Annotated in this window: 76 protein-coding genes and 3 pseudogenes; 59 read left to right on the top strand and 20 right to left on the bottom strand. The window is 43.4% G+C overall.

Annotated elements, in window-relative coordinates:
• The first annotated feature begins 636 nt into the window (after positions 1 to 636).
• From nirB to cobA, 4 genes are all read left to right on the top strand, one after another.
• On the top strand, positions 637 to 3210 hold the full coding sequence (nirB, locus tag AB4583_RS18390; protein WP_017062560.1) for a nitrite reductase large subunit NirB: 2574 nt from the start codon (positions 637 to 639) through the stop codon (positions 3208 to 3210).
• Between the two features lie 15 nt (positions 3211 to 3225).
• Positions 3226 to 3549, top strand: coding sequence for a nitrite reductase small subunit NirD (nirD, locus tag AB4583_RS18385; RefSeq protein ID WP_017069123.1), 324 nt, complete (start codon positions 3226 to 3228; stop codon positions 3547 to 3549).
• A 123-nt stretch (positions 3550 to 3672) separates the two neighbouring features.
• Positions 3673 to 4488 (top strand): formate/nitrite transporter family protein, encoded by an 816-nt coding sequence (locus AB4583_RS18380; protein ID WP_017062558.1) that lies wholly within the window; start codon positions 3673 to 3675, stop codon positions 4486 to 4488.
• 277 nt (positions 4489 to 4765) lie between these two features.
• Positions 4766 to 5542, top strand: coding sequence for a uroporphyrinogen-III C-methyltransferase (gene cobA, locus AB4583_RS18375; RefSeq protein WP_017071487.1), 777 nt, complete (start codon positions 4766 to 4768; stop codon positions 5540 to 5542).
• Positions 5543 to 5593: 51 nt separating this feature from the next.
• Here the strand turns inward: cobA and AB4583_RS18370 are convergent, their stop codons facing one another.
• Entirely contained in the window at positions 5594 to 6091 is a 498-nt protein-coding gene (locus AB4583_RS18370; protein WP_050546503.1) for a DUF4174 domain-containing protein, read from the bottom strand.
• Positions 6092 to 6414: 323 nt separating this feature from the next.
• Between AB4583_RS18370 and AB4583_RS18365 the strand changes: the two genes are divergently transcribed.
• The 3 genes from AB4583_RS18365 to AB4583_RS18355 all read left to right on the top strand — a co-directional run bounded on the left by AB4583_RS18365 (position 6415) and on the right by AB4583_RS18355 (position 9016).
• Positions 6415 to 6888: an NYN domain-containing protein gene (locus AB4583_RS18365; RefSeq protein WP_010429860.1), complete on the top strand. Its 474-nt coding sequence runs from the start codon at positions 6415 to 6417 to the stop codon at positions 6886 to 6888.
• 80 nt (positions 6889 to 6968) lie between these two features.
• On the top strand, positions 6969 to 7634 hold the full coding sequence (locus AB4583_RS18360; RefSeq protein ID WP_017062555.1) for a response regulator transcription factor: 666 nt from the start codon (positions 6969 to 6971) through the stop codon (positions 7632 to 7634).
• Positions 7631 to 9016: a sensor histidine kinase gene (locus AB4583_RS18355; protein ID WP_017064547.1), complete on the top strand. Its 1386-nt coding sequence runs from the start codon at positions 7631 to 7633 to the stop codon at positions 9014 to 9016. Before AB4583_RS18360 ends, AB4583_RS18355 begins: the two co-directional genes overlap by 4 nt.
• A gap of 174 nt (positions 9017 to 9190) precedes the next feature.
• On the opposite strand, the gene AB4583_RS18350 is transcribed toward AB4583_RS18355, so the two are convergent.
• Complete coding sequence (locus tag AB4583_RS18350; RefSeq protein WP_017069121.1) at positions 9191 to 10495, bottom strand: dicarboxylate/amino acid:cation symporter; 1305 nt, start codon at positions 10493 to 10495, stop codon at positions 9191 to 9193.
• Between the two features lie 559 nt (positions 10496 to 11054).
• Here AB4583_RS18350 and AB4583_RS18345 point away from each other — a divergent pair.
• The 7 genes from AB4583_RS18345 to AB4583_RS18315 all read left to right on the top strand — a co-directional run bounded on the left by AB4583_RS18345 (position 11055) and on the right by AB4583_RS18315 (position 18264).
• On the top strand, positions 11055 to 13151 hold the full coding sequence (locus AB4583_RS18345; protein WP_017064548.1) for a TonB-dependent siderophore receptor: 2097 nt from the start codon (positions 11055 to 11057) through the stop codon (positions 13149 to 13151).
• Positions 13152 to 13344: 193 nt separating this feature from the next.
• A complete protein-coding gene (locus tag AB4583_RS18340) occupies positions 13345 to 14112 on the top strand; it encodes a DUF3450 domain-containing protein (RefSeq protein WP_372118670.1) in 768 nt (255 codons plus the stop codon).
• On the top strand, positions 14112 to 15488 hold the full coding sequence (locus AB4583_RS18335) for a MotA/TolQ/ExbB proton channel family protein (protein ID WP_372118668.1): 1377 nt from the start codon (positions 14112 to 14114) through the stop codon (positions 15486 to 15488). Before AB4583_RS18340 ends, AB4583_RS18335 begins: the two co-directional genes overlap by 1 nt.
• A complete protein-coding gene (locus AB4583_RS18330) occupies positions 15488 to 16048 on the top strand; it encodes a MotA/TolQ/ExbB proton channel family protein (protein WP_010429842.1) in 561 nt (186 codons plus the stop codon). The genes AB4583_RS18335 and AB4583_RS18330 overlap by 1 nt, the downstream gene beginning before the upstream one ends.
• Positions 16045 to 16449: a biopolymer transporter ExbD gene (locus AB4583_RS18325; protein WP_004739212.1), complete on the top strand. Its 405-nt coding sequence runs from the start codon at positions 16045 to 16047 to the stop codon at positions 16447 to 16449. Before AB4583_RS18330 ends, AB4583_RS18325 begins: the two co-directional genes overlap by 4 nt.
• A gap of 19 nt (positions 16450 to 16468) precedes the next feature.
• Positions 16469 to 17089, top strand: a complete 621-nt coding sequence (locus AB4583_RS18320) for an energy transducer TonB (RefSeq protein WP_008219721.1) — start codon at positions 16469 to 16471, stop codon at positions 17087 to 17089.
• Positions 17086 to 18264, top strand: a complete 1179-nt coding sequence (locus AB4583_RS18315; protein WP_032547615.1) for a lipopolysaccharide assembly protein LapB — start codon at positions 17086 to 17088, stop codon at positions 18262 to 18264. The genes AB4583_RS18320 and AB4583_RS18315 overlap by 4 nt, the downstream gene beginning before the upstream one ends.
• A gap of 129 nt (positions 18265 to 18393) precedes the next feature.
• On the opposite strand, the gene AB4583_RS18310 is transcribed toward AB4583_RS18315, so the two are convergent.
• Positions 18394 to 18714, bottom strand: coding sequence for a hypothetical protein (locus tag AB4583_RS18310; protein WP_372118664.1), 321 nt, complete (start codon positions 18712 to 18714; stop codon positions 18394 to 18396).
• Positions 18715 to 19165: 451 nt separating this feature from the next.
• Between AB4583_RS18310 and AB4583_RS18305 the strand changes: the two genes are divergently transcribed.
• The 9 genes from AB4583_RS18305 to AB4583_RS18265 all read left to right on the top strand — a co-directional run bounded on the left by AB4583_RS18305 (position 19166) and on the right by AB4583_RS18265 (position 25909).
• Complete coding sequence (locus tag AB4583_RS18305; protein WP_372118662.1) at positions 19166 to 19795, top strand: PepSY-associated TM helix domain-containing protein; 630 nt, start codon at positions 19166 to 19168, stop codon at positions 19793 to 19795.
• 71 nt (positions 19796 to 19866) lie between these two features.
• Positions 19867 to 20385: a DUF2271 domain-containing protein gene (locus tag AB4583_RS18300; protein WP_372052303.1), complete on the top strand. Its 519-nt coding sequence runs from the start codon at positions 19867 to 19869 to the stop codon at positions 20383 to 20385.
• 111 nt (positions 20386 to 20496) lie between these two features.
• Entirely contained in the window at positions 20497 to 21333 is an 837-nt protein-coding gene (locus tag AB4583_RS18295) for a DUF4198 domain-containing protein (RefSeq protein WP_136981836.1), read from the top strand.
• Positions 21334 to 21449: 116 nt separating this feature from the next.
• A complete protein-coding gene (locus tag AB4583_RS18290) occupies positions 21450 to 21785 on the top strand; it encodes a hypothetical protein (protein ID WP_017062543.1) in 336 nt (111 codons plus the stop codon).
• Positions 21782 to 22393, top strand: coding sequence for a DUF6162 family protein (locus tag AB4583_RS18285; RefSeq protein WP_372118658.1), 612 nt, complete (start codon positions 21782 to 21784; stop codon positions 22391 to 22393). The genes AB4583_RS18290 and AB4583_RS18285 overlap by 4 nt, the downstream gene beginning before the upstream one ends.
• A gap of 45 nt (positions 22394 to 22438) precedes the next feature.
• Entirely contained in the window at positions 22439 to 23374 is a 936-nt protein-coding gene (locus tag AB4583_RS18280; protein WP_372118655.1) for a metal ABC transporter solute-binding protein, Zn/Mn family, read from the top strand.
• A complete protein-coding gene (locus AB4583_RS18275; protein ID WP_372118652.1) occupies positions 23374 to 24108 on the top strand; it encodes a metal ABC transporter ATP-binding protein in 735 nt (244 codons plus the stop codon). The genes AB4583_RS18280 and AB4583_RS18275 overlap by 1 nt, the downstream gene beginning before the upstream one ends.
• A complete protein-coding gene (locus AB4583_RS18270; RefSeq protein WP_017069111.1) occupies positions 24108 to 24983 on the top strand; it encodes a metal ABC transporter permease in 876 nt (291 codons plus the stop codon). Before AB4583_RS18275 ends, AB4583_RS18270 begins: the two co-directional genes overlap by 1 nt.
• Before the next feature lie 2 nt (positions 24984 to 24985).
• A complete protein-coding gene (locus tag AB4583_RS18265; RefSeq protein WP_017062538.1) occupies positions 24986 to 25909 on the top strand; it encodes an ABC transporter substrate-binding protein in 924 nt (307 codons plus the stop codon).
• Positions 25910 to 26023: 114 nt separating this feature from the next.
• Here AB4583_RS18265 and AB4583_RS18260 read toward each other — a convergent pair whose 3' ends face one another.
• Complete coding sequence (locus AB4583_RS18260; RefSeq protein WP_017060973.1) at positions 26024 to 26233, bottom strand: DUF2986 domain-containing protein; 210 nt, start codon at positions 26231 to 26233, stop codon at positions 26024 to 26026.
• Positions 26234 to 26330: 97 nt separating this feature from the next.
• Here AB4583_RS18260 and AB4583_RS18255 point away from each other — a divergent pair, with 97 nt between their 5' ends.
• Positions 26331 to 26846, top strand: coding sequence for a GNAT family N-acetyltransferase (locus tag AB4583_RS18255; RefSeq protein WP_372118647.1), 516 nt, complete (start codon positions 26331 to 26333; stop codon positions 26844 to 26846).
• Positions 26847 to 26848: 2 nt separating this feature from the next.
• Positions 26849 to 27244, top strand: coding sequence for a nitrous oxide-stimulated promoter family protein (locus AB4583_RS18250; protein WP_372118645.1), 396 nt, complete (start codon positions 26849 to 26851; stop codon positions 27242 to 27244).
• A gap of 102 nt (positions 27245 to 27346) precedes the next feature.
• Here the strand turns inward: AB4583_RS18250 and AB4583_RS18245 are convergent, their stop codons facing one another.
• Positions 27347 to 28744 carry an MATE family efflux transporter gene (locus AB4583_RS18245; RefSeq protein ID WP_372118642.1) on the bottom strand — a complete coding sequence of 466 codons (1398 nt, stop codon included), beginning with the start codon at positions 28742 to 28744 and terminating at the stop codon, positions 27347 to 27349.
• A gap of 50 nt (positions 28745 to 28794) precedes the next feature.
• Here AB4583_RS18245 and AB4583_RS18240 point away from each other — a divergent pair, with 50 nt between their 5' ends.
• Positions 28795 to 29688: an AraC family transcriptional regulator gene (locus AB4583_RS18240; protein WP_017060977.1), complete on the top strand. Its 894-nt coding sequence runs from the start codon at positions 28795 to 28797 to the stop codon at positions 29686 to 29688.
• A gap of 134 nt (positions 29689 to 29822) precedes the next feature.
• Here AB4583_RS18240 and AB4583_RS18235 read toward each other — a convergent pair whose 3' ends face one another.
• Positions 29823 to 30974: an MFS transporter gene (locus tag AB4583_RS18235; RefSeq protein ID WP_029235229.1), complete on the bottom strand. Its 1152-nt coding sequence runs from the start codon at positions 30972 to 30974 to the stop codon at positions 29823 to 29825.
• Here AB4583_RS18235 and AB4583_RS18230 point away from each other — a divergent pair.
• Positions 30946 to 31185 (top strand): hypothetical protein, encoded by a 240-nt coding sequence (locus AB4583_RS18230; RefSeq protein WP_017060129.1) that lies wholly within the window; start codon positions 30946 to 30948, stop codon positions 31183 to 31185. The two genes, AB4583_RS18235 and AB4583_RS18230, sit on opposite strands and share 29 nt — an antisense overlap.
• 57 nt (positions 31186 to 31242) lie before the next feature.
• Here the strand turns inward: AB4583_RS18230 and AB4583_RS18225 are convergent, their stop codons facing one another.
• Positions 31243 to 32268 carry an AraC family transcriptional regulator gene (locus AB4583_RS18225; RefSeq protein WP_372118639.1) on the bottom strand — a complete coding sequence of 342 codons (1026 nt, stop codon included), beginning with the start codon at positions 32266 to 32268 and terminating at the stop codon, positions 31243 to 31245.
• 365 nt (positions 32269 to 32633) lie between these two features.
• Here AB4583_RS18225 and AB4583_RS18220 point away from each other — a divergent pair, with 365 nt between their 5' ends.
• On the top strand, positions 32634 to 34238 hold the full coding sequence (locus tag AB4583_RS18220; RefSeq protein ID WP_372118637.1) for a long-chain fatty acid--CoA ligase: 1605 nt from the start codon (positions 32634 to 32636) through the stop codon (positions 34236 to 34238).
• Positions 34231 to 35910 (top strand): GMC family oxidoreductase, encoded by a 1680-nt coding sequence (locus tag AB4583_RS18215; RefSeq protein WP_372118634.1) that lies wholly within the window; start codon positions 34231 to 34233, stop codon positions 35908 to 35910. Before AB4583_RS18220 ends, AB4583_RS18215 begins: the two co-directional genes overlap by 8 nt.
• 102 nt (positions 35911 to 36012) lie before the next feature.
• On the opposite strand, the gene trxC is transcribed toward AB4583_RS18215, so the two are convergent.
• Positions 36013 to 36447, bottom strand: coding sequence for a thioredoxin TrxC (gene trxC, locus AB4583_RS18210; protein ID WP_017060125.1), 435 nt, complete (start codon positions 36445 to 36447; stop codon positions 36013 to 36015).
• A gap of 122 nt (positions 36448 to 36569) precedes the next feature.
• On the opposite strand from trxC, the gene AB4583_RS18205 reads away from it, so the two are divergent.
• The 5 genes from AB4583_RS18205 to AB4583_RS18185 all read left to right on the top strand — a co-directional run bounded on the left by AB4583_RS18205 (position 36570) and on the right by AB4583_RS18185 (position 40579).
• Positions 36570 to 37667, top strand: coding sequence for a ketoacyl-ACP synthase III (locus AB4583_RS18205; protein ID WP_017060124.1), 1098 nt, complete (start codon positions 36570 to 36572; stop codon positions 37665 to 37667).
• A 22-nt stretch (positions 37668 to 37689) separates the two neighbouring features.
• Positions 37690 to 38154, top strand: a complete 465-nt coding sequence (locus tag AB4583_RS18200; RefSeq protein ID WP_029235379.1) for a GNAT family N-acetyltransferase — start codon at positions 37690 to 37692, stop codon at positions 38152 to 38154.
• Between the two features lie 97 nt (positions 38155 to 38251).
• Positions 38252 to 39484: a glycosyltransferase gene (locus tag AB4583_RS18195; protein ID WP_372118631.1), complete on the top strand. Its 1233-nt coding sequence runs from the start codon at positions 38252 to 38254 to the stop codon at positions 39482 to 39484.
• Positions 39485 to 39686: 202 nt separating this feature from the next.
• On the top strand, positions 39687 to 40148 hold the full coding sequence (locus tag AB4583_RS18190; RefSeq protein ID WP_010429747.1) for a YeeE/YedE family protein: 462 nt from the start codon (positions 39687 to 39689) through the stop codon (positions 40146 to 40148).
• Positions 40148 to 40579, top strand: coding sequence for a YeeE/YedE family protein (locus AB4583_RS18185; RefSeq protein ID WP_016787649.1), 432 nt, complete (start codon positions 40148 to 40150; stop codon positions 40577 to 40579). Before AB4583_RS18190 ends, AB4583_RS18185 begins: the two co-directional genes overlap by 1 nt.
• A 163-nt stretch (positions 40580 to 40742) precedes the next feature.
• Here AB4583_RS18185 and AB4583_RS18180 read toward each other — a convergent pair whose 3' ends face one another.
• On the bottom strand, positions 40743 to 41618 hold the full coding sequence (locus AB4583_RS18180; RefSeq protein ID WP_102428362.1) for an endonuclease/exonuclease/phosphatase family protein: 876 nt from the start codon (positions 41616 to 41618) through the stop codon (positions 40743 to 40745).
• Positions 41619 to 41921: 303 nt separating this feature from the next.
• On the opposite strand from AB4583_RS18180, the gene nrdD reads away from it, so the two are divergent.
• The gene (gene nrdD / locus AB4583_RS18175) at positions 41922 to 44042 is read left to right on the top strand and encodes an anaerobic ribonucleoside-triphosphate reductase (protein WP_372118628.1); all 2121 of its coding nucleotides are present in this window, start codon (positions 41922 to 41924) and stop codon (positions 44040 to 44042) included.
• 155 nt (positions 44043 to 44197) lie between these two features.
• Positions 44198 to 44668, top strand: coding sequence for an anaerobic ribonucleoside-triphosphate reductase-activating protein (nrdG, locus tag AB4583_RS18170; RefSeq protein ID WP_017069098.1), 471 nt, complete (start codon positions 44198 to 44200; stop codon positions 44666 to 44668).
• 129 nt (positions 44669 to 44797) lie between these two features.
• Here the strand turns inward: nrdG and AB4583_RS18165 are convergent.
• Positions 44798 to 44947 (bottom strand): annotated as a pseudogene (locus tag AB4583_RS18165) (MATE family efflux transporter); the annotation flags it as partial.
• Here AB4583_RS18165 and AB4583_RS18160 point away from each other — a divergent pair.
• The 4 genes and pseudogenes from AB4583_RS18160 to AB4583_RS18145 form a co-directional block, all read left to right on the top strand.
• Positions 44946 to 45659 (top strand): annotated as a pseudogene (locus tag AB4583_RS18160) (AraC family transcriptional regulator); the annotation flags it as partial. The pseudogenes AB4583_RS18165 and AB4583_RS18160 overlap by 2 nt on opposite strands.
• Positions 45660 to 45870: 211 nt before the next feature.
• Positions 45871 to 47055 (top strand): amino acid aminotransferase, encoded by a 1185-nt coding sequence (locus AB4583_RS18155; protein WP_372118625.1) that lies wholly within the window; start codon positions 45871 to 45873, stop codon positions 47053 to 47055.
• Between the two features lie 11 nt (positions 47056 to 47066).
• Positions 47067 to 47753: a RimK/LysX family protein gene (locus AB4583_RS18150; RefSeq protein ID WP_372118622.1), complete on the top strand. Its 687-nt coding sequence runs from the start codon at positions 47067 to 47069 to the stop codon at positions 47751 to 47753.
• 324 nt (positions 47754 to 48077) lie between these two features.
• On the top strand, positions 48078 to 49685 hold the full coding sequence (locus AB4583_RS18145) for an ABC-F family ATPase (protein ID WP_081325167.1): 1608 nt from the start codon (positions 48078 to 48080) through the stop codon (positions 49683 to 49685).
• A 137-nt stretch (positions 49686 to 49822) separates the two neighbouring features.
• On the opposite strand, the gene AB4583_RS18140 is transcribed toward AB4583_RS18145, so the two are convergent.
• Both AB4583_RS18140 and AB4583_RS18135 read right to left on the bottom strand, forming a co-directional pair.
• Positions 49823 to 50347, bottom strand: a complete 525-nt coding sequence (locus AB4583_RS18140) for a hypothetical protein (RefSeq protein WP_017060115.1) — start codon at positions 50345 to 50347, stop codon at positions 49823 to 49825.
• Positions 50348 to 50445: 98 nt separating this feature from the next.
• A complete protein-coding gene (locus tag AB4583_RS18135) occupies positions 50446 to 50838 on the bottom strand; it encodes a YgiW/YdeI family stress tolerance OB fold protein (RefSeq protein WP_017064574.1) in 393 nt (130 codons plus the stop codon).
• A 278-nt stretch (positions 50839 to 51116) separates the two neighbouring features.
• Between AB4583_RS18135 and AB4583_RS18130 the strand changes: the two genes are divergently transcribed.
• From AB4583_RS18130 to modC, 4 genes are read left to right on the top strand one after another with little or no spacing between them, the layout of a single operon-like run.
• A complete protein-coding gene (locus AB4583_RS18130) occupies positions 51117 to 52583 on the top strand; it encodes a cobyric acid synthase (protein ID WP_017069093.1) in 1467 nt (488 codons plus the stop codon).
• A 56-nt stretch (positions 52584 to 52639) separates the two neighbouring features.
• Positions 52640 to 53398 (top strand): molybdate ABC transporter substrate-binding protein, encoded by a 759-nt coding sequence (gene modA, locus AB4583_RS18125; protein WP_372118618.1) that lies wholly within the window; start codon positions 52640 to 52642, stop codon positions 53396 to 53398.
• Positions 53399 to 54097 carry a molybdate ABC transporter permease subunit gene (modB, locus tag AB4583_RS18120; protein ID WP_017060110.1) on the top strand — a complete coding sequence of 233 codons (699 nt, stop codon included), beginning with the start codon at positions 53399 to 53401 and terminating at the stop codon, positions 54095 to 54097.
• Entirely contained in the window at positions 54094 to 55200 is a 1107-nt protein-coding gene (modC, locus tag AB4583_RS18115; protein WP_017060109.1) for a molybdenum ABC transporter ATP-binding protein ModC, read from the top strand. The genes modB and modC overlap by 4 nt, the downstream gene beginning before the upstream one ends.
• Positions 55201 to 55511: 311 nt before the next feature.
• Here the strand turns inward: modC and AB4583_RS18110 are convergent, their stop codons facing one another.
• Positions 55512 to 55949 carry a DUF3069 domain-containing protein gene (locus AB4583_RS18110; protein ID WP_017060108.1) on the bottom strand — a complete coding sequence of 146 codons (438 nt, stop codon included), beginning with the start codon at positions 55947 to 55949 and terminating at the stop codon, positions 55512 to 55514.
• Between the two features lie 131 nt (positions 55950 to 56080).
• Here AB4583_RS18110 and AB4583_RS18105 point away from each other — a divergent pair, with 131 nt between their 5' ends.
• Both AB4583_RS18105 and AB4583_RS18100 read left to right on the top strand, forming a co-directional pair.
• Positions 56081 to 57052: a diguanylate cyclase gene (locus tag AB4583_RS18105; protein ID WP_372052278.1), complete on the top strand. Its 972-nt coding sequence runs from the start codon at positions 56081 to 56083 to the stop codon at positions 57050 to 57052.
• A 78-nt stretch (positions 57053 to 57130) separates the two neighbouring features.
• A complete protein-coding gene (locus tag AB4583_RS18100; RefSeq protein ID WP_029235232.1) occupies positions 57131 to 58141 on the top strand; it encodes a Solitary outer membrane autotransporter beta-barrel domain in 1011 nt (336 codons plus the stop codon).
• Between the two features lie 144 nt (positions 58142 to 58285).
• On the opposite strand, the gene AB4583_RS18095 is transcribed toward AB4583_RS18100, so the two are convergent.
• Positions 58286 to 59527, bottom strand: coding sequence for a GGDEF domain-containing protein (locus AB4583_RS18095; RefSeq protein WP_065584948.1), 1242 nt, complete (start codon positions 59525 to 59527; stop codon positions 58286 to 58288).
• Between the two features lie 476 nt (positions 59528 to 60003).
• Between AB4583_RS18095 and AB4583_RS18090 the strand changes: the two genes are divergently transcribed.
• The 9 genes from AB4583_RS18090 (at position 60004) to AB4583_RS18050 (ending at position 68632) form a co-directional block, all read left to right on the top strand.
• On the top strand, positions 60004 to 60372 hold the full coding sequence (locus AB4583_RS18090; RefSeq protein ID WP_017060104.1) for a late competence development ComFB family protein: 369 nt from the start codon (positions 60004 to 60006) through the stop codon (positions 60370 to 60372).
• A 40-nt stretch (positions 60373 to 60412) separates the two neighbouring features.
• Positions 60413 to 60694, top strand: a complete 282-nt coding sequence (locus AB4583_RS18085; protein ID WP_004731023.1) for an HlyU family transcriptional regulator — start codon at positions 60413 to 60415, stop codon at positions 60692 to 60694.
• Positions 60695 to 60994: 300 nt separating this feature from the next.
• Positions 60995 to 62542 carry a Re/Si-specific NAD(P)(+) transhydrogenase subunit alpha gene (pntA, locus tag AB4583_RS18080; protein ID WP_372112170.1) on the top strand — a complete coding sequence of 516 codons (1548 nt, stop codon included), beginning with the start codon at positions 60995 to 60997 and terminating at the stop codon, positions 62540 to 62542.
• A 10-nt stretch (positions 62543 to 62552) separates the two neighbouring features.
• The gene (gene pntB / locus AB4583_RS18075; RefSeq protein WP_372118613.1) at positions 62553 to 63950 is read left to right on the top strand and encodes a Re/Si-specific NAD(P)(+) transhydrogenase subunit beta; all 1398 of its coding nucleotides are present in this window, start codon (positions 62553 to 62555) and stop codon (positions 63948 to 63950) included.
• Between the two features lie 289 nt (positions 63951 to 64239).
• The gene (gene vxrA, locus AB4583_RS18070) at positions 64240 to 65712 is read left to right on the top strand and encodes a sensor histidine kinase VxrA (protein ID WP_017065947.1); all 1473 of its coding nucleotides are present in this window, start codon (positions 64240 to 64242) and stop codon (positions 65710 to 65712) included.
• Positions 65687 to 66346, top strand: coding sequence for a response regulator transcription factor VxrB (gene vxrB / locus AB4583_RS18065; RefSeq protein ID WP_017060099.1), 660 nt, complete (start codon positions 65687 to 65689; stop codon positions 66344 to 66346). The genes vxrA and vxrB overlap by 26 nt, the downstream gene beginning before the upstream one ends.
• Complete coding sequence (locus AB4583_RS18060) at positions 66346 to 67233, top strand: DUF2861 family protein (RefSeq protein ID WP_102320802.1); 888 nt, start codon at positions 66346 to 66348, stop codon at positions 67231 to 67233. The genes vxrB and AB4583_RS18060 overlap by 1 nt, the downstream gene beginning before the upstream one ends.
• A 50-nt stretch (positions 67234 to 67283) precedes the next feature.
• The gene (locus tag AB4583_RS18055; protein ID WP_017069084.1) at positions 67284 to 68438 is read left to right on the top strand and encodes a conjugal transfer protein TraF; all 1155 of its coding nucleotides are present in this window, start codon (positions 67284 to 67286) and stop codon (positions 68436 to 68438) included.
• A gap of 41 nt (positions 68439 to 68479) precedes the next feature.
• Positions 68480 to 68632 (top strand): YoaH family protein, encoded by a 153-nt coding sequence (locus tag AB4583_RS18050; RefSeq protein ID WP_004731009.1) that lies wholly within the window; start codon positions 68480 to 68482, stop codon positions 68630 to 68632.
• Between the two features lie 806 nt (positions 68633 to 69438).
• Here AB4583_RS18050 and AB4583_RS18045 read toward each other — a convergent pair.
• A pseudogene (locus tag AB4583_RS18045) lies at positions 69439 to 70747 on the bottom strand (GGDEF domain-containing protein).
• A gap of 1327 nt (positions 70748 to 72074) precedes the next feature.
• Between AB4583_RS18045 and AB4583_RS18040 the strand changes: the two are divergent.
• Positions 72075 to 73913 (top strand): NACHT domain-containing NTPase, encoded by a 1839-nt coding sequence (locus AB4583_RS18040; protein ID WP_372114594.1) that lies wholly within the window; start codon positions 72075 to 72077, stop codon positions 73911 to 73913.
• 1147 nt (positions 73914 to 75060) lie between these two features.
• Here AB4583_RS18040 and yciH read toward each other — a convergent pair.
• Entirely contained in the window at positions 75061 to 75372 is a 312-nt protein-coding gene (gene yciH / locus AB4583_RS18035) for a stress response translation initiation inhibitor YciH (RefSeq protein ID WP_008221404.1), read from the bottom strand.
• A 3-nt stretch (positions 75373 to 75375) separates the two neighbouring features.
• A complete protein-coding gene (locus AB4583_RS18030; RefSeq protein ID WP_372052244.1) occupies positions 75376 to 75744 on the bottom strand; it encodes a DUF3319 domain-containing protein in 369 nt (122 codons plus the stop codon).
• A gap of 100 nt (positions 75745 to 75844) precedes the next feature.
• On the opposite strand from AB4583_RS18030, the gene AB4583_RS18025 reads away from it, so the two are divergent.
• Positions 75845 to 76813 carry a tyrosine-type recombinase/integrase gene (locus AB4583_RS18025; protein ID WP_102320805.1) on the top strand — a complete coding sequence of 323 codons (969 nt, stop codon included), beginning with the start codon at positions 75845 to 75847 and terminating at the stop codon, positions 76811 to 76813.
• Between the two features lie 157 nt (positions 76814 to 76970).
• Here the strand turns inward: AB4583_RS18025 and AB4583_RS18020 are convergent, their stop codons facing one another.
• Positions 76971 to 77966, bottom strand: coding sequence for a D-alanine--D-alanine ligase (locus tag AB4583_RS18020; protein ID WP_372118607.1), 996 nt, complete (start codon positions 77964 to 77966; stop codon positions 76971 to 76973).
• Positions 77967 to 78145: 179 nt separating this feature from the next.
• The gene (locus tag AB4583_RS18015; RefSeq protein WP_017069919.1) at positions 78146 to 78709 is read right to left on the bottom strand and encodes an SPOR domain-containing protein; all 564 of its coding nucleotides are present in this window, start codon (positions 78707 to 78709) and stop codon (positions 78146 to 78148) included.
• A gap of 216 nt (positions 78710 to 78925) precedes the next feature.
• Here AB4583_RS18015 and AB4583_RS18010 point away from each other — a divergent pair, with 216 nt between their 5' ends.
• On the top strand, positions 78926 to 81607 hold the full coding sequence (locus AB4583_RS18010; protein ID WP_102320807.1) for a bifunctional acetate--CoA ligase family protein/GNAT family N-acetyltransferase: 2682 nt from the start codon (positions 78926 to 78928) through the stop codon (positions 81605 to 81607).
• Here the strand turns inward: AB4583_RS18010 and AB4583_RS18005 are convergent.
• Positions 81599 to 82486: a LysR family transcriptional regulator gene (locus AB4583_RS18005; RefSeq protein WP_065584957.1), complete on the bottom strand. Its 888-nt coding sequence runs from the start codon at positions 82484 to 82486 to the stop codon at positions 81599 to 81601. The two genes, AB4583_RS18010 and AB4583_RS18005, sit on opposite strands and share 9 nt — an antisense overlap.
• 224 nt (positions 82487 to 82710) lie before the next feature.
• On the opposite strand from AB4583_RS18005, the gene AB4583_RS18000 reads away from it, so the two are divergent.
• The gene (locus tag AB4583_RS18000) at positions 82711 to 84843 is read left to right on the top strand and encodes a TonB-dependent hemoglobin/transferrin/lactoferrin family receptor (protein ID WP_372118603.1); all 2133 of its coding nucleotides are present in this window, start codon (positions 82711 to 82713) and stop codon (positions 84841 to 84843) included.
• The last annotated feature ends 80 nt before the right edge of the window (positions 84844 to 84923 follow it).

Genomic DNA, 84923 nt, shown 5'->3' with positions numbered 1-84923 from the left:
GACTCCGGGAGGCGCCTCCACTATTCAAAGTTGAAAGGCCAGCAGAAATGCTGGCCTTTTTACTATCTGAAATTCTAAACCCTCATGCTATGTTCAAACTTCCACGTATGCTCTCTAATCAGTAGCACCACTAGGAACAAGCTATATCAGATCACTTTTGTGCCGGTCTTTTCCTTATGTAAACCTATCATTTGCTAAACAACCAACAGCATCTGTTAACCAATTGCGCCGTTTGTGAGTGGAATGAGTGGGGAATGGAAAAGGGCGACTGTCTTTTGCGTCATTAAATTCTTCATATTTATACATAGTTGCTCATGATCCTGTAACGCTTTCATGAGTTATTACACTTATTATGAACACAAATGAAAATGATTGTCATTTACTTGTGTTACTGCTAACCTATTGTAAAACTTTACAACATCTTATCTACTGCACGAAAGTGTATATAAAACCCCGCTAAACCTTATTAAACCTACGGTTATTCGTTTGCTTCGTATGATAAATCAGCAGATCTACCTCTTTTGTCCTACCCCTTTAGGGTAGTTCGATTTCGTAATTGATTTACATCATATTTTCATTTTCTTTCATAATTCATTATTCGCTCAGTTAAGAAATATATAACCTTCAGGAATTCTTATGAGCAAGATGAAGCTAGTCGTAATCGGTAACGGGATGGTCGGCCATCGCTATATCGAAGATTTAGTCGAGAAGACAGACGTTGCTAACATGGACATCACAGTCTTCTGTGAAGAGCCTCGCGTAGCCTATGATCGTGTACACCTTTCTTCTTACTTTTCACACCATACTGCGGACGAACTTTCTTTAGTTAAAGAAGGCTTCTACGAGAAACACGGCATCAACATGCTGATCGGTGAGCGTGCTATTAACGTTAACCGTGAAAAGAAAACAGTTTACTCAAGTACTGGTCGTGAAATTCAATACGACAAGCTAATCCTTGCTACAGGTTCATACCCATTCGTTCCGCCAATCAAAGGTAACGAAGGTAAAGACTGTTTCGTTTACCGCACAATCGAAGACTTGAAAGCTATCGAAGCAACCGCTAAGAATTCTAAATCTGGTGTGGTTGTTGGTGGTGGTTTGCTTGGTCTTGAAGCTGCAGGCGCACTAAAAGCTCTTGGTGTAACCACGCACGTTGTTGAGTTTGCTCCAAAGCTAATGGCTGAGCAGCTTGACCAAGCGGGTGGTAACCAACTTCGTCAAAAAATCGAACGTATGGGCGTTAACGTACATACAAGTAAGAACACGCTTGAGATTGCTCCTGAAGGCACTGAAGCTCGTAACGTAATGCGCTTTGCAGACGGTACAGAGCTAGAAACTGATTTCATCGTATTCTCTGCTGGTATTCGCCCACAAGACAAACTTGCTCGTCAAATGGGGCTGGGTATTGCACCACGTGGCGGTATCGAGATTAATGATCACTGTCAAACGACAGACAAAGACATCTACGCAATCGGTGAGTGTGCGTCTTGGAACCAAACGTTCTACGGCCTAGTGGCTCCTGGTTACAAAATGGCAACGGTAGCGGTTGACCACGTTGTTGGTAACGAAAGCACATTTGAAGGTGCTGACATGTCTGCGAAGCTTAAGCTTTTGGGCGTGAAAGTAGGCTCTATCGGCGATGCGAACGGTCGTACTCCTGGCTGTAAGAGCTACGTTTACCAAAACGAAGAACAAGAAGTTTACAAGCGTCTAATCGTTTCTGAAGACAACAAGAAGCTGCTTGGTGCAGTAATGGTTGGTGACACGTCTGACTACGGTGATCTTCTACAGCTTATGCTGAACGAAATCGACCTACCAGAACACCCAGATGCATTGATTCTTCCTGCTCATGCTGGTGCTGAAAAGCCAACACTTGGCGCGGATTCTCTTCCTGAGTCTGCTGTTATCTGTTCTTGTTTCGATGTGACTAAAGGCAAGATCGCTCAAGCGGTTGCTGAAGGTCACCACACAATCGGTGATATCAAAGCAGTAACAGGCGCAGGTACTGGTTGTGGTGGTTGTATTCCACTAGTGACTTCAGTACTAAACGCTGAACTTGCTAAAGCTGGTGTTGAAGTGAAGAACGACGTGTGTGAGCACTTTGCATACTCTCGCCAAGAGCTTTTCCACCTAATTCGCATCGAAGAAATCAAAACGTTCGATGAGCTATTAGAGAAATACGGTAAAGGCTACGGCTGTGAAGTATGTAAGCCTCTAGCAGGTTCTATCCTTGCTTCTTGCTGGGGTGAACACATCCTTAAGCCTGAATTAGTGAAGCTGCACGATACCAACGACAACTTCCTAGGTAACATGCAAAAAGACGGTACTTACTCTGTAATCCCTCGTATGGCGGGTGGTGAAGTAACACCTCAAGCACTAAGCGTACTTGCTGATGTTGCTGCAGAATACAACCTGTACACCAAGATCACTGGTGCACAACGTATCGGCCTGTTCGGTGCTCAGAAAGATGACTTACCAGCTATCTGGAAGAAGTTAATCGCTGCAGGTTACGAAACGGGTCAAGCTTACGCAAAAGCACTTCGTATGGCTAAGACATGTGTAGGTTCTACTTGGTGTCGCTACGGCGTTCAAGATTCAGTTGGCCTAGGCGTGATGATCGAGAACCGTTACAAAGGCATTCGTACTCCTCATAAGATGAAGTTTGGTGTGTCTGGATGTACTCGTGAGTGTGCTGAAGCTCAAGGTAAAGACTTAGGTATCATCGCAACTGACGCAGGCTGGAACATGTATGTATGTGGTAACGGTGGTATGAAGCCTCGCCACGCAGACTTACTGGCAAGCGACCTAGACCAAGAAACGCTGATCAAATACATCGATCGTTTCATGATGTTCTACATCCGCACGGCTGCTCCGCTACAACGTACTTCGGTATGGATGGACAACCTAGAAGGTGGTGTTGATTACCTACGTGAAGTGATTGTAGACAACAAGCTTGGTATCAATGACCAACTTGAAACTGACATTGCTGGCCTAGTTGATAACTTCGCTTGTGAATGGACAGATACAATCAACGACGAAGCTCAACTTAAGCGCTTTGCACACTTCATCAATGCTGATGACCGCGATGATAACGTTGTGTTTGTTGAAGATGGTCGTGAACAACACCGTCCTGCGACATTCACTGAGAAACACCCTGAAGCCATTACTTCAAAGCATCAGGGCGACATCATTCACGTAGAATCTGTTTAATTGGGAGACGACATCATGGCATTTACCAAAGTTTGTAAGATCGAAGACATTATCCCAGGTACAGGTGTTTGTGCGTTGGTTGGTGGTGAGCAAGTAGCTGTATTCCGCCCAACGAAAGCTGAAGAAGTATTCGCGATTAGCAACACAGACCCTTACTTCCAGTCTAACGTGTTATCACGTGGCTTGATTGTTGAGCACAAAGAAGAGCTTTGGGTAGCAAGCCCACTTAAGAAGCAACGCTTTAACCTAGCAACAGGTGTGTGCATGGAAGACGAGAACTTCAACGTGAAAGCGTACAAAGCTCGTGTTGCCAAAGGCGCTGTAGAAATCTCTGCTTAATCTTCGGATGAGTAAGATTTGATAGTTCAAGGGTTCTAGTTCTCGATATTGCCTTAACTCGGCAACTAGAGCCTTTTCCTATCCAATTTTAACTTTTAATTTAAACTTTTTAAGGACAACCTTATGTCTCCTGATTACAAACCAGCTGAATTCGTTCAAACGATGATTGATGTGGGTGAAGCGAAAACGAAAACAAGTACTCGCGATCTTCTGATTCGAAGCACTATGGCTGGTATCATCCTTTCTCTAGCGGTTGTTGTTGCTATTACAGCAATGGTTCAAACCGGTATTGGCCTTGTTGGCGCACTTGTGTTCCCAGTTGGCTTCGTCATTCTAAGTGTAATGGGTTATGACCTAGTAACTGGCGTATTCGGCCTTGCACCTTTAGCGAAATTCGACAACCGCCCAGGTATTACTTGGGGTCGTATCCTACGTTGTTGGGGTATTGTTGGTCTTGGTAACCTTATCGGTTCTTTGATTGTTGCTTTCCTTGTTGCAGTATCACTAACGGGTAACTTCTCTTTAGAACCAAACGCTGTTGCTCAAAAGTTCATTGCTGTTTCTACAGGTCGTAGCCTAGGTTTTGAAAACATGGGTATGGACGGATGGATCACGTGTTTCGTACGCGGTATCTTCTGTAACCTTATGGTATGTCTAGGTGTGATTGGCAACATGACTGCACGCACAGTATCTGGCCGTGTAGCAATGATGTGGTTCCCAATCTTCATCTTCTTCGCACTCGTATTTGAGCACACAGTAGTAAACATGTTCCTATTCCCACTGGGTATGATTCTTGGCGCTGACTTCGGTATTGCGACATGGTTGAACTTCAACCTTATCCCAACAATCCTAGGTAACATCGTTGGTGGTCTATTAATGACGTGTGTTCCTCTATACCTAACTCACGCTAAAACTGCGCCTTCTCTAGGTGCTAAGTAATCCTCAGTAGGGTGAAACGTAATTTAGTATGAGATTAAGAGCCCCAACAACATGTTTGGGGCTTTTTTAGTTCGAAAGCCCTTATATCATTGCGCAAATTACTCGCAATAGACTGTTTTGTTATAATTACTTCTATCTTCGTTAGTATTTAGACTGAATATTTATATCAACACCTGATAGTCTAAGGGTTAAGGATTTGGATAAGTCATCATGAATACAGTGACTTATCACATAGATTTAAGCTTGAGATAAAACAAGCAAACCTTCGGAGCGCAGCATGTCAGAAGTATCGTCATCGAATGTTAAAGAAGTAAACAAAGGATTTGTTTCATTGGTAGGTGCAGGTCCGGGCGACCCAGACTTACTTACGCTAAAAGCCGCACGAGTGATTCAACAAGCAGACGTGTTGGTTTATGACCGCTTGGTATCAAAAGATATTTTGGCGATGGCTAATCCAGAAGCAGAAATGCTGTATGTGGGCAAAAAGCTTGATCATCACTGTGTACCGCAAGATCAGATCAACCAACTATTAGTGACCAAAGCGCAAGAGAACAAGCACGTAGTACGCCTAAAAGGTGGTGACTCGTTTATCTTTGGCCGTGGTGGTGAAGAGTGTGAAACGCTAGCTGAGAATGACGTGAGATTTGAAGTGATTCCGGGCATCACAGCTGCTGCCGGAGCAACGGCTTATGCGGGCATTCCGTTGACGCACCGTGATCATGCACAAAGCGTGCAGTTTATTACAGGTCACTTGAAGAAAGATGGCGAAGATATTGACTGGCAATCTCTTGCTCAGCACAACCATACCATCGTGTTTTACATGGGCTTGAAAGAGAGTCCGAACATTCAGAAGAATCTACTCGATAATGGTATGCGAGCTGACATGCCAGTTGCGATCATCGAAAACGGTACACGCCAAGAACAAAAGGTGTTTAGAGGTGGGTTACGTGATTTAGCTGACCTTGCGAGCGTCGCAAAGAGCCCAGCGCTGATTGTTGTAGGCAGCGTGGCTCAGCTCCATGAAAAACTTGCTTGGTTTAACAAACAAGCTTGATCGTTTGACCTTCTAATTGGATCTCTAAGCCACTACTGAGTCCATCAAGAATCAAATACTGCAGCGGCTGCCTTGTCGCTGCATTTCTTGTTGGCGCATCGGCATTTCGTCAATGATATTGGTGATCTGTTTCCAATCTGTTTTGCCACTCCATCGGTGCTTCTCTTTCCCGTCTTTACCAATCAAAACAGCGGTATGTGATCCTTTCGGGATCTCGTAAATACTGGTGACTGCTTCTAAGTTAAACTCTTCTTCTAACCAAGTTGGGACTGTGTAACCACTCTCAGCAATAACCATAATGACGACATCTCGTTCGTCCAATTGACAGTTATTGAGCAACACTTCATTCAGAAACTCTTTAACGATTGAATCTTCCTTTGGAGCGAAATAAATCACACTGCGGTGTGGCAAAGGCTTTGAGTGAGAATAAGCAGGGTAGGCGAGTACTGAATTGATGGTTAAGCTCATGATTATTACCGTGCTGATGGTCAGTAGTTTAAGCAAACTAAACCAGCTACCAGAGTTTGATGGTTGATTTAAAGTTTGCATCGCTTTGGTTGTGTCGATGCTTACGATCGAATTGTGTGTTTGTCGGTGCAGCATTGCCAACCTCCCTTTAAAAACTCTAAGCCTGAGTACGATTTGAACGCTACGTAAAGAAGAAGGTGAAGATCAGAACCACCTAAGAAACGCTCAAAACAAATCCACTTACAATAAGCATAGTTAGGATTACGTAAAGACACTTAGCTTTACGCTAAAGATATTAGATTTACGTTAACGATAGCTGGCAGGTTCATTTTTATTGAGTAAAGCGACTCGCATTTTACAATTGAATAGAATAGGGTATACGGAAAATCTAAAGGTATGAATTTATGGAAAACATAGCAATTTTGGTCGACGTTCAGAACGTTTACTACACGACGCGCGACAAATACCGTTCTAACTTCGACTATAACCAGTTTTGGTATGTTGCCACGGAAGGGCGTAACGTTATTGCAGCTAATGCTTACGCAATCTCAAGCCAAGATCCAAAGCAGCGTCAATTTCATCATATCCTTCGTGGTGTGGGCTTTAATGTGAAGTTAAAGCCGTTTATTCAGCGTCGAGATGGCAGTGCAAAAGGCGATTGGGATGTGGGTATTGCGTTAGACGCGATAGAACTTGCTGAGACGGTTGATACGATTGTTTTGGTATCAGGAGACGGTGATTTCGAAATCCTTGTAGAGCGAATCAAAGAGCGCTTTGGCAAGCCTGTTGAAGTGTATGGTGTTCCCGGGTTAACTGCTCAAAATCTTATCGATTCTGCATCAAAATTTGTACCGATTGAAAAAGATTTTCTTCTATAGAGGAAATCGGGCACTTTATAATTGAAATCAATAATAACGATAATTAGAATGCAAACAGTTCTTATTTATCGGTATGTGTAATGTCTCGCGTTTTAGTTGTTGATGATGATATTCAGTTGTGTGAATTACTGGGTGAAGTGTTAGAAAATGAGGGGTATCACGTTGATACTGTTCATTGCGGTGAATCCGCGCTTGAGTTTATTCAATCTCACCCTGTCGATTTGGTTCTACTCGATGTAATGCTTCCGAACCTAAGCGGCATTCAAGTAGCAAGACGTATTTGTCAGCGTTTTGCTACTCCCATTCTTATGCTAACCGCGCTTAACGACGATGCCTCAATGCTCGATGGCTACCAAGCAGGCGCCGACCAGTACATCGCTAAACCTTTCAATGTTCCTGAACTCTTAACCCGTATTAAGGTGATCTTGCGCCGAGTGGGTTTTGAACGCCAAAGACAATCTTTAGCTTCCTCTAATCACGGCTTGTGTGAACAACTCTCTCGTTTGCCATTAACTGGCACTGAAAAAGACTTGCTTGATTATTTGGTCAAAAATGACGGTATTGTCGTCTCAAAATCTGATCTGCAAATCCATGTACTCAAGAAAGAATTGTGTCCCTTCGATCGTAATTTAGATATGCATATCAGCAATATACGTAGAAAGCTCGTTCAGGCAGGTTTGTCTAAACAACATATAAAAACCGTTCGTGGTAAAGGTTACAGTTACCTAGAGTCGGTCGGAGCATGAGTAAAAAACTGCTGCGTTGCCCTGATTTTATTGCTAAGCGTAAAGACGGACTCACTTTCCAACTGTTCAGTTACCTGACCGTCATTTTGGTGAGTATTTTGATTCTGCAAGGTGTCGCAGAAAGAGCCTTGATGAAAGCGCTGCTTAAAGTGCCAGAATCGGTAAAAGCGGAAATGCTCGACCTTGCTTACCAAGCGAATGTGTTGATCGAAGAAGGGGACATGGATGAACTCGCGGACTGGGGTAATGCTCAGCAGTATTATCTGTTCGTCATTGATAAAGACAATCGTCCGATCACACATCGTCACATGCACCCACATTTTGAATTTAAGCTCAAATACTTAAGAACGTTAGATCACCAACTTAGTGATCGTGTGAGTAAGCCGATCTTCGGCCTACCACTGGATAACGGTAAAACACTGGTTATCCAACTACCGCACCAGTTTCATCCCGCAAAATCTTTTGCGCCATATTCCTATATGCTTAAAGCATTGATTGCATTGGTCGTATTGTCTCTGTTCTCGATTATCATGGCCAAAAGCCTTCAGCAACCGTTGGATAGATTGAGAGAAGCGAGCCGCAGACTGGCTCAAGGTGACTTCACGGTCAGTGTGGTGTCGGAGTTGAACTCCACCACGCGTGAATTCAACGAGCTTGCACACGATTTTGATTATATGACCTTTGAGATTAAATCTCTGGCTGAAAAGCAACGTTGTTTGATTCGTGATGTCTCACACGAGTTAAGAACACCATTAGCAAGGCAAAACCTCGCACTACACCTGCTGCGCAGCAAGGTTGATGATAAAAGCATTGGTTTGCTAGAACGAATGGAAAATGAAACAGAAGAGATGAATAAGCTGGTGGGTGAGATACTTGAATTTAGCCGCTTAGAAACCTCTCGCTATGACTCCAAGTTAAGTTTAATGCACCTTGAGCACTATTGTTCAATGTTGATCGCGCAGATGCAAAACGATTTAAAACCGAATCAAACTTTGATTGGTTCCCTAGAGACGCCGATATCAATGGTGAACGTTGATGAGAGGCTACTGCTTCGAGTCATTGGTAACTTGGTCGGGAATGCCATTAAATACGCGGGTGAGAACGCTCATGTGGTCGTGACGACATACGAACAGGTAATGGATAGACGTTACAGTGTAATATCTGTAGAAGATGACGGTGACGGTATTCCTGATAACAAGATTGCAGGTATATTCGACCCGTTTACTCGTATTGAATCAGCAAGAGACAAACGGTCTGGTGGCTACGGTCTGGGCCTTGCGATTGTTAAAGAAGCGATGGGTGTGATGAATGGACATGTAACTGCTGAGAATAGAGAAGGTGGGGGGCTGAGAGTGAACTTGATGTTCCCAATCGGTGATTAGCTTTCCCTATTGATAATTACCTTAAATTGATAACTGTCCCAACTCAGTAGTACTGACTTAAGCGATACCCAATAAAAACGCCACTGCATCTGCAGTGGCGTTTTTCTTTATGCGCTTTGGTATGGGCTAGGCGTAGCCATTAATTACGCCTGAGCTTGAAGACAAGAAGCGAGACTATGCCTGTTGGCGAGCTAGCTTAACTTCTTCTTCTTTCTCACCTGCTGCTGGGTCGTTGAAGCGAGACTCGTCTAGATCGCCTTCAGACTTAGCAACGATGATAGATACGGCACTATCACCTGTGATGTTTACAGCGGTACGAATCATATCAAGAAGGCGGTCAACACCCATGATTAGAGCAATACCTTCAAGCGGCAGGCCAACTTGGTTCAATACCATCGCTAGCATAACAAGACCAACACCAGGGACACCTGCAGTACCAACAGACGCCAGTGTCGCCGTTAGGATAACCATTAGGTAATCACCCATTGAAAGGTCGATGTTGTACGCTTGCGCGATAAACGCCGTCGCAACACCTTGCATGATTGCAGTGCCGTCCATGTTCACAGTTGCACCTAGTGGTACTGTGAAAGAAGCGACTTTGTTGTCTACGCCCATACGGTTCTTAGCCGTTTCCATAGTTACTGGAATTGTTGCGTTCGAAGATGCTGTTGAGAATGCAAACATGATTGCATCTTCCATCTTACGTAGGAACGTAATCGGACTAAGACCTGTGAATCCTTTAAGCATCGCACTGTAAGTCACCAAGCCATGCAACAGCAGGGTACCAGCAAGCACTAAGAAGTATTCTGCTAGGTTCCAAATTGCACCTAAGCCAAGGCCAGAGAACAGTTTCGCCATCAAGAAGAATACGCCGTAAGGAGCAAGGTTCATTAGTAGCGCAACTAGCTTCATGATCACTTCGTTTAGATCAGAGAAAACTGCAGCGATACGTTCACCGGGTTTGCCCGCTGCACTGATTGCGATACCAAACAACACTGCAAATACGATAACTTGTAACGTTTTGCCCTCAGCCATCGCCTGAATAGGGTTGGTTGGGAACATGTCGATGATTACTTGGCCCAGAGAAGGGGCATCCGCTGATTTGAAAGAGCTCGCAGCAGTAAGATCCGCACCAGCTCCAGGTTGGAACAGGTTACCGATAGTTAATGCTAGAGTGATGGCAACGGCAGTAGTACCGATATAAAGTGCAAGCGTTTTGCCACCCATACGGCCAAGAGTTGATAAGTCTTTAAGAGAACTTGTACCGCACACTAGTGAAACGAAGACTAGAGGCACAACAAGCATTTTTAAACTGGCGACAAAGATTTGTCCGCCCACTTCAAAGAGTCCGTTAACGATGTAGTTGTTAACAAATCCGTTGTCTGCAAAAAGGGATTGAATGGCGAATCCCGTTAATATACCTACGACCATACCGAGGATTACTCGACCAGTCAGAGACATAGGTTTCTTGGTATTCATTTAGAACACTCCTTATTATTTATAACTTTGATACCTTTTCAAAGTGAGCAGGAGATTAGCAGTCGGATAATCAATTCGAAAAACAAAAAATGAGTTTGGAATTATAGATGTGATCAAAATCACTGATAATTGTGTAAATTAAACAAATAAAAACAAAATAATTCACTATTAATTTACATCTATCGAGGGTTTTATACATAAATTTGTCGTTTCAAAGGTAGTAAATAAGAAGAGATGATTTTCTTATCAATCTTCACGTCTTCAATTGACTGAACAAATACCGTTGTTTCAAAAAATTCGGTGAAGATAACCAGTCGATTTACGTCCATGAGCCTTAACTATTTGTATTGAATGGTTTTGTTGAACTCCTCAAATATGACTCACCGACAGGCCTTTACAAAACTTTACGAATGCAAAGAATGTAAATTTAATGCAAATGGTAATAGTTATCACTTATATTCACTCCCGAAATAATTCAGTGGTACCGGCAACGGTTCAGCGAACACATCGAATAAATAACAAAGTGTTCGTCTAAAAGAATAAAAGCGGAGTAAAGGACATGTTTTCAAAGAGCCCATTGGCTTTAGTGATCGGCGCAGTATTAGCTTCACCAGCAGTATTGGCAGAAACAGTAAAAACAGACGAGCATATGGTTGTTGAAGGTCGTGACTACGGTTATAAAGCCGACACGAACACAACAGCAATGCGCATGGAGGCGACTCAATTAGAGACTCCGGGACAAGTTTTAGTAATCGATGAGCAAATCATCGATGAACAGCGTGCAACAACGCTTGGTGACGTGCTTAAGAATGACGCGAGTGTAAGTGCTGGCGGTACAAGCCGTAACCGTGAACGTTTCTCTCTACGTGGTTTCTCGGTAGAAAGCTCTTCGGGCTTCCTTAAAAATGGCCAGCAACATTGGTCTCACTACCGTCAACCAATCGAACTGCTAGAGCGTGTTGAAGTACTAAAAGGACCTTCTGGTCTTCTTTACGGTATTTCTGCACCAGGTGGTTTGATCAACATGGTAAGCAAAAAGCCAACTTACGATACGCAAGTAAGTGTTAGCCAAGATATTGGTTCTAATGACCATTCTCGTACAACGGTAGACGTAAGTGGCGCTTTGAACGACGCTGAAACTCTACGTGGTCGCGCGATTCTATCTAAAGAAAGCTACGGCTCTTGGAGAACTTATGGTGACGGAACTGAACCACAAACAGAACGTTTTGTTGGTGGTGTATTCGTTGATTACGATGTAACTGAAGACGTGACAGTTTCTGTTCATTACGACAAAACTAACGACGAAGGTAGCGTAGATTCTGGCGCTTTATACACGCTAGACGGCAACCGAGTAGGTAGCGACAAGCACATCTGGGATGCGCAGTGGTCACAGATCGAGAATGATGTTGAGAACGTTGGTTTTGATATTGCTGCTAACCTGACTGATACATGGTCATTAAAAACAGGTTTCAACTACCAAGATTTCGAACGTATTGATATGGAAAGCTACCCAAGCTTTTCAAATATGAATCCTGATGGTACGGGCACCGTGACTCAAGGCGGTAACTACCGTCATGATAAATGGCGTTTCAGAACGGCTTACGTTGATCTAACAACAACCGCTGATCTTGCGGGCACAGAGCACCAACTATTATTCGGTGCTAACTGGTTAGGCTACAGCTATTACCGTGGTATGGATCGCTTCAGCAGCGCTGAATACGCACCAGATGCAACAGTACCAGCGCCGTCAGTGGGTCCAACATCGCTAGGTAAGATGAGTACTTACGATACTTGGGGCTTCTACATCCAAGATTTGATTACTATTAATGATGAATGGCAAGTTCTTGCGGGTGCTCGTTTCGACCGTAAAGTAAGTGATGGCGTAGCAGAAGAAAATGTAGCGCCTAAGCTTGGCCTGATTTACCACCCAGCATCAAACGGTAGTATCTACGCTTCTTACTCTGAAAGTTTCGAACCACAAGGTGTTGTGTCTAGCGGAAGCCGCAACTACACCAACGATGGCGAACTTCTTGACGCAGCAACGGGCGTGTCTTATGAAGTCGGTACTAAGTGGGAACTGATGGACGAACGTCTATTCGTTTCTGGTGCGGTATTCGATATTACCCAAGAAAACATTTCAATGGATGTAGAAGACACTTCATCAGGCGATTGGACGAAGACACAAGGTGGCGAACAAGTTCACCGTGGTGCTGAGCTAGCCGCACAAGGCTTTATTTCAGAGCGCTTCTCAATGTCTGGTTCTGCAATGTACTTAGATGCTGAAATCACGAACCATGAAACATATGAAGGTAACCGTCCAGTAGACGTACCTGAGTTTGCAGCAAGCGTTTGGTCTACCTATGCAGCAACAAACGAAGTTGATGTGAACCTGGGTCTTATCTACGAAGGTTCTCGTTACGGCGATAGCGCGAACACATTCAAGAAAGACGGCTACGCACGTGTAGATATGGGTGCTGCATACACGCTTAAGTACGACGATTCTCTTGATTTCGTAGCGCGTCTAACAGTCGAGAACGTATTTGATAAAGAATACCTAGCGGGTGGCGGTTCAACATCTTCAAACCACCAATTTGCTGAAGACGTAGTAATCGGCGAAGGCCGTAACTACATGGCGACTTTACAGGTAAAATACTAATTTGTTAGTAGGGTACTATTGTTAGCCTAAATACTAAGGGGAAAGTTTCGGCTTTCTCCTTTCGTGATTCTGCTATTTCGTAAAATATCCCTAGTAATGCGAGTGACTTTTAATGATAATGAGAGTGCTTATCAATAATAGTATTTATCAATAAAATGTATTTGACCTTCTTCTATAGTAAATGACTACAATTATGAATCTTTTAAAAACTAGCCTAGCGCTTGCCATCAGTTTGGTTGCAACGTCTTCTATGGCAAACAGCTTGGATCAAGCTCAATCAATTCAAAACAAGACCAATAACGCGTCGGCTTCGAGCCAAAAGGTTATTGATAAAAGCTCACAAGCGACTTTAATGCTGCAAGCTGAGATTGAGCGTCTGCAAGAAGAAGTTAAAAACCTAGAAATCTATCACGATCACCTTGCTGCATTAGTTGAGAGCCAAAACCAAGAAGCTCAAAGCATTGAAGAGCAGATCGAAGAAATCAAATATACACGCCAAGGTGTTGTGCCATTGATGTATCAAATGATCGATGGTCTTGAACAGTTGGTAGAGAAAGACGTGCCGATTAAGAAAGAACAGCGTCTAGAAAGAGTAGAAAAGCTACAAGCAATGATGACTCGTGCTGACGTAAGTGAAGCTGAGAAATACCGCCGTATCCTAGAGGCATACCAAATCGAGATGGACTACGGCATTAAGTTGGGTGTTTACCAAGGTCGTGTCGCATTGGCGAGTGATAAAACAATCGAGGCAGATGTTCTGCACTTAGGTCGTATCTCTTTAGTTGCTCGTAACCTAAATGGCAGCCAATACTGGGCTTGGAATCAAACAGAAGCTCAATGGCAAGAACTTGATTCTTCTATGAAGTCTGAGCTAGATAAAGCGTACGATATTGCTGGCCAACAAGCTGCCCCAAGCTTGATTACTTTACCTGTTTCTTTAATTGTTGCGGAGGTTAAGTAATGAACTTAAAATCATTAGCAGCATTGCTTTGCATTACATCACTTTCATTTTCTGCTTTCTCAGCTTCAGACTCAACGGCTCAGCTCGTTAACAAAGCAAAATCAGAAAACCGTACTCAAGCTTCTCACAACGTAGTGCGTGAAGCTGATTTCAAAAAGACAGAACAAGAACTGAAAGCGATCAAAGCTCAGCTTGAAGCGAAGCGTACGTCTATCCAAGGTGCGACAGATGTTCTGACTCAAACGTTCAGTGATAACGAAAACAAGCTTGCTCGCTTAGAAGAGAAGCTGCGTTTAGAAACCGGTAGCTTAGGCGAGCTGTTCGGTGTCGTTCGTCAAAACGCAAAAGAACTCGGCGCAGAGCTTAGCTCAACCGTGAATAGTGTTGATCGTGCTGAACACACTGCAACTGTTGATCAAATCATTGATGCTAAATCACTGCCTTCAATGCCACAGCTGACCGGTTTGTGGATGAGCATGGTTGAACAGATCCAAGCGAGCTCTGAGCTTAGCAAATCTCAAATTGCATTCATTAATGGTGAAGGCAATACAAACAAGGTTGACGCTTACCGACTAGGTTCGATTGGTCTTGTGACAGAGCAAGGCTATGTTAGCTGGAACACTCAGCGTGAAGATGCGATCGCTTACCTTAAGCAACCACAAAATGGTCCAACGTTAGCGTCACTTTCTTCGTTAGCGAATGGTGAAGTATCTAACGTGGTTGTCGATCCTTCTCGCGGGTTTATGCTAGAGCAATTAGCACTTACGCCAAGTTTAACTGACCGTCTACAAGCGGGTGGTGTGGTTGGTAAAGTGATTCTTGGCCTACTAGCTATTGGTCTAATCATCGCATTAGTTCGTGGTGTCTCTCTTGCTATCGCACGCCAGAAAATTCGCGCGCAACTTAAGAACCCTGAGCAAGCGGGTGATAACCCACTAGGTCGTGTTCTTGCGATGTACAACAAGGAACAAAACCAAACGGTTGAAGCGTTAGAGTTGCGACTTTTAGAAGCGGTAGTTGATGAGCAGACTCACCTAGAGAAAGGTCTATCGATGCTTAAGCTATTGGCGGCACTAGCACCAATGTTGGGCCTTTTAGGTACAGTAACCGGCATGATCGAAACATTCCAAGTGATCACTCAGTTTGGTAATGGCGACCCTAAAGTTATGGCGGGTGGTATCTCGATGGCGCTTGTAACTACGGTACTTGGTCTGGTTGCGGCAATGCCTCTTCTACTGGCACACAACATTCTTAGCACTCAAGCAGAAAACATTCGCAATATTCTTGAGAAGCAAGGTATTGGTCTTGTTGCTGAGCAGGCTGAAAAGACCGTTGAATCAAACGCTGTTGTTTCACCAGTTGGGACTGCTGCGTAATGGATATTTTGTCGGGTTCTCTATTACCAGCGAGTTGGTTAACGAGTGACTGGCTGCTGTCTTTATCAAGCTTTATGGAGCAGGGCGGTTTCGTCCTGTGGTGGCTAGCGGCTGTCGTCCTAGTGTATTGGGTGCTTGTGGTAGAACGTGTGCTTTATCTTGCGTTCTACTTTCCTAAGCAACGCCAAGCTTGGATAGCGAAATGGCATGAAAGAGAAGATCACTCTTCTTGGCATGCCAAAGCCATTCGTGAAGGTTGGTTAGGGCAAGCGAGTATCTTGCTTAACCAAAACTTGAATTTTATTAAGCTGTTAGTCGCTATTTGCCCGATGTTGGGCTTGCTAGGCACTGTAACCGGTATGATCTCTGTTTTTGATGTTATGGCGACACAAGGCAGCAGTGACCCTAAATTGATGGCTTCAGGTATCTCGTTAGCAACACTGCCAACCATGGCAGGCATGGTTGCAGCGTTAGCGGGCATGTTCGTTCACGCTCGCTTAGCGAAAGTATGTAACCGCTTAGAATTGAAATTAGAAAAATCTTTAAGGAGTCAACGATGAGACTCGGTCGACGTCATTCTAAAAACGAAGAGGCTCAAATAGACCTTACTTCGATGCTTGATATTGTCTTTATCATGCTTATTTTCTTTATTGTGACCAGTTCATTTGTTCGTGAGTCAGGGGTGGAAGTCAATCGCCCACAAGCTTCTAACGTAGTAAGCCAAAAGGATGCAGGCATCTTTGTTGCGATTACTTCTGCAAACGACATTTTCATCGACAAGCGTGTCGTAGATGTTGAACGTGTCCAAGCGACGTTAGAGCACTTGTTGCTAGAACAACCTGATGCTTCTTTGGTTATTCAAGCGGATGAACACGCTTACAACGGTACTGTTGTTAAAGTGATGGATGCCGCGAAAGGTGCAGGTGTTAAAAACATTGCGCTTGCTGCTGATAAGCGATGATCTTGGAGGATCTTCATAAATGATTCGCCTATTTCTTGCTTTACCGCTAGCGGGCGCGTTGGGATTAGCGCTGTTTTCTTTCATGGCTTGGATGGTCGATAATGGCCACCAACGTTCACCAGACGATAGCGAGACGTTAAGTTTCAACATGGTAATGGTGGAACAAGAACAAGAAGTTCAAAGAAGACAACGCGCAGTCCCTGAAAAACCAGAAATGCCAGAGCCGCCACCGGAAGCGCAAACGTCTCAGTCACAAGCTGAAGTTACGCCTCTGAATTCGATGTCTTCACTACCTTCTTTGGATTTGAATACATCGATTGATGGCCTAGCGATTAACGCACCGACATTTTCTGATTTTGGGTCAAACCAACAAGCAATGCCTTTGTATCGAGTAGAGCCTCGTTATCCAGCGAAAGCGCTTAAGCGTGGAGCTGAAGGCCATGTGATTATGTCTTTTACTATCGATGAAACGGGACGTCCAATTGACATTCAAGTCACTGACGCAAACCCACGTCGTATGTTTGAACGTGAAGCGATGAGAGCACTTAAAAAATGGAAATATCAACCGAAAGTCGTCGATGGAAAAGCGATAGCTCAGGTTGGTCAAACCGTGAAACTAGAGTTTAAGTTGGCAAAATGATGAAACATATATGGATATTAGTGGGCTTGTTGTTAATGCCCCTTACAACACAGGCACAAGAGCTAACCCAATATACTGCTATTCGTGTTCAAAAGGCGCATAAGCTTGCTCAAGATGAACAGGTTAAACAGGCCATTGACGTACTAGCAGGTTTAGAGCTTTCTAAGGGCTACGACAAAGCGTACGTGGCTCGTATGCTAGGTGTTTTTTACTGGCAAGATGGCAAAACCGATAAGGCGATTAAGCAGCTTACATACGCCGTCGATACCAATTTGCTGGTGGATGAACAAGCTTGGATAACGAAGCGTATGCTTGCGGATCTGTTATTAAACGATCAACAGTTCAAAAACGCGCTTCCACATTACTACGAGTTAGTAAAAACAGCGCCAGAGGCAGAAAAGAAAGACGTGCTTTGGATGCGAATTGCACAAGCGGAATACCAAATCGAAAACTGGTCAAAAGTACTGGTTGCTATTGGTAATCGCGACAAGTTCAATGCGAAATCAGAACTGTCGCCTCTTTCGCTAAAATTGGGTGCACAACTACAGTTAAAGCAATGGAAGCAATCTATTCCAACACTGGAAAGCCTGATTGAACTTCAGCCAGAAAAAGACAACTGGTGGCGTCAACTTGTGGGTATTCAGTTAAGACTAGAGCGTAACCGCGATGCATTGAACACACTAGCGTTGGCTGATCTTCAAGGGGTAGAGCTGAAAAACTCAGACCGCCGATTACTGGCTCAGCTTTATGCTAAACGTGGTATTCCAGAGCGTGCAGCACAAGAGATCGCTAAGTTAGATGATGCGAACAGCGATGTTCAACTCCTGGCTGAGCAAGCAACCTACTGGCAGTTAGCGAAAGAGTGGGACAGTGCTATTGAAGTATGGACGTTAGCGTCTAAAAAGGACACGCAATATCATTGGAATGTGGCTCAATTACTGGTTCAGCAAGGTTACTACGATCGTGCTCTAGTTGTTTTGGATAAAGTGAAAGACAAGAACAAGCAAGCTGATGTTGCTTTAGCGAAAGTACGTTCATGGTACAAGCTAAAGAATCTTGATAATGCTCTTGCTCAAGCGAAACGTGCGAACAACATTGAGCCTTCTTCTGAGGCAAAAGGTTGGATTAAATATCTGACTCAGCTAAGAACAGTGAGTGATAACGGCAACGTCTAACTGCGAATAGCACAACAGAAGACAAGAGAAAGTAATATAGAGAAAAGGGTGTCATTTGATGGTTCAAATGACACCCTTTTTAATTTTGGCGGTTAAAGCTTTTTGAACTTTATCGTTCCAATGCGGCAGTTAAGGCTCGCACATCGTGCCGCTGGACGTAGCACTTTGAATCACGCCGCTGGTATCAGCAACCCAATTAATGGTGCAGTCACGATAAGGATTTTTGAATGCGTGTACTGTATAACCATTGTCTAACGGCTTCTTCGTCTCAATCCAAGCATAGTTGCGAGACGCCCAAAAACTGATAGGGCGTGAGCGTTCGGTGAGATAACGTTCTTGTACATCGGTTATGTCTGAACCGATGTATTGTTGAATATGTTCTTCCGTGCTGGCTACTTGACTGGTACACGCCGTTGCTAGCGCAATAAAAGCCAAAACAATAATACGCATTTCAAAATCCCTTTAAGCCTTATTAGCTATCGTTAAATCGGTTATTAGTCTGTATTTAACAAACCGCATCAACCGAAGAGTCCACCGTTTGTGTATGATCTTCAAAATGTTCCAAAGATCAAATAGCCCTAAAGGTTAATAGTCACGAAGCTTAAATAGTCCCAACTTTCTATCTTTAAAGCCACAACTGCTACCTTAAGCCAACCTCAATCAAGCATGTTGATATTGAGATTTTTTGAGGTTTGACCGTACTATCGATGACCTCAAATACAAGCTATCCATTCCCTTTAGTACAAGTTAGCAAGAATATGCATACAGTTCGATTACTTCCCATGTAATGTTATGTAAATTTCCTTACGCTGCTCGGCAAACGTAAACAATGTAAATTGAATGCCAATACGAATGATTATCAACTAAATTGACGCCATAAAATTTATAGGTATTGGTTTGTATGTCGTTAAAAAGTAGGGCGGTTCAATCATGGGCTCGTCGACTTCATGTTTATATTTCAATGGCACTTCTGTTCGTTGTTCTTTTCTTTTCAGTGACAGGTATCACCCTGAATAGACCTGAGTTATTTGAGTCAAGCCAACCCAATATCCAACGTTCTACTTTAGAGCTTCCTACGAGTTTGTTCACAATCCAAGACGGGCGATTAAAAGCCGACGAAAGTGCCTTCGAAACATTCCTGTTTGAAGAGGCCAATTTATCGGGTGTTCCTTCTGGTTTAGACATCTACGCTGAAATTGAAGACGGTGAGTTGCTGATCGGTGAAGTGTCCATGGACTTCAAAGGACCAGGTTACAACGCATCTGTATTTGTTGACGTGACCTCTGAAATGGTCGAAGTCGAAACCACGAATTACGGCGTGATTGCACTGTTGAATGACCTACACAAAGGTCGTAATAGCGGTGAGGCGTGGAAATGGTTCATAGATATCACAGCACTCCTGATGGTCTTCTTTGTACTTACCGGCGTGTGCTTACTGTTACCTAAGAAAAAAACACTCAATACCTCCATTAAATGGACGGTGTTTGGGTCTGCAATCTCATTGGTTATCTATTTTGTCGCCGTGCCTTAACGCTTGGTTCGATTGATAAATCGGATTGAAGAACGAACTTAAGGTTAAACGGATTTAAAAGGTTGTTAAACATGAAAAAAATGAACTGGAGCAAGGCGCTTCTTGCTTTATCTATTTTGCCAAGCCTAGGTATGGCACAAGCGATTCCTGATACGGCAAAACTTGATGTGAGCTTCGAGCTTCCAAAGATTGATACCTCTATGTATGCGCGTCCTTATGTGGCGGTGTGGGTAGAGAACAGCGAACGAAAGTCAGTGAAAACCATTGAGCTTTGGGTCGGTAAAGATGAATGGCTGAAAGATCTGCGCAGCTGGTGGAGAAAAGTTGGCCGTTACGATCGCGAACTCGTTGACGCCGTGACATCCGCAACGCGCCCTGCTGGCAAGTACCGTTTCGTTTGGGATGGTAAGAGCGATGACGGTCAAGATCTAGAGCAAGGCGAATACACGGTTCATATCGAAGTTGTTCGTGAACACGGCGGCCGTAACTATCTTCGTCAAAAAGTATCACTCACAGATTCAAACGCTTCTTATGAGCTAAAGGCAACAGAAGAGACGGGTGAAATTACACTGAATTACGTCGCTAAATAGACAACGCAGCAGTGAACCCCAATTGGTTTAAGAATCAGAACAGAATCGACAGTAGTCATCGTAGGCTCAGATCGAGCGACACGGCTAAAAATTATAAATAATGGAATGAACATGATGAAACAGACAAAAATAAAGGCACTTGCTCTAGCGGGTGTTATGGCGTTCGGCCTAGCGGCTACGACAACAGCACAAGCTCACCCACGCTGGATTTTGCCATCGCACTTCACTGTATCTAAAGAAGGTGGTGATTGGCTAACGTTCGATGTGACGGCGTCTCACGGTACGTTTGTTTTTGATAAGCCTGCTGGCAGCGAAAATGCTCATGTCATCATGCCAGATGGCCGCAGCGAGCGTCCTAACTTCGTTATTCGTGGCAAGCGTCGTTCAATCTTCGACTTCTATTTTGAAGAAGAAGGTACACACAAAGTGGCGATCAACAACCAGCCGTCTTACTACACGCAATACAAAGCGGGTCGCCGTGACACGGTGAAGTGGATTAAAGCAAACAAAGCTGAGCGTGACTCAGTTCTGCCTGAAAAATCACGTGACGTGGTAACGCAGATCGGCTTCACTCGTGCAGAAAGCTACATCACGGTAGGTAAGCCAACGGATTCAGTGTTCAAAATTGAAGGCAAGCTTCTAGAAATGAAGCCTGTGACACACCCTTCAGATATCGTTGAAGGCGAACCTGTGACATTCCAGTTCTTCTACAACGGTGAAATCCAGAAAGACGTGAAAGCGGAGATTACTCGTGAAGGTACGCTTTACCGCAACCACCAAGAGCAGATTGATGTGGTGAGTGATGAGAACGGTGAAATCACGTTTACTCCAGACGTAGCAGGTCGTTACGTAATGAAAGCGAACTACAAAGGTGAGTTGATTGACAACCCACTGGCAGACAAAGCAAGCGCGAACGTTCACCTAACGTTCGAAGCGCTGCTTCAATAGTCTGTGATATCGGGGCTAGATCCCTGATTAAGAATCAAAAAAACTTAAGGGCTCATTTGAGCCCTTTATCGCTCAGTTTACTTCTGAGAATTTGCACTGTGGCTAGGGTACGAACCATGACAATAAAAACAAAACTTAACGCTTTAATGACTCCTTGCTTAGCATTGGGACTTGGTTTCGCTGCATTACCTGCGCAAGCACACTTTCCACTGATGAGCTGCTGGTTTGAAGGTAAGACTGTTGCTTGTGAAGCGGGTTATTCGGATGGCAGCAAAGCGATTGATTACGCAGTTGAGATGTACGATTACGAAGACAACTTGATTGCAAAAGAGATGACAGATAAACGCTCGATCGTTGAATTCCCACATCCTGACACTGAGTTCTACCTTGTGTTCGATTCAGGTCATGAGTTTCCAGTTGAAGTTGATGTTGTAGAGATCAGTGAAAAATGATGATTCAAAGCGTACGTGCTGATACGGGCGGCAGAGAGGGCAAATGGGTAGGGCTGATCATTGTGTTCATTCTGAGCTTTGCTACGGTCGCGATCCCATTTCATCAAGCAGAAACCCACGTAAAAGCGGTACTTGATCATCAAATTCTGGTGACCGATGTTGAACAAGAAAACTTGGCAATGTTGTCAGAGCTGCGTTTAGCGCATGAAGAGATTCGTGACCTACGTATGGACTCAGACGGCGAATGGCCAAGTGTTTCGTCACTTAAAGATGAATGGGTCGCGCCATTTGTTGAAGATCAGAGTTGGAAGCGCAAAGGTTCTCATACTTGGTTATTGGACGAGCGTGGTTACTACTTTTCTACGCCAAGCGAATACGCGACACCAAGTGAACAAGCTACATCAAGTGAATATGCTGCACAAAGCGAACATGGCTTTGCTGACTCCTTTATTTTAAACGCCAACAGCGTTTCTCCTGAAATCTGGATTTACCTGGGTGGCGTAGCAAGTCAACCGACTAATTTTGATGAGGACACACTTGAATCTGCTGGCTGGAAAATGGTCGTCAATGAATCAGAGGTTGAGCTGCATGATGCTTCTTCTCATTAAACAATCCGGCTTATAAAAATGCTCACTAATAATAAGAGAATTACTATGCGAATTATGACTCTATTGATGTCGTTATTGGCGGTGTTAATGACCCCCAATGCATTGGCAAAAGAATATAAGATCGATAGCGACAAGCTAACGATTGGTATAACCCTTCAGCCTTACTACAGCTATGTAAAAGCGGTGGTGGGTGACAAAGTGAACATCCTTCCATTGGTTGATGCTGGTTTTAACCCACATAATTACTTACCACAACCCAATGATTTGAAGCGATTGAGCCAAATGGATGCAATCGTGGTAAACGGTATTGGTCACGACGACTTCGCGCTTAAAGTGATTTCAGCCGCGCAACGTGATGATTTAGTGGTGATCGAAGCAAACAAAGAAGTGCCTCTACTTCCCGCATTAGGCCAGTCTGTTGGTCAAGGTGCCGTGAACCCGCATACTTTTGTTGGCCTATCGACCACGATTCAAAAGGTTTACACCATCGCAAGTGAAGTTTCTAAGCTCGACCCAGACAATGCTGCGTTCTATCGCAAGAACGCGCGCAAATACGCCAAGCAATTTCGTTTTATGAAGCGTGATGCGATGTTGTCATTAGGTGAGCTAGACACATCTGGCATGAAAGTAGCGACAACACACAATGCGTATGGCTACATCCTCCAAGAGTTTGGTGTGGATGTGGCGGCGGTGATTGAACCTGCACACGGTGTTGAGCCAAGTGCTAGTCAACTGCAAGAGACGATCGAAAAGATCCGCGCATCGGGTATTGATGTTCTGTTCTACGAGCTAAATATGCCAAACCGTTTTGTTGACACCATTGAAGCTGAAACAGGCGTTCAGCTTTACCGTTTTTCTCACATGACGCACGGCGAATATGAAGACGATAAAGTGGAAGTTGAGATGAAGAAAAACCTAGAAACGTTAATCGAAGCAATGAAATTTGCGGCGGCGAACCAAGTTAAAAGCGGGAACGCATAATGCTAGGTCCATCAATCTCAATTAATAAACTCGGCCTGCAATACGATAACAACGTGATTCTTGATGATATCTCACTAGAACTTAAAGCGGGTGAGTGTCATGTGATTATAGGACCAAACGGTGGAGGCAAAACTTCTTTGTTGCGATCTGTACTTGGACTTACGCCTTTCTCTGGTCAAATCAATATCCACTGGCCAGAAAAGCCCAGTATTGGTTACGTTCCCCAAAAAGCGACTTTCGAATCGAGCTTACCTTTGACGGTAATGGACTTCGTATTGCTTAATCAAACGCGAATCCCATTGTTTTGGCGCCGTAAATCTAAGCAATTGGATCTTGCTCTTGCCCAGTTAGACCGCGTTGGTATGGTTACTCGTAGCGACCGCCGCATGGGACAGTTATCGGGTGGTGAGCAGCAACGCGTGCTGTTTGCCCAAGCGCTATTAGATAACCCAAGTCTACTGGTGTTGGATGAACCAACCACGGGTATGGACGAGCAGGGCGTTCGTTATCTTGAATCGTTAATTCGTGAATGTGTTAGTGAAGGTCGTACGATCCTTGCGGTACACCACGATGTCACGGCAGTGCGTCGACTCGAAGCGAACGTACATGTTGTGAATCGATTCTTGGTTGATAGTGGCCCACACGAACAAGTCTTACACCCAAGTAAAATCGAGAGCCTGTTCCAGCACTACAGCAGTGGCTCTGCGATGACCAAATCGAAGGAGGTTGCGTAATGGATTGGTTACGACAACTAGCCATTAGTGGCGTGGAAGCGGGCTGGTTATCAGACAGTTTCATGTATGCCTTCATGGTCAATGCTTTGGTTGCAGCGTTACTACTTGGTCCTCTGTTAGGTGGTCTGGGTACTTTGGTGATTGCCAAGCGTCTGGCTTTCTTCTCAGAAGCCGTCGGCCACGCAGCGTTAACCGGTATCGCTATTGGTGTTTTGCTTGGCGAGCCACCAGAAAACCCAATTATTGGTTTGTTTAGCTTCTGTATGATCTTCGCTCTGCTTCTTCACTTTGTAAGAAACAGGACCAACGTTCCATACGATACCTTAGTGGGTGTTTTCCTTGCGCTAGCGTTGGCTGTGGGTGCGGCGTTACTGATGTATGTTGCTCGTAAGATCAATATCCACATGCTTGAAAACGTACTGTTTGGCTCGATTCTTACGGTAACAGACCAAGACTTAGCGATTCTCGCAGGTAGTTGCGCGATCATCATCTTGCTCTTGATACCGACATTCAACCGTATTCTTCTAACCTGTATCAGCCCTGATATTGCCAAGGTTCGTGGTTATAACACCAGTTTCTACGACTACTTGTTTGTCATGATGATCACCTTAGTGACGATTGCAGCGGTGAAGATCGTAGGTGCTGTTCTGGTTGGTGCATTATTGCTGATCCCAGGTGCGACAGCTCGCTTGTTAACTAAACGCATGGGCAGCTTTGTATTGCTGTCGGCATTACTGGCAACAGTCGCGTGTTTAGTTGGAACCGTCTTACCTATGGAATTCAAACTACCAGTACCTTCGGGCGCTTCGATCATCATCGTTTCAGCGACATTTTTCCTAGCGGCAACGCTATACCGAATTGTAAGAAAGGCGTAATCATGACTTGTTTAATGAATCGTATCGCTAGCTCAGTAAAAGCAACGGCTCAAGTGAGTGTACTTGGTAGTGTATTAATGGCTGGTTCTGTGATGTCACTGAACGTGAATGCAGAAGACATCCTAACCAGTACACCTGTGACTTATGCATTGGCGACAGAGCTAACCAAAGGCACGGACATTACGACCGAATATCTACCACCTAAGCGCTACGGTATTGACCGTCTGCCGAATTGGTTTGGTACCAAGGGTGCGAGTAAAGTGCTTCAATCGGGTGAAAAGGCGACCGTTGCGGTAACGTTGTCATCGATCTGGCAAGCCGACCCTACGTTTGTATACGCAAGACAAAGCAATATCCGTTTAGTTGAGGTTGATGCCGCTCAAGCGATTACACCGCGTGCACAAGGCGTTGCTGCGCTTACATTGTCGAATGGTGATGTGTCTAAATACGCATGGTTAAACCCGACCAATCTAACGCGTATGGCGGCGATTGTGGCTGACGACTTTAAGTTGTTGTGGCCTGCGCAAGCTGAAACGATTGATAGCAACTTACAACGTGTGATGTTGGATGTTCGTGAACTGATCAACAAGCAGCAAGCAGTATTGCTCGACAATGACGTAGATTCAGTATTGTTGCTTTCAGAAAGCTTGGAAGATTTCGCCTCTGGCAGCCAACTGTTTGTTGAAGAACGCATGTTCAAAGCTGAACTGGAATGGACAGAGCAGGACAAAGCCAAGCTTAAAGAGATGTTTTCGGAAGATGATGCTCTATGGTTAGTTACAGCGAAAAAGCCAAGCAACTTGATTAAATCATTGGTACCGAATGAGCGTATCTTGGTAGTGGATTCTGTTGATCGTTGGGGCAGAGCGGGAATCAACGCAAAAGCACCGTTTGCCCGTTGGGAAGTGCAGCCATTCAAAGGCTAACCAGCGCGATTAAAAATGGTAGGATCAAAAAAGCAGCCCAATTTGAGGCTGCTTTTTTGTTCTTGTCTGTTGGCTCTGAAAAGAGTGTCAGACAAGAGGACTGCGAGTATAAACTTACTCTGCAGCTTTTGTCTCTTCAGCTTCAACCGTTGCTTCTACTGAACCTTCAGCTTGCTCTTGAGCTGCTTTCGCTTGTTCTTCAGCTTCCATTTTTGCACGGTCAGCTTTAGAGATGTAGCGAGGCTTGTTGCTACTATGCAGTTTAGAATTCGCCTGTTTCTGCTTCTTTTTTAGAATTTGATTGATTTTTTTCTTACGGTTCATTGCTGCATAGCCTTGTATTTAGTTTAGGCGGTGGAGGATAATCATTTTAGCTCTAGAACTCAATATTTACATGGTATTCAGCAAGGAAAATATCACTATGCAGTCAGTCGAGACCGAACGTTTAAGATTAAGAATGATCACACCTCAAGATGCGGCGTTTATTCAACGACTATACAGCTCAGAAGATTTCCTGCGTTACATTGGTGATAAGGAAATCAACGACACTGACAAGGCCGTTGAATACATCAAAAACAACATTCTTAAGATGCATGAAGAGAAGGGTGTTTGCCTATTGATGGTCGAAATGAAGGACTCATTCACCCCAATTGGTATTTGCGGGTTAATTAAAAGAGATACCTTATCCTCGCATGATATTGGCTATGGCTTTGTTCCAGAGGTGTATGGGCAAGGTTTTGCTCACGAAGCGGCACAAGCAATAATTGAACAAGCTAAGCAGAATGCTGATATCGATCATTTAGTTGCCATCACTACCTCTGATAACATTCGAAGTATCGCATTACTGACTAAGTTAGGTTTTGTGTTTGAGCGAATCGAAGACGTATTAAGTGAAAGCGTTAATCTCAACCTGTACGGTTTATCTCTGGGCAATTAATCATGTTTCAACATAACAACATTCTACAAGGCGAACTCGCAACGGAGTACAAAACCGTTATTGCGATGGTGCGCATCTACTGTAAAGATCACCACGGTGCAGTACGTCAGAATGGCGCGTTATGTGAAGAGTGTGATCAACTGTTACGTTATGCCGAAACACGACTTGACCGTTGCCCTTATGGTGAAGCCAAACCGACGTGCAATAAGTGTCCGATCCATTGCTATAAGCCCGATCCGAAAGAGCAGATGCGTTTAGTGATGCGCTATGCTGGGCCAAGAATGTTACTCAAGCATCCGATTTTAGCGATCAGACATTTGATACATGAAAAAAGAAAGGTGCCTGAGAAGCCGTTGCCGAATGTTTCGAACCGTCATATCCGAATGAATAAGAAGTAACTGGCGTCTAAAGTGGTTGCTGAAGAAACGAAAAAGGTCTGATTTCTCAGACCTTTTTGATGTAGATACGCTGCTATCTCAGCTTAAATGTAGCCAAATAGTTTATGCTGCTTGAGGCTCGTCGTAGGTCACTGTGAGGTTGTTGATCCAGCGTCGGCTTAGGTAACGATGAGAACAAATTGCCAGTTTCACCACTTCTTCCACCAACATCAAACCATAGATGTATTTGAAATCCCATCCAGCGACAAACGCGCCGTAAAAACATACTGGAATACCCACCATCCACATCGCGATGAAATCCATACGCAGGCAGAACGCATTATCGCCACCAGCGCGAATAATACCGTTGATGATCACCATGTTCAGCATACGAATCACCACAGCAAAACACATAATGGTCATTGCAGGTGAAGCGAGCGGGTAGAGCGCATCTGTAGAAAGGTTCAGCCATGTTAGAACATGCTCTTTGCCCATAAACAGTAGCAATCCAACAACTGCGCCAAATCCAACGACGGCTTTAATGAACGTCAGCCCCATACTCATTGCGTCATCAAACTCATCACGGCCTAATGAATGACCAAGCAACACTGAACACGCCACCGAAATACCAAAGAAAATCGAGTAACACAACGACTCAAACGGCGCGAGCATAGAGAACACGGCAAGTTCTGTTGTACCCATGTGACCGAAGATCATTTGGTACGCCATAGTGCCCATTGCCCATAACACGGCATTCATCGTTAGTGGCAAAGCAATACGACGGTAAGACAACCATAATGATGGACGATGTGGTGAACTAGGCGTGGTTAACAACCAGTGTTTACGCATACGCATGTAGCTATACATCAAGCCAACTTGAATCGCGCGAGCGAGTGTCGTCGCCAGTGCCGCACCTGCTACGCCCATAGCGGGAATACCAAAGGCACCTTTGATTAGAACGAAGTTAAGCGCAATGTTGAGTGCAATGGTCACCGCGCCCAATAGTAGTGGGGTTACGGTGTCACCTGATGAGCGCATGCTTGCTTCCACCACGACGACAATGTGAGTCAGCAGTAGAACAGGGAAGCCATACCATAGGTAAGTCGTGCCAAGTTCAATCACGGTTTGATCGCTGGTTTGCAACATCATTAAAAACTGAGAACCAAGAGTGATGATTGCAGTAACAGGCAGCAGAACTTTTAAGCCAAACACCATCGCGATAGATGATACCGTTCGCGCGCTTTTTCGGTCGTTCTTTCCCCAGTATTGAGCGACTAATGTTCCGTTTGCTGAGGCCAACCCTGCCATAATCATAATAGCAACAAAGTGCCATTTTGATGCAATTCCCACAGCCGCAGCTGCTTCCATACCATAATCACTGACCATTAATACGTCAGCAAGGGCAAGAATAGCGACAAGCGCACTTTGTAAAGCAACAGGTAAACCCAGTTTAACGATACGAGGTAAGATGCTCTCTGGCTTGTTACTCATAGATGAGTTAGGGTTGATGTTAGTTGTCATAAGCTCTCCGATTTATGGCAGAACTATAGTGATTTGAGCGAAGTAACAACATGTTTAAAAAACAACAAAACCTGTGCGAATCCGTCATTGATTCAATGAGACCAAAATCAACTTGGCATGATGATGTTTTTCTCGCTGAACAGTGCAAAGAACGTTTTTTGACCGTTGAAGATATTCCAGAGATGAAAAGCTTTGGTGTCTATATGGGCGGCATGGCGAAGCTATATGATGGCTACTGGGTTGAGCGCGAATCCGTTAATGTTCATACGTTGATTTTCACTATGGAAGGTGGCGGCATTCTAACAACCGCAACATCGGTCCAAGCGATTACACCTTATACACTCGTGGTGCTTCCTGCTGAAACCCCATTTCGTTTTGAACTCGATCCTCAATATAATTATTGGAAAATGGCGTGGATGCTGACGCCTGACACCAAGCAATGGCAGCACATAGCAAGTTTAGGACAGGGGATTGTGCCTTTTGGAGAGTGTGAGCAGATCTGGTCATTAATGAACTTGGTTTACTTTGAGATAGGCGGTAGAGCCAGTTACCGTAAGTTACTCTTGAGTGAAATTATCCGAACATTGACGGGGTTTGAGCCTAAGTCGACCAGCACCACTGCACGTGTTCAAGCGCTCTATAACGAAATTGAAAGTAGTCTGCATCAGCCATGGACAGTGGCAGGGATGGCTGAAAGAGTGTTTATCAGTGAAGAGCAACTCAATAGAGTCACCAAGACGCTATTTAACCTGTCGCCACGCAGTAAATTGATTCAATTACGCATGGACAAAGCCACCAGTCTACTGAAATATCAAGATTGGTCAGTTTCTATGATTGCTAATCGCTTAGGCTACAAAGATCCTTATAACTTTTCGCATCGTTTCAAAAAGCATTTCGGTTTGTCACCCAGTCAATATCGAAAGAGCCATCGACTTCTTGGTTAGCCTTGCACGATGAAATGAGAAGTGTGGGAGAAGAAGGTTACATATAGGCATGAGTTGAAAAGGGCCCTTCGTTTAGATATAAAATCTTAACTCGGAGCCCTAATGACACGCATCTAGTGTCTGTCTATTTAAGCTTACTCGCCTGCAATCTGTAGGTGAGAGCGCTTTAGGCTAGCAATCAACATGTAGATCGTTGTAGCAAGTAGAGACGCGAACAGGTAAGTGAACAATCCTGCTTGTGAATCCATAAAGCTGTCTGCAACGATTGGTCCCGCAACAGAACCGATGCTGTAGCAAAGTAGCATGATTTGAGTCACTGACACCAAGTAGCTTGGGTCAAGGTTACGGCAACCTAAGTTAATCGCGATTGGGTATAGCGCAAATGTGGCCATGCCTAATACGAACAAGCTCATGCCTAGTACGTAGAAATCGTGATTGATAGTCAGCACACCAATGCTTGCAACCCCTAGCAGGCAGAACAGAGCCATTAATAACACTTGTCCTACGTGGTGAGATAACCAAGTCACCATCGGCTGTACAGCCATACCACCCATGATAACCAAAGCCATCAAACCACCAATGTCTTCGTGTGCAATGTTACGTTGAGCAAGTTCAACTGGCATCAAGCCGTAAATCGCACCTAGCGTTAATCCGGAAACAATGCAGCCAATTAGCGCGCTGTGGCTTAATTTGCTGATCTGCTTTAAAGACAAAGATTGCGCATCGTGGATCTGTGGTGGAGTTGCTTGTCCGTACATCAGCACAATGATCGCACCAAACAGAAGGGTGAACATTGCGATGAAAGGTACGCCACCAGTAATACCTAAGTAACCGATACCAAGCTGACCAACTGCAGAACCGCCGTACAGTGAACACATGTAGATAGCGAGACGTTTTGCGCGTTGTGACTCGTCACCGCTCATTAGCCAAGACTCTACAATCACGAAGATACCTGCAACCGCCACACCAGCCACAAAGCGAGCTAGTAGCCATACTGCTTGGTGTGGGATCAATGGCAATACAAGGATCGTTGCGATGAACACACTCAATGCGATGACGAACGCATCTTTGTGGCCAACACGCGCAATGGCACGTTCAATCAATAATGTACCAGCCAGTAGACCAGCATAGAATGCACTCGCCAACCAACTCGATAGATCTTTGTCTAAGCCATACTCAGACAGCATTAATGGTAATGAACTCATTAAGTAGCCTGAAGCGATCGCGTAAAAAGACAATGCAATAACAGGAACAGTTATGCGAGTTGTTGGTTGGATGTTGTCCAATGCAGGAGCCTCTGATAGTAAAAGAAACGATGAATTTTCCGCGACTATGGGGGAGAAACTGAATTGGGTAAAACAAATAAAAATGGTCGTTAAGATAAAAGAAATTTATCGACCAACTAAACTAAAATACGGTTGCGATATTTGGTGGTTTGGCGAGATTTTATGCGGGCAAAAAGTCGTTAAGCCGTTGTTCATTGGTGGTTTAATTTAGAAAAAGATTGCAGCGTGATTGTCTTTTTATGATTTGGATTGAGTGGGATTTTAAGTGTTAGACCGTTTCTTTACGGTATTGACGTGGCGAGTTACCACTCCACTTACGAAAGGCATGACGAAAGTTAGCGCTATCAGAAAAGCCAACTCGTTCAGATATCTCTTCAATACTCATTCGAGTTGAAGAAAGGTAGTGCCGGGAAAGGTGAAAGCGAACATGGTCCAGTATCTTCTGATAGCTCGTATCCGCTGCTTTCAGGTGACGACGCAGAGTTCGAGAAGACATGCCCAGTTCTGAAGAAATGGATTCTATAGAAGGGTAACATCCTGGCCTTTCAATCAGCATCTGAGAGACTTTCTCTTTGAGGCTACTGGGTGCACTGACTTTTGCCAACATGTCATCACACGATTTTAAGCACATCTGTAAAGTGATGGGGTTGGCGGTAGGAAGAGATGAATACAAGGTGGTTGCGTCGAACTCCCATTCAAGCCGGTCATTATTGAATTCAACCGGGCAGCGGAAAATCTCTGTGTATAGATCGCCGTATTCAGGTTTTGGATAGGGGAAGCGGATCACTTGAGAAGGAAAGGGCTGCTGCAAGACCTCTTCGCACAAACTGTGTATCGCCGCGAACCAGTATTCACAACAAAAGGGCAGTAAAGAATCGAGTTCGATAAGTTGCTCTGCGCGAAAGTAACCAATGTTGTCTTCTACAGACATGGTTTTCCTGAGGACAGGGCCAGCAAGTTGCAGATACTTGAACCCGATTAAAAAGGCATCGAGTAGTGTTTCGCTACTAAACACCGCATAACCGAGCACGCCGAAGTCGCTGAACCTCGCTTGTTGGCCGACTTTAAGCCCCAAACCGTCTTCGTTGGAATTCGCTAACGCGTTACTGAACACAGCAAGCTTTTGCGCCAAAGTGATGTGTGTATCGGGTGTGTTGAGTTGGAGAGCATCGATGTTACTGCCTTCGAGCAACTCTTCGATACTGAGAACAGGCGACAGGTAACGATGCAACAACTGAAGATCCAGAATGCCGAATGCTTGCATGTCGGGTTCGTAAACTGCGGTGTATTCCATAAGCTGCCTCTTGTTGAATATCGATATCTTAACCGAACTTTTAACATTTATGCCTGTTGCTTGTTCTCACTTTCGCAAGCTTGTTCCAAATTTTGGTTTATGTGTGCAAGGTTTTATTGGGCTAGCGCAGGCTGTGTCCGAATATCACCGGTTTTTGTCTTTTTGAAACCTGTTCGAAATGTTATCTAAATGTTGTAATTTAATGAGCCATACACGGACACGTGTGCATAGGGTCGAAATAACAATAGATTAGAAACGAAAGCAAAGAGCAAATGAACATAGGTTAAACACATATTCGAAACAAAACACAACAACGTCTACGGTGACCGTGACTAATAGGTCTAAGTCGAATAAGGAGATCATGGATGCACAATCTTGCTGTTAACTTGGAGCGCAGCGCTTCGCTTTTCCCAAATAAAGTCGCGCTAAGAATGGGGACGGATGAAGTCAGCTTTTCTCAGTTGGAACAACTTTCTGGAAACGTGGCTGCTAACTTGAAAAGACTTGGGTTGCAGAACGGAGATAAGGTAGCGTTGTCATGCCCGAACGTGACTTACTTTCCGATAGCCTATTACGGGATTCTAAAAGCGGGTTGTGTAGTCGTGCCTTTGAACGTGCTATTCAAGGCCAGAGAGATCGCTTATCACCTTAATGACTCTAACGCGAAGGCCTATTTATGTTTTGACGGCAGTGAAGAGCTTCCAATTGGTCGCTATGGTTTACAAGGTTTTGAGCAGGCAAACCACTGTGAACACTTTGTCGAGATGCCTATCCCAACAAACACAGACACTACTTTAGAAAGTAATGAGGAGCATGAATCAATCGCTGATTGGTTGGCACAACCTTTTACTCCTTTTGAGTCTGTGGCTTGTCATGGCGATGATACCGCTGTGATCCTTTATACCTCTGGCACGACGGGTCAACCAAAAGGGGCTGAGCTTTCCCACACCAACATGCAAACCAATGCGATGTCGTCACAGTATCTAATGAGATTGGAGTACAGCGACACCACAATGGCTACACTGCCTTTATTCCATAGCTTCGGTCAGACGGTGATGATGAACGCGAGTGTGCTAACAGGGTCCACCATGGTGTTGATTCCTCGTTTTGAACCGTCATTGGTTATTGAACAGATCATTAGCCATAAAGTCAGCGTGTTTGCGGGTGTTCCTACTATGTATATCGCGCTATTAAAGGCGGGAGAAGAGTCTTCTGATAGTTTAGAAAACACAAGCAAACGCTCTGAACAGGTTAAACACAGCTTGAGGTTAGGTGTTTCTGGCGGTGCTTCTATGCCGCTTGAGGTTATACGACAGTTTGAATCTCGTTTTGAATTACCAGTCTTAGAAGGTTATGGGCTCTCGGAAACGGCGCCGGTTGCGACCTTTAATCATATTGATGGCGATCGTTTATCGGGTAGTGTCGGTCAGCCTTTATGTGGCCACCTCATCAAGATTACTGATATACAAGGCAACTCTGTCGCTATGGGTGAACTCGGCGAAGTCTGCATTAAAAGCCCAAGTGTGATGAAAGGCTATTATCAAAGGCCAGAGGCGACAGCTGAATCTATTCGTGATGGTTGGTTCTTAACGGGAGATATCGGTCGCGTCGATGAGCATGGCAATTTGTTCATTGTTGACCGTGTTAAAGACATGATTATTCGTGGTGGGTACAACGTTTATCCACGTGAAGTCGAAGAAGTGTTGATGTGTCACCCTGATGTGGAGATGGTGGCGGTGGTGGGCGAGCACCATGATCAGTTGGGTGAAGAGATTCACGCCCATGTTGTACTTCACGAGCATACTCAGTGTGATAGCAAATCTTTGATGGCTTGGTGTCGTGAGCAACTCGCGGATTACAAATATCCTCGTAAGGTGTTTATTCGTAGCGCCTTACCCATGACAGCAACCGGAAAAGTCTTAAAACGAGAGCTACACCCTTTAGAAGTTGCGGAGGCAATCAATGGATAACTATGACTTTATCATCGTAGGTGGCGGTTCGGCTGGTTGTGTGATGGCTTCTCGATTGTCGGAAGACCCTAATGTGACGGTTTGCTTGTTAGAAGCTGGCGGTAAAGATACGAGCCCATTTATTCATACGCCGGTTGGCGTTGTGGCTATGATGCCGACCAAGCTCAATAACTGGGCTTTCGAGACAGTCGAACAGCCGGGTTTAAATGGTAGGAAGGGCTATCAACCGAGGGGCAAGACTCTCGGTGGTTCCAGCTCTATCAATGCCATGATGTACGCCCGTGGACATCGTTATGACTATGACACATGGGAGAGCTTAGGCAATGCTAGCTGGAACTATGATTCGTGTCTGCCTTACTTTAAGAAAGCAGAAAATAACGAAGTTCACCAAGATGAGTATCACGGCCAAGGTGGTCCTCTTAATGTGGCAAATCTTAGGTCGCCAAGCCCGATGTTGGAGCGGTATTTAACTGCGTGTGAGTCGATAGGTGTGCCACGCAATGAAGATATAAATGGGGCTGCTCAGTTTGGTGCAATGCCGACTCAGGTCACTCAGCTGAATGGCGAACGATGCAGTGCTGCTAAGGCTTACTTAACGCCAAACCTTTCACGATCGAACCTCACGGTCGTGACTAAAGCCACCACACATAAGGTCTTATTTGAAGGAAAGAAAGCGGTTGGCGTTGAATATGGATCTAACGGCAAGCGTTATCAGATCCAATGCAACAAAGAGGTGATTCTATCTGCTGGCGCGTTTGGTTCTCCGCAATTGCTACTACTGTCTGGTGTCGGTGCTCAAACTGAACTAGAGGTGCATGGCATCGAACAAGTTCATGAATTACCTGGAGTGGGCAAGAACCTTCAAGATCATATCGACTTAGTACATTCGTATAAATGCAGTGAAAAGCGTGAAACTTTTGGTATCTCGCTGCAAATGGCCTCTGAAATGACCAAAGCCTTACCACTATGGCACAAAGAACGCCGCGGTAAAATGAGCAGTAATTTTGCAGAGGGAATAGGCTTTCTCTGTTCCGAAGATCATATCGCTGTACCGGATTTAGAGTTTGTATTTGTGGTCGCTGTTGTAGATGACCATGCTAGAAAAATTCATACCAGTCATGGCTTTACCTCTCATGTCACCTTATTGCGACCGAAGAGCTACGGCACCGTAACGCTCAATAGTAATGATCCCTATGATCCGCCTAAGATCGATCCTGCGTTTTTCAGTCATCCTGAAGACATGGAGATCATGATTAAGGGCTGGAAGAAGCAGTATCAAATGTTAGAGAGTTCCGCGTTTGATGATATCCGAGGCAATGCTTTCTACCCTGTGGACGCCAGTGATGACAAGGCTATCGAGCAAGATATTCGCAATCGTGCAGACACTCAGTATCACCCGATCGGGACCTGTAAAATGGGACCTAGTAGCGATTCTTTAGCTGTGGTAGATAAAGATCTCAAAGTTTATGGATTGGATAATTTGAGAGTCATTGATGCTTCTGTGATGCCGACACTGATTGGGGCAAACACCAATGCACCAACCATTATGATTGCTGAGAAAGTCGCAGATCAAATCAAACAGCAATACGGGTTTGGCAAGCAAGAATCTAATATTCAAGCGAAAGGCGAAGCCGTAGTTTTATTCAAGAAGTTAAGTGATAACCATAAATAAAACAGTAGGTTAGATAGTCTTGATTTGGTAAGACTCTCTAACCTATTTTTGTGTGCTTACTTAGAATTAAGTAATGCTAAATCAATAGCTTAACCAATAGTATTACTTAGTTAGTGCTTGATTAAGCCACTGATCAAATTGACCTTTTGGCAGTGCACCGTTAATCGTATCAACACGTTGACCGTTCTTGAACACCATCACCGTTGGGATGCTTCTGATTTGATACATAGCCGCCAGTTGCTGTTGAGCTTCGGTATCAATTTTAACAAATCGAACATCGCCAGCGCGCTCTTTAGCGACATCGCTGAACACAGGTGCGAAACCTACACATGGGTTGCACCATGTCGCCCAAAAATCGACAACGACAGGCTGTGAACTGTTCAAAATTGATTGGAAATTCAGTGACGTACCTTCGATTGGTGCACCGTCTAGAAGTGCGTTTTTGCACTTACCACAAGTAGGGCTTTCTGAAATTCTTTCTGAAGGAACTCGGTTTACGCCACCGCAAGAAGGGCAACGTGTGTTGAATGTAGACATAACTTTCTCTTTTTATTGCGTCTCCGTGCCTAACGCGATTTACGAATCATGTACGGAACGCTTATACTGTTTAAAACAAGAATAAGATACTCAAATAAAAACAAACAATAAACAGGTAAATGATGACAAAATTTTACGCTGAAATTACGGGCTGGGGAAAGTGTCTGCCACCAGCCGTGCTATCCAATGATGATTTAAGCACTTTCATTGATACGTCTGACGAGTGGATTCGTACTCGAACTGGTATCGAAAATCGTCGTATCAGTCATGTAAATACCTCTGAGCTAGCGACCGTTGCTGCTCAACATGCAATGGCGTGTGCTGGTTTAACAGCCGAAGATATCGATCTTGTGATCGTAGCGACGTGCAGTCCAGACTCTCTTATTCCAAATACCGCGTCTAAAGTTCAACAGAACTTAGGCATCAAGAGCGCAGCAGCTTTTGACCTTAATGCAGCGTGTACAGGCTTTATCTACGGTGTTGAAACAGCAACTCGATTGATTCAAGCGGGCAACTACCGCAATGCGATCGTTGTGGGTGCAGAGCGTCTTTCATTCTTCATCGACTGGACCAAGCGTGATACTGCGGTTCTATTCGGTGATGGCGCTGGCGCTGTGGTTTTATCGCGTACTGAAGAACAAGTGGGTTTACAAGAAGCTCAAATCGGTTGTGACGCAGAGGGCCGTGACATTCTAGCAGTACCAAAATTCGGTACGTCTATGGACCGCTTTGCTGCTGATAACGGTTACTGGGATTTTGATTTCGTTGGTAAAGAGATCTTCAAGCGTGCAGTGAAAGGAATGGGCGCTGCAGCACATACAGTATTGAGTCGCACTGGCATCTCAACTGAAAACATCGATGTTGTGATTCCGCACCAAGCGAACATCCGAATTATTCAAACTCTGTGTGATATGGCGGGCATTGAACGTGAGAAAGCGTTTGTGAACATTCAAAACTATGGCAACACGTCGGCTGCGACTGTGCCAATTGCATTGTGTGAATCGTTAGAGCAAGGCTTTGTTAAACCGAACTCAAACATCCTTGTGGCGGCATTCGGTGCCGGTTTAACTTGGGGGGCAGGCCATATTAAGTGGGGTAGCCGTGTTGATCCGTTAGGTCAATCGGACGCTAAGCTTCCAGAAGCAGATAGCTCGGCATTAGAACTTCTAGAGAGAGCCATTTTACACTGTAAAACGCGTCCTAATTCTGAGAATGAGTAGCAGCATGGCGCAAGTTCGTTTTATGACAGAAGCCGACCTCGATGGAGCGGCTTTAGTTCACCAAGCTACTTTTGTTCGACAGCAAAACTCAAAAAATTGGTTACAATGTAACTTAAATGCTGCGCCACGCTTTCTTAACTTTGTTGCTGAAAGCGATGGCGAGATTGTCGGCTACATTATTTGGGTTCAAAAGAGTGGGTTTAGGCCTGAAGCTGTTTTGGAGCTAGAACAACTTGCTGTGTTACCGAGTGCTCAGGGGCAAGGATTGGGCAAAAAGCTGATTCTAGACTCTTTGCCTCAAGTGAAGCAGAAGCTATCAGAGCAGGGCTCGACACTAAAACATGTATTAGTGACCACCAGAGCAGATAACTTTGCACAAAAGCTCTATCAGTCGACATTGGGCGCTCAAGTCGAAACCACGATTTCAAACTTTTACTCAGCCGATGAAGTGCTTATGATAGCTCGCAATGTAGGTGAACGAATCTGATCGCTGAGTTCTTAGAACCATTATTATCAGCGGCATAACTCGATTAACGTTTTATTAGGGGCTTCTGTGGCCCTTTTGTTATTTCTTAGGAAGTATTTTGAAGAAAGTTTTAGCAATTGGCTACGTTTGGCCAGAACCGAATTCATCGGCGGCTGGCAGCCATATGATGTCTCTTTTACGTCTATTTAAGAGACAAGGTTGGTCAGTTGAATTTGCAACACCCGCTCAAGAAACCGAGCACATGATTGATCTCTCTGAAGAGGGCATCACAAGCCAATCTATACAGTTAAATTGCGATAGCTTTGACGATTACATTGAAGAGCTGCAGCCCGATGTTGTGATGTTTGACCGTTTTATGATGGAAGAACAGTTTGGTTGGCGTGTCGAGAAAGTATGCCCGAATGCCTTTAAGTTACTGGATACGGAAGACTTACAGTTTCTGCGTAATGCTCGACACGAAGCGGTTAAGAAAGAAACAGATCTGACCAAAGCACACTTGTACAGTGACTTGGCTAAACGTGAAATTGCCGCGATTTTGCGCTGTGATCTTTCGTTGATCATTTCAAGTTACGAGATGGAACTGCTTCAATCTGAGTTCAATATCGATCCCAAACTGCTTCATCATCTGCCGTTCATGGTTGATCTTAATACGCTTCCTGAAAGCACGAAAAGCTTTGAAGAACGTAAGCATTTCATGACGATAGGCAACTTTAGACACGCACCGAACTGGGATGCCGTACTTCAGCTACAGAAGATTTGGCCGAAGATTCGTAAACAGTTACCTGACACTGAACTTCATATTTATGGATCGTATCCGCCGCCAAAAGCAACCGCTTTGCATAACCCTAAAACTGGCTTCCATATCAAAGGTTGGGCGAAAGACGCTCAAGAAGTGATGGAGCAGGCTCGTGTGTGTGTTGCACCTTTACGATTTGGCGCAGGCATTAAAGGCAAGTTACTTGATGCGATGAAGCTACAGACTCCGAACGTGACCAGTGAAATCGGCAGCGAAGGCATGTTGCCACAAGGAGAACTGCAATGGCCAGGTGCGGTTGCTGATGATATCGACGAATTTGTTGAAGCTGCAGTTGCCCTTTATAAAGATGAAGAGAAGTGGCTTAAGGCACAAAGCCGATGTCATTCAATCCTTGAAGCGCACTACGAGCAGAATAAACTGGGCGACACATTGATTGAGCGATTGATTGCGTTAGAGTCGGATCTTGAATCTCATCGACTGGATAACTTCTTTGGTTCGATGCTCAAACACCACAGCATGGCGAGCACGAAGTATATGTCGCAATGGATTGCTGAGAAGAACAAGGTCAAATAGCTGTTCTTTACCAAAGACAGAATAAATCTTAAGCCCTTAGGTTAACACCTAGGGGCTTTTTTCATGCAGGGCGCTTGTTAATTCCAGACTTACAAAACGACACATACTCGCAATACATTAGCATTGACTAATTTATATTTATTAGTAAACTCTAATTTATAGGTTGTTATGAGTTTATGATGTTTGTGGATAGGAGAGGTTTGTGCTTAGTTTGATTCCTTGGGATGCTTTTTTCGGCGGCATGTTGTTAGGCGTGTCGGCCATTGTTTTAATGTTGGGGATTGGTCGAGTTGCTGGCATTAGTGGCATTGTCAGCCGATTATTGCCAACTGGCACCAGCAACAAAGAACGTAAAGATGCGGATACAGCAAACACCGAAAAACACTGGCGTATCGCCTTTGTTGTGGGAATGGTCGCAAGTGGTTGGCTATTAATTCCGACGGGCTACCAACTTCCGCAGTTAGAAGAGATGAATCTCGCTTTAGTGATTATTGCTGGCCTTCTGGTGGGCTTTGGTACTAAAACAGCGAACGGTTGTACTAGCGGGCATGGCATTGTCGGAATGGCTCGTTTATCTAAACGTTCTATTGTTGCGACCTGTGTATTTATGGGTGTGGCAATCGTAACCGTGTTTATCAAGAATCTGACTGGCTTGGGGGCATAATGAAAAACGCTTCATTTACTATCGTTATCGGTTTGGTCGCAGGTATTCTTTTTGGCTCTGGCATGATCATCTCAGGGATGGTTGATCCTGAGAAGGTACTCGGCTTCTTAGACATTACCGGTAACTGGGACATTAGTTTGGCATTCGTCATGGGTGGCGCGCTATTGGTCTTTGCACCGTTTTATCATCTGGTCATTAAAAAGCGCGCTAAAGCCATCAATGGCGAGCCGTTAGATAGCCGTAACAATCCGTTGATAGACAGAAAGCTGATTCTTGGATCTACAGCGTTTGGCTTAGGCTGGGGGATTGCAGGCTTTTGCCCAGGCCCTGCGGTAACCAGCCTAAGTGGCGGCAACCCGACGGTGTGGGTGTTTATGATAAGCATGCTGGTGGGAATGTGGCTGGCGGATCGTATGAACAAAACGTGTTAGTAGCAAGCTTATAGCTGATTACATTGGCTTTGACGTTATCCGTTCTGAGCTGACCAAGCATAGAGGTTGACTCGCTTTCAGCACGAAAGTCAGTCAGCCTCTTTCTATATTTACTGTTTCTATTATTTTCAGTTATCTACAATCTGTTGTTATCTAAAATCTACTATTTAATAGTCGTTGAAACTGGGCAGTGGTCACTGAGTTTGTAGTCCAGAACATCTTGTGTTTCAAATACCTTCTGCTTTGCAGGAGAAGCATTTAGCGACTCACTCACCACAATATGATCAATAACAGAGCGGAACTGATGTGTGCGATAATTGTTGCGGTTAGAGCGTACCTTACAATCTGCACGGGTCTTTCGTGTCGCTAACAGCGCATCAGTATATTGTGATAACTCTTTCCACATCCAATCTCGTGAGTAAGCGAGGTTATGGTTAAAGTCGCCAAGAATGGCGTAGTCTTCGTTATTGCGCTCTCTTTGCTTTATCCACTTGTTCAGTTGCTGAGCTTGCTCTTTTAAACGAGAGCAATCGCGGTTGGACTTATACGCTCCGCTACAACCTGCCTTTAAATGCACAGACAACATGTGAATGGGTTTAAAGTTTGTTTCTACAACGATATAGCTGGCAAACCTAAGTTTACTGTTGGATGTGGTTTCAAGCGGAAAGTCAGCGTAGTCGGTGAGGGCTACTCCTTTACGAACTGCAAATCCCGTGTATTGGTTCACTTCTTTAAATTGGCGGTTGCTGTTCTTAGATAGCGCCCGGTCAGACATCAATATCTTGTATTGATCACCAGCCACACGCTGAATGGCATTTACGTTATCGACTTCTTGAAACGCAACCACGTCTGCGTCTAAGGATTGAAAATAAGTTGCGAGTTTGTCGAAATCAGCTTGATCACGTTTGTCAGAAAACTTATTCACAGCCTCGTTGGTTGATAACCATTCGATATTCCAACTGGATATGGTCAAAGGTTCAGCAAATGTCTGGCTACTGAGTAAGCAGCCTAACATTATCCAGTTTTGAAGTCGTTTCATGCCAAATATCCCTAATTTTGTCTGCCAATATTGATGAGCCGTTATCCTACAACACTTACCAAAAATTCAACTCTTTTTAGGAGTTTTTTTATTGTTACATTGTTTCTTTTCGACTTGAGAACTAGCGTAATAATATTGAATTGATCTTAGTCAGCGTTCTCTTTTTATTGATCCAAATCAATACTCAAAGTTGGTGGTTCTCGTTAAATACGCCACAATATCTAGTGTTAGTTAAACGATAAATCGCTCTATATAGTGTGTTTGTGGATAAGTCTGTGAATACCTCAAGAGTAAGGAGAAGTGGTGAAATCAATCGTAATCAAGCGTGATGGCTCAAGAGCTCCATTCAGTAGAGATCGCATCCAAGCTGCAGTGGAAGCAGCATCAGACAAAGCCGATAAGGAAATTGCTATTTATGCACTGAATGTGGCATTAGCAGTTGAGTTGAAGCTCGAAGACTACGATGAAGTTCATATCTCTGAAATTCAAACCATGGTCGAGAACGAGCTAATGCAGGGACCATACAAGTCTCTGGCTCGTGCCTACATTGAATATCGTCATGACCGCGACATCGCCCGTGAGAAGCAAAGCGCTTTAACTCGTGAGATCGAAGGTTTGATCGAAGAAAGCAACGTTGATCTAATCAATGAAAACGCGAACAAAGATGGCAAAGTAATCCCAACTCAGCGTGACCTGCTGGCGGGTATCGTGGCTAAACACTATGCGAAAACTCACATTTTGCCACGTGATATCGTACATGCTCACGAATGTGGTGATATTCACTACCACGATCTAGACTACGCACCGTTCTTCCCAATGTTTAACTGCATGCTTATCGATCTGAAAGGCATGTTAACGCATGGCTTCAAGATGGGTAACGCGGAAATCGACACACCTAAGTCTATTTCTACGGCGACAGCGGTAACCGCGCAGATCATCGCGCAAGTGGCGAGTCACATCTACGGCGGCACAACGATTAACCGCATCGATGAGGTTCTTGAACCTTACGTTATGGCGAGCTACGAGAAGCACTTATCGCTAGCGAAAGAGTGGGACATTCATAGCCCAGAAGGCTTTGCTATCTCTCGCACAGAGAAAGAGTGTTACGACGCGTTCCAATCTCTGGAGTACGAAGTAAACACGCTGCACACCGCTAATGGTCAAACACCATTCGTGACGTTTGGTTTTGGTTTAGGTGAAAGCTGGGGCTCGAAATTGATTCAGCAATCAATCTTGAAAAACCGCATTGCAGGTTTGGGTAAGAACCGTAAAACAGCCGTGTTCCCTAAACTGGTATTTGCGATCAAAGATGGTTTGAACCACCAGAAGCAAGATCCAAACTACGACATCAAGCAATTAGCGCTAGAGTGTGCGTCTAAGCGTATGTACCCAGACATTCTTAACTACGACAAAGTAGTAGAAGTGACAGGGTCATTTAAAACTCCTATGGGTTGTCGTAGCTTCTTGAATACTTACGAAGAAAATGGTGAGTTGATTCACGAAGGCCGTAACAACTTAGGTGTTGTTAGCTTGAACTTGCCACGTATTGCGATTAACGCAAAACAAGATATGGCTAAGTTCTACGAACTGCTTGATGATAAACTCAAGCTGGCTCGTCGTGCATTAGAAACTCGTATTTCTCGTCTAGAAAACGTGAAAGCACGTGTTGCTCCAATCCTATACATGGAAGGTGCATGTGGCGTTCGCTTGAAAGCAGACGACTCTATTGCAGACATCTTCAAGAACGGCCGCGCGTCTGTTTCTCTTGGTTACATTGGTATCCACGAAGCGATGACAGCACTTTACGGTACTGACGTTCACCTGTACGACGATGGCGAAATGCGTGCTAAAGCGCTTGAGTTGGTGGAGTACATGAAGCGTGAAGTGGAATCTTGGACGAAAGAGACAGGTTACGCATTCAGCCTATACGGCACACCAAGTGAAAACCTATGTAGCCGTTTCTGCAGCATCGACACCAAAGAATTTGGTGTGATTGATGGTGTGACAGACCGTGGTTACTACACCAACAGCTTCCACTTAGATGTGCAGAAGACAGTGAACCCATACGACAAGATCGATTTCGAGATGCCTTATCCTGAAATTTCTAGCGGTGGTTTTATCTGTTACGGCGAATTCCCGAACATGCAGAAGAACATCGAAGCACTAGAAAACGTATGGGACTACAGCTACACACGTGTTCCTTACTACGGTACAAATACGCCGATTGATGAGTGTTACGAATGTGGTTACAACGGTGAGTTCGACTGTACAAGTAAGGGCTTTACGTGTCCTAAATGTGGCAACCATGACTCAACCAAAGTATCGGTGACGCGCCGTGTTTGTGGTTACCTTGGTAGCCCAGATGCACGACCATTTAACTTCGGTAAGCAAGAAGAAGTTAAACGCCGCGTGAAGCATCTTTAGTAAGCTCTAAGATTATTAGCTAGCTTACTTAGAAGAGCTACGTTTCAAGAAATATGTTTGGTATCGGCGCTATGTCGATACCAATTCATTTGTTTCAACTCTCGCTACTTTTCGAGTTAAACCATTAAGCCATCACGAGTTTTCAATACTGCCTTATGAATTATCACCAATATCACCCAATCGACGTTGTAAATGGCCCTGGAACACGCTGCACTTTGTTTGTGTCGGGTTGTGTACACCAGTGTCGCGGGTGTTATAACCAATCAACGCAAAGGTTGGACTCCGGGCATTTGTTTACTCAAGAGCTGCAAGACCACATTATCGCTGATCTCAATGATCCACGAATCAAGCGTCGTGGCTTGTCGCTTTCAGGTGGTGATCCTCTTCATCCTGCAAATGTATCTGAAGTGCTTAAGCTTGTTCAGCGTGTAAAAGCAGAATGTGAAGGCAAAGACATCTGGATGTGGACGGGCTACGAGCTCGACGAACTCGACGAAAAGCAGAGGCAAGTACTTGAATATGTTGATACTTTGATTGATGGTCGTTTTGAGCAAGATAAAGCGGATCCAATGTTGGATTGGCGTGGTAGTTCAAACCAAATCATCCATCGATTTACTGATATATAACTGCTGTCGTGACTTTGCACACTCGTAAACGAAAAAGGGCTTCATCGTTAGCGCAATGCTACAAATCAGCCCTTGGGTGTGAGTTCTTTGAATCTATCGCCTGCACGTCAGTGTCAGTTTATCGCCTGTTTATATAGGAATGTGCTCAGGCTCGTCGATTAGATTGTTGATCCATTTCTTAGAGTGAATTCGCTGGCTAGTTAAAGCGATCTTCGCTAACTCCTCCAGTAACACAATCATCAACACCCATTCTAGCGGCCAACCCAACACCAGCGCAGATTTCTTTTCTGTCCATCGGAAGAATCCACAGAAACACATGCTGCTTTACACGGTTAGGGGCAAAGGGTGGTTAGAAAGTGGGGCGTGTCGCTATATTCTAGAGCCGGGGTCGTGCATTACTGTGCCTGCAGGCGTTGAGAATGGCTTTGGGATTGAAGAAGAAACATGGCAGATAGCGTGGATCTTTCTATCGCCTGATAAGCATTGGGATAATGTCGTCAATGATGAAGTGAGTTATACGCTCTCTCCTGCAGCCGAAGTCGTCTCGTCTTGTATTCATACCTTGCTGAGAAGTATTGCCTTGCCCATTGATTTAGGCGGAGCGATTGCCATTCACAGCGTAGCCCAAATAGAGTTCATGATTAATGCTCCCGTCCCGCAGCAACAATCTCGAAATTTGATTCGCTTGAGACGTGTGTTCAACAGCGTGCAAAAACAGCTTCATAAAGAGTGGAACGTGCATGAGCTAGCAAACCTATTTCCGTGTTCAGAGCCGCACTTCCATCGTTTGTGCCAACGTTATTACTCTCATAGCCCGATGACTCATATTATGCGTATGAGAATGGAATACGCTGCTCGTTTGTTGAAATCGAGTGATTGGTCGATTCAACATATTGGCGAGATCGTGGGGTACCCGAATGCAGCGAACTTTAGTACTCGATTTAAAGCTTGGTCGGGCATGACACCAAGGCAATTCAAACAAGGCATTTAGCTGAGAATCAACAAGGTACTTCTTAAACAAGCTACTGCTCTTTTGATAAAGCACTAAAAGTGTTCGAAATTTACGCTGTTTTGTGACGTAAAATGACCAATCTCTGTTTACTTATTCTAACTAAGCGCTTCTATTAAAAAATGTTTCTGATTTGTCTACGATAATGTTAACGTGAAACTCATTACTTGAATTTCAAAGGGTTGTGACTTTCATGTTTTCACATCTACCAAAACCAACTTTAGATCCAATTCTATCTCTTTCTGTTGCTTACCGCGGCGATAATCGTACTGATAAAGTCGACTTAGGCATTGGCGTTTACAAAAACGATCAAGGCGAAACTCCGATCATGAAAGCCGTTTCTATGGCTCAAGATATCGTTGTTGAAACGCAGAAAACCAAAGCTTACGTTGGCCTAGCAGGCTGTGAAGAGTTCAACCAGAGCATGGTTGATCTGCTGCTTAAAGGGACTTCTGCAATGGATCGCGTTGCTGCGATTCAAACACCGGGTGCAAGTGGTGCACTTCGCATGTTGGGTGACTTAATGAAAGTTTCTCAACCAGACACCACGGTTTGGATTTCAAACCCAAGCTACGTTAACCACAAACCGGTGATGGAAGCGGCAGGCTTAAAAGTTCGATATTACAATTACTTCAGTCCTGAAACGAAGCAAGTTGATCCTGCAAGAATGTTGGATGATCTTTCAAAAGCGGGTCCATCAGACGTGGTACTACTGCACGGTTGCTGTCATAACCCAACGGGTGCGGATATCAACTTTGAAGCGTGGCAGGAAATCACCAAATTATCTCAGAAGAATGGTTTCTTACCGTTCGTTGATATTGCCTACCAAGGCTTTGGTGATGGCTTAGAAGAAGACGCAAAAGGTCTTCAACACATGGCTAACAACGTCGAAGAGATGTTGATTACGACATCTTGCTCGAAGAACTTCGGTTTATACCGTGAAAGAACGGGTGCCGCTATCGTGATTGGCAAAAACAGCGAACACGTTGGCAATGCTAAAGGTAAGCTTCTAACGCTTGCTCGTTCAACTTACACAATGCCGCCAGATCATGGTGCAGCTTTGGTTAAAACAATTCTTCAGAATCAAGAGCTAACCTCGATTTGGAAGCAAGAATTGAGTGAAATGCAGCAACGTTTGTTAAATCTGCGCCAAAGTTTATGTGATGAATTGCGAAATACTTATAACACGTCACAATTTGACTTCATTGAAAGCCATAAAGGCATGTTTAGTGTACTAGGCTTTAAAGAAACTCAAATGAATCAATTACGTGAAGAATATGGAGTCTATGGTGTTGGTGATGGACGCATCAATATCGCAGGCCTTTCCGAATCTCATATTCCTTATGTAGCAAAAGCGATAGCAAACGTTTCAAAATAGAAGGTGACTGAATGTATAATTGGAAAGCGATTGTAGTTTTAATGCTAAGTGGTGGCCTGTTTGCTTGTTCGGCTACAACTCAAGCTCCTGTTGAGCCAGAGCAAAAGCCTCAAATCGAACAACCTATTGTTGATGACTCTTCAAAAACTGACGCTACAGAAGGCGAGAAAGTAACGGAACCTACTGAGAAGCCTGAAGAAGTAAAACCAACTGAGCCGGAAGTAAAACCTGCACCTGTTGAAAAACCAGTAGAGAAGGTTAGAAAAACAAGTGACGGCAAACTGATTCTTGGTGAAGAAGAGTGGGTGTTTGTTCCTGGTTTAAAAGAAGCGTTTAAAGCACGTGTCGATACCGGTGCAACAACCTCTTCAATCAGTGCAGTTGATATTGTTGATTTTGAACGTGACGGCAAAGACTGGGTTAAGTTCAAGATTGAACACGACGGAATTACAACTGAAGAGATCAGCTTACCAGTAGAACGCTGGGTTAAGATCAAGCAATCAAGCGCAGAAGGCACACAACGACGCGCTGTGGTTGTAGCTTCGATTCAAATTGGCGATCTAAAAGACAAAACTGAATTTACGCTAGCCGACCGAACGCATCTTTCTTTCCCACTTCTGTTGGGTAGAAGCTTCTTTAGAGATGTTGCGGTTGTCGACGTGAGCAAAAAATACGTTCAGAAGAAAATTACTAAATAACAAGTTCTGCTCGTCATCAAAGCTTTTCGTTTTGAAGAGCTATAGTTTCAAAGGTGACGAGCTTAAAAGACTTTTAGTGTTGATAAATGAAATCCCTACCAGTTCTGCTGGTGGGGATTTTTTTATTTACACCCCATAACGTATGAAAAGCATCTAAATGGTCTATGTTTATTATTCGTTTACTGTTTAGCCTCGACAACGTGATCGAGATCTCTATATAATCCGCGCTTCGATTTTTGTTTAATCCATACTTTCGTACTTCTTATTTAGGTTCTTGAAATAGCCTAATAATTATCTGTCAGTACACGCTTAGGAATTAGTTCTTTGATATCTACCGCGAACATCACAATGCAATTTGGCGCAGAGCCGCTGTTTGAAAACATCTCTGCTAAATTTGGTAACGGCAACCGTTATGGTTTGATCGGCGCTAATGGTTGCGGCAAATCAACGTTCATGAAAATCCTAAGTGGCGCATTAACGCCAAGCTCGGGCAACGTTTCTATCACTCCAGGAGAAAAACTGGGTGTGCTAAGCCAAGATCAGTTCGCTTTCGAACAGTACAGCGTTATCGACGTTGTGATCATGGGCGACAGAAAACTTTGGGAAGTAAAACAAGAACGTGACCGCATTTACTCTTTGCCAGAAATGAGCGAAGACGACGGCATGAAAGTCGCAGAACTTGAAAGTGAATTCGCGGAAATGGATGGCTACACAGCAGAAAGCCGTGCTGGCGACATCCTAATTCAAGCGGGTATTGAAGAAGAGTTCCATTTCGGCTTGATGCAGCAAGTAGCTCCAGGTTGGAAACTGCGTGTGCTATTGGCACAAGCTCTGTTTGCAAACCCAGATATCCTGCTTCTTGATGAACCAACCAACAACTTGGACATTCACACGATCAACTGGCTTGCTGAAGAGCTAAACCAGCGTAAATGTACAATGATCATCATTTCGCACGATAGACACTTCCTGAACTCTGTGTGTACACACATGGCAGACATCGACTACGGTGAGCTACGTGTCTACCCTGGTAACTACGAGTACTTCCTAGAAGCATCTGGCTTGATTCGTGAACAGCTTTTAGCAAGCAACGCTAAGAAAGCGGCTGAAATCAGCGAGCTTCAAGATTTCGTAAACCGTTTTGGTGCTAACGCATCTAAAGCAAAACAAGCAAGCTCTCGTGCCAAGAAAATGGATAAGATCACGCTTGATGAAGTGAAATCATCGAGTCGTATGAGCCCATCTATTGATTTTGGCGAAGGTAAGAAACTACACCGTCAAGCGCTTGAACTTCAAGACCTTGGTCACGGCTTCGATGGCGAAACATTGTTTGCTGGTGGTAACTTGCTGCTTGAAGCGGGTACTCGTCTTGCGGTTATCGGTGAGAACGGTGTGGGTAAAACCACGCTTCTACGCTGTCTAGTTCAAGAGCTAGAACAAAACGAAGGCATCGTTAAATGGTCTGAAAACGCATCGGTAGGCTACTGCCCGCAAGATAGCACTAAGGATTTTGATAACGACCTGAGCATCTTCGATTGGATCTCACAATGGCGTACAGCGAAGCACGATGACCTTATGGTACGCGGCATTCTAGGTCGTCTATTGTTCACTGCTGACGATGCGAACAAAAAAGCGCGAAACTGTTCTGGTGGTGAGAAGAACCGTCTGTTATTCGGCAAGCTAATGATGCAAGACATCAACGTGCTGGTAATGGACGAACCAACGAACCACATGGACATGGAAGCAATCCAAGCCTTGAACGATGCGTTGAAGGTTTACACTGGCACGCTTATCTTCGTAAGTCATGACCGTGAGTTCGTTTCTTCATTAGCAACACACATCATCGATGTAAAAGATCAACAGCTAGTGAGCTTCCAAGGTACTTATGAAGAGTACTTAGATCACCAGAAAAAGATGCTGATGGTTAGCTTATAAAGCAAGTCGTTGGCTCAGGTCGTGAACGACTAAAAGCCAGCGAAACTAACAAACAAAAAAGCCCCGAACATTAATATGTTCGGGGCTTTTCTATGTAATACGTTTAGCTATTTATTACTCAGTAATTGAAATCTAGATTAGAATCCGAATCGAGCCGACATTAAGATTTGGTGGCCATATGTGCCGTTATTGCGCATATCAAGACCAACAGACAGTTGATCAGTTGAATGGAAACGAGCACCGATACCCAAAATTGAACGAGTGTCATCGTTGTCGATCAGTTGACCAAGGCGTGCGTTAACTTCAACGTTTGCCATTAACCAAGCTCTCAAGCCAAGGTTAATTTCTGTTTTGATGTGGTTATCGTCATTCCGTTCAATGTTGTGCAGTAACATTTGGCCAGTAACGTCAGCAAATTGACTGATTGGGCCGTTGAATCCCATACCTACCGCTGCATCCCAATCACTTTCAAATTCTGAATCGATACGAGCAACAAAATGAGAGTTCTGAGTGAACATTGTTGTGACTTCACCACCGAAAGTACTTGGGCTAGTACCCATGCGCAGCTCGAATGTGTTGTAGTTAAAGTTGTTTGCAGACGCAGAGAATGAACACAGTGCAGCGAGTCCTAAAAGGACAGTCTTATTCGTGCAACCTAGCATGGTGACTCCATATAAATTGTATTTTGCCGCAGTATAATACAAAAAAGCCTGCAATATGCAGGCCAATTATTTGAAGTCGGTATTTTTATATTAATCGCTTATAGAACCTGGATGTGGTCCACTTCGATTTCAGGTGTCTTACCACCTTCATATTCACCGAAGATACGAACTTTTGTATCAGCGGTCAGTGGTTGTGCTAGGCGGATATCATCATCAAGTTCGATTTGAATTTCACTCTGGCCATCAGAGAAGACAAACGTGTCATTCTTAAGTTGACGAACGATCTTGCCATCCACAATTGCTTCTTGCTCTGCGAACATGCTTGTGTCGGCAAGTAGTGTCGCAACAGAAACGGTTTCAATTGGGCCAGTATAAGCAATAGCGCTTTCGTGCTTGCTGTTGACATTATTATTGCTGTTGTGGTCACTAGCCATTGCGAAAGTAGGAGCAAGGATAATAGTAGATGCGATAGCTAATACAGTTTTTTTCATGGTGAATCCCTTAATGTTGTTTTTAGTAGAAACGTTTTTCTGAATTTGAAACGTTTCTTTTCGTTAGTACGTTTTTTGTTGAAGCGCCTGTTATCGTTCACAAGCTTCGTTTCGATGGAGCTATTAAACAACACTGGGGTTGAATCCAGAGTGAGTAACACATTCATTTTCCATTCATTTTATTGAGCATCTACTCGGCAATGACGTTAAGATGGTCGCAGAGAAATATTGCCCACAGCTATAAATTGAAAATTAAGAAATTAAGGATTTAAGTACAAATGCGAGCACCATTAAGTGCCCTTATGGTTCAAGGGACAACGTCAGATGCCGGAAAAAGTGTTTTGGTGGCAGGTTTATGCCGTGTTTTGGCAAGGAAAGGAATCAAAGTGGCACCTTTTAAGCCACAAAACATGGCGTTGAACAGTGCTGTGACAAAAGATGGTGGCGAAATTGGCCGTGCTCAAGCGGTTCAGGCGCAAGCTTGTAATATAGAGCCAACCGTTCACATGAACCCTGTATTGCTAAAGCCCAACTCAGATACCGGCGCGCAAGTGATTTTGCAAGGCCGAGCGCTGAGCAACATGGAAGCGACGGGTTATCATGATTACAAGAAAGTGGCGATGGATACAGTTATCGATTCGTTTGACCGACTTTCTGAAGAATATGAAAGCGTGATGATTGAAGGTGCGGGGAGCCCAGCCGAAATCAATCTTCGTGAAAATGATATCGCTAACATGGGATTTGCTGAGAAAGCGGACATCCCTGTGATCATCGTTGCTGATATTGACCGTGGTGGCGTTTTTGCGCATCTCTACGGGACATTAGCTCTATTGTCTGAATCTGAACAAGCTCGTGTAAAAGGCTTTGTGATAAATCGTTTTAGAGGCGATATCGCACTGCTTCAATCTGGCCTAGATTGGCTAGAGGAAAAAACCGGCAAGCCAGTCATTGGTGTTTTGCCATATCTGCATGGTTTTAACTTAGAAGCGGAAGATGCCATTACCTCTGCTCAAGAGTCTTACGGAGAAGCTAAGCTTAAGGTGGCGGTGCCAGTGCTAACCCGAATCAGCAACCATACAGACTTTGACGCGTTAAGATTGAATCCTTCGATTGATTTACGTTATGTCGGTAAAGGCGAACGTGTAAACAATGCTGATTTAATTATCTTGCCAGGTACAAAGTCGGTAAGAGCAGATTTGGATTACCTAAAAGAACAAGGCTGGGATAAAGATATTCAACGCCACCTGCGCTTAGGCGGCAAAGTGATGGGTATCTGCGGTGGCTACCAAATGTTAGGTAACATCATCCACGATCCTGATGGCGTTGAAGGGGAACCCGGCAGCAGCGAAGGGTTAGGGTATCTCGATACTGAAACGACCCTTACACAGCAGAAAACCTTAACCAACGTACGCGGCACCATGACGCTGGATGGCAAAACAGCACAAGTAAAAGGGTATGAAATCCACGTAGGTAGGACTGATGTCAAAGAAACAGCCTTACCGGTTCAGTTAGAATCTGGCAGCCTAGATGGCGCTGTGAATCAAGATAACTCGATTTTTGGTACTTACTTGCATGGCGTATTCGACAACAGTGATGCGTTGTCGCTTATTTGCGAATGGGCAGGAGCCAACGATGTGACCGCGATTGACCACGAACAGCTTAAAGAGCTGGGTATTAATCGAATCGCTGATGCCATCGAAGAGTACTTAAATCTTGATCTGCTTTGGCCAGAGTTAACAGCTTAAGCCGCCATTTAGAAGTTAGCTAAAGAACTTAAACGAACAATAGATAAGTGATAACAATGAAAAAGCGAGTCTTCCTTTTAACCATGGCTTTAACTTCGGCATTGAGTTCTAGTCATCTTTTTGCTGCGGAAAAGCTACGAGTTTACGCTGCATCGTCGATGACCAATGCGGTTAATCTGTTGGTTGAAGAGTTTGAGAAAGACCATTCTGTCGATGTGATTCCTGTGTACGCGAGTACGTCGTCTTTGGTGCGACAAATCGAAAGAGGAGCACCAGCAGACATTTTTATCTCGGCAAATGAGAAATGGATGACGCATTTAGTCGATCGTAAATTGGTTTATAGTGACAATGTCACAAACCTATGTGAAAACGAACTGGTGCTGATTGCTCCTAAAGAGACATCGGTAAAGTTAGACCTATCAAAAGGTGAACAATGGGCTAAACTGCTTACTAATGAAAGGCTTGCAGTGGGTAACACCATGTCGGTTCCTGCTGGTATCTATGCAAAAGAAGCGTTAGAAACGTTAGGTGTATGGGACGATGTGAAAACTCGATTGGCACCAAGTAACAATGTTCGTATGGCCTTAGCCTTAGTCGAGCGCAGTGAAGCTAAGCTTGGCATTGTCTACAAAACGGATGCGTTGCTTTCTAAAGAAGTAAACCTAGTGTCGACCTTCCCATCAGATCTGCACACACCAATACGTTACCCTGTAGCGAAGTTGAGTGATAAAGTTGTGGCAGAAGAGTTCTATACTTTCCTAAAGAGCGAAAAAGCGAAAGACACCTTGAACAGTTTTGGATTTGAAGTGCGTTAAATGATGTATTTATCGGAATACGAATACCAAGCCTTAATGCTGAGCTTAAAAGTCGCTGGGTTTGCAATCTTATGGCTTATCCCTATCGGTATTGGCTTAGCATGGCTACTTGCTAAGAAACAATTTGTAGGTAAGAGTATTGTTGAGAGTATTGTCCATTTACCTTTGGTACTTCCACCTGTGGTTATTGGCTATTTACTGCTAGTGATGATGGGCAGGCAAGGTATCATAGGTTCGTGGCTCAATGACGTGTTTGGTATTGTATTCAGCTTTAGCTGGAAGGGCGCGGCACTCGCTTGTGTGGTTGTGGCGTTGCCGCTGATGGTTCGCTCTATTAGATTGAGCCTAGAAACCGTAGACAGTAAGCTTGAAGAGGCGGCTGCTACATTAGGCGCTTCACCTCTTCGTGTGTTTTTCACGATCACTTTACCCTTGATGATCCCAGGGGTCATTACCGGCACCATGCTTTCATTCGCAAGAAGCCTAGGGGAGTTTGGCGCGACCATCAGCTTCGTTTCAAATATTCCCGGTGAAACACAAACCATTCCTTTGGCTATGTATACCTTTATTGAAACCCCTGGTGCGGAAATGGAAGCCGCGCGTTTGTGTGTCATTTCTATTGTGATAGCGCTGGGTTCATTGATGCTATCTGAGTGGCTCAACAAAAAGTCAGCACAACGCTTGGGAGGCAATGCATGAGTGCTTTGATCCTCCAATATCAACAACAACTTGGTGAAACGTTCTTTGATATCGACTTGGAATTACCAAGTAGCGGCATTACGGCAATTTTTGGTCGTTCTGGCGCGGGTAAAACCTCACTTATCAATGCAATCAGTGGCCTTAAACAGCCCGATAAAGGTCTGATCAGCGTATCTGGAACCACACTGTTCGATAGTGAAAATGGCATTAATTTGCCGACTCACAAACGCAACGTCGGTTATGTGTTCCAAGAGTCGCGATTGTTTCCACATATGAAGGTGGCAGCGAACCTTAAATACGGTATGAAAAGCGTCGATCAAGCGCACTTTGAGCAAATAGTCTCGCTGTTGTCTTTGGGTTCATTGCTTGACCGATACCCAGCTCGTTTGTCTGGCGGTGAGAAGCAACGTGTGGCGATTGGCCGCGCTTTGTTATCAAAGCCGAGCATTTTGTTGATGGATGAGCCTTTAGCGTCTCTCGACTTGCCTCGTAAGCGCGAAGTGATGCCATTTCTGGAAAACTTATCCGAAACCGTCCAAATACCGATCATCTATGTCACTCATAGCCTAAATGAAATTTTACGCTTGGCAAATCACCTTGTGATTATTGACCAAGGCAAAGTGATTTCGTCGGGTGTGACGGAAGAGGTGTGGGCATCGAGAGCCATGCAACCTTGGCAATCTTTCTCAGAGCAAAGCTCGTTGTTTGAAGCGACATTAGCGGAACACAATGACGATTATGCGCTGTCTCGCCTGATGCTAGGAAAGTCGACGTCGTTATGGGTTCAGAAAGTATCGAGTGAGCTTGGTACGACAGTGAGGCTGCAAGTTAGGGCAAATGATGTCTCTATCACGCTAGAACGGCCGAAAGGGACTTCTATACGTAACATCCTTCCTGTCACCATTAAAAGCGTAGAGACGCACCAACAAGGCACAAATAAGCAGAGTGTCGAGGTCGAGCTAGAGTTAGAGTCTGGGTGCTACCTATGGGCAACCATTACATTGTGGGCGCTGGATGAGTTAAATCTAGAAATCGGGCAGCGTGTTTACGCTCAAATTAAAGGTGTGAGTGTCGCTCAAAGAGATATCGCGGTAACGCATTAAACCTGACAAGGTCAGTTTTTCGATATTGCCGCGATACTGCCTGTTATAGGTTCTGAAAATTCGGTCTTGATTCCATGAATGGATACATGCGTCATTTTTATACGGTATAACTGCCAGTTTTGCGCCACACTATATGAGTGTTAAAGCATATGATTTGGTGAATCATATGAACATTAGCAACAAGAACATACAGACGTAACGATCGACGAACAGAAAATAGCGGATATAAAAAAGCCGCGTGTTTAAAGAAACATGCGGCTTAATTCTAAGTAGTACTGTTAGCGCTTAGCCTAGTTTAGGCGACTAGCGACTTACTTAGTAAAAACTTCTTTGAAATCACGCTTCAAGATTGCATCACGACGCGCTTTCTTGATTTGTTTAACCATGTCTTTTACACAGTTGTGTAGAACTTGGTCTAGCAGTTGAGCACGGTACTCTTCTTTTTCTTCGTCAGACATGTCTTCTGGAAGTTTAAGAGTAGGGAACTCTTCCATCACGTTAACACCAGCGAAAGCTTGGCTAACTGAGATTAGAGCGTGGAACTGCTCGAAGTTGTCTAAAACATTTTGTGCGCTTGCTGGAAGACTATCCCAAGCTTCGCGTACTGCTTCTTCAGACACTTCGTGAATAGAAGTAACCATAAAGTGCATCTCTTTTGGTACTCCATCAAATTCGATAACTTGACGAAGTTCTGGTGAGATGGTGGTTAAATCGATTTCTTGTTGTTCGTTGTTTGTAGCGTCTGACATAGTATTTCTCTTTAAAAAGAAACAATGCTAAAAAGATCTGTAAAAAAGTCAATATAATATAGAGATTAGGGCATGATTTAAGCCCAAATTTGAGCTACTTTGAATATTCAACACTAGATAAAGGTGATGTGATGATAGAAAAGGGATCTTCAATGCGCATATTGCTGGTTGATGACGTTCAACTAGACAGGATGCAACTTGCTATCCGACTCAAGCAACTGGGTCATATTGTAGAAGCTGTCGGTAGCGGAAAAGAAGCCCTGAGTGTTTATTCTGATTTTGATCCTGAACTCGTGTTACTTGATATCAGCATGCCTGATATGGATGGTTTTGAAGTGGCGAATGAGGTTCGAAGCCGATTCCCAGAATGGGTTCCCATCATCTTTCTTAGTGGTCACGAAGAACCTGAGATGATCGCAAAAGCGATTGACGCTGGTGGCGATGATTACCTGATCAAGCCAGTAAACAAGGTTGTTTTGAATTCTAAGCTGATTGCGATGCAACGTATCGCGCACATGAGACGAGAGCTAAAACAAAGCACAGCCAAACTCGAAGAACTGAACATCCTTCTGCAGCAACAAGCCAACGAAGATGGCCTGACCAAATTGTATAACCGTCGATATATGGATACTAAGCTTGAAGAGAGCATAGCGTGGCACGGAAGACGTAATATATCCATGACAGTCATACTTCTAGATGTAGACTTCTTTAAGCCTTACAACGATAATTATGGTCATATTCAAGGGGATAAGTGCTTACAAGGGCTTGCTAATACCTTGAAACAGCTGTTTGTTCGTGCGGGAGAGTTTGTCGGTCGTTATGGCGGTGAAGAGTTTGTTCTGATTCTTAGCGACACAGACAGTGAAGGCGCTAAGTTACACGCGACTCGAGTTAAAGAGGCATTGCATGAGATGAACTACGCTCATGACCACTCAACGGTATCGGATAGAGTGACAGTGTCACAAGGTGTGTTGTCATTTGTACCAGAAGGTGGCGAATCTATTGCGTCTATTTACGAAAAGGTCGATCAAGCGCTTTATCAAGCGAAGCAAAGTGGTAGAAATACCTTTGTACAACGTAACATTTTGGAGCTTGCGCGTTAGTTGGCGAGCTCTTTTAGATATTTGAATTTATACTTCTAATAGCGTTTGAGCTAGGAAGTGCTTTAAGTGATAAAAGAAATGCCACATTCGAAGTCATTTTCTATGACTAACACATCTTGGACGCTTGCGGTTCCTCTATTTTTTACCGCTTTGGCGACCACTGTTAATGCCAATACGCTATCTGATCTTTTTCGAAAGGATCTAGAGCAGAGCTTTGCCACCAGTGTATTGCTCAACGACACCGATGTTTTCACTTTTGGTATCAATAACTTTGACCCCAATAAAGTGTTTAGTTTGGACAATGAAGACATCGGTTCGAATGATTCGGTAAGTCGTCGCCAAAACATCACCTCCCTGAGTTTGCCTTACACATTTGAATTACCAAGTTACATCGAAGACAACCATCAAGAGGTGACGCTACGCTTGTCTGCATTGCGAATCGAGAACGATGTCGAGTACGCGGCAGCAAACAGAAACGATTTTCAAAAAGAGTCGGTAGTGTCTGGCTACGTCGAATTCGCGAATGTGTCCCAGCTAGACGAATATTGGAGCTTCAGCTCTGCAATCGGTAACCACATCTCTTACTACCGCAATGATTATGAATATCGCGCTTCGTTGCTAAAGCCTATTCAAGACCAACTGGATGGCGTATATCTCAATACTGATGCTTGGGCTTACATCATCGAGCCTAAAATCAAGCTGATGTACGAAGATAAGAATGACTGGGGAAAGTATAAATTGAGCACCAGTTGGCATTACTTTAATGGCATCGGCTGGGGCGAGGCGAATAATGGCAATGTCGGTCATCCTGAAGGGTGGTATATCGCCAATGAAGCCAAGGTTTTCTATGATCTCGTGCGTTGGGATAAGAACATCACTTCGATGTACTCGAGTATAAGACGAATTGATATTGGTGGTGACACCGTGGCATCTATGGGCACCACATCTTACTACGAGGGCAGTGTTGGTTGGTTGCTTAACCCAAACCTGTTTAATGAGTGGGTCGATAACGTGGGAATAGGTTTTACGATTAACTACGGAAGTAGCTTAAAAGGTGGCAGCTTGGTTATATTCTTCAACCAAGATTAAGCTCTTTTTTCCAGTTAAGCCCATACGGTCTCAAATCAATGAGGCTCGTTGAACTTGGAAGTGATAGTTATTGAAGCAGTTCGCTATTAATGGCTTAAGCTATTTAGATCTCTAGCACTCAATATCTTTCGCTATCAACCATTGTTAACGGTCAATACATAGTTTGTTTCGACCGGTTTCTTTCGCTTTATACAGCGCTTGGTCAGCAAGCTTCAACACCTCTTCAGGATGTCTGGTGGTTGTGCTATCGGAAAGTCCAATACTCACCGTTACATTCACCACTTCCGATGGTTTACCGTTCTTGCCACGCTTTTTCATACCCACTTCATGATCGTCGGGGCGCTCATGGCTATTCCGAATCGTCATGTCGTAGTTTTGAACTTCGGAAATCAGAGCTTGAAGGTGCTCTTTAACTTGTTCCGAATGTTTGCCTTTGAAGATAATCGTGAACTCTTCTCCACCATAGCGATAAGCTTTAGCGCCGCCTGTGGTTTCCCTCAGAATGCGTGCCACCAGTTTTAACACATCGTCGCCAATGTCATGTCCGTAGGTATCGTTGAATTGTTTAAAGTGATCAATATCGACCATCGCCATCGAATACTTACGCCCCAAGTGCTTCATATCGACTTCTAAGGCGTGTCGACCGGGAATGTTAGTCAGTTGGTCGTTAAAGGCCATATCATGACTAGCAGACATCACATAGACGATGATCAGTGTGCCTGACAGCGAGAACATGGTGCTCGAGATGTACTGAATATCGAAGAAGATGAACGTACAAGAAGAAAGCAGGATAGCGCTATAAACCACAACATCGATAGAGCGGTTATACACCAACACGAGAATGGCAGTAAGGCCAAGCAAGCAAAGGCTATACAGCACTAAAACAAAAGGCAGTTTGGAGAAGTCTCTGACAATAAATAGAAGACCATCACTCCATGATTCAAAACCGCCGGCATGGAAGTGAGAGACGATCAATTGTGCCCACACCATAAACAGAACAAGAACGATGGCGTAGAGCAGCATCGACTTTGAGTTTACGCCGTTATCAGGGAAGGCATAAACAAGTAAGCAAGTGACAGGTACTAATGCCGCAAGTAACGAGAGCTCTAATAGCGTTGTGCCAGTATTGAGAGGCGTTTGTAAGCGAACTTGGATGATCAGATAAGCGACAAGCATGGTAACCGATACCATCGCCATTCGACCTTGTCTGAACGTATGGCATAGCAGAACCGCAACGCTCAATAAAATGTAAGGGAGGTTGCTAGCAAACCCTAAATTTGAGTCCGTCACGAGAATGACGTTGTCCATACCAACGAGCAAAATTGTTAACAGGACTAAAGGGAAGCAAAATCGAAACATGCTCGACGTTACAAAAGATGATGCCATTTATGTGGTGAGCCTAACTATATTGATGATCTTATTATTTAATACTATGCGTAGGATACTGTTAAACAAGCGATTGCCAAGCTTTTTGCCTAAATTAGAGCAAAAACATAGTCATAGGTCGCTATTGGTGCAATCATTTTTATATGTATTTTGAGTTGCTATTAACCTTAGAACGAACTACACAGTATATATGAGAAATTAATTAGTCGTTATAGATACTTAACAAAATCTGCTCTGCTGCTCTTACGTTGGCGCTGTCACTTAAAGGGCTTGATGATCAGTTATCATTGAGTGACCTTTTCATTAAGCGACGAAGACCTGTAATGAAGTCAGAGTAAGATTAAATAATGCCTAAGTTTCAACTATGGACAGTAAAACCTATAACTGAGTTATAGAAAGCTATTAGGAATTGCATGGTTTCAAGTGACTTTAGAAACGACTGCGACTAGAAAAACCGCTACAAATGGAGGTGTGGTATGCAAATTAGTGTTGATGTACATAACTATATGGAAACTCTGGTCGGTCATGTATTGGCTACCGAGGAATATGTGTCTAGTTATACCAACGAACAGTTGGCCGATCTCGCGTGCTTGGCTTTGGGCCAGCTAAAACCTATCTATATTCGTTTTGATATCGATTTTCTGTCAGCATTGCCAGAAGACAAATTGGTGCTCTATAAACGCAATAGTGAGATCGCGGTCAAAAATGCAGAAAGTATGATTATTGACGATCGAAGACGTGAACGTGACGACAATGTGCCTGTTATATTTAGTCAACACAATTTTGACGATGACGTAGAATTGCAATGGTATGAAAAGCCGTTGTTGAACCGTAAACAGTCATGATAGTTTAGGGTGAATACGGTCATTTAAGGAGTAAAAAAACGTGGGATTCTTTTCTAGATTATTTGGTGGCAAAGAAAAAACCGAACAAAAAGTAGAGATTGAGCCAGTCGAATATAAGGGTTTCAATATCTATCAAGATGCCATTGCAGAATCTGGTCAATACCGTGTTGCTGGGCGAATCGAGAAAGAATTCGATGGTGAAATCAAAACTCACCGTTTTATTCGTTCAGATGTTGTTTCAAACAAACAAGATGCCGATGAATTGATGCTCAAAAAATCGCAGATGTTCATCGACCAAATGGGCGACAATATATTTAGCTAACCAATTAGGGTTAGAATTGATGTTGGTCATAATTTAGAGAGCTTTCAGTGTATATGCTGAAAGCTCTTTTTAGTTTTATGGATAAAGAACAGCTAGTGAGTTGTTATTAAAAGGATTATTTGCAAGTGGTTTGACCTCTTGGTTCGAGACGGTCGTCATTTATTCGAATGAAGCGCTCAAATTCCGTCCAAATCGTTATAAGTAATAACTTTTCCTGTTCTTTGAACAAAACGCTTGAAGTATTAGTTGTCGTTAGATACAAACGAATAAGTCATTCGTGCCAATAGTCAAGGAATAGCTATGCAAATTGGTGTACCAAGAGAAACGCTCGCTGGTGAAACGCGAGTCGCTGCTTCGCCGAAATCGGTAGAACAGCTTCTAAAATTAGGATTTGAAGTTTGTGTTGAATCACAAGCAGGTGCGTTAGCAAGTTTTGAAGATGCAGCTTATGAACAAGCTGGAGCAAAAGTTGTCACCGCAGATGAAGCTTGGAAATCCGATATTATCTTTAAAGTTAACGCTCCGATCGTTGACGAGTCTAAAAATGAAATCGATCTTCTTAAAGATGGCGCAACATTGGTCAGCTTTATTTGGCCTGCCCAAAATCCAGAATTAATGGAACAATTGTCCAGTCGTAACATCAACGTGATGGCGATGGATTCTGTACCACGAATTTCAAGAGCTCAGGCGTTAGATGCATTGAGTTCTATGGCAAACATCGCGGGTTATCGTGCTGTTGTTGAAGCGGCGCATGAGTTTGGTCGATTCTTCACGGGTCAGATTACGGCTGCGGGTAAAGTTCCACCAGCAAAAGTACTGGTTGCAGGTGCTGGTGTTGCTGGCCTAGCGGCAATCGGCGCTGCGGGTAGCTTAGGTGCAATCGTTCGTTCATTCGATGTTCGTCCTGAAGTTAAAGAACAAGTTGAGTCGATGGGTGCTGAATTCTTGGAAGTGGATTTCAAGGAAGATACCAGTGCTGGTGACGGCTACGCAAAAGAGATGTCTGAAGCATTCAATAAGAAAGCCGAAGAACTTTATGCAGCTCAAGCGAAAGACGTTGATATCATCATTACAACAGCGCTAATTCCAGGTCGCCCGGCTCCGAAGCTGATTACCAAAGAGATGGTAGACAGCATGAGTGCAGGTAGTGTGATTGTAGACCTTGCGGCAGCCAATGGCGGTAACTGTGAATACACGGTTGCGGATCAAGTCATTACAACCGCTAACGGCGTTAAGGTGGTTGGTTACACTGATATGGTTGGTCGACTGCCGACTCAATCATCTCAGCTGTATGCAACGAACCTAGTTAACCTTTTGAAACTGCTTTGCAAAGAGAAAGATGGCAACATCAATATCGACTTTGAAGATGTTGTTCTGCGTGGTGTTACTGTCGTTAAAGAGGGCGAGGTCACTTGGCCAGCTCCACCAATTCAAGTTTCAGCTCAACCACAACAAGCTAAGCCAAAAGCGGCCAAACCAGAGCCTAAAGTTGAAGAACCTGTTTCTCCAATTAAGAAAGTGGCGGGTATGGCGGTAGCTGTTGGTGCATTCGCTTGGGTAGCTTCGGTTGCTCCAGCTGCGTTCTTATCTCACTTTACCGTTTTTGTTCTCGCTTGTGTGGTGGGTTATTACGTAGTTTGGAATGTAAGCCATTCTCTGCATACGCCTTTGATGTCCGTGACTAACGCGATTTCAGGCATCATTGTAGTAGGTGCACTGTTACAGATCGGACAAGGAAGTGGCGTCGTCACGTTCTTATCATTTATTGCCGTATTAATTGCAAGTATCAATATCTTTGGTGGCTTTACCGTGACCAAACGTATGCTTGAAATGTTCCGTAAAGACTAAGGAGTAACAGATGTCTGAAGGATTAGTACAAGCAGCTTATATTGTTGCTGCTGTATTCTTTATTATGAGCTTGGCTGGGTTATCGAAACAGGAATCTGCGCGTGCAGGTAACTATTACGGTATCACGGGTATGGCAATCGCGTTGATCGCAACGATCTTTGGCCCTCACTCTGCAGGTATTGTGTGGATCATCATTGCTATGGTGATCGGTGGTGGTATTGGTATCCACTACGCAAGAAAAGTAGAAATGACTGAAATGCCAGAGCTGGTTGCAATTCTGCACAGCTTCGTAGGTATGGCTGCAGTACTTGTAGGTTACAACAGCTACATCGATCCACCTGCTGCTGTTTCTATCAACCCTGCAGATATTCATGCAGAGCACGTTATCCATCTAGTGGAAGTGTTCCTTGGCGTGTTTATCGGTGCGGTGACGTTCACGGGTTCTATTGTTGCGTTTGGTAAGCTTCGTGGCGTGATCTCTTCGTCTGCATTGAACATCCCTCATAAGCACAAGTGGAATCTAGCGGCTATCGTAGTTTCTACACTACTGATGATCATGTTCGTTAAAGCGGACGGCAGCATGTTCGCACTAATGGTGATGACACTTATCGCATTCGCATTCGGTTACCACCTAGTGGCATCGATTGGCGGTGCAGATATGCCAGTAGTTGTCTCTATGCTGAACTCGTACTCTGGTTGGGCTGCAGCAGCGGCAGGTTTCATGCTTGCAAACGATCTGCTTATCGTAACTGGTGCATTGGTTGGTTCGTCGGGTGCGATTCTGTCTTACATTATGTGTAAGGCGATGAACCGCTCTTTCATCAGCGTTATTGCTGGTGGATTCGGCCAAGAAGTGGTTGTGTCTGATGGCGATGAAGAGCAAGGTGAACACCGCGAAACTTCAGCTGAAGAAGTGGCTGATATGCTGAAAAACTCTAAGTCAGTAATCATCACTCCTGGATACGGCATGGCAGTAGCTCAAGCACAATACCCAGTGCATGAAATCACTGAGAAGCTACGAGCGCAGGGCATTAATGTTCGATTTGGTATCCACCCAGTTGCTGGTAGGTTACCGGGTCACATGAACGTACTGCTTGCTGAAGCGAAAGTGCCTTACGATATCGTTCTAGAAATGGACGAAATCAACGATGACTTCGATGAGACAGATACTGTATTGGTAATTGGTGCGAATGACACCGTAAACCCTGCAGCACTTGAAGATCCAAACAGCCCAATTGCTGGTATGCCAGTACTTGAAGTTTGGAACGCTCAGAATGTTATCGTATTCAAGCGTTCGATGAACACAGGTTACGCCGGTGTGCAAAACCCACTGTTCTTCAAAGAGAACACGCAGATGCTGTTTGGCGATGCTAAAAAGAGTTGTCTAAGTATCTTAGAACATCTATAGAGATCACCTCTAAACAATATGTAACAACTCGATAAGGAGCTCATTTGAGCTCCTTTTTTTATCTTACGAAAGCGACTCTATGTGTGATCTCAGTTGATACGAAGTTGACGAAGCCTGATACAAAACTTGTCGCAATTGAGGTTTGGCTTGCCAGTCAGCCTACTAGTACGTATGTACAATGTGGCCGTAATATATTGGCCTTTATCTCTGTAGCTCGCCATTCTCAAAGTTTTTCATGCGGTTAAAAATTTATCTTTGATAGCGAATGGTATATATTTGGTTGATCTATATGAATTTGCGTTGGTTTGTGATCATCAAAAGAACATTTACTCTTCTTATCGCTACGTTGTCTGTGTCTGCAAACGCATTTGCTGACTCTTTACCTGAGCGTATCGATAATTTCACCAAACTCTTTGATCATGAAACGGCAATCGAATCTTACGATATTCGAGTGCTACAGGCTGATTATCCAACACGTTTGATCATGCCGTCTTCTATGCTGCCACAAACAGCAGAGTACCCGTTAAAAGACATTCAGCGCTTGTACCAGTTATCAAAAACCTGTAGTGGTAAACTGCCGTTAAGCCCTTTGATTACTGAGCCTTTAGTTTTTACTCGTGCAATGTGTAAAGGCACCAAGCTTTCTGACCGTTGGTTTAGCCGTAGTGGTTTGATTCACCCTGGCGGCGGTTCTTATGCGGCACGATACGTTGAGAAGTACCCAGAAAAATTCGACTCTCTGAAGCGCTTTATGCATATTCAAGAGCGACCAAACACCGAACACGATGAACTACTGTCTCGCTTGCAACAAATGGATAGCGAAGCGATCACCGCGCTGTTAGCGGGTGCCAGTATGTTTGTTGAGCTTGATGAGATGTGGGTAAAACGCGGCGACAGATATTACCTGTATAAAAAATCAGTCTGGAACGAAAATGCCACGCTTGCTGGGTTATCGTTTAGCTTGTCTTCAGAAGGTAAAAGCTGTTTTGTCCAGCGTGGTAATGTGTGTTGGGAAATAGAAGATCATTCAGAGCTTCTGCAAGTCGCCATGTTTATCTTGGTTATTGCCAACATCATGCTTGTCTTAGGTTGGGCGATTTACCGCTGGAACAGCAAGAAACAAGAGATGAAGAGTCGCATGCTGGTTCTTCAAATCCTAACGCACGAATTAAGAACGCCGATTGCGAGTTTGTCATTGACGGTGGAAGGGTTCAGGCGTGAGTTCGAACACTTACCAGAATCGGTATATGATGAGTTCCGTAGGCTGTGTGAAGATACACGCCGTTTAAGACAGTTGGCGGAAGCAAGTAAAGATTACCTGCAATCAGATAATCAACCGCTCGCAACAGAGTGGGTGCCAAGTGTTGAAGAGTGGCTCCAATACAAAGTTGAAGAAGACTTTGCGCCGGGGATTGAACTCCGTGTAAACAAAGATATAGCTGCAAAAGTGAACGTATATTGGTTGGGAACGTGCATCGATAACCTAATCAGAAATGCCGTGAAATACGGTGTGGCTCCAGTAATTCTAGAACTGAATACTTCTGACAAGAAGCTGACATTCAAAGTTATAGATAATGGAGACTTGTCTCGCAAAGATTGGGGGCAACTAAGAAAGCCATTCGTAAGTAAGAGTGGACTCGGTTTAGGTCTGACGATAGTGGAATCTATGGTTGGAAAAATGGGCGGTCACATGACGCTTATCGGCCCCCCAACAACATTTATTTTGGAGATACCTTGTGAAACAGACATTGCTTCTCGTTGAAGATGATAAAAATTTAGCTGACGGTTTATTAGTTAGCCTTGAGCAAGCTGGATATGAATGTTTGCATGCAGAACTGATCTCTGAAGTTGAAGGCTACTGGGAACAAGCGGATCTAGTGATTCTAGACCGTCAACTTCCTGATGGCGACTCAGTAGATTCACTTCCAGGTTGGAAGAAAAAGAAAGATATCCCAGTTATTTTGCTGACGGCTCTCGTGACAGTAAAAGACAAAGTAGCGGGCCTAGATTCAGGTGCAAACGACTACTTAACAAAGCCATTCGCAGAGGCTGAGCTATTTGCTCGAATTCGTGCTCAACTTCGCCTGCCAGATTCTGAAGAACAAGATGCATCAAAAGTTATCGCTCAGAATCTTGTTATCGATAAAGCGACACGTGAAGTGTTTTTCAATGAACAGGAAGTAACGTTAACGCGCACTGAATTTGACCTTCTACTGTTCTTGGCAAGTAACCTTGGACGTGTGTTTACACGTGATGAACTGCTTGACCATGTATGGGGTTACAACCATTTCCCAACAACACGTACGGTAGACACGCACGTTCTGCAACTAAGACAGAAACTGCCGGGTCTAGAAATTGAAACGCTGCGTGGCGTTGGTTACAAGATGAAAGCGTAATGAGAATAGCCTTACTTCCACTATTAATGTTTTCTTGCGTAGCGAATACCGCGCAAGCAACGGATTGGTTTAAGAGCAGCGATGCTCTGACTCAAGTTCATAAACATCTGCTAGATAATGATTTACCTCAGATGTTTGACTCATTAGTGGAAGTTTGGCAAATCAACTCGTCTCAATCACGAGAAGATCACCTCAATGAACTGTTCGATCAAGCATTGAACAAAGATTGTGGTAAAACTCTCACCAGAAAAACACTCCCAGATTGGATTAGTTCAGTCGTCGTTAAAAGACACATCATTCAAAGCCCTGGCCGAGATACCTTTCGTGTATCGATTAATGTTGAATCCGAAAACAACATTCAAGACATTACCTTCGAGAAGTGGGTCGATAAGATCGTTTCTTCGGACAGTGAGTTAACCAAAGACAGTGAAGTGGTTAACAACGAATCGGTGAGTCTATACCGCAAGCGTTACAATTTAGCCTCTCAACTTGAATCGGGTTTGTATCGTTTAAGTGTGAAAGGCGATGGTGGAAATTCTTGGAGTACTTGGATTATCCTTGGTGAAGTTGCAATGCGCCAGCAAGTTCGCTGGTCTTCAAAAGACACCTGGCGAATCGATAAAAAAGAACTTCTGAACCCTTATTGTCCTCTTCCTAAACTCGAAATTGGTTTGTACGATTATGTCGATGAACACTATGAGCAGGTGTGGGGCAAGAGCTATGAATCTGATTATCCAATGAACCTTACTGGTGAAGAACTTCCTAATGATCGCTATGTTTTAGCGGTTTCAATGGTGCATTCACGCTGGCAAGGCGACATAGCGATAGAACAAGCACAAACTATCAGTAAAACTTATGATATTTCTAGCGAAGAAGAGTTAAAGTAATTTAAAATTGTGCCGTTAACTATGTAAGGGATCTAACAAAGATAAACGGCATGAAAAAAACTACAAAACTACTCGCAGCGTCAATTGCATTCGCCAGTCTTCCTCTTTCAGCAGCAAACTACGCCATTGAAGCGCGTGGTGATGCGATGGGTGGTGTTGGTGTTGTTTCAGCAAACTTCCTAACTGCTCCATTCTATAACCCAGCACTTGTTGCCATTTATCGTCGTAATGATGACATGGGAATGATCACGCCAAGTTTTGGCGGTAATTATAATGACCCTAATAACTTAGTTGATGATATCGATAATTTAGTTGACAGCATTGAGTCAGGTACTGTGACTGGTTCTGATCTAGATGCTCTTAATGGTGATAGCCTGAATGTTGATTTAGGTGGTGTTGTAGCATTCGCTCTACCAAATCAGTATATTGCAGCAAACGTATTTGCAAAAGCATACACTGAATCATTTGTAACCCCTGATACATCTAGTGACGCTGCTAATAGTGACTTGGTTAATGCTGAGTTAACTGCTGTTAAAGCTGTTTCTATTGGCATTATGGAAGCTGGTATATCATTAGCAAAATATCAAACGTTCATGGGACAACATTTGTCGTTTGGTATTTCTCCAAAACTCCAAAGAATCTATACGTATAACTACATTGCCTCGGCACAAAACTACGATCTAAGTGATGTTCGAGAAAACGACACCGCGGAAACTACATTTAATATTGATGCAGGTGCGCTTTGGTTTTACGGCCCATTTAGAGTGGGTTTTTCTGCAACGAATATTATAGACCGTGAGATTGAAACTAAATCCGTTAGCCAACAGCTAACAAGCAGCACAGGGGCTACAAGAACAGTAACATCGAGTCATTCTTATAACCTGGGGCCTGTCTACACTGTTGGTGCGGGGATCGTTTCTGATTACTTTACGTTGAGTGTTGATTATGATTTGAATGAAGCAGAGAAGTTTACTTCGTTCGAAGACAACGAACAGATGATTCGTGTTGGTACCGAAGTCGACCTGTTACGTCAGCTTAAGCTAAGGGGAGGGTATTACAAGAACCTGGCTTACTCTGATTCAGAAGGAACAGTGACAGCTGGTGTTGGTATCTCGCCATTGAACTTGTTTCAGCTAGATCTAAGTGCTAACTACACAAATGAAAATGCAATGGGTGCATCAATCAATTTCCTTGCTAGTTACTAACAGTCCTTATATAGTTCTGCTCCTAAATAAAGGAGCAGAGCATGCTAAACGACTTACCAACCCTTTCTCACGAAGAACAACAGAAAGCTGTTGAACGAATTCAAGAAATGATGACCCAAGGCATCAGCACAGCGCAAGCTATCAAAATCGTTGCTGAGCAAATTCGTGAAGAAATGAGTAATAAAGAAGAGTAGGGCATCAGCCCTTCTTTTTTAACCCTTAGTGCACTATAACTAAATATATTACCCTCTAGTATATTATCTCGTACATACCAACTCTTTAGCTACCCTGAATTCCCGACCTATCCAAAATCATTAAATTCTTTTTATTCAGTAAGTTATGTCGGAGTAATCCACTTTTCAGGCTTTCCTTGGTTTTGAGTTGTAATTAAATTACAGCAAGATCTGAAAGTAAAACAATCGCCTTTTAGGTGTCAGTATTTGTGTCACCGTACCTAAGTGGCTAAATATATGGTGTTTTTACGGCTAGTGACGTTGTGACTTGTATTTTGAACGGATGAGAATCCATGAATGTTCAGAAGCAGACAAATGATGATTTCATCGAAGAACGGAGTGAGACAATCCACAGCGGTAATGTTCAAAACCGATATCGCGAATGGCTTACCACTGGTTAGAGCGCGCGTTACTAGCCAAATATGTGGACTTTTAAAACAAATGGTTAGGAAGCTTAGAGGCGTACGGAAGAGCGGTTTATAGAGCGATTCAGGAACGATAAGTATCAACCTGAGAATGCTATCGATGGTGTTATAGCAAACGGTGTTATTACAGATGGTGTTATAGCAGATGGCGAGAGCGCGCTTATAGTCATACGAATCGATTTAAGTTCTGATGAGACAGCAAAGCTTATGGGCTTGTTTGGTCAGCACTTAAGAATCTAACGGGTGCTTAATTGGAGAGTAGATATCGACAGGGCATTAATGGCGTGTGATTGAGTATTAGCAGAGAGTTGAATGTGTAACTGCAGTCCAGTCTAGCGAGGCTTAATAAAACGTAACGACTTGGTTTCGTCCGTTGTCTTTCGCTTGGTAGAGCGCTTTGTCTGCACGTTTGATGGCAGTACGTATCGATTCATGCTCGTTAAGCTGCGTTACTTCGGTCGAAGTCGTCACTTTAAGCGCATTAGGCCAAGGGCTTTGGTCCATTGCTAGGTAAAAATCATTGATAGATTCGTTACACTGTAGCGCAGTTTGTTCCAGGCAAACGAGTAGAAACTCCTCCACCACCCCAGCGATAAAGCAAGTACTGCTCACCAAGGCTCTCGTTCGCCGTTGCGACAAACTGAATAAGTACTTTGTCACCCACTTCATGGCCATGTTGATCATTGATCTGCTTAAAATGGTCTAAATCAAACAACGCGATGTGAATCGTTTTTCCTTGTTGCGCCTGCCATTCGAAATCATAGAAGGTATCTAACGCTTCGGTTCGGTTTCTACATCCGGTCAACGGATCGGTTGTTGCCTTTACCTTGAGCTCTTCAATTTCTTCGGTCAAATAGCGTTGTTGCTCTGCTGCACGCGTTTTGCTTCTTTGCGCGATATGTAACGCACAACCCACATAATAGATGGCATACGTCACCCATAATCCAATTAGGAGTTCGCCTAACAAAGCTTTGCTGATGATTTTACCGTGGAAAACAATGCTCGAGATCTTAAGTGAATGATGTCCATCAAGCGTGCTCGCTCCAAGCCCGAGCTCAACAGACACCGCGTTTGTAATGTCTACCGCGCTACTAGTAATCGGTTGGTTGTAATGATCAATCCACCAAAAAGGAACGTTGAAGTAGTTTAAGTCGATGTGGTTTTTATCTGGTAACGAGAAGTCTAAGCGATTGAACTTATTCGACATAGCATCGCCTTTCACGCTGTAATTCTTGTCGTAATTACGAATGTAGAAGCGAAACCTTGGGTCTTCTTGGCCTTGGTAATCCATATTAATGGTGACCGAATCGTACGTAGAGAGATCGAGCCCTTTACCTTGTATCGATATAACGAATTCAATTTCACAGAAGGGTAAGCTATAGGTTCGTTCGAAGTCACACTGTAACTCAATTCCATCTTCTGACTTATGTAATGAGCCTACGGTGCCACCATCGTGGTCTCTGTCTGTGTTAACGCGTGTAGGGTATTTGTCGGGTGTAATAACGTAGCTCTTATTCATGAGCGTATTAAAAAAGATCAACGACACTAGCGTGATTGCTAGGCAAAAAATCGAAAGGAATATGTTGAGTTTTCGGAATGCTTTGTCGCTCATGATACTAACCCGTACACGTGATTCGAATGTAATGCGCAATGCCTTAGAGTTGGCGCAATCGAAGATTCTATTTGAGTATTGCCCTAGGTGGAATCGGTATACCTAAAACTAACGCAGAGCCTTGATTCTGAATGTTATTTGCTCAATAAGTACGGTTTTTACGGGGGTAACAATTTAACTGTATATTTATACAGTTAAATTTAAAGCGGCTCGGTTTGTTGTAATCAGAGTGGTGTGTGCAAGTTTTATGGCTTGCTGTAATAACGAGTCACGAGGCAATTGTTACTGTTCATCAATTAAAGTGGAGGGTAGTTATGTTGCAGTGTCACTTTTAAACTCAATTTTATCGAAACACTTTGTTAGTTATTTAATCTTTCGTAGCACTCATCTTGTCTTTCATTCCCAATTACGCGCCATATGTCGAACAAGGCTTCAATGCACTGCAGAGCATCCCTAACCCTTATTGGTTTGTAGTGGGTGCTGTTGTGGTTGATATGCTAGGCATGCGGATACCTACTTGAATACTACGCATCTCGATGGAAAACAAAGTGATGGCGTTCCTTGATGCGTTAATCATCGATCTTATTACAGGTTGAATCTCAAGCCTTGGCACGATTGCAGCTTTGAAAACGGACATCAACTGGATAAAGCGAATGCAAAAAGGCCAAGAGCAACGGATACGAAAACTGGAGATTCCGAATGAAAGGACACAAGTGCAAAGGCCGAAAGCAAAACGGCCAGCTAATGAAGGGCTACACGCTTAGAAATGGACGAGTGGTCAAGGCGAACACGACAAGAAAACGCTACAAAAACCCCGATAAGACCGACCAATCCAAAGAGCCACTTTGTTATAAAAGTTGTTCTTTTTTATGTTATCTATAAGAGACTGAGCTATCAGCATCTAGCTTTATAGCTAATGATTTAAATCACTGTTATAAATGAGCTTTACTTATATAATTACGCTACTAAAAATGAGAGTAGTAAATATTTTTGATCTAATTGCTACTAAGTTTCAATATGAAAAAACTATGGCAATTAGCTTAAAACACAGAAATGCTATTGGGATAGATTGGCTAGCCGTTACACGTTTTCGATGTGTTAAAAAATGCGCTATTGAATGAGCGGTACGTTAAACGCAGGAGAGGAGCTAGAGCCAAGGATAGGGTGTATCTGGTTTTACAGCAGAGAAACGGCACAAGTATCAATGTCCATCATAAAATGTCGATACTCAACATGAGAAAATAAATTATGACTATCAGGTTGTTAGTTTTTACATAAGCGAAGTAAAGTCGTTGGTGAATTCGCATTTTATAACCTAGGTTTGTTTTTTTAATTTTAATCACTAGCAATAACAGGAGAATTATATATGGATTTAGTTAGTGTAAGTGCTGATTCAGCTATAAAAAAAGTATCAGGAAATGAAGCTTCGGAGATTGTTAAATTTATTAAGAAAAAACTTTTTGAAAAATGGAGTAATTATGCTGGGAAAAAGGAAATGGAATGTTACTCAGAGAAAGTAGTTAGCTATTTCTATTTCTATACAATCACAAACCCAGATAAGAAAGTGTTTATTGATGAAGTTTATGTCCCGATAAATATGAAAACATCAGATAATATTGAAGTTTCAGCCGAAAAGTTATTTATCAAATCAAGGCATATTAATGTAATTTCTGGTGTTGCAGGTCATGGTAAGTCAACTATGCTAAGATATCTGATGAAAAAAATAGTTCTTGAAAAAGAATCACATGAGATTCCAATTTTCTTTGAATTGAAGTATTTCAGAGATGGAGGTTTAGAACAGCAACTTTGTGATTGGCTTAACAATAATGGGCTGAGTGTGAATGTTTCATTCCTTGAAAAGTTACTTACAGATGGTAACTTGATACTGTTTTTTGATGCTTTCGACGAGTTACCTAGTTATTTAATGGATACTTGTGTCAGTGAAATAACAAAATTACACCAAAAATATCCTAATACGAGTATCACGGTGACGACTAGACCTGATCTTCAAATAACTAAAAATCAGTTTTCCACCAACTACAAATTAATGGATATAAACAGAGAACAAGCTTTTGAAATAATTTTAAAAGCTAGCGGTGATAAGTTAAGAGCGCAAGAGGCTATAAGGGAAATATATAAGAGTAAATTTGTGTCGGGTGTAATTAAAACGCCATTGCTGGCCGTTTTAATTAATGTTACGTATGAGCATTGGAAACACCTTCCTGAAACGATGTCGCAATTCTATGAAAATGTATTTAGTACGTTACTAAGAGTTCATGATGGGACTAAGTCAGGTAAGAGAGTTGATCGAGAGATAGGTATTGGTCTTCATGATTATCAAATATTAGAAGTTGTGTATAATATCTCATATAAGCTTGGGTGTGATGACATTTATGAGTTTAATAACAATGAATTTGACAAGTTATCTGAAAGTATTTTAAAAAAGAAGAAACTTGATAGTTCGAATGTTACACCTTTATTTCGATGTCTAACTAAGGTATGTAATATAGTTATATCGGATGGCAGAAATAATTATAAGTTTATGCATAAAAGTTTTCAGGAATTTTATGCTGCAAAACATGTTGAAGGTCTTCATCATAATAAAAAAGAACAGTTTTACAGCAACTGTTTAAAAAACGTAGAATTTAGAAATAAGGTTAATAAAACTCTAGACTTTCTTTATGAAATAGATCAGGTTTACTTTTTCGAGTACCTACTTGTTCCATATTTACTAAATGAAAAGTTCATTAGACCATATAGTGATGATTTTGATGTTTCAGTTTTAAGAACTTATGATTTTAGTCATTTGGTGAGGTTTATGATTAACTCAAAATATATATCAAAAGACGCGAGCATTATAGAAACCAAACCAATGGATTTGTATTTTTATAGGAAGTTGATTGATGAAGAATATCTAGATGAGGTTTTAGGTCTGATAAATAAAGAAATATATGAACTTGACCTAACAGACTTGTGTCAAGATTTAAATCCTGCACATAAATTACATCGTCTTGAAAATATGTACTCAATGAATGACATAGTTTCTAAATATGGTTTAGAAGATAAAATTGTAAATAGTGTTTTAAGATCTTTTGCCGAACAGGAAATTTCTTTAGATTCTGTTGAATCTGAATTAGAAGAGAAGTTAGATTACTTTTATGACCAAAAAGAATCTTCCGATGAAAATGATGTATCTGATTTATAGATTTGTTTTATGCGTTGAAAAATATCACCACGATTTATATAAGTAGGCTCCTCAATGTAGTCCAAACCTCAATGGACTCTTAGTGAGCAATATAGTGGAGCGACAACTTAATAATATCTGTGTGTGTGTTTGAACCCAAGGTATCTTTGGTATACGACGTTCCCCCCCGAAACGGCAGCGGATGCGCTTTCGGGGGATAATATTTTGGGGGAATCAATTCGACCGTGGCGTTCGACGAGCTGACGATGTTCGTCGCGCTAATACGCAAAACTGAGCAATTCTTTCGGATTAAACTCGCGTCGTTCGTGACCAAGGTAGCACGGTCAAAGTGAACCTTAAATACATTCCAACGATAGTCTAAAGGCAAATAACCGCGAGCATGGATGTTTGTGAGTTTCGGTAAAGTGACTTAACCCATGTGAACATGTCTGTTCATGACATTACGGAGATCTGATGAACACACAGAGTAATCCAATAATCGAACCAACAAACACAAACTTTAGAGCGAGCTGTAAGTTGGGTTTAAAAAACTCAGCATGGAAGCTTACAGACGAGCTCGTGTGAGAAAACTTAACTGGCTTAGTGGATAACCCAAAACAGAATTCAACGCGTGTAGCCAACAAGAAACACGGTGGCGTGTGTGAAATCTGAAAAAGAAACGACAGCAATGCCCACAAGGTTTACACACAGCGCGCTGAATCATGAGTACAAGAAGATGTAAGTCAGACAGACAGACAGACAGACAGAACAAATGTTCTCGTTGATCTGCCTTGTGTAAACGAATCATGTAGATGTTGGCCACACATATAATGGTTGGGTTAAAAGAGCATTTAGAGAATGCTGGTGAACTCAATATGCTTGAGGCACCAGTTGTATTAAGGGTTTAAGAGGAAACGATGACAAGAATAACTTTGGAAAATAGTGACATTACTATCTGGGGCTTACAAGCTCAGTGCGTATTATGTACGTTATGTTAAATGGATTTTGATGTTTATAAGGCAGGTATCTTTGTGTGATGCCCTGCCTTTGTATTGTGCCGATATTCTCTAATTTATACTGTGTATTTAACCATACTGGCTATTTACCATAAAATACCTAATAACCAGTGATAATAATCTTCGATTTTAACCCTGGTATTAGTTAGAGATTAACCGCCAGCAAATTTAACTTTGTAGCCTTTCTTTTCAAGGTGCGCTTTGATCTTGTCGCGCGCGTCACCTTGAATTTCGATGTTGCCATCTTTTACTGAGCCACCGCAGCCGCAAACTTTCTTGAGTTCTGCTGCCATTAGTTTTAATGGTGCGTCATCTAGGTCTAAGCCAGTTACGACAGAAACGCCTTTGCCTTTACGGCCTTTGGTTTCTTTTTGGATTCGAACGATACCATCGCCTTTAGGACGTTGGACTTTCTCTTCTTCAGGCTTAATGCGACCTGTTTCTGTTGAATATACTAGGCTCATAATTTACTTCTTTTGTTGCTCTGCTTTTTGTTTTGCGAGTAAGTAAGCTTCTATATGGCGTTGGATTGCAACCTTGCCGCCTTTGATTAAGCGACCGTTAAACATGCAATACCACGCATTAGGCTCACCGGTGTCATTCTTGATTTGGTAGCCGTTGAAGTTTTCAGTCGAGCCACCAGTTCCTCTCGACTTATTTAATGATATGAATTCTTTTGGATCAATAATAGATGCGGTATCAATCCACCAATCAATACTCTTTTTCACGGCAGCTAGGTTGCCCTGAATAACGTTGTTTTTTAACTTAGCACGCCAAACTGTGTTGTTAGCATCTATCGATTGAAGATGGACGCTTCGGTAAATTGAATTAGCCATATCTATTAATCATCTTTCTGTTTTCACTGCATTAATCATAAGTATACTAATAATGATATCAAGCATAATATGGTAAAAACACCTGTCGAGGTATGGTAATTTGAGAAAAAAAGTCCCTATTTTAACTGACTCTGTGATAATTAATTCATTTGTTGAAAAATTAAACAGCAACGCGACAATAGAAATTATAGATGAGTTGACAGGATTTCAATACTCTCGCAATTCACTGTTGGGCATTTACAGTGATTGGAATCGCTATCATGCGTTCTGTACCAAACATCGTATTAACACACTTCCCGCATCTATAACCGCTGTTCGTCGTTTTCTTGAAACGGAGTCTAACGATAGAAAATACGCATCGCTAAAACGTTACACTGCAACGCTTAGCATGTTACATACTGTGTTGAGCTTTGCTAACCCGATCAAGCACAGGCAAGTTCGCTTTACCCTACTCCACTTACAATCTCAAATGGCCGGTGACGCTAAACAAACCAATGCTATGACATCTGTGCATCTCACTGATTTGAATACGTTACTCTCCCATGAGAAAGCAAACCTGAAAGAGATCAGAGACATTGCTATTTATAACGTGATGTTCGAGTGTGCTTTAAAGCGCTCAGAGCTTAAGTTGTTATCGATGAGTGATGTTGAGTACGTTGAAGATCATTACCAAGTAACAGTCAAAGATTCGGCTTATCAGTTGTCACAAATAGCCAGTGTTGCACTTCAACGTTGGCTTTCGTTTACTGGTATACAAGATGACTTGCCAGTATTTCGTGCGATAGACAAGCATGAGAATATTGGTTTGCAGCCTTTAGATGATTCGTCCATCTATAGGATATTGAGAAGAGCTAGCGACTTACTTCAACTGCCAGAAAATCACCATTTCTCTGGAAATTCGATTCGTGTTGGTGCTGCACAAGAGTTGTCGAAACAAGGTCTTAAGGTTAGAGAGATTCAGGACTTTGGTCGCTGGCTTAGCCCTGCCATGCCAGCCCAATATGTGGGTTTCACGGGAACGGCTGAGAGTGAGAAGATGAAGTTTAAGGCGCTAATACCTTGGCAATAAACGGTTCGTAATTACTTGGATATTGTTACTTGGATATGAGTTGTGGCTAAATGATAGATTCGTAAAAAACGGCTAGCTTTAAAAACAAAAAGTGCCTTGGCGAAAGCTTAAGGCACTTGTTGGTTCAGCTCTAAGTGAACGAAAACGAGTTAGAAACCTAAGAAAGGCTTGTTCTCACGCAGTTTTCTAAGAACTGGCTGAATTTGTGGCCGTCATGCTCAACCATTTTAGGGAACATGGAGATTGGCGTCATACCTGGGAAGGTGTTGACTTCGTTCAGGTAGATTTCGTTGTCTTGCGTTAAAAAGAAGTCGATACGAGACAAGTGACGAAGCTTCATCTGGGTGAAGACTTTTCGTGCGCTGTCTGCAATCAATTCACGCTGTTCGTCAGTTAAATTACTTGCTTCAACTTCAGTGATCGAGTGGCTGTCTGCACTGTACTTCTCTTCGTAAGAGTAAAATGCGCCATTCGGTGCAATCACCTCACCCGGCTTGCTGATGTGTAGCTCGCCATCGATTTCATAAGCAGCAATTTCTAGCTCTCTAGGCACCACTGATTTCTCAACCAATACTTGGTCCGAGAAAGTGAACGCCTTGTTGATAGCCTCGCTTAAATCTTCTACTTGGTTAACTTGGTAACAACCTACAGAAGAACCTTGACGAGCCGCTTTCACAAACACTTTCCCCCACTTTTCAAATGCTTGAGTTGCTTGTGAGTGAGCTTGATCATTGTTGTCTGATAAGAACAGGTACGGCGTGTTTGGAATACCAAGTGCGTCGTACCAAAGCTTTGACGTGATTTTGTTAAAGCTGTTGTTGCTTGCTTCTGGACCACAACCTAGGTATGGAATTTTAGCCATTTCAAACAGTGATTGAATGTCACCTGTTTCACCTGGGAAACCGTGTATGCAAGGCACAATGAAATCGACTTTAGATGCTAAATTGTCACCGCGTAAGGTTTGGTCGTTAATATCAAGATAAACCAATTCACCTGAATCAAGACACCAGCCTTCGTTCTTAATTTCAACTCTTACAACGTTAAAATCTGCAACGCTATTAAGTTGATCAAAAAGGTAATTGGCTGAAACTAAAGATACTTCATGCTCTGAAGATCCACCGCCGCAAAGTAGAAGGATGTTTGTGGTGTTCATGGGTAAATTCGGTCCTTGAAACTAGGAGTACTGACTTCAATGATAAACAAAAGTCGAGATAGGTACAGTGTTTTGATTGTTAAAATTGCGTTCGAAAGATCGAGCGATTAACTATTAAACAAAACAGCGAGTCTTAAAACAAAAGAAGGAGCATTTGCCCCTTCTTTATGAATCAAAACTTAGTTCAACTTGTTAAGCGTTGGGTATTCAGAGTTCTTGATGTCATCAATGCTCTTAACGAACGGCTTCAAGTTTTGGAAAGTGTTCGGCAGTGTTGAGATTGCCTTTTTAGCTTCTAAGCGTGTTGCGTAGTCACCATAAAGTACCGTGAACCACTTAGTGCCGTTAACCATTTTGTAGTTTTCCCAAACTGGTTGAGAAGTCGTAGGTAGCATTTTCACGAAAGAATCGACTTTACTTTGGCTGCCAACAGCAACAACTTGAACTGTGTAACCAAAACGTTGGTTCATGTCTTGTTGTTTCTTGGTTGGGCCTGTCACTACTGCAACTGGCTTAGCTTGAGTCGTTTGAGCGACTTTCTGTTCAACAGGTTCGGTTCTGATCACGTTGACAACATTTTCTTCAACAACGCTTGTTTGCTCAGATTGAGATACAACTGGAGCTTCAACTTTTGCCGTTTTGTACTCTTCTTGATAACTATCTGAAGTGACATTGGTAACGTAGTCGTCAGATACACATGCAGCCAAGAGCAGTGGCAAAGTCACAATTGCAAATTTTTTCATGGAAAGCTCTATATCCTTAATAATAATTACTATAAATCATGCCGATACGTCGGTTTAGAATCAAGTTAACTTTGGGATTATACACCATTAGTGGGTGACCTATTTCACAAACTTTATGCAGTGTTTGCTTATTCATCTGAATTCGGTGAATTTGCCATCAACCTGTGAGTGCAAAGTAAGTTACGATGAACTTACGTGCATTGCTAGGATATGTCTATGAATCATCTTGATCCCCTACTTAAACCCCGTTCAATCGCTGTTGTTGGTGCTTCTCAACGAGAAACACGCGCAGGATATATTGTTATGAACAATTTGTTGCATGGGGATTTTAAAGGTGCGGTGATGCCGGTTACGCCGAAATATGATTCAGTGGCCGGTGTGCTTTCTTACAAGAACATTTTGTCGTTACCGATTGTTCCTGACCTCGCAATCTTGTGTACCAATGCGACCCGTAATGTCGCTATTTTTGAAGAACTGGCTGAGAAAGGTATAGCCTCTGTCATTGTGCTTTCTTCAGACATGCAGCAAGAAAGCGATAATGGTGAGACGTATGATGAACGATGCCTAGCGATTGCCAAAAAGCACAACATTCGAGTGTTGGGTTCCAATAGTTTGGGGGTGATTGTTCCTTGGTTAAATTTGAACGCCTCATTCTCTCCAGTGACAGCATTACCCGGTAAGATCGCCTTTGTTTCTCAGTCGGCAGCTGTGTGTACCACTATTCTCGATTGGGCTAATGACAAAGAGATCGGTTTTTCGGCGTTTATCTCTATAGGCAATGGTAGCGATATCGAATTCTCGGAGTTATTGGATTATCTCAGTACCGACTCTCACACCGAAGCGATATTGCTTTATGTAGACAGCATTACTGATGCGAGGCGCTTTATTTCTGCAGCGCGTGCGGCTTCGCGTAACCGACGAATTTTGGTGTTGAAAGGCGGTCGAACGGCGAAAGGCAGAGCCGCAGCAATGGCTCACACTGGCGGTGCCGACACATTAGATATTATTTATGATTCCGCAATCCGACGCAGCGGCATGCTACGAGTTAAGAACTTACATGAACTGTTTGCTGCGGTAGAAACACTGACTCATTCAGTACCATTGCGAGGCGAGCGCTTGGCTATTGTTACTAATGGTGGCGGCCCTGCGATTATGGCTGTGGACACCCTATTTGACCGCGGTGGTAAGCTCGCAGAGTTTTCAGAAGAGACACTTGATAAGTTGAACAAGGTTTTGCCATCGAGTTGGTCTCATAGCAATCCTATCGATATTGTCGGCGACGCTGGTGATCAACGTTATATCGACACTATAAACATCTTACTCGATGGCGATGAAGCAGACGCGATTCTTATCATGCACAGCCCTTCAGCGGTCGCACATTCCGCTAAAACGGCAGAACGAATTATTGAAGCGATTAAGAAGCACCCTCGCCACAAGCGCTTTAACATCCTGACGAATTGGTCTGGTGAGCTAACAGCAAGGCCCGCACGAAAGCTGTTTACCGAAGCGGGTTTCCCAACTTATCGGACCCCTGAAAGCTCTGTGGTCGCATTCATGCACTTAGTCGAGTACAGACGTAACCAACGTCAGTTAATGGAAACGCCGACCACTGCAGAAAAAGTACACATTGAAGATCTAGCAGATGCGAAAGGTTGGATAGAAAGAAAACTACTGGATAAAGATACAGTTAACCTTGATACTCACCAAAACAGTCAGTTTTTCAAGAGCTTCAACCTCGATGTGTTACCAACTTGGATCGCTTCTGATCCAAGTGAAGCGGTACACATCGCTGAAACGATCGGTTATCCCGTCGCAGTAAAATTACGTTCGCCGGATATTGCACATAAGTCAGACGTACAAGGCGTGATGCTCAATTTGCGAAACAGCAGTGAAGTTGCCAATGCGGCTCAGGCAATTCTCGATCGTTCTCAATTATCCTTCCCTACAGCAAACATCCACGGCTTGTTAATTCAAGGTATGGCTAAGCTCGCGGGCGGCCAAGAGTTACGTATTAAGGTTACAACAGACGAAACCTTCGGCCCAATCATATTACTTGGACAAGGTGGTTCGGAGTGGGATGAGTCGATTGATGCCGCAGCTGCTTTTCCACCGCTCAACATGACACTGGCGCGTTACTTGATTATTCGAGCGATAAAAAGCGGCAAGATTCGTCTACAAAAACTCCCTAACCCCATCGATATAGAAGGTTTGTCTGAGTTATTGGTACGTATATCGCAAATGGTAGTGGATTGCCCTGAAATACATGATTTGGATATCCATCCAGTACTGGCCAATGGTGACAAGTTCACGATATTAGATGCCGATATCATCTTGAAAGCGTACGAAGGCGATCCACAGGAACGTCTTGCGATTCGCCCTTATCCGGTCGAGCTTGAAGAGCGTATCCAGCTAAAAGATGGAACCGAAGTGTTGTTACGTCCTATTCTTCCCGAAGATGAACCGCTTCATGCTGACTTCATTAACCGTGTGTCTAAGGAAGATCTCTATAAGCGTTTCTTTAGTGATGTCGGTGAATTCAATCATGAGGCGTTGGCGAATTTCACTCAGATTGATTTCGATAGAGAAATCGCCTTTGTGGTCGTTCGCGAGGAACAAGGCGTTCCAGCGATCATCGGCGTGTCCCGTGCGCTGATTAACCCTGAGAACACAGACGCCGAATTCGCAATATTGATTCGTTCTGACCTTAAAGGTGTTGGTCTAGGTCGCATTCTTATGACCAAGGTTATCGATTACTGCCGTGCGAAGCAGACCAAGCAGATGTCGGGTATGACGATGCCAACCAATAGAGGGATGCTGACACTAGCTCAAAAGCTCGGTTTTAAGCTAGATATCAGCTTTGAAGATGGTACTGCAGATATGGTGTTACCGTTACTTTAACGCCCATGTCTTTTTAAGATGTTGGATACACCAAGACTTGGCGTCGCCCATTTTGTTGCGTCGCCAAGCCATAACAATATCGATCGGTTGTGGTTCTGTACCGGAGATCTGCTGTAGTACGCCAGATTCAATCAAAGGTTTAGCGACACTATTCGGTAAGGTGCCAATCCCTAGTCCTGATGTCAAAGCCTCTACTTTCGCAGGAAAGCTTGTCACGGTTAAACGTGGCTGTTTCTCTAGAATATTGATGCTTAGTGCTGGCTGATCGCGTGCGGTGTCTGCAATGGCAATAACCCTGTAACTTTCTCTCGCCTTCTGATCGAATTCACCAGAACGATTGTGAACATAGTGGCTTGATGCCGCGACCCACACCATCTCCATTTTACCAATTACGTCACTTTTCATATCGTTTGGAATTGTATCGAGCTTAGGGCATATCAATAAGTCAGCACGACCATCTGTGAGAGATTCCCAACAACCCGCTAAGATTTCCTCTTGCAAACGAACGCGTGTTTTACTGATTTTTCCTAGTTCATCTACCAGTGGGAAAAAGTTAGCAATCGGGATAATGCCATCAAAGGCGATGGTCAAATCGAGCTCCCAACCATTGGCTAGAATGCTTGCCTCGTTAACAAGACGTTCTGTAGCTCCAAGAATGATTCTACCTTGCTCAAGTATCAACTGACCCGCTTCCGTGAAATTTGCACGGTGGCCTGAGCGGTCAAAAATCATGATGTCTAGATCTTGTTCAAGCTTCTGTATTTGATAGCTGAGTGATGAAGGCGCTCTGTCCATTTCATTGGCCGCGGCGGCGAAACTTCCACGTCGGTCGATGGCGTCTAGGATGTGTAACGCTTCAAGTGTTATTGGACTATGCATAGCTTTCCTACTTTATAAATGAGACTTGAATCACAAAAACAGAAGCATTCAGGCTGTGAATGGAACTGTAAAAGTCTTTTTAATACAGATATTTAAGAGTATTAATTATGAGTTAGTTGATAAAATTGAAAATTATTTAAATGCAAATAATAGTAATTATCATTTAGATCCAATATTATATTTCGCAAATCAAGATAATACTATGGAACTAAGGTAACTATCAGATGTATAAGCAATCCCTGCTCTCTGCTTCAATCGTTTTAGCGCTTTCATCAACATCAGCCTTTGCTGAAGATTATGCCCTATTTGACGAGGTTGTTGTATCTTCGACTCGTACTAATCAACAACTTGAAGATGTTGCTGCGTCGGTAACTGTGATTAACGATAAAGATATCGAAAAAAACATGGTTACGGATGTAGAAGACTTATTTAAGTACACACCAGGTGTCACGGTGACTACGAATTCTCGCCAAGGGATTCAAGGTATTAACATTCGTGGTATGGAAGGTAACCGAGTAAAGGTTATCGTTGATGGAGTATCACAAACTAGCCAATTTACTCCAAGTGGTACTCAGTCATATAACTTCATTAACTCTTCACGCATTGATGTCGATACGGATATGTTGAAGTCTGTCGAGATTGTTAAAGGTGCGGCTTCTTCTCTGTATGGTTCTGACGCGATTGGTGGTATTGCTGCGTTCGAAACAAAAGACCCGAGTGACTTTTTAAAAGACAAAGACTTCGGTGGCCACGCGAAGTTCAACTACTCTTCATCTGATAATACCTTTAGCGAATCGGTTGCTTTAGCAAATCGTATTGGCGACCTAAAAACGTTAGTTGCTTATACTCGCAGAGACGGTGAGCAAACTGATAACTTTGGTACACCTGATGAGCAAGATACTCAGAACAACAACTTGTTGGTTAAGCTTCAGTACCAATTAAACGAACAACACCGTTTAGAGTTTTCTGGTAACTTCATTGAGAATTCTGGTGATACCGATTTAAATAGTGCAAGTTACACCGACTACACTGGCGAAGACACAACTAGCCAACAGCAAATCGGTATCAAACATATTTGGGATGCTGACCTAGCGTTTGCAGATACTATTACTTGGCAAGCTGACTGGCTGAGCAAAGAAGAGAATGGCGTAACTAATCGTACTTCTAATGGCGGTATGTTCCTACCTCCGGCAGGTAATGTTCAGAAAAAGGACTATATCTACGAGGATGAAGGTTATCAATTTGATTTGCAATTCGATAAGTTCTTCATGACGGGTAATGTAGAAAACTACTTTATCTATGGCGCTTCATATTCGGACAAAGACATTAAAAACGTTAATAACGAATATAACTCCATCAGCGCAGACCAAGTTATTTTCTACATCCCTGCCGCATCTGAAAGAAAATATGGATTCTTTGCTCAAAATGAAATGACGATCGGAAATTGGATGATTACTCCGGGTGTTCGTTTTGATGGTTTTGAAACTGATCCAGGTGATACAAGTCAAAACCCAAGTGGTAACCCAGAAGAGTCTTATGCAAAATATTCAGACTCAGCTGTTACCGGACGTTTGGGTACAACTTACACGCTTAATGATGAAAATAAGATCTTCGGTCAAATCAGCCAAGGCTTTAGAGCTCCTGATTTCCAAGAGCTTTACTACTCATTTGGTAATCCTGCTCACGGTTATTTGAATGCCCCTAACCCTGACTTAGAAGCTGAAGAAAGTATTTCATACGAGTTAGGTTGGCGTCATAACACAAATTATTCATCAAGCGAAATCGCTATCTTCTACAGCGATTATGATAACTTTATTGATAACGTAGCAGTTAGTGGCTCAGCCACTCCGGCCGATCCAACAATATATCAGAATGTAAACATTGATGAAGCCGTAATTAAAGGTATCGAAGCGTCAAATACACAGTCTTGGAATAGCTTCATGCCAGTGAAAGGTGTTAGTACTCGTGTTTCTGCAACGTATACTGAAGGTGAAGATGGCGAAGGTAATCCTCTTAACAGTGTAAACCCTTGGAACGCTGTCGTTGGTTTTAACTATGATGCTCCTTCAGCACTATGGGGTACATCACTTAACATAAGCTACACAGCAGGTAAGAAGTCTAGTGATATCAACAGCGATGGTTTGAATGATGAAATTCTACCAATTGATTCAGCAACTGTAGTTGACCTAACAGCATACTACTTGCCGATGAAGGATCTTACGCTTAGAGCAGGTCTCTTCAACGTTACGGATGAAGAGTACTACTCGTGGAATGACGTTCGTGGATTCTCACAAGAAGATAAAGATTACACGCAAGCAGGTCGTAACTGGTCAATTACAGCTAAATACGAATTCTAACTCGTTAGAAAACTTAACGACAGAATCTGATACAGCAGAAACTAAAAAGCCAGCTTAATTGCCTGTCTCTTGATCACAAG

This window comes from Vibrio sp. 10N.222.49.C12 (assembly GCF_041475025.1).
Lineage (GTDB): Bacteria > Pseudomonadota > Gammaproteobacteria > Enterobacterales > Vibrionaceae > Vibrio > Vibrio crassostreae_C.
This window is presented reverse-complemented; position numbering and strand designations above follow the sequence as displayed.

Excerpts from the sequence above, each read along its gene's own strand:
- AB4583_RS18205 (WP_017060124.1), top strand. The coding sequence starts at position 36,570 with ATGACAAAATTTTACGCTGAAATTACGGGCTGGGGAAAGTGTCTGCCA.
- AB4583_RS18040 (WP_372114594.1), top strand. The coding sequence starts at position 72,075 with ATGGATTTAGTTAGTGTAAGTGCTGATTCAGCTATAAAAAAAGTATCA.
- nirD (WP_017069123.1), top strand. The coding sequence starts at position 3,226 with ATGGCATTTACCAAAGTTTGTAAGATCGAAGACATTATCCCAGGTACA.
- nrdG (WP_017069098.1), top strand. The coding sequence starts at position 44,198 with ATGAATTATCACCAATATCACCCAATCGACGTTGTAAATGGCCCTGGA.
- AB4583_RS18020 (WP_372118607.1), bottom strand. The coding sequence starts at position 77,966 with ATGAACACCACAAACATCCTTCTACTTTGCGGCGGTGGATCTTCAGAG.
- AB4583_RS18010 (WP_102320807.1), top strand. The coding sequence starts at position 78,926 with ATGAATCATCTTGATCCCCTACTTAAACCCCGTTCAATCGCTGTTGTT.
- AB4583_RS18265 (WP_017062538.1), top strand. The coding sequence starts at position 24,986 with ATGACTTGTTTAATGAATCGTATCGCTAGCTCAGTAAAAGCAACGGCT.
- pntA (WP_372112170.1), top strand. The coding sequence starts at position 60,995 with ATGCAAATTGGTGTACCAAGAGAAACGCTCGCTGGTGAAACGCGAGTC.
- AB4583_RS18000 (WP_372118603.1), top strand. The coding sequence starts at position 82,711 with ATGTATAAGCAATCCCTGCTCTCTGCTTCAATCGTTTTAGCGCTTTCA.
- modC (WP_017060109.1), top strand. The coding sequence starts at position 54,094 with ATGAGTGCTTTGATCCTCCAATATCAACAACAACTTGGTGAAACGTTC.
- modA (WP_372118618.1), top strand. The coding sequence starts at position 52,640 with ATGAAAAAGCGAGTCTTCCTTTTAACCATGGCTTTAACTTCGGCATTG.
- nirB (WP_017062560.1), top strand. The coding sequence starts at position 637 with ATGAGCAAGATGAAGCTAGTCGTAATCGGTAACGGGATGGTCGGCCAT.
- AB4583_RS18095 (WP_065584948.1), bottom strand. The coding sequence starts at position 59,527 with ATGGCATCATCTTTTGTAACGTCGAGCATGTTTCGATTTTGCTTCCCT.
- AB4583_RS18255 (WP_372118647.1), top strand. The coding sequence starts at position 26,331 with ATGCAGTCAGTCGAGACCGAACGTTTAAGATTAAGAATGATCACACCT.
- AB4583_RS18225 (WP_372118639.1), bottom strand. The coding sequence starts at position 32,268 with ATGGAATACACCGCAGTTTACGAACCCGACATGCAAGCATTCGGCATT.
- AB4583_RS18320 (WP_008219721.1), top strand. The coding sequence starts at position 16,469 with ATGATTCGCCTATTTCTTGCTTTACCGCTAGCGGGCGCGTTGGGATTA.
- AB4583_RS18340 (WP_372118670.1), top strand. The coding sequence starts at position 13,345 with ATGAATCTTTTAAAAACTAGCCTAGCGCTTGCCATCAGTTTGGTTGCA.
- AB4583_RS18135 (WP_017064574.1), bottom strand. The coding sequence starts at position 50,838 with ATGAAAAAAACTGTATTAGCTATCGCATCTACTATTATCCTTGCTCCT.
- AB4583_RS18150 (WP_372118622.1), top strand. The coding sequence starts at position 47,067 with ATGTATAATTGGAAAGCGATTGTAGTTTTAATGCTAAGTGGTGGCCTG.
- AB4583_RS18155 (WP_372118625.1), top strand. The coding sequence starts at position 45,871 with ATGTTTTCACATCTACCAAAACCAACTTTAGATCCAATTCTATCTCTT.
- vxrA (WP_017065947.1), top strand. The coding sequence starts at position 64,240 with ATGAATTTGCGTTGGTTTGTGATCATCAAAAGAACATTTACTCTTCTT.
- AB4583_RS18285 (WP_372118658.1), top strand. The coding sequence starts at position 21,782 with ATGATGATTCAAAGCGTACGTGCTGATACGGGCGGCAGAGAGGGCAAA.
- AB4583_RS18315 (WP_032547615.1), top strand. The coding sequence starts at position 17,086 with ATGATGAAACATATATGGATATTAGTGGGCTTGTTGTTAATGCCCCTT.
- AB4583_RS18275 (WP_372118652.1), top strand. The coding sequence starts at position 23,374 with ATGCTAGGTCCATCAATCTCAATTAATAAACTCGGCCTGCAATACGAT.
- AB4583_RS18380 (WP_017062558.1), top strand. The coding sequence starts at position 3,673 with ATGTCTCCTGATTACAAACCAGCTGAATTCGTTCAAACGATGATTGAT.
- AB4583_RS18185 (WP_016787649.1), top strand. The coding sequence starts at position 40,148 with ATGAAAAACGCTTCATTTACTATCGTTATCGGTTTGGTCGCAGGTATT.
- AB4583_RS18360 (WP_017062555.1), top strand. The coding sequence starts at position 6,969 with ATGTCTCGCGTTTTAGTTGTTGATGATGATATTCAGTTGTGTGAATTA.
- trxC (WP_017060125.1), bottom strand. The coding sequence starts at position 36,447 with ATGTCTACATTCAACACACGTTGCCCTTCTTGCGGTGGCGTAAACCGA.
- AB4583_RS18220 (WP_372118637.1), top strand. The coding sequence starts at position 32,634 with ATGCACAATCTTGCTGTTAACTTGGAGCGCAGCGCTTCGCTTTTCCCA.
- yciH (WP_008221404.1), bottom strand. The coding sequence starts at position 75,372 with ATGAGCCTAGTATATTCAACAGAAACAGGTCGCATTAAGCCTGAAGAA.
- AB4583_RS18250 (WP_372118645.1), top strand. The coding sequence starts at position 26,849 with ATGTTTCAACATAACAACATTCTACAAGGCGAACTCGCAACGGAGTAC.
- AB4583_RS18300 (WP_372052303.1), top strand. The coding sequence starts at position 19,867 with ATGAAAAAAATGAACTGGAGCAAGGCGCTTCTTGCTTTATCTATTTTG.
- AB4583_RS18335 (WP_372118668.1), top strand. The coding sequence starts at position 14,112 with ATGAACTTAAAATCATTAGCAGCATTGCTTTGCATTACATCACTTTCA.
- pntB (WP_372118613.1), top strand. The coding sequence starts at position 62,553 with ATGTCTGAAGGATTAGTACAAGCAGCTTATATTGTTGCTGCTGTATTC.
- modB (WP_017060110.1), top strand. The coding sequence starts at position 53,399 with ATGATGTATTTATCGGAATACGAATACCAAGCCTTAATGCTGAGCTTA.
- AB4583_RS18280 (WP_372118655.1), top strand. The coding sequence starts at position 22,439 with ATGCGAATTATGACTCTATTGATGTCGTTATTGGCGGTGTTAATGACC.
- AB4583_RS18325 (WP_004739212.1), top strand. The coding sequence starts at position 16,045 with ATGAGACTCGGTCGACGTCATTCTAAAAACGAAGAGGCTCAAATAGAC.
- AB4583_RS18105 (WP_372052278.1), top strand. The coding sequence starts at position 56,081 with ATGATAGAAAAGGGATCTTCAATGCGCATATTGCTGGTTGATGACGTT.
- AB4583_RS18005 (WP_065584957.1), bottom strand. The coding sequence starts at position 82,486 with ATGCATAGTCCAATAACACTTGAAGCGTTACACATCCTAGACGCCATC.
- AB4583_RS18015 (WP_017069919.1), bottom strand. The coding sequence starts at position 78,709 with ATGAAAAAATTTGCAATTGTGACTTTGCCACTGCTCTTGGCTGCATGT.
- AB4583_RS18230 (WP_017060129.1), top strand. The coding sequence starts at position 30,946 with ATGCGAGTTGTTGGTTGGATGTTGTCCAATGCAGGAGCCTCTGATAGT.
- AB4583_RS18270 (WP_017069111.1), top strand. The coding sequence starts at position 24,108 with ATGGATTGGTTACGACAACTAGCCATTAGTGGCGTGGAAGCGGGCTGG.
- AB4583_RS18345 (WP_017064548.1), top strand. The coding sequence starts at position 11,055 with ATGTTTTCAAAGAGCCCATTGGCTTTAGTGATCGGCGCAGTATTAGCT.
- AB4583_RS18050 (WP_004731009.1), top strand. The coding sequence starts at position 68,480 with ATGCTAAACGACTTACCAACCCTTTCTCACGAAGAACAACAGAAAGCT.
- AB4583_RS18090 (WP_017060104.1), top strand. The coding sequence starts at position 60,004 with ATGCAAATTAGTGTTGATGTACATAACTATATGGAAACTCTGGTCGGT.
- AB4583_RS18100 (WP_029235232.1), top strand. The coding sequence starts at position 57,131 with ATGCCACATTCGAAGTCATTTTCTATGACTAACACATCTTGGACGCTT.
- AB4583_RS18245 (WP_372118642.1), bottom strand. The coding sequence starts at position 28,744 with ATGACAACTAACATCAACCCTAACTCATCTATGAGTAACAAGCCAGAG.
- AB4583_RS18215 (WP_372118634.1), top strand. The coding sequence starts at position 34,231 with ATGGATAACTATGACTTTATCATCGTAGGTGGCGGTTCGGCTGGTTGT.
- AB4583_RS18200 (WP_029235379.1), top strand. The coding sequence starts at position 37,690 with ATGACAGAAGCCGACCTCGATGGAGCGGCTTTAGTTCACCAAGCTACT.
- AB4583_RS18260 (WP_017060973.1), bottom strand. The coding sequence starts at position 26,233 with ATGAACCGTAAGAAAAAAATCAATCAAATTCTAAAAAAGAAGCAGAAA.
- AB4583_RS18355 (WP_017064547.1), top strand. The coding sequence starts at position 7,631 with ATGAGTAAAAAACTGCTGCGTTGCCCTGATTTTATTGCTAAGCGTAAA.
- AB4583_RS18140 (WP_017060115.1), bottom strand. The coding sequence starts at position 50,347 with ATGCTAGGTTGCACGAATAAGACTGTCCTTTTAGGACTCGCTGCACTG.
- AB4583_RS18290 (WP_017062543.1), top strand. The coding sequence starts at position 21,450 with ATGACAATAAAAACAAAACTTAACGCTTTAATGACTCCTTGCTTAGCA.
- AB4583_RS18030 (WP_372052244.1), bottom strand. The coding sequence starts at position 75,744 with ATGGCTAATTCAATTTACCGAAGCGTCCATCTTCAATCGATAGATGCT.
- AB4583_RS18370 (WP_050546503.1), bottom strand. The coding sequence starts at position 6,091 with ATGCAAACTTTAAATCAACCATCAAACTCTGGTAGCTGGTTTAGTTTG.
- AB4583_RS18110 (WP_017060108.1), bottom strand. The coding sequence starts at position 55,949 with ATGTCAGACGCTACAAACAACGAACAACAAGAAATCGATTTAACCACC.
- AB4583_RS18350 (WP_017069121.1), bottom strand. The coding sequence starts at position 10,495 with ATGAATACCAAGAAACCTATGTCTCTGACTGGTCGAGTAATCCTCGGT.
- AB4583_RS18240 (WP_017060977.1), top strand. The coding sequence starts at position 28,795 with ATGTTTAAAAAACAACAAAACCTGTGCGAATCCGTCATTGATTCAATG.
- AB4583_RS18310 (WP_372118664.1), bottom strand. The coding sequence starts at position 18,714 with ATGCGTATTATTGTTTTGGCTTTTATTGCGCTAGCAACGGCGTGTACC.
- AB4583_RS18060 (WP_102320802.1), top strand. The coding sequence starts at position 66,346 with ATGAGAATAGCCTTACTTCCACTATTAATGTTTTCTTGCGTAGCGAAT.
- AB4583_RS18055 (WP_017069084.1), top strand. The coding sequence starts at position 67,284 with ATGAAAAAAACTACAAAACTACTCGCAGCGTCAATTGCATTCGCCAGT.
- AB4583_RS18365 (WP_010429860.1), top strand. The coding sequence starts at position 6,415 with ATGGAAAACATAGCAATTTTGGTCGACGTTCAGAACGTTTACTACACG.
- cobA (WP_017071487.1), top strand. The coding sequence starts at position 4,766 with ATGTCAGAAGTATCGTCATCGAATGTTAAAGAAGTAAACAAAGGATTT.
- AB4583_RS18130 (WP_017069093.1), top strand. The coding sequence starts at position 51,117 with ATGCGAGCACCATTAAGTGCCCTTATGGTTCAAGGGACAACGTCAGAT.
- AB4583_RS18180 (WP_102428362.1), bottom strand. The coding sequence starts at position 41,618 with ATGAAACGACTTCAAAACTGGATAATGTTAGGCTGCTTACTCAGTAGC.
- AB4583_RS18330 (WP_010429842.1), top strand. The coding sequence starts at position 15,488 with ATGGATATTTTGTCGGGTTCTCTATTACCAGCGAGTTGGTTAACGAGT.
- AB4583_RS18305 (WP_372118662.1), top strand. The coding sequence starts at position 19,166 with ATGTCGTTAAAAAGTAGGGCGGTTCAATCATGGGCTCGTCGACTTCAT.
- AB4583_RS18295 (WP_136981836.1), top strand. The coding sequence starts at position 20,497 with ATGATGAAACAGACAAAAATAAAGGCACTTGCTCTAGCGGGTGTTATG.